Origin of the sequence: Paenibacillus sp. FSL L8-0470 (genome assembly GCF_038008625.1) — a bacterium.
GTDB lineage: Bacteria > Bacillota > Bacilli > Paenibacillales > Paenibacillaceae > Paenibacillus_AQ.
In genome coordinates this window covers 1,714,586-1,829,928 of record NZ_JBBOZM010000001.1, presented here as the reverse complement: position 1 = coordinate 1,829,928, position 115,343 = coordinate 1,714,586, and the positions used below count along the sequence as shown (strand labels likewise).

Sequence of the window (115,343 nt, the reverse complement as noted above, 5' to 3'; positions counted from 1 at the left end):
CGCGGTAGTGCATACGGCTGTCCCCCCGGGCCCGGAACACTTCGACGGTCCGGGCTATTTCTTCACGCATCCTCGGGAGCGTGAAGCCCAGCTTGTTCGGCTCGGTCTCGCGCTCCGAGCCGTAGATCGGCGAGATCACGAACAGCGGAGTGAGCGGATGCCGTTCGCGAATCGACAGCAGCATGCCGATGAGCGCCGGGGCGAAGACACGCGGGCTCAGCGTGGCGGCGCCGTAGACGTTCACGCCGACACAGAGCGTGATCAGGTCGGCGGGAAGGCTGGCGATCAGCCGTCCCGCCATCGGCTCCAGCTGGCAGTTGCCGGAGAAGCCAAGGCAGGTCAGGTTGTAGCCGCTGCGCGCTGCGGCGATGGCCGGCCAGGTGCGCGAAGGGCTGGAGGCCGCCACGCACTGGGTGATGGAGCTGCCGTAGGTGACCCACCTCGGCCGGGTATCCGGCAGCGGACGCGCGGCTGCGGCATCATCAATCCATAGGCCGGTCACTGTCAGGCCTATGTTCTGCGACAGGTAGATCTCCAGCATCTCGCACCCTGCGGGAAGATTGCCGAAGACGGCGGATATCTCTCCTGCAGGGAGACGTAGCGACAGGAACAGCTGCCCGTCTATGAGGCAATCCATTGCCGCTGGCTCGGGCAGCGGGGTGAATGACAAGGTCAGCGCGGAGGAGTCGGTGTGCAGCCGCAGCCGGACCCCGGCGCAAATTTCCGCCTTGCCCTCAATGCCGTCCGGCGGGTACAGCGCGTAGTCGGCGTAAGGAATCCGCCAGGGCTTAATCCCCTCCTGCCGGTGCTCCAGCGACACCGCGCCGTGAAACCAAGCGTCCATTAAGGGAAGCTGCTTCACAGCCGCTCCCCCTCCATCACACCTGCATCATCCGCTGGTGTGAAATTCTCCCCCAGCCACACATCCTGTGCCAGAAGCCGGTGCTGCAGCTCGGGAATGGAGATGCTGCGCGAATCTCCCCCGTCGCGCAGTGCCAGCGCCGCTGCCGTTCCGCAGGCCTGGCCCATCGAGAAGCAGTTTGGCATCACCCGCAGCGAGCCCTGAACTGCCCGGTCCGAGGACACGGAGCGTCCGGCCACCCAGAGATTATTGATGCCCACAGGCAGCATGATCCGATACGGCACACCGTGGGATACGCCTGGCGGCAGATGGTTGAAGGTCATGTCGCTTTTGCTGGTGGCAAGGTGGATGTCAATATAATAAGCATTGCGGGCAATGTCATCCGGGAAGCTGCGTGCAGCAATGAAATCATCCACAGTCAGCATGTAGTCCCCCTGAATCCGCCGCGTCTCCCGGATGCCAAGCTGCTCGCCGCTGGCCACCAGATGCGCATGCTCGAAGCCCGGCACATAACTACGGAAGAACTGCAGCTGGCGCTCCGCCGTCCGGCGGCCTTCGATCGCGCCCCGCGTCAATTCCTCGGCTTTCGTCCCGTCCACGCCGAACACATGGCCAAAGTTGACGCCGACCAGATAGTCACTGATCCAGGCTAGGCCAGAGATCGACTTGCGGCCTTCCGGCAGCGCGCCTTCAGCCATCGCCTTCTCTACCGTCCGGTGCAATTGCCCGGTATCTCCCGTCTCCGCAAGGAAAGCATTGAACTTCGGACGGTCGACATTGGCCAGCAAGTAGCACATGCTGCCTGGCTGCAGCTCGCCCGCTTCGCCGCCCTTCTGGAACGGCACGCCGGACAAGGCAGCAATGTCCCCGTCACCCGTGCAGTCAATGATATAACGGCAGCGGATGAAGGAACGGCCGGTTTTGTTGACGATGATGACGCCCTCGACCTTCCTGCGGTCCTGCGACAGCACAACATCGTAGACAAAGGTATGGAAAAGCGGTATGACCCCGCTTTCCAGTATGGCATCGTCATAGACGCGCTTCAGCACCTCGGGATCTATCGGCACCCAGTCCAGCAGCTCCCGGTATTCCTCGCGGTAGCCGGGATCGCAGGCTTCCTTCATCCGGTCCATCAGCTTCAGCCCGAGGCCGCGGATAATTGGCTTCTCCTTGTCGGTAAACGGACAGAAGGCCGGGACAAGCGCAAGTGTGCCCATTCCGCCGAGAAATCCCCGCTGCTCCACGATCAGCGTGCTCGCGCCACCCTGTGCGGCGGCAATCGCGGCGGCAATGCCGGAGGCGCCCCCGCCGATCACCAGCACATCCACCTCACGTGACACCGGAATGTCGGCAGACGGCAGTGTAATATGGTCGTAGTTCATCATGAATCCTCCTTGAAAGTACACTAGTTTATGGGGTCTTCGTCCCTTCGAGACAAAGACGGAGCAGATCATCCACATGAGCGGTTGCCAGGCATTCTACCGTATCGGCGGCACCATAATAAATTTTGACCTCGCCATTATCCTCCAGGATCATGCCGCCGGGGAAAATGACGTTGTTGCGGAATCCCCCGCTGATTTCGTAAGAGGCCTCCGGTGACAGCAGCGGGGCGGCAGCGCGGCCGATAATCTTCCCGGGGTCCTGCAGGTCCAGCAGCATAATGCCCGCGGTGTAACGCTTCTTCCAGCTGTCTTCCCAGCCGTTTTTACCCCGGCTGCGGTCAAGATCCACCGCATGGAACGTGGTAAGCCAGCCTTTGTCCGTCTTGATAGGCGGCGCCCCCGGGCCGACCTTGTCATTGGCATATGCCACATCTTCAACCGCCAGCAGCAGCCGCGAGTTCCCCCAGTACTTCAGATCCGGTGAATCGCTCATCCACATGTCGAAGCGGTCAATGCCACCGCGGCTGTACACTGGCAGCGGACGCTCCAGCCGGATGTATTTGCCGCCGATCTGCTCCGGGAACAGCACCATGTTGCGGTTATCCGGCAGTGACAGGCTGAGCACCTCGAAGGAGCGGAAATCGTCGGTGACGGCGATGCCGCCGCGCAGACCGTGCTTCGTATCCACGGCAAAGCACATATAGCAGCGCTCCCCGATGACCGTTAACCGGGGATCATACACCCGGGTCACTTCTTCATCCTGCCACGACCAGCAAGGTTCCGGCTGCACTCCCCACTTGATCCCGTCGTCGCTGAAGGCCAGGCCCAGGTTCGTTGTGTGATGGGGAGCGACAAGCTGCTTCGCTTCATCGCCGTAGTCATTGCGGAACACCATCACGTATTTGCCTTTAAACTTGGTAACGCCCGCATTGAATACCATGGCCGGGCCGTAAGGCACATCGCCGGGCGACAGGATGGGGTTCAAGGGATGGCGCGAAATCAACGGGCTTGAGCTCAGCAGCCCTATTATAAATTCACTCATATGTGTAATCTCCTTTACGGGTGTGTATTGCTTCCTTTACAAGCTGTAGTCTGGAAAAACGGCGGATGCAGACTCATTCCTTGCCTCAGCCTGCTCCAGCCGCGGGCAGCTAACCTTTCACCGAACCGGCCGTAACCTGGATAAAGGTCTTGTTCGCCACAATATAAGCGAGCAGCATCGGCAGTATCGACAGGCAGGCGCCCGCCATCATCAGATGGATCTGCATCGCCGCAGAAGAGCCGTAGCGGAGGTTCGCCAGCCCGACGGTCAGTGTCTGCAGCTTCGGATTGGTCATTGTGAAGACGAGCGGCAGAATGTATTCGTTCCACGAATGGCGGAAGGCGAACAGTCCGGCCACACCCAATCCCGGGGTCAGCAGCGGCAGTATAATCCGGAAGAAGGTACGGATAAATCCGGAGCCGTCGACCATTGCCGCTTCATCCAGCTCCCGGGGAATCGCCTTGAAGAAACCCTGAAGCATGAAAAAAGTGCTGGAATGGGCGCTGATCAGGATCAGAATGACTCCCCACAGCGTGGTATTCAGGTGCAGGGCGACCATCAGATCGAACTGAGGGCGCAGCACAATCGCTCCGACGGAGATAAACATCATCGATGCCTGAACCGTCACATACAGCGATTTGCCGGGAAAATCACGCCGGTCGACCACATAGGCCGCCATCGAGGCCACCAGCAGCGTACCTACCGTAACCATGATGGAGACAAACGCACTGTTCCACGTATAGCGGGCAAAGTTGGCTTGCTTCCACGCTTCCGCATAGTTGGCAAACTGCAGTTTGGCCGGCAGCAGGCTGCCGCCGGTCATCATCTCGGCGCCGGTCTTCAGCGAACCGGAGAGTGTCATTGCCAGTGGAAACAAGGTCAGGATCGCCGTTGCCAGCAAAAACAGCCACATGACCGTCCGGGCCACTATTCTGCCAGCGTTGCCGGCAGGCTGTTTGGATACCGCATGTTCGTTCATCTTGATAGACCTCCTAATAAACCTTGTTCATTTTTCGGCTGAAAAAGAAATAGAGTCCCGTAATCGTCCCGACAATCACAGCGGTCGCAAAACCCACGGCACTGCCATAGCCGAGCTGCTGCGCCACCGGAGAACCGGTAGATACCGGGAAGAGCAGTTTGTACAGATAGAGGTACATAACTTCGGTTTTGCCGATTGGCCCGCCCTCCGTAATAACCATGATGCTCTCATACCCCTTCAGAGAGGCGATAATCGCCAGCATTATGACCATCTGGGCAACCGGGGCCAGCATCGGAAGCGTAATATGCCAGAACCGTTTTCCGGCGTTCGCGCCGTCAATGGCCGCGCTCTCGTACAGGTCCTGCGGAATGCTCTGCAGTCCGGCCAGGAACAGCAGCATGTAGTTGCCGACCGCTCCCCACACCGCCACCAGAATAACGGTCAGCATGGCATGCTTGGGACCTAGCCAGTCGATAGGCTGGGAAACGAGATGCAGCTTCATCAGAACTGTGTTAACCATTCCGTTATAGGAATTAAAGATGTTATAGAAAACGACAGAAATGACTGCGGTACTGATTACCGTCGGCATAAAATAAATCCCGCGCAGCAGGTTACTCCCCCGCAGCTTGCCGTTCAGGATTACCGCCAGCAGCAGAGACAGCGGGAGCGTCAGCAGCAGTTTACCCCCGGCAAAAATGAACGTATTGCCTACCGATTCCCAGAACAGGCTGTCACGCGCCAGCCTGCGGAAGTTCTCAAGCCCGGTGAACACTGCTTCTCCATATCCGGCGTAATCGTAGAACATATAGCGCAGCATCCAAATCAAAGGATAGATGCCGAGTGTCAGTGTAAGGATGATGCTTGGCAGCAGAAACAGGGAATTTTCCCCGAGCCGTCTCCATTTAAAGTTCATGATTCATTCCTCCTTCGGGGAAAGAAAAGGGGCGTTTCGCTGGAAGTCCGCAAACGCCCCATCCTTGCCTGTTATTCTCCTTGCGGCTTGCTTGGATTGAACGCCGGGTCCGGTGTAACCTTAACCTCGCCCTTCTCAACCGCCTTGGTCAGAGCAGCGTTATATCTGCTGTTCAGATCCTCAGCAATCGCCTTGGCATCCCCGCCGGACAGCATGTATTTGAAGAAGGCGTCGGCATAGGTTGCCCCTTCCGGAGTGACACCCGGCGCAGCCGGCCAGAGTGAGTCATGCTCACCGACAAGGAACCCTTCCATTCCTTTAATGTCCGGATTTTGCGCCTTCTCGACAATGCTTGGAACTACAGCGATGCCGAAGCCTTTCTCGTGATAGGTCTTCAGAATGTCGTCGCCGTACATGTATTGCATGAACTTCCAGGCCGCTTCCTGATGGGCGGATTTGGCGTTGATCCCGAGCCATGTGCCGGCGGATACGATTTCCGAGGTTCCTTTAATCTGGCCATCAAGTGTTGGTGCCAGGGCACCCGCCCAGTTGATCTCTGTCGGGAACTGATCCTTGTACACTCCCGGCTCTGTCGAGAAGGAAAGATACATCCCGATCTTGCCTGCGGCAAACTGGGCACGCAGCGGGTCGATATCCAGCGACTCGGCACCCGGAAGAATACTGCCGTCTTTATACATTTGCTTGAAATATTCAATTACCTGGGCATATGGAGCGAAATCGAACTGGCCGGTCTTAAGATCATAGCCAAGACCTTGATAGCCGCTCAGAGAGAGAATTTCCCGGATGGAACGGTCAAACGCCTGCTTCGGATTTTTGAAGTTCAGCGCGAAGCCGTAAATGCCTTCAGATTTGCCGGCTTCGGTGATTTTTTTGGCATCGTCCACCATTTCCTGCAGCGAGACCGGCGGATTCTGGATGCCTGCTTTGGTGAAAATATCTTTATTATAGACAAGGCGCATGGTCAGCCCCGTATTGGGCAGCGAATAGACCTTGCCGTCGAACCGGTTGACGTTGTCGATCATCAGACTGCCGAACTTTTGGTTCATGCCCTCATCCAGATAGGAATCAATCGGGGCCAGGTAACCTTTTTTTACAAACTCGGAGGTGTTGGCGCTCTTGAGTCGGAGCACATCCGGAGCCTGGTTACTGGAGAACGCGATGTCGACGCTCTGCGCATAATTCTCGGACAGAACAGTCAGCTCTACCTGAATATTGTCTTTGTTGGTCTCGTTGAATGTATTGATCAGTTCTTTAATATATTCCTGATCATGCCGGTCATCGGTCCAGTACTTCAGCTGTACCGCTTCGCCTTTAGCTGCTGTATTGCTGCCAGCTTCAGCTGTTCCGGCCGGAGCATCGGGTTCAGCCGCCCCGTTCGTGCTGCCGTTGTTGCCGCTGTTATTTCCGCAGCCGGCGATACCCAGCGCCAGCACCAGGCTGAGGCCAAGACCCATCCATTGTTTACGCATACCTTCTACCCCTTTAATTGATAATGTATTGTGAGCTCATATTGATTATAAATCCGGCCCTGCCAGATGGGAGTGGGGCAGCCTTACTCTCCAGGGATAGAATTCTATTGTCTCTGCAACGTCCTGAACAATTATCTCTGCAGCGTCCGGAACAAGCTGCTTACAGCTCCGGATGATAGCTCGCCCGGAACTCCGACGGGGTCTGGCCGGTGATCTTCTTGAACATATCGCTGAAATACCGGCGTTCCTCGTAGCCGACAGCTGAGGCCACTTCCTGCACAGGCATGCCTTCAACCAATAAAGCCTTAGCCTTCTGGATTCTTTCAGCGGTGATGAACTGGGTTACGGTCATTCCGGTTACCTTCTTGAACAGACTTGAGAAATAGCTGGCGCTGAGATGGACATGGGCAGCACATTCCCCGACGGTAAGATCCTCGGACAGCCGGCTTTTGATATAATCCAGCGATTCATAGATAACCTTCTGCCCTTCGGACAGGCTGTTTAGGCGCACTAGCTCCGCTCCCTCCATGCAGAGCGCCAGCAGCTGCCGCTGCAGGGAGGCCAGCGGCAGCCCCGCAGTTCCCTGGACAGCCTTGAATCTCAGCACCAGCGGCTGAATGTCGGCAAACGGCACAAGCTCATAAAAGGTCCGTATCGCAGAAGCTGCGAGTTCGTCGTAGAGGCTAAGCAAATAATCAGGGTTATGGCGGGAGCCCTGACGCTCAAGCGTGGCAGAGATCGCCGAGAGGATTACCGAGGTCCGCCCGGCATTGCCGGAACGGAGCGCCAGCAGCAGCTCATCCTTATACTCCAGCGTCAGCGGCTCCTGGCTCCCTGCCTGAAGAAGATCGTCATACATAATCGCCGCATTGCCCTCCGTGAACAGATGATAGGCCAGCGCGCGGTTCGCCTGACGGTAGGATTCCGGCAGCTCGCTGGTCTGCTCCACCCGGCCGCCAACGCCGACCGAGACGGTGAACTTGGTATACCGTTCAATATTGCGGCAGCACTGCTCGGCAATTTCGACCGGACTGGCGGCCGCCGCGTCCCCCATTACGGCCAGGTACCGGTTATGGCGGGCTCTGAATACGACACAAGGGGTATGCTCCGAAATCGTCTCCTGCGTAATATTAAGCAGGGAGAACCGGACCAGCTCCACCTCGCGGATCGACATTTCGGCAGCCTGTTCCTGAAACCGGTCGATTTCAATCAGCATAACAATGAACCCCTGCGGATTCAGATTGATGTCCAGGAATTCCCAGCGCTCTGCTGCCTGCTCCCAAGGGGTACGGTGGCTGACCAGCAGCGCGAAGTACTCCTGGCGCAGAATCGGCAGGCTCTCGCGCAGCTTTTTCTCCATCTCCCGCAGGTTCAGCAGTTTGGACCGCTGCTCCAATATTTCCGCCTTGGCCCGCAGTACGGCCGCCATGATCTCCTGCTCCGAAAATGGCTTGACGACAAAATCGAAAGCCCCAAGCTGCACCGCCTGCTGCGCATATTCGAAATCGGCATAGCCGCTGATCAGAATCATTTTGCAGTCCCGGTTCTGTTCAAGCACTGCCCGCAGCATCGCCAGACCGTCCATCCGCGGCATGCGGATATCCGTGATCACAAGATCCGGCGTCTCCCCGGAGATCAGCCGAAGTCCATCCTCTCCATTGGAGGCTACACCGGCCATACGAATGCCATGCTCCGCCCAGTTCATCCCCTTAAGCCCATCCACTACGCTTTTGATATCGTCAATAATACACAGGCTGACACTGTCGTGATTATACATCTATTTGCTCCCCTTTCTTGGGCAATGAAAGGATCACTGCCGTCCCGCGCCCCGGTGCGCTCTCCACATTGAACTGCGCGCTGCCGCCGTAGTAAAGCTGCAGCCGGCGGATCAGGTTGTACACGGCATACCCCTTCTCCGATTCCCGCCAAAAGAGCGCACGAAGCGCAGCCTCTTCCATCCCGCTTCCGTTATCACGCACCTCAAGACTCCAGCGCTCTCCCTCATCTCTGACCGCAATTCCGATCCTTCCGCCGCTCTCCATATCCTGAAAACCGTGAAGGATGCTGTTCTCCACCAGCGGCTGCAAAATGATCCGCGGTATCGGAAGCGCTGTCAATGCTGGTTCACCGATATCAATCTCGTATGAAAATTGGCCCTCGTAGCAGCTGGATTGAAGCTCCAGATATTGCCGCACATGCTCCAGCTCCTTGGACAGTGTTGTGATTTCCTGCCCCTTGTTCAGCCCCAGCTGAAACAGCCGGGACAAGGCCAGCACCATCTTCTGCGAGGGCTCCACCTGCTTCAGATTCAGCTTCCAATAGATCGTGTTCAGCGTATTGTACAGAAAATGCGGGTCCATCTGCGCCGACAACGCTTTGATTTCCGCAGCCCGCTTGTTCTCCTCGGCTTCGGTTACCTCCTGAATCAGCACTACGATCTGCTCCAGCATCCGGTTGAAGCGGAAGCCGACCTGGGCCAGCTCATCCCCGCTTCCGCTCTCAAACCGTGCAGACAGGTCGTTGCTCTCCACTTTTTTCATTACCTTCATAAGTCCCTGGAGCGGCCCCAGCAGATACCGTGTAAACGCGCCGGAGATAAACAGCGTTACTGTGAACACCGCCAGCGCAACGAAGACCAGCATCCATTTGACATAGATCATATCCTTCAGCACAGCGGCTTTGGACTGGATCGTAGTCATCGTCCAATCCGTGATTCCCAAATGGGCATAATTAAGCAGATAGGATTCACCTCCGATCTCAAAAGAATCATGATCAGCCGTGCTGCGCTCCAGCATTTCCGTCAGATGGCCGCTCTCCACCGCCTTCTTGATCAGCGGGTCCTTCACGGAGTATACGGGCAGACCCTCAGCGTTCAGCAGGAAGCTCTCCGCACCGCCCCCGCTATCCCCCCGGACCAGCTTGCGGAACCCGTCCTCACGGATATTGACCACAATATAGACGCCGCTGACCGGTGTATCAAAGATCGGCTCCAGAATCAGAGACAGCACACGGTCCTTGCCGGAGAACAGCATGTCCTCATGGCCCTCCACCCACAGGTTCTTTTTCTCCTGTTCGATGCTTTCATAGAGGAAGGTGTCCTGAAAAGCGGTAAGCCGGTTACGGTTCATCGAGAGCGGGTAGAAATCGCCGACCGGCGTAGAGACAAAGATCGACTGGATCAGCGGTTCAGCAATCCTCGCCTGCGAGAAAACGTTATCAAGATCATTCAAATGCGTGTAGTACCTGCTGCTGTCCCCGGCCACAACATCCTTCATCATGTCATGAAAAGGCTGGCTGATCATAAACGTCATCATAATGAGCATCAGCTTGTTCAGCTTCTCGTCGACAATCTGCGCCGACTTGACCACGGTATCCTGGGTAAGCTTAAGCGCATTTTTCTCCAGAATCGCCGCCGATATGGAGTAGGACAGCCCTCCGGTCATCAGCACCGACAGCAGGATTACAGCCAGAAATGCAGTTTTGAGCTTGCTGCGGAATGATTGCTTGCGGAAAACTTCCAAATGTCCTCACGCCTTCCTGTAGATTCGTTGCCAGAGTTGTTTCTGTATGCTTTGATTATGTCACCCGGGGCCCTAATCCGACAATGACCGGCCGTTAGAATAGTGACTTTACCGCCTGTCCACAATAGGTTGACCGCCCTCGCAAAAAGGTGCACAAAAAGCCAGCAGGAACGCGTGAAACGCGGTTTCCTGCTGGCTGTGTTGTTGTTATAGGCGGTTATAGGCGATCATCTGTGTTGCATCTGTGTTGCATCTGCGAAAGTCTGGTAAGCAACATTTCAGCAGCGGGAATTACACCCGGTAAATCACTCTAATCCAGTGCTAATATACCACTAAGAGGAAATTATCCCTCTAATTTTTGGCGAATTAGCTTTTATTCTTCTAATGCCAGATTTAGCGGGTGCATTTCCCTATAATTACTCCCGTTGTGTGATCGGCGTAAAATCAGCGGGCGTATTTCCCGTTAGCTCTTACTACCTATTATACCGCCGGGAACCAGGCGTCAGAGGCCAGAAGTCAGGAGCCAAAAGCCAATTCGGTGCGATCCCGCAGGCCTCATCAGATTACTAAAGTAGTCGCAGTAGAAATCATTAGAGGATTAAGGGGAACCTACAGCTGATTGGTCTACCTTCACCGGGGAACCTACAGCTGAATCAATTGGTCTACCTTCACCGGGGAAGCTGCAGCTGAATCAGTTGGTCTACCTTCACCGGGGGAGCTACAGCTGAATCAGTTGGTCTACCTTCACCGGCAGCCCGGTGGCCATGGAGCGGTTGGCGGCGATTCCTGTCATGATCGACCAGGCTCCATCCATATGGGAGGCTGCACGCCGAAACCGGTCCTCGGCAGGCCGTTCAAAAATATCCCGCAGCATCACCGGGTCGCCTCCCCCGTGACCGCCGATGCCTTCCTCAATCTCCACTTCATACGGTGCAGCAAATTGCGGATAGACAGTAATCTGCTTATCTTTTACCGCCCCCTCCAGTTCCTTGCCGCCTCCGGCATTGACATAGGATTGTTCTACGACCTTGACCTCCAGCCGCCCCTTGGTGCCGTTGAACACTACATTGAAGCCCTCCCACGGCAGATAAGCATTAAGCGAATAGTTCATAATCGTCTTATTCTTGTATTTGACCATTACACCCATCGTATCCTCAATGCTGATGTTATCTCCGAACACGCTCTGGTCACGCAAATACCCGTCTTCCTGCTCAGTATCCAAATACATCCGTTTCAGCTGCTCGTTATCTTTGAGATGGAGGGCAAACGGATCATTCTGCGCTGCTGCGCTGCCGTGCACCCGCTGATAAAATTCGGTTACTCCCCGGTTCTCGGCATTTTCCCGGCCATAAAAGCGCAAATCGCCCATTGCAAAGACTGTATCCGGCTTAGAGTCCAGCCAAAAGTTCATGAGATCGAAATGGTGGGTAGACTTGTGAACCAGCAGGCCGCCGCTGTTGCGCTTATCGCGGTGCCATCTGCGGAAATAGTCCGCACCATGCTGTGTATTCAGCAGCCACTCGAAGTTGACAGACAGCACTTCACCAATAGTCCCTTCCATCAAGAGCTCGCGGATTTTGGTATTATGCGGTGCATAGCGGTAGTTGAAGGTCACCCGCAGCTTCTGCCCGGTGCGTTCGATCGCCTCAAGAATCTCCTGGCATTTCTCTACGTCCGTCGTCATCGGCTTCTCCGAGATCACATCACAGCCAAGCTCCATGGCGCGGATGATATAGCGGTGATGTGTGCGGTCAATGCTGGTTACAATCACGGCATCGGGCTGCGTTTCCGCAATCATCCGGTCAAATTCATGCGCCTTGTAGACAGGAACCTCATGGTATCCGTATTTCTCCACCAGCAGGGTGTTGGCATAAGCCATTCTTGCCGCGTTTACATCACAGAAGCCGACGATTTCAGCCGTCTCCCGGTAGTTTCTCGTGATCTCCCCGTAAAAAAACTCCGCCCGGCCGCCGGTACCGACAAATGCATACTTTTTGCTGATCATTATTATCACTCCATCGCCATTGATTTGGTTGCGCTTTCTGAATATAGTGTATAGTATAAAATACATCTATTTCTAAGCATTATTTAGCATTTTTTAGGGATACTATGCATATTTTAGCTTCTTATAGAGGAGGCGCGTGAAAAATGGAACCCCTTTTCATGATTGAACAAATTAAAAGGGCCGGAGCCTTCAGTATGGATTCCGACCATTATCACGACAGCTATGAAATTTATTATCTGCTTGCGGGAGAGCGCAATTATTACATCAACAATCTGGTATATGCGCTGCGCAGCGGCGATCTGATCTTTATTAACCGCAACGAGCTTCACAGGACTGTAGCCAAAGGAACAAGCCGCCATGAGCGGATCCTGATCAATTTCCGGCATGACTTTGTTAACAGGCTGATGGAGCAACTCCAGCTGGAGCTGCCCTTTTTCAGTGGACAATGCCTGCTGCTGCGCCCTGATGCGCATGAACAGGGGATGATCGAGAACCTTCTCTTCGCCATGCTGGAGGAACAGAAGGCGGAGCGGGCGCAGCACATCCCCTTTATGCAGACCCTGCTGTTGCAGCTGCTCATCGGGATGAACCGGATCCGGGAGCGGGCTCCGGACAGCATCGTTCCGGTGAACAATGACAAACAGCGTAAAACCTATGAAATTATCGAATATTTACAGACCCATTACGCCGAGAAGCTGACGATAACGGAGCTGGCGGATACCTTTTTTATCAGCAGCACCTATCTCTGCCGCCTATTTAAGCAAACCACCGGCTTCACCATTGTCGAGTACCTCAATACGGTCCGTGTCCAGGAGGCGCAGCGCCGTTTGCGGGATACGAATGACAGAGTCACAAAGATTGCCGAGGAGACCGGTTTTGACAGCATCGCCCACTTCGGGCGTGTGTTTAAACAAATTGTTAAACGCTCGCCTTTGCAATACCGCAAGCAAAACCGCTGATGTCATTTGTATCCCCAAGAATAGCGGGAGCCGCCGCCAATCCAAAACGCACAAAACAATATCTGTCCTGATACACATGGATGTCCGGTTTCAAATCCTTGTCTGTCCAGCCCGGCTTATCCCTGTAGCTGTCCGGCCCTACCTTATATACTTCGCCTTTAATATGATGGTGGGGTCCCAGCAGATTGCGGCAGCTGCCGGTCAGCACCAGTACAATTTCATTTACTCCGGGCTGCAAATAAGCGGTAATATCAGCTTCATACGGTTCCCACAGGAAGGTTCGTACCTCGGCCCTGTTAATGAACAGCTTGGTTACAACCGCATCCGGTGCAGAGTGAAACTGAAAGGTCCATTGAGCTCCGGTTGCTTCTTCTCCCCCCAGTTCAAACGTCTGAAATAAATGAATGCTTCCCGCGAAGAACGGAAATCCCTGCTGTGCGAGATCGCCGGTGCATGCCCGCTCTGGAGCTTCAGTCAGTGTAAAGGGTCCTCCGGTCCATAGCGCCCTGCGTTCGGTCTCTTCAAAAAGCTCCGCAGCTTCCACACCGAAGGAGCCCAGCAGATAGATGCTTTCTATTTCCTGGTCCAGCGTCAGATTGTTCCCTTCGGCTTCAAATTGCTTGGCCCGCTCCAGCTTGTCGTTGAGCTCGGCAGAATGCCTGAACATCCCCTTCAGGGTAATGACATTGCTGCCCCGGATTGCCAACCCTACTATATCAATCTTCTGCAGGGAAGAATCCCTCCACCAGCCGCAGCTTACACTGGAGACTGCACTTCCGTTCAACAGGATTTCCATTTCCTCAGGCTGTTCAAGCACCAGATACAGCTCCCGCGGACGCTTAGGATCAAAGGCCACCTGAAAAACAAATTCCAATTCAAACGCAACAGACCGGTCATAAGCCAACAACTGCTCCTGTATGAAAATCACCGGCTGCGTTTTCGACCATGCTCCGCCTTCCACCCGCAGCCGGGCGGAGTCCAGCGTTAAGCTGTTAAGATCCGCATAGGCAATATCCCACTCCGGGGCGAGTTCCAGCCGTGTGCATGCTTCCACTCTGCTAGGCGGATACGGCAGCTCTGTTTCTTCTGTTATTTCCTCTTCCACCGTTGAACCTAACATTCCAGCCGCAACAGTTGCTTCCGGCAACGGATCGAGCTTCAGCATGTAGGAACCTCCGGCATACAGCGGTAGCCGCAGCCGGACACTATCCTCCCGGATCTCCTGTCTGAGCGCGTGAAGGCTCCCCGTCTCCAGATCAATCAGTGAAACGGTGCCGGGTCTGGATACTTCCATATGCAACATCGGATAGGACTTCTCACCGGAATTCACGATAAAACAGAGCACCGCGCCCTCCAGTTCCAGTGTCCGCACATTAAGCGTATCCACCGCAATTGCCGTTCTGCCTTCCTCCGTAATGTGCAGGAACGGCCGGGAAGCAGAGGATACGGCGTGGCTAATCTCATCACGGCTCCATCCGGGATGGACCGCAGCCTGCATGAGGTCTGCAAGCCCGCCATCAGGCTCCCCGTTCACCAGCACAGGATAGGGGTCGAAGGCTATCAAGTGGCCGCCTTGGGAGACGAACTGCTCCAGCAGCTGAGCAGTTGCCGTATCCAGCGTGAGGCTTGGCGGAACAATGACCACGCGGTATGCTGCCTCACCAACCCACAAACAGCCGCCGCTGACCCGGCCATGGCCGGCAAGGATGCTTTCGCTGCCGTAATCATGCTCGATCAGGCTCTGGCACAGCCACCGGGACAGCTGCGCGAATGCCTCATGAAAGGGAATCACCGCCGAAGAGTCAGCACCGCGCTGCAGGGTCCAGGCTGTGCGCACCGGATGCAGCAGCAGCACCTCCGCCCGGCCTTTGCCCTCCGCCAGCAGCAGGGACAGCCGGGCGAAGTAGTCATTAAAGCCCTTGTAGCCCTCCCACCAGGGCTGCTGGTAGTACAAGGAAGGCGGGTAGTCCCGCTTCCGCAGGCCCCGCAGCGTATAGCCCTGCAAATGCTGGCACATCAGATTAATGCCGTGCACGAACTGCCATTCCCCGATCCTCCGCAGATCGGCGAAGCTGATGTTCCAGCCCGAGCACCCGTAGCTCTCAGTGATCGCGCGTTTTTTGCCCAGCTGACGGGCCACCGAGCTCACCTGCTTCGGCACCAGGGCATCACTGCCGACGAACCGGCCCAGCCAGTCGCATCCGGGAATTTGCAAATGCTCATAGAAGGCCATGGGATCGCCGACAGAGGTCACCTGATGCATCAGTTCCTGCTCATCGACAACATGTCCCGTCGCTGACCAGCCTTTATCCGCACACCAATCGCCGATTTGTTTAGCATACGCCTGGGTGAACATAAAGGTCACAGTTTCCCAATAGTCATAGCGGGCTTTGCGGCAGCCTTCCGTTTCCAGGAACAAGGCGGGAAGAATCTCCTTCACATCATAACCCCAGCGGGAGGCGAAGCGCTCCTCCAGCTCGAAGGACCAGGGAAGTCCGCCGCGTCCAAACTGCGGTTCGTCGGTGAACACACCGTGCAGCTCCGCCCCGTAATCTGCGCCAAATTGCTCCCAATACCGTTCGTAGGTCGTCGTGATAAATTCCTGTACAGCCATTTCACTAAGCGTATCTGTATAATACGGATTCACCTCATAGCAGATGCGCAGGTCGGCATTCGCCTCCTCATCCGCAGCCAGAAGAATGTACCCCTGCCCTTCTGCTCCACGGGCATAACAGGCAATCATCCGCTCCGCCGCACTCTGGAAGGGAGCCTGCTCATAAACCAGCCTCTTCTGCTGGTAAGTCAGTCCCTTGGCTGGAACCGCTCCCCCCGCGAAGCCGCTGGGCCAGCCGTTCTCATCATAGAACCAGGCGTGCATCCCCAGCTCACGGCTCTTCTCAATGGAGATACGGATGGCGTCCATCCATTCCTCACTCATGTAAGGCGTCTGCAGCCCGCCGCGGGCATGCATGAAAAAACCGCCAATGCCGACTTTATGCATCTCTTCAATCTGCCGCTCCAACTCCTTCTTCTCCAGCCTGTCATTCCAGGACCAGAGGGGAAGCGGGCGGTACTCCGCCGGTGGATTCTCCAGATGATTCCATATCTTCGTCATCGGCCAATCAGCCTTTCAAGCAGAGCGCAATCAGATCATCCACATGCGCGGTTGCCAGACATTCAATCGTGTCCGCTGAGCCGTAGTAGATTTTGACCTCGCCGCTCTCTTCCAGAATCATCCCGCCCGGAAAAATAACATTATTGCGGAAACCTCCGTCGGTTTCATAACTGGCCTCCGGCGCCAGCAAAGGTTCCTTGCTCATGCCGATAATCCGCTTCGGGTTCTCCAGATCAAGCAGCATGATGCCTGCCGTATACCGTTTCTTCCAGGTAGGCTCCCAGCCATGCTTTCCGCGGGAAGGATCCACATCCACCGCATGGAAGGTCGTCAGCCAGCCTTTGTCCGTCTTCACCGGAGGCGCAGCCGGTCCCACCTTGTCATTGGCGAATGGCACATGCTCTACCCCAAAGAGCAGATCGGCATTCCCCCAGTATTTCAAATCGGGGGATTCAGCAATCCAGGTGTCAAAACGGTCCTTGCCGCCCCGGCTGTACACGGTGAAGGGGCGTTCCAGGCGGACATAGTTTCCGCCGATCTTCTCGGGGAACAGCACCATATTGCGCAAATCCGGCGACGACAGGCTGAGGATCTCAAATTCTTCAAAGTCATCCGTCACCGCAATGCCGCCACGGATGCCATGCTTCGTATCCACCGCAAAACACATATAGCAGCGTCCGTCAATGACGGTTAGCCGGGGATCATAGGCCCGGATGATTTCCTCATCATGCAGCCTGAAGCATTTCTTCGGACTGGCCTCCCAGTGGATGCCGTCCTCGCTGAAGGCAATCCCGAGGTCTGTCGTATGATGCGGCTCAATGGTCTGATTGCTCAGGGAACCATAGTCATTTCGGAAGACCATCACATACTTGCCTTTGAATTTGGTCACTCCAGCGTTGAATACAAGTGCGGTAGGATAGGGTACACGCGCAGCATCGAGCACCGGATTGCCGGGGTAGCGCTGAATCAGCGGACTGGATGTAAGGATTGTTGGTACCTGAACTGTCATAATGTAAACCTCCTGGTTGTTGCTTGATGTATCAAAAGTAGTATTAAACACATTGTTAGACGTAGTTTCGAGATAGTTCCATTTGTCCGGAAGGAATGCTCCTATCCTTTCAGGGACCCCGCCGTCATCTGCATAAAGGACTTGTTGGCGAACACATAGGCCACCAGAATCGGTAGAATGGACAAGCAGGCCCCCGCCATCATATAGTGGGTCTGCGAAGCGGCGGAAATGCCGTATTTAAGGTTGGCCAGGCCGACAGTCAACGTTTGCAGTTCCGGCTTCGTCATCGTGAATACAAGCGGCAGCAGATATTCATTCCAGGCGCCGCGGAAGGTGAACAACGCGCCGACGCCGAGGCCGGGGCCAAGCAGCGGCAGGATGATGGTCCAGAAGGTGCGGCCAAGCGAGCTGCCGTCGATCCGCGCGGCCTCATCCAGCTCCCGGGGAATGCCCTTCATAAAGCTGAGCAGGATAAAGAAGATTGAAGCATGCGCGGAAATTAGGATCAGTATGACTCCCCATAAGGAGCTGTGCAGATGCAGCTTCACCATCAGATCGAACTGCGGGCGCAGCACTACCGCGCCGACGGCAACAAACATCGTGAACGACTGCATACCGATATAGATCCTCTTGCCGAAAAACTCCAGACGGTCCACCACATAAGCTGCCATGGAGGAGACCACCAGAGTGCCCACTACCACCGAGAGGGACACAATTAGACTGTTCATCGTATACGTGGAGAAATTAGCTTGCTTCCAGGCCTCCAGGTAGTTAGAAAACTGCCATTTGCTTGGCAGGAAGGTCGCACCCGTAGTCAGCTCACTGTTCGTTTTAAACGAGCCGAGAATAGTTATTACGACAGGAATTAAAGTAATAAAGGCGAACACCAGCAAAAAGCACCATAATGACGTCTTTTCCAATACCGTTTTGGTTCTCATGTCACATCTCTCCTCAATCGATCCGATTCATTCGCCGGGACGCATAGAAATAAATGATGGAAATCATCCCTACGATAAGCGCAGAAACGAACGCGACCGCACTGCCGTATCCAAACTCCTGCACCTGGGTTGAGGCTGCGCCGCCGCCGACAGGAAAGAACAGCTTATACAAGTACAGGAACATCACTTCCGTCTTGCCCGCAGGTCCGCCTTCCGTCAGCACCATAATGCTCTCATAGCCCTTCAGTGCATTGATGATCGCCAGCATAATGACCATCTGCAGGACCGGACCGAGCATCGGCAGAGTAATGAACCGGAACTGCTGTATTTTATTGGCTCCATCCAAAGAGGAACTCTCATAAACATCCTCGGGTATATTCTGCAGTCCGGCCAGAAACAGCAGCATGTAATTGCCCACCGCGCCCCACACAGCGACAAGAATGACCGTAAGCATGGCATGTTTCGGACCGAGCCAGTCAATGCCGGAGGATGTAATGTTAAATTTGATCAGGAACTGGTTAAGAATTCCGTTGTAAGAATTGAATATGGTAAAAAAGACCACGGCCATGACAGCCGTACTGATCACCGTAGGCATGAAAAAGATAGCCCGAAGTACCTGTCTGCCTCTGAGTTTGCGGTTCAGAATCGCAGCCAGCAGCAATGAAAGCGGGATGGAGAGCAGCAGCTTGCCTCCCGCATATACAAAAGTGTTGACAACCGAGTCCCAAAACTGGGTATCCTGCAGAATCCGGGTAAAATTATCTAAACCGATAAAGCGGGCCGTTCCATAACCTTTGTAATTGTAGAACATATAGCGGAATGCCCAGGCAATCGGATAGATGCCCAGCACCAGTGTGAGCAGTGCGCTGGGCAGCAGATAGCTGTAAGCAAAAACAGCGTTTTTGGTTTTGCGCATAGGATCTCTTCAGACTCCTTTCCTGTCTTGCTGTATATAGATAAGGATGGGGAGAGCCTCCCCCTCCTTATCCGATCTCTACATCTTCATGGCGTTGGACTTACTTGGCGAATTTCCCGCCAAGCTGAGCCGGGTCAAAACCAGCGTCCGGTTCGGCTTTCAGACCGTCGTTCTTCATCGCATCGTCAAGCGCCGCATTGTACCGTTTGTTCAGATCTGTGATGATAGCATCCAGATCGCCGCCGTTCAGCATGTACTTGAAGAACGCGTCATCCGATTTCATGCCCTCCGGCGCAACAGTAGGATAGACCGGCCATACGCCGTCATATTTGTTTGGCAGGAAGCCTTCGATTCCGTTGACCTCCGGGGTCTTTGCTGCGGCGCTGATGGAAGGCACCATCGAGATACCGTAGCCGTTTTCCTGATACGCTGTAAGCATCTGATCGCTGTACATGAATTCCATGAACTTCCATGCGGCATCCTTATGCTCCGATTTGGAGCTCAGCGCAAGCCATTGTCCACCGAGGAAACCGGAAGCCCCCTTCACATTGCCGTCAATCGTTGGAGCGGGAGCCGCAGCCCAGTCGATTTTGGCCGGAAACTGTTTGCTATATACGCCAGGCTCCGAGGAGAAGCTCAGATACATTCCAATCTTGCCTTCGGCAAACTGTGCCCGCAGCGGGTCAATATCCAGCGACTCAACACCCGGCAGCATGCTCCCGTTATCCTTGATTTGCTTGAAAGCTTCAATGATCGGCTTGAAGCCGCTGAAGTCAAACCTGGCCGTCTTGAAGTCATACCCGAACCCGCCATAACCGCTCATTTCAGCAATGACCCGTGAAGAGCGTCCAAGCGCACTGGGTGGATTCTTAAAGTTCTGGGCGAAGCCATACGCACCATCCGCTTTCCCCGCTTCGGTCAGCTTTTTGGCGGTGTCCACCAATTCCTGCAGGGTCGTTGGCGGGTTCTGGATGCCTGCTTTGGCGAACAGGTCTTTGTTATAGATGAGACGCATCGTCGTTCCATAGTTGGGAAGGCTGTAGCGCTTGCCGTCAAATGTGTTCAGATCGACCATTTCCGGAAATTTCGCTTTCAACTCCTCACTCAGGTACTCGTCAATCGGAGCCAGATACTCCTTTTTATAAAAGGTGCCAATCGTATTCTCCTTCACCCGGATGATGTCCGGGGCGTCGGAGGTCTGGAATGAAAGATCTAGTGCGGTATCGAAATCATCACCCTTGACGACCAGTTCCACCTCGATGCCGTCGGTGTTCGTTTCATTAAACTCGGCCACCTTTTCTTTCACAAATTCGGCGTCATGGCGGTCTCCCGTCCAATAGCTGATTTTGGTCTTTTCTCCCGGTGCTGATCCGCCTGTCTCTCCGGATTTATCCGTGGTATCGGAATTGCCGCATGCGGTCAGGCCGAATGCCAATACTACGCTTGATGCAGTCAGAAGCAGTTGTTTCCTCATTGCTGTTAGCCCCCTTATATTTCAATACTGATTCCCTACACCTTGATTATAGGGCAGCTCCATAATCTGCATAATGCGGGTAAGCCCACATTAAGGGCAGCTTTCTGCTGAAATAATGCCAAACGGGGATGAGTCTCTGCTGTTTAAGCAGATCGTTCATCCCCGTGGTGTTGACAGATATGTTGAGGCCAGGTCACGCTAGCAGACGCGATTCACCCGGCATCAACCTTTGCCCAGATAAGATATTTTAAACTCCGAAGGTGTCATATCGGTGGACTTCTTGAACACCTCACTGAAATAGCGGCGGTGCTCGTAGCCCAGCTCTATGGCGATTTCCTGCACCTGCATGCCTTCAATCAGCATACTTTTAGCCTTCTCCATCTTTTCATGCGTGACAAACTGCTGAAAGGAAATGCCCGCTACCTTCTTGAACAGGTTAGAGAAATATCCCTGGCTCAAATTGATCTGCTTCGCCACCTGCTCCAGTGTCAGGCTGGTATGGAGATTGGCACAGATATACGCTTTTGCCCGATGAATAATCAGAGTGGACTCCATGGAACGCTCCTCTTCAATCCAGCGGCAGCCTTCCGCACACAACCCTTCCAGCAGCGTGCGTATCTCCTGCAGAGAAGGGGAATGCCGGTTCCTCAGCCAGTTCACCTGCTGCTCTAGTGGCTGAACCTTCTCGTAGGGGAACAATTCCAGCATAACCCGGCAGATTTTGAACGCCAGCTCATAACCGATATTCTCTACGTACTGCGGCTCGGGCAGCGGGTCCAACTGCAGCAGCTCGTCAAAAATATGCTGCAGCACCTGCTGGCTTTTGTCGCGGTTGCCCGAACGAAGCGCGAACAGAAATTCCTGTTCAGCGGCAACGGAATAATTGTTCACGGACCGGGGTTTATGGACGATACTGGAATAACTGTACACAGCATTTCCGTCTGTATAGAAATGATAAGCCAGCGCGCTGAGCGCCTGTGCGTAGGAATCCGCAAGCTCATGTACCGTTGATACGCAAAGTCCCGTTCCTATCGAGATCGTACACCGGGAATACCGGCTGATATTGGTACAGCAAGCCTCCGCAATCTGCTCGGCAGTACCGGGATCCTCCCCGTTCATCACGCAAACGTAACGGTTCGTTGCCTCCCGGAAGATAATCCCCCGCGTCCGGGAGCGTATCGTCTCCTCCAGTATATTTTGCAGGATGAAGCGGACAAGCTCAATCTCCTGCACCGGCTGGCTGCCAAACTTCTCGGCAAAATGATCAATCTCCGCGATAAATACGATGAAATTCTCCTGATTCAGCGGAATCCCCAAATACTCCCAGCGGGATTTCGCGCTATGTTCCGTGGTCTGATGCTGCATCAGAAAGGTCAGATACTCCTGGCGGAGAATCGGCAGGCTTTCTTTGATTTTGGCTTCCATTTCCCTGATTTTCTCCTGCTCCTCACGCTCCTGCAGGCATATCGCCTTGGCCTTCAGCACCACATTCACAATCTCTTCGAGTGAAAACGGCTTTTTGACAAAATCCATCGCCCCGAGGCGGATCGCCTGCTGCGCATAAGAAAACTCTGAATATGCGCTGAGGATGATGATTTTGCACTGGGGCGCAAATTCCAGGATTGCCCGGGTCATCTCAAGCCCGTCCATGCGCGGCATCCGGATGTCCGTAAGCACGATATCGGGCATGCACCCGCGGATCATCTGCAGTCCTTCTTCGCCATCAAGCGCTGTCCCCGCCACTTCAATGCCGTGCTTTTGCCAGTCCGGCTTGCGGGCAATCATATCCACCACACTTCGGATATCATCGATAACACAAATTTTGAGTAGCCTAGGCACTCTATATGCCATAGCTTCCTCCCTCCCCCCTCAGCGGGCTGAGCGGTATCCATAAATCAGTGCGGGAGCCAGTGCCCGATTCACCGGACAGCTCCATCCGCGCCTCACCGCCGTAATATAACATCAGCCTATGCCTGATATTGACCAGTGCATAGCCTTTTTTGGAAACTTCACGTTTGTGCATTCCTTGCTCCACCTTCACAACATCCATTCCCTTGCCGTTGTCCTCCACCACAATATGCAGCATGGAATGCTCCGTGGAAATCCGCACTTGAATGACACCGCCCCTTCGGCGGTCCGCAAAGCCGTGCTGGATGCTGTTCTCCACAATCGGCTGCAGCAGGATCTTGGGGACCGGGAAGGACAACAGCTCTTCTTCTCCGATATCAACCTTGTACTGGAACAGATCTTCATAGCATTTTTGCTGGATGGCGCAATACTGCTGCACATGGGAAAGCTCGTCCTCCAGCGGAATCAGATCCTTGCCGCCGCTGAGGCCAAGCTGGAACATTTGCGACAAGGCCAGAATCATCTCGTTTACATCGTCATTTTCACCCATCACCGATTTGCAGTAAATCGTATTCAGCGTATTGTAGAGAAAATGCGGTTCCATCTGGGCTGTCAGCGCCCGGATTTCGGCATGGCGTTTGCCCTCTTCGTTCTGTCGCACATCCTCGATCAGGCTTTTGATTTCGGTCATCATCCGGTTAAACTGGAAGCCAACCTGGGCAATCTCGTCATTATATTTGCTCTCAAAAGACACACTTAGCTGATTCTCCTCCACCCTGCGCATCAGTCTGCTCAGCTTGAAGAGCGGCTTAAGGAGGGCGGCTGTCAGTTTGTTCGAGAAAAACCATGTGGTCAGCAGAAACACCAGAATGACATATAGAATTGTCCGCTGCACACCCTTCAGCTGTCCGAGAAGCTGATCCTTGGACTGTATCCCGGCCAGGATCCAGTTCGGCGCAATTATCGATTGCTTATAATTGACCAGATAATCTTCTCCGTCAAAAGGGTAAAAGAAATTCCCCTCGCTACCAGTGGTGCTGTCACGCAGAAATGCCGGGTCCTTCGGCGGCTCCTCGAGGGTGAACCCGCCGCTCTGCACCACCGCTTCGCCTTCCTTGTTCAGTAGCAGGTATTCCCGGTCATTGCCGGAGCTGTTCTGATTCAGCAGCGAGGTAATCCGGTTCTCCCGGAGGTTGACGACGATGAACACATTCGTAATCGGCGTATGCTCATATATTCCCCGCACCACAAAAGAAACGACACGCTGATTGCCTGTAAACAGCCGGTCGTAATGGGCTTTGGCCCAATAACCGCCGGGATTTTTTTCACTGTTGTCGTACAGCTCCGAGCCGTAAAATGAATGATCTTGCGCCCGCACCTGCGTTGTCGAATAGAAATCGCCGATTGGCGTTGCAATAAGAACGTTCTCAATAATCGGTTCATTGAAGGTGGCCTGGGAGAGTACATACTGCATTTCCGACAAATGGACATAGTAATTTTTCACATCATGAGCTTGAACATCGATCATCATCTGCCTGTAGGCATCACTCAGCATCAGCGATTGTACCGACATGGCCACATCATTCAGTCTGTAATCGAGCAGCTGCATGGTCTTGTCCACCGTTTCCCTGCTGGTCTCAAAGGCGTTGTTCTGAATTTCCTTCCCGGCAATCCGGTAGGTTAACAATCCCATCGCACTGATTGACAGCGTTATCAACAGAATGAAAGAGAACAGCACTCTCTGTTTGATCGATATCTGATAAAATCTGTCGCTAAGCTTCTCCCGGATCAGCCCGCCCCACCTTCTCAGGGATTTCATGGAGGCACCCGCCCCTTCCTACAGCAGAAATTTCGCCAGTTCGCCGGCTAGCAGCCGGTGCCCCCTGTTCATTGGGATGATTCACATAGGACAGCAGATCTTCGAGTTCGCCTCCGCCGTCGATGTAGGTCTGGAAGGCGGCGAAGCTGTCACTTAATCCGACCTTGTATTCTTCAGCGAGCTGCCGGATCTGCCCGGCGTGCTCCAGCAAGGAATGCCAGCTTCGTTTCCTGTACCATACGACCGATCCCAGGTGGGTGTCAACAGGATGACTTTGGTTCCTTGTTCAAGAGAGGCTTCGATCATCGCTTTCCACGAATCGGCAGCAGCGTCCAGTCCAATGCCTCGGTCATTCAATCCATAATCAGCAAATGGGGATAAGCATGAAAGGTATCAACAATGGGGGTGGCAAAATATCCAGACGGCACACTGTGTCCGTGGCATACAATATTTAAAGTCCGTTCTCCGGCCATTGCCGTTTCAGTTCCTTCTTCTCCTTCAGTAATAACAACCTGGAAATCAGTGATTTCTCGCATTACCCATCTTACTCCACATTCTTTTGAGGTCAACATAAAAAGAATACCATTGTTGTTTCCTCTTTATTTCATACAATTGGAAATCACTGCACCTATTGAACGTTGAGAAAAATAAATGTCCAGCTTCCCAAAAAAATAGAGCATACCGTCCTATGCGGACAACAGCTCTATTTCACGGGCAAAACTTCTTCTGAGCAGGCCTAGCATATCCCGCTCTTCTCCACAACCTTCAGCCACTCCCTAGCAATCAGATCATGCCCGGCAGTCGTCGGGTGAACGCCATCCCACAACCAATAGGCAGCATCCGTTCTTTGCGCTGCTGCGTTGAAAGCTTCCTGCAGCGGAACATGCACGGTGCCGAACTCCTGTGAAAGCTCGCGGACAACCCCCTGATAATGGCTGATCCATTTGGACCATCCACTCCAGTCTTCCGCGGGTGCTCCGGTATTCAGGATAAACGGCTCGACCAGCACCAGCTTCGTATCCGGCAGCACTTCGCGCGTCTCTTCCAGCACATGGCGGTAAGCACGTTCGTAGCGGTCGGTGCAGCCGCCCGGCTCGCCCTTCATCATTCTCCAAATATCGTTGACCCCGATCAGGATGCTGAGAATATCCGGCTGCAGATAGAACGCATCCTCATTCCAACGGGCATACAGATCGGAGATCCGGTCACCGCTCACTCCGCGGTTGTAGAACATAGGCTGCTGCTCAGCCAGCTCATTGCCCAGCTTGCCGCCAATGATGTAGGCATAGCCATGCCCCAGAATATGATTGGGATCGTTATCGCGGCCACGGTTGCCGTCGGTGATGGAATCTCCCTGAAACAGAATAACTGTGTTTGGCTTAGCAAATGAAATAGACATCCAGTTCACCCTTCAACTATTATAATTAGATAGATTTGGCACTATCTATGATTCTACCGTAATTGAAGCTAATTCTTCAATGATTTGTGATGCCGTCCAGCTATGTGGTAGAATTTAACAAATGACATGAAGGGAGATGGAATCCAAATGAAGTATAGAAGATTAGGCAATACAGGCCTTAAGGTCAGTGAGATCGGCCTGGGCAGCTGGCTTACTTACGGAACAGCCGCAGAGCAGAAAGCAGCGGATGCCTGCGTGGCTAAAGCATTTGAATGTGGTATCAATTTCTTCGATACCGCCAATGCCTACAACCGCGGGGAAGGCGAGAAGGCGATTGGCGCAGCTCTCCGCTCCTACCAGCGGTCGGATTATGTGCTCAGCACCAAGGTGTTTTTCCCGATGGGAGATGGGGTGAACGACCGGGGGCTTTCCCGCAAGCATATTATGGAGCAATGCGAGGCCAGCCTGAAGCGTCTCGGAACCGATTACATTGATGTGTATTTCTGCCACCGCTTTGACAAGGATACGCCGGTGGAAGAAACCTTGCGCGCGCTGGATGATCTTACAGCCCAAGGTAAAATCCTCTATTCCGCAGTCAGCGAATGGAGCGCGGCGCAGATCGCCCGTGCCGGAGGCATCAGCCGCAGGCTGAATCTCCGCCCGCTGGCCTCCAATCAGCCGATCTACAATATGTTCGAGCGTTATATCGAAGAAGAGGTGCTTGAGATATCGGGACAGGAAGGACTGGGACAAGTCGTCTTCTCGCCGCTCGCCCAGGGTATTCTGACCGGCAAATACAAGCCGGGACAACAGCCTCCGGCCGGGACACGCGGCGCAGACGATTCAGTGAACGGCGTCATCCGCAGCTATCTGCGCGACGATGTCCTTGGCGTCGTTGCCCAGTTGGATGACCTGGCGGCCAGCCTCGGCCTGAAGCTCTCACAGCTGGCGCTGGCCTGGGTACTCCGCCAGCCAGGTGTCAGCTCTGCACTGATCGGAGCCAGCAAGCCAGGCCAGGTTGAAGAGAATGCGCAGGCCTCCGGCATTCTTCTCCAGCAGGAAACGCTGGAGACCATCGACGGCCTGCTCCGCCAGGTGGCCGGTTTCGCACCGGCGAGATAGGGAAGCTGAGCGAGAAATAGAAGGATAAATTACAGCGTGAAGCATATAAATTATTTTTCCAAAAAAGGACTGTCTTACCCGCAGAGTTTTCTACGGAAGAGACAGTCCTTTCCATACTAATAGTGAACAGGCATCAAGCTGCCTTTCTTTTCATTCATCCGTCCTGCCCCGCTGATTAGTGTTTTATACTTCTTTTCGTCCTCTATAGTGGCCAGATGCCTGCATTCTTCAAATAATCTCACGCACCGGAGAACACATGCATCACCATTTATTTTAGCGGAATACTCCAATGCCTTTAACGTATAATGAATAGCCGACTCATATCGTTGTGCATTAAAGTAATAGGCGGCCACCTCACAGAGAAGGTCTGTATATTCATCCCAGGTAACCCTTGAATTAATAATGCCGATTCGGCTCCGCAGCTCTTTGAAATCCAGCTGATCCTGAAAACGTTCGATAATTCCATCCACATTGAACTGATAGCGGTTGGCGGCCTGCATAATTTTCATTAAAGCCGGAAGAATTTCATTTTCCCGGGCCGCAATGAACTCGACATACTCTGTAAGCACATCCATTTGACCAGCCATTAACCGATGGAGATACGAATTAGCAATCGCCCATTCCTGAAACTGCGCCTTCACCTCCCGGACTTTATCCGTGTCCTCACGCACCCAGGCGGAGTCCGCGTAGAGTGAAGCATAATGCAAAGCCCGTTCGTATTCGCCACGTTCATGGCATACCGCCGAACGGAGCAGATAAGCGTAAAGGATGTAGAAGCAGATTGGTCTTGCCGGTTCCTTACGCGTCTCACGCTGTTTGGTCACCAGGTATTGATTCTGGTATTGAATGGAGGCTTTGCGCTCCATTTCTTCAGCCAGAACATTCACTTTGCTCCAGCGGTGCAGGGAAATATAAATATTCGCCAGCGCGTGCAGCGCATCAAGCTGATCGGCCTCATCCAGCCGTTCGACAAAATATTCAAATTGCATGGCAGCCTGCAGGTTGATATCCTGATTGTCACCCAAAGCGATCGTGAACAAGCGGTACTGGCAGAGCGCCAGCCGTTCGGAATGCTGATACTTCTCGCTCTCCGCTACGCCTTCATACAGCAGCGCCGCAGCTTCTTTTTTGTCATTCCTGTAAAATTCCTCTGCCGTGTCAAACAGCGCTTGAGCATAGGAGATATTATCCATCAGATTATGTACCACTTGCCGGATGCATTCCAGCTTGTCCAGCTCGGCGCAGCGGTGCAGAAACGGGCCCAGCCGCCGCCAGTCCGGCGTGGAATGAATAATGCATTCATCTATATACATTTCATAAAACGCACCTTCAGGCAGACCCATTCCGGCAGTTATCCGGTCCAGCTGCTGCATTGCAATCGGGCGGTTGCCATTGATAATGCTGCTGAGCGTTCCGGAGTTGACAGCGGATATTCCAGCAAATTGATTAATGGTTTTGCCTTCCCTTTTGAGAAAAGCGTCCAGTTCCCCTTGGATCGTAATCTTAGGCTCCAAACAAACTCCACCTCTCAAATCCAATTATTTGAACAATAATCCAGATATTCCTACATAATAGGTGTAAATATTACATAGGTCAACATCCATTGGCACGTTCAAAAGTGGTTGACAGATGGAAATAAAAGCTCTTATCTTCTAATTCCTTACATCAAGAGATCAGCTTGGACTTCTCAGCCTGTTCTGCGGCTTTGCTGATAAAGCGTTCAAGCGGTTTCTGCAGCGTAAGCCCCAGCAGTAATGCCAGCACGCCGAAAAGCAGCAGAGCCAACGCATCCCGGAGGACCACCTCAGGAAGCCCCCCCCAACCGCTTCCCGCAGCAGACTGATCGCATAGGTAAACGGCATAAAAGGATTCAGGATTTGAAAGAAATGCCCTGAAGCTTTTCCCCTGCAGCTCCGCCCCTTTGTCCAGACTGGCCACGGCGATTTTGATGCCGGAGGTGTTGCTGTAGGGGTCCCATACTGCAGCTACATTTACCCAATCATTCACAGAGGGCAGCACAATAAGCGCTGCAATCAGCAGCACCGCCACCGGAATCCTGAACAAGTTGCGCCAATCATTTAAATAGATCCGCCATATTTCTGCCATCCGCCAGTCACCCCCAAGCCGTTATTTGGATATTTTAATATGTCCCGGCATGAAGCTTTTTACAATCCGCTGCCGTTTATCACATCTTCGGCAGTTCTGATAGACCTTAGCAAAATTTTTGCAACATTTCTTGCTAATTTACGTTAATAGAGGTACATACCCGTTTGAGAACTATAGCGAAGGGTAAAGAGGTATATAGGCTATTCACAAGCCATATTTAAGCCAAGGGGGAAATGAAAAGATGTTATTGAAAAACTCCAAGTATGTACTGCCTTTGCTGGTCCTGCTGTTTCTTTCCCTTGCAACAACGGCAAGCACAGCAGGAACACGTGCGGAAGCACAAAGCGGCGGGCAGATTCAGCATCTCACAGCGTATATTCACGATCTGCAAATCGTAGACGGCAAGCTGATGCTTAATGCGGACGATATCGAATGGTTTGAAGGCGCGGACGCCAACCGGGTGTTCGCCGACCGGGAGCCGGATGGTGCGGCCGAGCTGGGAGGCGCACCGGACGGATATTATATCGTTAACGACAGTGATTTGCTAACCTCTTATCCGGTAGCCAATAATGCCGGCGTAACCATGCAAATCTATGATCATACCGGAACGATCGAGGATCTGGATATCAACTGGAACGAGGGAATTTCTCTACCTCAGTTCCAGAAGGAATTCACCAAGACCGATATTATCGACTTAAGCCAATTTCCATACCATCTCACGATCGAAGACGGTCAAGTAACTTCAATCGTGCAGCAATATATTCCATAACCGTTGTTATAATCGTACAAATTAAGACGGTGTCGCCATCCGGGCAGACACCGTCTTTTTGGTACGCCTTTTTAGCGCGCGACCCATAGTTTTAAGTTGAGAGTTGCAGTACGTATTCGTTTGCTTTTGAGATTGCTGCATTAAGTTTATCTTGTGGTATTGACCATAAAGTTTGCTGATTTATATATTCCAAAGCTTTTACTGTTATTCTCCATATTATTTAAATAATCTTTACCTCCGCAACAAAGTTACCTTTAAATAAATCCCTATAATAGCCAACAATGCATTTTCTGATAAGACATTTTAGATAACCGTCAATGGAAACAAATAATCAAAATTAATTACCGAAGGACCTTCTAAGAAACTTGTAGTTTGACCACACTTCACCTCTCTCACGTTTACCTCTGGTGAAATGATATTGCGTATATTACGCAAAGTTGATACGCTGATATCGAAAATCGATAACAAAAACAAATAATGAGGACGGATTATAGATTATGTATGAGCTTTATAAGAAATAAAATAAGTATGGAGGCAATGATCAGCAATGGACAATGAATTATCACAAAATAAAAGTAAGCCTAGATCGTTAATGGAAGTATTATTGGTTTCCACAAAGCTAGGTTTGACATCCTTCGGCGGTCCCATTGCTCATCTTGGTTATTTTCACAACGAGTATATTAAGCGAAGAAAATGGATGGATGAACGGAGCTACGCCGACTTGGTTGCACTTTGTCAATTTCTTCCTGGACCTGCGAGCAGCCAAGTCGGAATCGGCATTGGGGTCATGCGTGCCGGACTATTGGGAGGATTAGCTGCATGGGTTGGATTTACCCTTCCTTCCGTTATCGCCTTAGTGCTGTTTGCTTTTTTGCTGCAAGGCTTTGATATCGGAAGCGCCGGATGGATCCATGGATTGAAATTAGTCGCGGTGGCAATTGTGGCTCAAGCGATATTAGGTATGGGACAAAAACTTACTCCTGACCGAAATAGAGTAACAATCGCTATATTGGCTGCTGCAATTGCTTTATTATGGCAAACGGCGTTTAGCCAGGTTGCCATTATGATTGTGTCAGGCATAGCGGGTTTGATTCTCTACAAAAATATCAATATTCCTGATCTTCCAAAAGTCCAAGTTCCTATTAAACGTTCGCTCGCTGTAATCTGCCTTGTATTATTTTTCGGCTTATTATTTATATTACCGCTAATAAGAGAAATAACTTCGATTCATTGGTTTGCTTTTTTTGACAGCTTTTATAGGGCTGGATCTCTAGTTTTTGGTGGAGGACACGTTGTCCTTCCTCTTCTCGAAAGAGAAGTAGTACCAACTGGCTGGTTATCAAAGGAGGACTTTCTTGCCGGATATGGTGTTGCCCAAGCTGTGCCAGGACCATTATTTACATTCGCTGCCTACCTGGGAGCCATTATCAATGGTTGGTTAGGGGCTATTGTGGCTACCTTCGCTATATTTTTGCCGGCTTTTTTGTTAGTCGTTGGAGCCTTGCCCTTCTGGGATTCGCTCAGAAGAGTACCGAAGATTCAAGGCGTATTGGTCGGTGTAAATGCTGCCGTGGTAGGCATTTTATTAGCTGCTTTCTATAATCCAATCTGGACAAGTTCAATATTGGCACCTGTTGATTTCGCTCTTGCCTCAATACTTTTTATTATGCTAGTTTTTTGGAAGACACCGCCTTGGATGGTTGTCATTGCAGGAGCTATCGGCGGAATACTCATTAGTTATCTTGAATAAAAAGCAGCCGATCCTTTTGGACGGCTGCCGAGTTGTGTTTGTTCAACTAATGTCTCCCGTTAGGGGTAAAGCGACGTGGCTTTGTTTATAATACTCAATAATTGAAGCATGTGGAATTTCGCCTACCTCTCCTACCAAGGTACGAAAAGCCATGCCGTGTCCAGTAATTATCACCTTTTCAAATTCAAGATATTTGTTAATCACCTTCTCCATGCGGTTCTTCAGTAGTTCTTTGGACTCCCAAGGCTTGGTTACCCCAGGAGGATAGACTCCATGATTAGCATCATAATCATCCCCCAGTTCTTTAAGCCTCTCCAATGAATCATATTCAAATGTTAAGTCAGGTTGCCATTCCCTTAAATCGAATTCAACCATTATTTCTAAACCAAGTTCCTTTGATAAAATAGCGGCCGTTTGAAGTGCTCTTGGGTAAGGGGAAGAGACAACAATTTCAGCTTCTTTTAAACGTTCATCCTTTGCTGTCAAATATACTTGGTTAACCCCTTTATTCGTAAGAGGAACCATGTCCCGGCCATGTCCCTTTAATTTGTAATGTTCATTTATGTCCCATAGAGGTTCACCATGGCGAATGAGATAAAATTGCGTCATTAAAAATCCTCCATACATCCGTTTTTTGTATTAATCTATTCGCTCCCTGTACTACGCAATCCTGCCCCTTAACGAAACGAAAGCAACCCGTTTTTACCGGCTGCTTTCATCAGTTTATTGAACAAAGAGTCTCCTTTAGCCAAATCATGGTTCATTTTAAGCTAACACTTCCCCGTTTGTGGAACGATCACACGCGGAAAGCTTCCTCATTTGTGGCCATTCCACGTTAATGCTTCGGTTATGCGCATAAATTCAAAATCCACTAGATAACTACACGATTTCCGGATTTTATGAGTAAATACACCAACAGCAAAGAGTCCAGGTCCCCCTTGTTATACGGGATTCCTGGACTCTTTGTTGGTTTGCAGTTGCTCAGTTCACAACCTTACTTGCTGCTGTCCTTCACGGGCAGGCCGAAGTTTGGTGTGCCGTCTTCGTTCCAATACAGCACCTGTGCACGGGTATGACGGTTCGGGTCATAAAGCGGATCGCCGGTAATTTCTTTATAATTGCGGGCATGGTAGATCAGCACATCTTCACCTTGCTCATTCACCGTGAAGCTGTTGTGTCCCGGACCGTATTGTCCGTTCTCTTCACTGGTCTTGAACACAGGCTCGGGATGTTTAGTCCAAGATGCAGCATCCAGCAGATCGCTGTCTTCATCGGCATACAGCAGGCCCATGCAGTAATTGTAATCGGTAGCACTGGCCGAGAAGCTCATGAATATGCGGCCGTTACGTTTCAGTACCGCTGCGCCTTCATTTACACTGAAGCCAATTTTCTCCCAGGAATACTCAGGTGTCGCAATCATGCTCTGGGGGCCGGTCAAGGTCCAGGGGTTGCTCATTTCGGAAATGTACAGGTTGGAGTTCCCTGGAATTTCAGGGTCCTTCTGCGCCCATACATAATACAGCACTCCCTTGTGCTGGAACGTAGTCGCGTCCAGGGCGAAGGACTCCCAGGCTGTTTTCACCTGGCCTTTCTCTACCCATGTGCCTTCGAGCGGATTGGCCGATTCGTTCTCCAGGGCAAACATACGGTGATCGAACAAACCCTCGTTCGTTTCGGTTGTGCGGGCAGCGGCGAAATAAATGTACCATTTCCCGTCAATATAATGAATTTCAGGTGCCCATATATTCGCGCTTAGCGGTCCCGTCTCATATTTCCGCCAGGCTACAACCGGTACGGCTTCAGTAAGTCCTTCAATGGTCTCTGACCGGCGCACCTCGATCCGGTCATATTCCGGCACGGAGGCGGTGAAGTAATAATAGCCATCAGCATGTTTATACACCCATGGATCAGCGCGCTGTTCCACAAGCGGATTGCTGTATTCTCTATTTGTGTTCATAATGGTTTCTCCTTTGATCTGATCAGTAAATATAAAGAATGAATTCGCTGCTTCTCTACTCCAAAGTAAGCACAACTACAGACGCAGGCGGAAGGACACAGTTCAGCAGTCCATCCTCCAAAGCTGCAGCTTCATAGACAGACGGCGCTACCTTGTCTGGCGTCTGGAACGTGTTATGTGCACCAAGCTCCGGATGCGTCAGAATTTGCCCGGTTACCCTGGTTGGTGCTGCGCCACCGATACCAAAGCTGAGAGTTGCACCGTCCTCATGGCTCAAGTTGCAGATTGACACATAGATCTTGCCTTCCCCGTCACGTGAAGCAGATACGCTAAGCTGCGAAATAGCAACCCCGCCGCTGGTGTATTGCGGACTCTCAAAGGCAACCTCGAGCAATTCATTATCCTGATGCACCTTATACATCTCAAACACATGATACGTAGGGGTTAGCAGTAATTTATCGCCTTCGGTCAGGACCAGCGCCTGCAGGACATTTACCATCTGCGCAATATTGGCCATCTGCACCCGGCTGCTGTGATTCTGAAAAATATTGAGATGGATGCCTGCTACCAGCGCATCTCTCAAAGTGTTCTGCTGGTACAGGAACCCCGGGTTCGTTCCGGGCTCGCTCAAGAACCAGGTCCCCCACTCATCTATAATTAATCCTACCCGCTTCTCCGGGTCATACTGATCCATAATGGCCGAATGTCGGGTAATGAGCTCATCCATATGAAGTGACTTCTGCATCGTTTCGAACCATTCAGCTTCGTCGAACCCGAGCGCCTGGCGTTTCTCTTCCCAACTGCCGGGAATGGTATAGGAATGCAGGCTGAGGCCATCCATGAAACGGCCGGCTTCCCGCATTAATACTTCCGTCCAGTTGTAGTCATCCACATTCGCTCCACCGGCAATTTTGTACAGCCGGTTATCCCCATAATTTCTGGAATAGGTCTGATAGCGCCGGTACAGGTCCGCATAATATTCGGGACGCATATTGCCTCCGCAGCCCCAATTCTCATTGCCGACACCGAAGTATTTAAGCTTCCAGGGCTGTTCTCTTCCGTTCTCCCTGCGCCAGTCCGCCATTGGCGATTCACCGGCAAAGGTCATATACTCGACCCATTCCGACATTTCCTGAACCGTACCGCTGCCTACGTTGCCGCAAATGTACGGTTCGCAATCCAGCAGCTCACACAGGCGGAAAAATTCATGGGTGCCGAAATGATTATTCTCCACTACACCGCCCCAGTGCGTATTAACCATCCGCTTGCGGCCTTCCCTCGGTCCAATTCCGTCTTTCCAGTGATATTCATCGGCAAAACAGCCGCCCGGCCAGCGCAGCACCGGAATGTCCAGTTTCTTCAGCGCTTCGATGACGTCATTGCGGATGCCGTCCGTATTGGGAATCGGCGAATCCTCGCCTACCCACAGACCTTCGTAAATGCATCTGCCCAAATGTTCTGCGAAATGCCCATATATATTTTTGTTGATTTTGCTTTTGGGCAGGTCAGCGTGAATCACAAGCTTTGCAGTCATAGTTTCTCTCTCCTTGGCTAATGTTTTTTTATTTAGCCCTTTATCCCTGAATTCAAATTAATCGATTGTACAAAGTATTTCTGGGCGAACACGAACAGCAGCAGCGTAGGAATAATAGCGAGAATCGCCGAACCCATAAGCTGTCCGATCATCCGGTAATTCCCATAAATATCCTGCAGCAACAACAGTCCGGCAGTAACCGGCATTTTGTCAACATCCGTGAATACGATTACCGGCCACAGGAAGTCATTCCAGGATCCGGTGAACGAGAACAGGGCACACACGATCAATACAGGCTTGATCAGCGGCACGATAATCGACATGTAAATTCTGTAATGGCTCGCACCATCGACATGGGCCGATTCGTCGAGTTCCTTCGGAATGCCGTTCATAAACTGTCTGACCAAAAAGATATTCCCCATACCCGCGAGTCCGGGGATTACCATTGCCCAGGAGGTATTAACCCAGCCCAGAGCATCTATAATTTTGTAGGAAGGAATCAGATTCACGACACCCGGGAAGAACGAAATACCGAGCAGGGTGAAAAAGAGCGTGTCTCTGCCTTTAAATTTCATCCGCGAATAGCCGTAACCGGTAATGGAGATTACCACAACCACCAAAAGAGTATGCATTGTGGCAATAAGCAGTGAGTTCATCAGCCAGCGCAAGATTGGTGCGGTAGAGGTGTTTTCCAAAATCGCAATATAGTTGTCAAAAATCCACTCTTTCGGGAACATTCTGAACCCGGAGCTGACCACCTCGGTTTGCGACCGGAAGGAGGTAGTGATTCCGAAGATCACAGGAACGATCCAAATAATGCAGAGAATAATTAAGAAGAGATAGGAGAGATATTTAGAGATACTGATGCCGGAGCCTTTTCTTTTCCCAGCGTTTTGTCCATTAAGAAGCGGACTATTATCCATTTGTTGTGCCGCTTGGTTTGACATACGGGTACACCTGCCTTTTCAATTTCCATTGCTGGTCCATTGTCTTATCGAGTGTTAAGCTGCATTCCGGTTCATCACATAATATTGCAGAGCCGAGATGACCAGGATTATAAGTCCCAGCAACACCGCCATCGCCGATGCCATTCCCGCAATGGATTCCCCGTTGCCGAACGCCAGTTGACGAATATACATCATGAGTACATGCGTGCTCTGCCGTGGTCCGCCGTCGGTCATCATGAGCGGCTGCCCGAATACGTTAAAGGCTCCGGCAGTAGTCATGACAAAGGTATAGATGAGCGGAAAACGAATGGAAGGCAATGTAATACTCGTGAATCTGCGGACAGGTCCTGCCCCGTCTATTTCCGCCGATTCATACAGATCCTGTGCCACACCGCTTATGGAGGCACGGTAAATAATCATATTGCCCCCGACGCCGCCCCAGACTGTAATGATAATAATGATAATCCACGCATATGGCTGATTGGCCGGCCAGGATACGTCTGAGCCGAACACATTCCCCGCCATTCCGAGCTGCTTGTTAAAGAGCAGCAGCCAGATCAGCGCGCCTGCAGATATGGAAATAAGGCCCGGAATGTAGATGATGGACTGGATCAGGCTTTTCCCTTTGACTTTCTTATGTTCCAGTGCAACGGCAACAAGCAGCGGAATCACAATCAACAGCGGAACACTGAGCAGCACAAAAATCAATGTGTTCTTAAGCCCGTTGTTGAATTGGGTATGAAAGGTGGAACTGTTGTCAAACAAAATGGTCTTGTAGTTGTCTAAACCTACCCAGACCGGATCATTCATTAGATTCCATTTGGTAAAGGAAGCGTAAATCCCGTAGATCGTGGGCAGTAAAATAAATACAGCAAATAAGATGACATGTGGACCTACAAAGAAAACAGGCGCCAAATTAAGTTTCTTTTTCATAGGCATTCTTTTCTCCTTTGGCATAAAGCAATGTGCCGTATTCCGGCACATTGCTTTATGCATTCATTTCCGCTTCCTTTTGTTACTTCGCTGCTCCGCTTGTGCCTTCAGCGATTTTATCTTCTACAAATTTCTGCATGGTCTGAAGAGTTTCATCAATATCTACATTGCCGCGGACGATATCTCCGCAATACGTATCCACTGCTTCTGCGATATATGGGTAGTATTCATAAGTGTAGATGTAGAGGGATTCAATCTCTTTCTCATTCGAAGTAAAGAAGGACTGCATGTAATCCTTATACTCAGGGCTCTCAATAACTTTTTTACTTGCTACGGTCTGTCCGGCTTTGGCCCATTCAATGGAATTCTGACGGATGAACTCCAGGAAATTACCGATTCCGGCTACCTTTTCTTCAGATCTGTCTTTATTCTTGAACATGGAGAACAAGTGCGAAGAGGATCTGTTCGTGAACTTGTCAGCCGTGTTGGAATATACGTTGGTTACTCCGAAATTAAGGCCTTCAACTCCGGCATGCGCTGTGGAGCTCCATGTGCCGTCTGTGGAGAACAATACATTGCCCGATTGGAACATCAGGTATCCGTCTTCACCAAACGGTGTCATCAGACCGGCATCGTTGATCTTTTTAACATTTTCAAAAGCTTGCTTCATCACCGGTGTGTTTACAGCAGGTTTTCCGTTCTCCTGGATATCTCCGCCAAGGTTCTGAACTTGCCCGAGGATAACCCAGCCCAGCAGGGCATCGTTGACCACAAAGTCGCCTTCAGCCAATTTGCCTTTCAGCGACAGCATTTCATCTATCGTCACCACATTGTCGTCGAGGAAGGATTCCGCACCATATTTCTTAAGCAAATCTTTATTGTAGTACATAACATTACTGTGAATATCGAGAGGCACTGTATATTGAGTTCCATCTATTGTACCTGTTGACCACGCTTGCGGCAGGTAATTGTCTTGTTTAATTTCAGGCTGAGCTGCTGTTACTGCAGTCATTGGCTCCAGTGTTCCTTGCTTCACATAACCCGGTACACGGTCAGCGTGGATAATGGCCAAGTCAGGCACGCCTTTTCCGGAGTTCAGAACCGTCGAAATTTTGGTATACATATCCGCGGTAATTACATGCTTCACCTTTATCTCTGGATTGGTAGCATTGTAATCTTTAACAAGCTGGTCCATATAGGCACCGTCATCACCGGTCAGCGGCGTCCAGAAGGTTATTGTCTTTGAATCATCCTTCCCGCAGCCTGCCAATACCGTCGATAATGATAGAACAAGTGCTAATGCCGAAAAACCCCACTTTTTCTTCAACACTTTCTCCTCCTAATAATTAAATTAGTAAATCATCTACAAAAATGTTTTTGCAAACAATGAACTCAGTTTGTAGCCTGTCAGGGAACTCCAAAATCCAAAATCAGTTCACCTTGCCTAAACGAATCACATTCCATGAGGCCTTGGACAGCAGAGTCTCTACAAAACCATCCTTGCATTCGGTTCCGGTTGCTTGTCTTGGTTTCACATGCTCTTCCTTGGCTGTATTAACCGCTTTCAGATCCTCATGATGGAGCTCAATATGCTCGATTAACCGGTAGCCCTCAAATCCGCGCACATCGCATTTTAAATGCAGGGCTTCTTCCAAATGCCGGTTAATGGCGAAGATCGTTAGCTCATCGGCTTCCTCATTATACACAAGGGCACTGTCGAGATATGGAACATCGGTATAGTCCTGAGCGTCATATTTCGGCGAATTGACAATCGGCTGAAGCGAAACGCCGCGCCCGTATTTGGAGGTATGCAAGTATGGATAGAAGATTGTCTGCTTCCAGGCTGCTCCACCCGCTTCTGTCATAATGGGTGCAATTACATTTACAAGCTGTGCCAGACAAGCCATCTTCACACGGTCCGCATGTCTGAGGAAGGTAATAAGCATACTGCCGATCAGCAGGGCATCTTCAAAATTATAATGATCCTCAAGCTGCGGCGGACCTACTGTCCAAGGCTCAATCTTCGTATCCGACTCATTGGAGTGGTACCAGACATTCCATTCGTCAAAACTGAGATACATCGTTTTCTTGCTGCGCTTCTTGGCTTTGATGTAATCACAGGTGGCCGTTACGGTGCGGATGAAATGCTCCAGGTCCATGCTGCGTGCCAGGAAATTGGCAGAATCGTTGTCCCGGTTCCCATAATATTGATGAAGGGAAACATAATCGGCTACTTCATAAGTATGTTCTAAAGTTACCGCTTCCCATTCCGGGAAGGTCGGCATCGCTGAGCTTGAGCTTCCACAGGAAACCAGCTCAATATCCGGATCTATCAAGCGCATCGCCTTGCCGGTTTCATAAGCCAGCCTGCCATATTCTACAGCTGTCTTCTGGCCGATCTGCCAGGGTCCATCCATTTCATTGCCGAGGCACCAGGTTCTGATCTTATGCGGCTGCTCCACACCATGATTGCGGCGCAAATCACTCCAGTAGGTTCCGCCGGGATGATTGCAGTACTCCAGCAAGTTACGTGCGGCATCAATACCTCTCGTACCCAAATTGACAGCCATCATCACCTCTGAGCCTACTTCCTTGGCCCAGCTCATGAATTCATTCGTACCTACCTCATTAGGTTCAATAGTTCTCCAGGCCAGCTCCAGCCGCTTCGGACGCTGTTCTACAGAACCTACGCCATCTTCCCAATTGTAGCCGGATACAAAATTCCCTCCGGGATAACGGATAATCGGTACACCCAGTTCCTTGACCAGTGATTTCACATCACCTCTGAAGCCAAGAGAATTGGAGCTGGGATGACCAGGCTCATAAATTCCGCCATATACTGCACGGCCTAAATGTTCAATAAAGGAGCCGTAAATCCGTTTATCCACTTCAGCGATAACAAAGGACTTATCGGCGATAAGCGTCGCTCTTAGTGTGTCTGCCGACAATCTCATCACTTCCATTTCACATTTTTATTAATTAATTAAAAAACATTTGAATGTATTCGCTTACAGATATAAAATAACATATATAAGCCCTCATGTAAACATAAAAGTATAAACCTTTTTATATGTATCCAAAATAAAATCAATTAAAGGCTACTTTCAGAAAATAATAGGTCTTTTTCATCTTATATCACTAAAGTACCTTTATGAATATGTGAATCAAAGGACTAATTAGCTTAAAAAATGACTTAAATTTAATTGTATTACACAAATAAAGGAAGAAGTCTTTCCTTTTTACCTCAATTAGTTTATAATTTTATAAAATAGTCTTTCATGACGTCCGCGGAGGAAGGTATTGTACAATGATTTATATTAAAGATTTAATGAGTGGCATTGATATTTTCAAGGCACTGAGCTCCGAGATTCGCATCCAGATCCTTGAGCTGCTTGCCACCAATCAAGCACTTAACCTGAATGAAATCGCCAAGAAGCTGAATCTCAGCAATGGCGCCATCACGATGCATATCAAGAAGCTGGAAGAAAGCGGCCTGATCGAAATTAATACTTCTGTAGGCAAACATGGCATTCAGAAAGTCTGTTACCTTAATAAAGATAAGCTGATGGTTGATCTCCGCAGCAAGGATGTCGACAACCTGTATGAAGTTGAGATTCAGGTTGGCCATTACAGCAACTATCAGGCTGTTCCTACCTGCGGGCTGGCCACCAAGGACAGCATTATCGGTGACTTCGACGAGCCGCGCTATTTCGCAGATCCCCAACGGATTGATTCGGAGATTATCTGGATGGCTGAAGGATTCCTGGAATACCGCATTCCGAACTATCTTAAGGCCAATCAGACCTTCCGTGAAATTCAGTTCTCCATGGAAATTGGCTCAGAGGCCCCCGGTTTCAGCGATAACTATCCTTCAGACCTCTACTTTTATGTAAACGGCATCGAAATCGGTTACTGGACCAGTCCCGGAGACTTCGGGGATCAGCGCGGTACCTTTAATCCAGACTGGTGGCCTCCTCACCTGAATCAATACGGGATGCTCAAGCTGATCCGGATTAACAATGAAGGAAGCTTTATCGACGGCTGCCGCATTTCGGATATTACCCTTGATGATATTAAGCTGGACTACAAAAGCGAGCTGACCTTCCGCATTGCCGTTACCGACAAGCCGGTCAACAAACGCGGACTGACCATTTACGGCAAGCATTTCGGCAATTACAGCCAGGATCTGATGGCCCGCGTGCTTTATAATGTACATGAGGTTGAAGAAGTTGGCAGCTGTGTTTCCATGACAACAAGCGAGTAAGCACATAAGGACCATCCCCGGCGGCTAGCCAGAAGATGGTCTTTTTTTATGTCTATGTGAAGCATTTTTTGCCTGTATAATTGTTATCGGCTTAACCCACACTAACCGATGTCTCCCATACCACCGAGAAGGAGTGTTTCATATGCGTGAAGGTCTGATCCCTGCCGTTCTTGGTACCGTAGTTTCCGCTTCCGGCGCAGCTTTTCTGGGAAGCAAATACAAGCTGGCCGCAACCGGCGTGCTTGGCTTTGGTCTGGCGCATATTGTCTTAGGCGCGATCGATTTGTTTGAGCACCGGTAAAAGGTTGGAAGATGCCGGCCCTTGCTTATGTACGGGCCGGTTCCTTATAGGAACAACCGGATTTAACGCAAAAAGGCCCTCACCCTCCGGGCAAGGACCCACATAAGCATATGGTTTATTTCACTGCTACATAAAACAGCCGCTGGGCACTGTCATCCGCCTCTACCCATTCGAAGTCGGCATAGGTCTTCACATCACTGAACCCGGCTTTCAGCAGTTCCGCTGTCATCCACTCCGGATCATAAGCCCGCTGCACATGAGTCTCCTCAAAGCGGCGGTACAGATTACCCCGTCCCTCTTCACGAACAAAGATAGACAGATGATGCTCAATTTCCCGCCGCGGCACATCCAGCTCACTGGTCCAAATATACGATATGGAGGGCTCATTCATGAAAAAGGGCTGCTCTTCCTCGTAACGGATCAATGTATTGGGATGATGCACGTCAAACAGAAAGGTTCCTCCCGGCTTAAGACCGGCAAAGGTACTGGCGAAAACTGCTTGAACGTCCTGCTCTTCCAGCACATAGTTGAGGCAATCACAGAAAGAAATAACGGATTCCACCGGTTCCGGCAGCTCCCATTCCTTCATATTTTGCCTTACCCAGCGCACACTGCCCTCCCGCAGGAACCTGCGGCCCTGCGGATGCTCCTCCAGCTTCTTTTGCGCCACAGACAGCATGTCAGAAGAGAGATCAATGCCCGTCATATGATACCCTGATGCGGCAAGCGGAATGGTAATGCTGCCGGTTCCGCAGCCGAGTTCGGCCACGGTGAGCGGCTTTCCGTGCAGCTTCCAGGCGGTTTCCGCAAACTCCAGCCAATCCGGATATGGCATATCGGCCATAAGCTCGTCGTATACATATGCAAATTTCCCATAGGAAGACACTGCGCACACCGCTTTCTATAATTACCTGTAATCAAATACTGTCATAACCGCTTATTTCTCCGTTGTTCCTTCATCGCCCTGATTCTCATCCGGAGCTGTGTCTTCCTTGCCTGCAAGGTAGGTCCAATTCTCCTTCTGGGTAATAAGGCCTTCCTTCATCAGCTTGCCCATCGCCCGTTTGAAGGCCGACTTGCTGATGCCGAAGCGCTGCTTGATAATATCCGGAGGCGTAGAATCCGAATACGGCATGGCACCGCCCGGGCGGGAATTCAGAAAGTCCAGCAAGGCAGCGGAATCCACATCACGTCCCACTTCCTTGCGGTGGGTCATGGAAAGGTTGACCCGGCCATCCTCGCGGATATGTGAGACCCGGGCTTCAAACTGCTCGCCCAGACGCAGCAGACGGCTGCGTTCCGAGGAATGAACCATTCCGATAATGCCGAAGCCCAACACTCCGCCGTCCACAAGCACGAAGGTGCCCATTTGCAGCGGCTTGTACACTCTTGCGGTTACCATTTGCCCCATCCATGAGGTTGGCGCAGGAAGCGCCAGCGGAGCAAGCTCCTGTTCACCGGCCAGCTTGGCGCGGAGACGCCCCTGTTTGTCGTGCTCCATCATAACAAATACTTTGTCACCAACCTGAGGGCGCAGCTCGATCAGTTCAGGAAGCTCGCGGATCGGCAGCAGAAGCTGGCGTCCAAGTCCCATTTCCAGAAAGCAGCCAAGACGGGGATGAATATCCGCGACTTCCAGCAGTGCCATTTCACCAAGTGTCAAAAAAGGCTTCTTCATTGTTGCCGCAAGCCGGTCTTCCGTATCGAAGAAGATGAATACTTCCACTTTATCGCCCGGCTTGGGCTTGCTGCCAACCAGCTCCGTATAATGCAGCATAACATCCTGATCACCGGCACCCAGGAAGTAGCCGTAAGGCGATACTTCCCGGAGTACATCCAGTTTAACTACAGTTCCGGCAATCAGACTCATACGTTCTCCACAATCTTGGCGTCAGACCACAGGCGCTCAATGTTGTAATATTCGCGTTCATCGCGGTGGAACACATGCACAACAACATCACCAAGATCCATCAGCACCCAGCGTGCCGCGTCCATACCTTCGATTCCGCGGATCATACCGCCTGCTTCATGAACAACCTTGCGTACTTCGGTGGCAATCGCTTGCACCTGGGTATCGGAATTACCATGACAGATCACAAAATAATCACTGATTGGGGAAACATTGCGCAGATCCAACGCAACAACATTCATCGCTTTTTTATCTTCCACAGCTTTTAAAGTCAGTTCCAGCAGCTTGCTTGATTGTACACTCATTATTTATCCTCCAGTATTCTTACTAGATCATTACGCGCCAGCACCGTTAACGGAAACACAATCCGGCGTTTCTGCAGCAGCAGGCTGATCGTCGAATCAAATCCGGCTATCAGCCCTTCCTCCAGACTTACTTTGGAAAGCCTGCGTATTTCGTCCACACCGGGAAAATCCCGTCCGGGCTCGATATAATCGGCCAGACAGACAATCTTCTCGAGCAGGCTCATGCCTTCACGGCCCGAAGTATGATAGCGTATGGCTCCCAGCACTTCGGCATCGGTAATTTCATAATCCCGTTCCGCTACAAATGCCCCCACTTCCGCATGCCACAGCTGCTTATCGTAGGATAACAGCTCGGAGGGCAGACCATTCTGCTCTATAATTTCCTTCATTCTCTCCACAGGCCAATATTTGGCTACATCATGCAGAATCGCTGCTGTCTCCGCACGGGCAGGATCAGCTCCATAGCGCTCAGCCAGCTTCACTGAGGATTCCATTACGCCAAGGGTATGCTGCCAGCGCTTATCTGGCATCTGCGAAGAGACCGCTTCAATCAGCGCTTCCCGGCTGTAGGCCATACAATCCACTCCTTTGCACATAATCGAAAACCTTGTCCGGTACCATATAACGGATTGATTTTCCTTCAGCGGAGCGCGCCCGGAGCATCGTGGACGAAATATCCACCAGCGGCATGTCCGCCAGCAGCACCTTGTCAGCGATATAGCCGGGCAGCGCTGCCAGATCCAGCGGAGTGCCCGGACGGCCCACACCGATAAAGGCCAGACGCTGCACAAGTTCTTCAATCCCCTGCCATTTGGGCAAATATTGCACCATATCCGCACCAATGATGAAATAAAACTCATGGTCCGGGTATTCCTGCTGCAAGCTGCGCACGGTCTCGAGTGTATAGGAAACGCCGCCTCTGAGGACTTCCCAATCCAGCGTGCGGAAAGACTCATTGTCCTCGACCGCACACTGCACCATCGCCAGCCGGTCTGTACCCGAAGCTCCGGCTTCATGCTTATGGGGCGGGATATGCGAAGGCATAAACCAGACCTCTTCCAGCAAATAGGTGTCCCTCGCAGCTTCCGCCGCCATCATATGTCCTATGTGAAGAGGATCAAAGGTTCCTCCCATTATTCCAATTTTCAAGAGAGGCCTACCTCCTCTTATCTTCCTGCGAAATGACTCCATGTGACTGGTAAGACAGCCGCAAGGCGCAGCTTGCCTAGCGTGGAAGCTCAATCGTTTTGTTGTCGCGTGACTCTTTGTAAAGAACGATGGTCTTGCCGATAACCTGCACCAGCTCGGAGCCGGACTGCTCAGCCAGAGCAGCACCGATTTCCTTCGGGTCATCCGCATTATTGTTAAGCACGCTGATCTTCATCAGCTCGCGTTTTTCAATAGCTTCTTCAATGTGACGGACCAGGTGGTCGTTCACACCGCCTTTGCCGACCTGAAAGACAGCGTCAAGATGATGAGCCAAAGAGCGGAGATAGCGTTTTTGTTTTCCAGTTAACATAAATGAACAAACCCCTTAATTAACATATATTATTACCCTAAACTTGCGGATCCATTTCACTGGCACTGCCGCCGAGGCAGTCGATAATCGTCTGCCGCATAATATCCACAGGTGCAGCCTGCCCTGTCCAATACTCCAGCGCATAGGCGCCCTGATATACGAACATTCCCAGACCCCCATGAATTGTGCAGCCCCGCTTCAAGCCCTCGAGCAGCAGCCGGGTACGCAGCGGATTGTAGATAAGATCGCTTACGACCATCCCTTCACGCAGCAGTCCGGGATCCATCGGTAGGTCATCCGGATGGGGAAACATTCCAACAGATGTGGTATTGATTACAATATCCGCATCCTTAGCCGCTTCCGTGATTTCATCCATGCCCACTCCGGCAACCTTGCCCCGGCCCTGGAATAATGCCGCCAGTTCCCCGGCCTTCCCGGCAGTACGGTTAGCGATCTTAACCGAATACGGCTTTTCGGCCAGCAGAGCGCTGACAATCCCTCTCGCCGCGCCCCCGGCACCGATTACCAGAATACGGGTTCCGGACAGATCGGGAACCGCTTCCGCCTTCAGCGAACGGACATAACCGATGCCGTCCGTATTGAATCCGGTAAGTACCCCGTTGTCATTGACAATTGTATTCACTGCACCTACAGCAACCGCACTTTCATCCATCTTGTCCAGATACTCCATCACCGCAACCTTATGCGGTATGGTTACGTTGACTCCGCGAAAGCCGAGGATCTTGATGGCCTGCACCGCATCGCCAAGCTGATCTCCGGTAATATGCAAGGGGACATAAGCCCCTTGTATGCCCAGCGCTTTCAGCGCGGCCCCGTGCATGATCGGGGATTTAGACTGGGCAATCGGATCACCCATAACCCCCAGCAGCAGATCCGTATTTCTGTCATTTCCGTTTGCACTTGTCACAGGCAATCCCCCACCCTTTGTCAGATCAGCGAAGGGCGGGTAACCACCTTCACGCCGCGCGGAACGTGAACGGCCACAACGGCACCTTCGGTTCCGTTCACCTTGATCCAGCCCAAGCCGGAGATGAACAGATCGGTCTGGCTGCCCCGGCTGATTCGGAATTCATGACGCTGCCACTGCGGCAGCTTGTCCATGTCGGCAGTTACCGGTGGAGCCAGCATCACACCACGGTGATCCTGATACAGGGAATCCGCACGTTCCAGCTTCGTACGGTGAATCTTGAGCGTAGTGCTGATGAAGCAGGTGAAGGATTGCCGGGCACCCTGAATGAAATCAAAACGCCCCAGACCGCCGAAGAACAGCGTCTGGCCTTCATTCAGCTGATATACCGCAGGTTTGAGCGGATTTTCCGGCATAACGGCACCGAGGTCCTTGCGCTCCACCAGTTCACTGTACCGCCAAGGATATACAATTCCCGGAGTATCAATGATATAGTGGCCGTCATCCAGCGGGATTTTGACCGTATCGAGAGTCGTTCCCGGATAACGCGAGGTCGTCAGTTCCTGCTCGAGATCGCTGTAATCGGAAATAAGCCGGTTAATTAGCGTGGATTTGCCTACGTTGGTTGCCCCAACGACATAGACATCACGCTGTCCGCGAAGCTCATTCACTGCTTCCAGCAAACGTTCGAACCCTTGATTGCGCTTCGCGCTGCAGAGTATAATCTCCGCAGTCCGCAGTCCATGCTCCTTGCAGCGCTGCTGCATCCAGTTACGCAGCTTGTTCCAGTTCGTTACCTTGGGAAGCAAATCACATTTGTTCACTGCAAGAATAACCGGATTATTGCCAACAAAACGCTGCAGGCCGGAAATCAGGCTGCCTTCGAAATCGAAGAGATCGACAATATGCACAACAAGCGCGTTCTTCTCGCCCACTCCGCTGAGCAGGTGAAGAAATTCATCCTGGTCGACGGATACCGAAGAAGCTTCATTATAGTTTTTGATGCGGAAACAGCGCTGGCAGATAACCGGTTCCCGTTCAAATGCAACCTCCGGAATATAACCCGGGAGATCCTTCTTTTCGGTCTGCAGCTTAATGCCGCAGCCGCTGCATTTTACAGGGCGCTGTGTTTCATTCTGTTGATTCATTGGGGTTTATCCTCCTCATGCCACAATCCTTGCTTGCGAAGCCGTGTCAGGGCAATCTGCTCGATCCGGCGGTTAATTCTAGTTCCAATACCTTCATCCTTCACGGAGATGGGCAGCACCAGTACCGTATACAGGCCGAGCCGGTTGCCGCCGAATACATCCGTAAGCATCTGATCGCCAACTACGATCGTCTGTTCCGGCTTCAGATCCATCAGCTTCATCGCCTTCACGAAAGGCGTATTGATCGGCTTGCGGGCCTGATGTACAAATTCAATATTAAGCGGCGTTGCAAAGCGTGACACCCGGTCCATGTTATTGTTCGACACAATGATCAGCTTGAAGCCCAGCTCTTTCACCTTCTCGAACCATAACAGCAGCTCCGGAGTGGCCAGAGGCGCTTTGGCGCCGACTAGCGTGTTATCCAGATCCGTAATGATACCACGGTATCCCCGGCTGTACAGCTCTTCCAGCCCAATATCAAATACCGTATTCACCCGGAGTTTTGGAACCAACCTTTCAAACAATACGTTCACCTCGATTTCATACGAAAAACTATATCATACTCTTTGCGCTTCGCAAATGAATCTGCGACGATGTTAGGACTGCCACGTTTATTTATCTGATTTCAAGAGACTGTGCAGCCGCAAAGCTTCAGTATACACGCTGCGCCAATCTTTGTCTTCTATAACATCCGGGCTGTACTTCGCCTTCTCGAACATTTGCAGCAGCGACGCCAGACTTTCTGCAGCTGCCGGACGTTCACGGCTCCAGCGGGCCACCGATTCACGAAGCGTTTCGTGCTCTTCTTTAAGCATGCCCTTTCTGCGGGCATACTTTACCCACCGCTCGGTTTCAGCCACAACTTTCTGCACCGGAGACAACGGTTTGCCGTTGCGCAGCCGCCCAAGCAGGAACCGGAGACTGAAGCGGTAATGCCAGAGCAGATAACCTCCCCACAGCAGCAGCACTGCCGCAGCGGCCGATACGGCCCATACGCCCACATGAAGGCTTCCACCGGCTTTGCCGGGATCTGCCACCTCTTGTTCAGGCTCAGGTTTATCCTCTTCCGGCTGTATATCTTCCTTACTCTCAGGCTCTTCGCTCTGTGTCAGAAGAGGGACATTAAAGCCCGGGGTCGCTTCGACCGGAATCCAGCCGTATTCACCGAAATAGATTTCCGCCCAGGAATGGGCATCGGCATTCGTAATCGTATAATTATTATTGGATAATCCCTGCTGGGCCAGACTGTCCGGCAGCTGTGCCTGTTCACCGGGTGCATATCCCTTGACCCAGCGTGCCGGAATATCCAGCGAACGCGCCATGGTCACGAGTGCGGTGGAATAGTAGTCGCAGTAGCCTTCCATAATCTCGAACAGGAAACTCTCCACGAAATCCTTGCTTTTGCCGCGTGACAGATCCGGCTGATTCGAGTAGGGATAGGTTTGCTGCAGATATTGCTGGAGCAGCACAATTTTGTCATAAGGGGTCTTCGCGCTTGCGGTTATTGTCTCTGCCAGCTCTGTGACCCGCTCTGGAAAATTGTCGGGCAGTTGCAGGTATTGCGTATTATTCTGGCCGGTGTACAGCTGATCGAAGGTCTGTTTGCTCAGCTCCTGCACGGATACGACTGGGACCTCCGAAGTAAGCACATAAGTCTGGGGATAGTTTCCGCTGTTCCCATCCGTATCCCACAGCATTTCACTGTCTGTGCTTCTCCATAATAAGCGGCTGCTCTGTTCCTTGCCGTCTATGGAATCGACCTTCGCAATGGAATAGGCTCCGAACAATACCGGATAATCAATGTTCCCAAGCAGCTTTACCGTCTGCTGCAGGGTCTGCGTCTCCACCTTGGAGCCGGGTTCCCTGTCCAGCTCTTTGCCTACGGCTGCCCCGGACAGCGGACCGCGTGTAAGCCGGTCGTCATCACTCCATCCTTTTCCGGAATATACGCTGCGGGTTTCCCCCCGCATGTAGGAACGTATATCCGAGGTCACTGTCATGACTGGCGAATAATCATAGTTAAAGCCCCCGCCCAGATTATCGTCGTTCATACTATAACCCGAAGTAGTCCTTCCTGCAGAAGCATCACTGGTTCCGGCATTTGTTGTTCCCGATGTGCCGGAGCTTGCCGATAATCCGGTGCCGTTCCATTTATGCCAGGCGGTATAAGGATCTGTCAGTGTCGGCCGCACCTCTGGCATGTTCACACCTGTAATAATGACAAAGGAGAAAATGATGGCGATATTAATGAAGATCTTGAAAGGATATTTCAGCAGATAAGTCCAGCCGCGGGGATAATGCAATTGAAAGCTTCTCAAATGCTGGGTAACAAGCCAGCCCATCCCCGCGAACACCGTCCAGGCGACCTCCTGCCAGAGTACGGCCGAAGTGAAGGAATCCAGTGCCGCAAAGGCTACAATATTCGTGGTGATAAACAGCAGAATCCGCGCCTTGGAGGAGACCCACCACGATGACAGGAGCAGCAAGGCCAGCGCACCCGCAGCAAACCATAGATATGGAACCATATTTATGGCGATGTCAGACAGACGGTCGCGCAGCGAAGGCAGCCAGGGATCAGGAACATAGAGTTCGTAGCGCAGAATTACCCTGTACACGAAATATAGCATGGCGCAAACTTCAAGAATCAGCCGGTATCCCCGTTTAACAGGTAAAAGAATTTCAATAACCCCCGCCGCAGCCAAGGTCAGCAGTACGGCGGCAGTGGTCGCCTTCAGCCAGATGGGCTCTGTATAAGTGAGCCACTGCAGGGCGATAACCATCAGCCATAGCAGACTGAAGGAGTAATGCCATGAGGACTTCATCCCGCTCCACCAGCGTCTCATCATACTTTATCACCTCCGAGCACTGAGGGCAGCTCCTGAAGCGAACTTACGCTATAGCCGGTTGCCCCGCGGGATTTCAGCACATCCATCCATTCTACGCCGCGGTTGACCGCTGCAGGATTGCGCACATGAATATGGGAAGGCGTCATTCCCCGGCTCTCCGCCCAGCGCATCACATCCAGTACAGGCTGTCCGCTCTGCGGACTGATCAATACCAGATAGGAACCTTTGGGAAACATACGGTGTCCTTTGTCCAGCCTGGGAACCAGCGGCCCCCGGCCTTCCGCATTAATGTCAATCAAATATTGGATCATCTTCTGCCGCTCCGCAGCGCCCTCGGCAGGCATGAAAATCTTGGTGTTCTTGTCCAGACAGCATAAACCGATGCCGATCCGGTCGCGGATCCCAAAGCCGAGCAGGGAGGCGGCAATGGACACCGCCAGCTCAAACTGGTTCGAGCCGGCATATACCATGGCGCTGCCGTCCAGCACAATCATCGTCTTGGGTACGGATTCATGCTCGAATTCCTTGGATTTCCAGTTACCCGTCTTGGCGGTTGCATTCCAGTGGATTCGCGTCAACCGGTCGCCATAGACGTAATCGCGGACCCCGTTGATCTGCGTTGTCTCTCTCCGGGAATGGAGCAGCGAGGCTTGCTGCCCCGCCAGCCGTGACTTCCGCTCATAAAGCTGCCAGCGCGGCACGAATACCGCACGGGGCAGTACGCGGAATTGCCCTTCGGCCATAAAGGTGCCCTTATGCTCCACCAGGCCAAAGATATCCTCACTCAGGATATCCGTTCCTTCGAACGTATAGCGGCCGCGCTCCAGTGCCGGCGTCTGAAACAGCAGCTCCCCCTGCCCTCTCAGGCTGGGAACCATGCTCTCCTCAAATACCCAGGATTCGCCGTTATGGCGCTTCAGAATCTCTCTCACCACCACATACGGCAGAGGCAAAAAGCCTGGAATTGTAACGTCCAGCTTTACCCGCAGAAAGCCCCCCGCATAGAGCAGATCAGGCTTGTCCAATTCGGAATACAGGCTGCGCGTGCCTTTGGCCCGCCGTACTCCGCCTAAGCCTCCTATCATCAGATATATCATTAGTACAGATACCATTATAAACAGCATGAATGATGTTTTGCCGCCCTGAAACAGTACGTAGAGCAGCGTGATGCCCCAGATCGCAAGGATGCCGGCGAATTTCCCCGGCTGAATGACAGCTGCCGCTCCGGACAAATACCTTTTCATCATTATTGCCTCATCGTCACAGGCACATGTATGCTCTGCAGCAGCTTCTGAAGCAAGGAATCTACGCTGATATTATCCAGCCGCGACTCCGGACGCAGCAGAATGCGGTGTCCCAGCGCATACGGAGCAAGAATCTTCACATCATCAGGAAGGACATAATCGCGCTCCTGCAGGAAAGCATAGGCTTTGCAGGCCATCATGAATGAAAGCGAAGCACGGGGGCTGGCACCAAGCAGGACTAGCGGATGCTCTCTGGTCTGGCGGACAATATCCAGCAAATAGTTCAGCACAGGATCGCTGATATAAATTTCGCGGATTTCTTCCTGGATAGCCGCAATTTGTTCCATGCCTGTTACCGGGGTAAGCCTGTCCACCGGCTGTCCCTCCTGATGGCTCATCAGAAGATTCTTCTCGGTAACCGCATCGGGATAGCCAAGGCTGATACGCAGCATGAAACGGTCAAGCTGTGCTTCGGGCAGCGTGTAGGTGCCTTCGAAATCAATCGGGTTCTGAGTCGCACAGAGCATAAACGGATGCGGCAGCGGATACGTCTCTCCGTCGACGGTTACATTCCGTTCTTCCATTACTTCAAGCAGCGCAGATTGCGTCTTGGTTGTGGCACGGTTGATCTCGTCAGCGAGCAGAATATTCGTCATCACGGGACCGGGACGGAAATGAAACATCTCATCTCGCGGATGATAGACCGATACCCCCGTTATATCACTAGGGAGAATATCGGGATTGCACTGAATCCGGCGGTACTCCCCGGACATTGATCTGGAGAGCGCCCGAATGAGCTGGGTTTTACCCGTTCCCGGAACATCCTCGATCAGGACATGCCCACCGGCCAGCAGCGCCGTAAGCAGCAGCTCTATTTCAAATGTTTTGCCGAGTATACAGGATTCCAAATTATGGCGGACAGCCTTCATGATGTGAATTGATTCTTGACGTACGGGCATATATAGTAAACCTCCTATGTCAGAATAAGCGCAATACATATATTTTACATGATTATGGGTCCCAAAGTACATTATTGCAGCCCGGAAATTAAAGATACACCAAACCATGGACAAGGAAATCTCTCTATTATATAGAAGGAAAAATATTGTTCCTATAGAAATGATTATAAACCGAATCCGTTTTTCTATTCAGACAGACCAAAAAAAGACCGCCAATGTGGCGGCCGGAAAAGAAAACCTATAGTTTTCAGCTGATCAATGCGTCCCCTTAGGCCGTACAAGCACGGCTGCCAGAAATGAGAATACAATAGCTGATGAAATCCCCGCACTGGTCACATCGAAAATCCCCGTCACCACGCCGACCCAGCCGTCCCGCTCAAGTTCCGTTAGTGCTCCGTGCACCAGCGAGTTACCAAAGCTGGTAATAGGGACGCTAGCCCCCGCTCCGGCAAATTTCACCAGCGGGTCATACAGTCCAAACGCGTCAGCGATCGCTCCAGACACGACAAGCGTACTCATCGTGTGAGCCGGTGTCAGCTTCAGCACATCGAACATAAGCTGCCCGATGACACAGATGGCGCCTCCAATCAAAAATGCCCATACATAAATCATCATGCTCCTTCACCTCCGCTCTCCAGCGCTACAGCATGTGCCACGCACGGTATGCTTTCTCCCTGCTGATAGGACAGCGGCGAAAGCAGCGCTCCGGTTGCCACGATCAGCACCCGCTTCAGCTCGCCTTTTTTCATCCGTTTGAGAATATGTCCATAGGTGACCACCGCCGAACAGCCGCAGCCGCTCCCTCCGGCGATGACATATTTCTGCTTGTCGCGATCATAAATGAGCAGCCCGCAGTCATCAAATGTCGTCTGCTCCATGGGAATGCCTTCTTTGGCCAGCAAATCTTTGGCAATAGGCAAACCGACGGAAGCCAGATCGCCGGTTACAATTAAATCGTAATGGCCCGGGGACAAGCCCGTATCGCGAAAATGTGCAGTTATCGTATCCGCGGCGGCCGGAGCCATGGCTGTGCCCATATTAAAAGGGTCCGTCAGCCCCATATCCATAATGCGTCCAAGGGTTGCCGAAACAACATAAGGGCCCGCAGCGGAGCCGTCATTGCGGCCGACAATGGCACAGCCCGAACCGGTTACGGTATACTGGGCCGTCGGCGGCTTTTGGGAGCCGTATTCGACTGGATAGCGGAATTGCTTCTCCACGGTACAGTTATGGCTGGAAGTTCCCGCGAGCGCGTATTTGCCCCCGCCGGAATCCACGATCATCGAAGCGATGGCGAGACTCTCCATGGAAGTGGAGCATGCGCCAAAGACGCCAAGATAGGGTACACCGAGCTTTCGGGCTGCGAACGAGCTGCTGATAATCTGATTCATTAAATCCCCGCCGACGAAGAACTCCAGCTTCTCCTGCTCGAGTCCCGCATGCATCAGCGCCAGCTTGGACGATTTCTCGAAGAGGGCTCGTTCTGCCTTCTCCCATGTCTGTTCACCCATTTTGAGCGAGTCATAGATAAAATCAAAATCGGAAACTAAAGGGCCTTCCCCTTCTTCCGGCCCTACTACTGCGGAAGAACCGAGAATGACAGGACGGGTAGTAAATTGCCAGGTCTGGCTGCCAAGCTGCTTCATAGTTTAGTGAGAACCTCCCCAGCCCATAATGGCATAAACTACCCCGACCACAAAGGCCGCGACGACACCGAATACAATAACAGAACCAGCCAGCTTGAACATGTTGCCGCCGACCCCGAGCACAAGTCCTTCCGCACGGTGTTCAAGCGCGGCAGAACACATGCTGTTGGCAAAGCCGGTGACCGGAACTGCAGAACCCGCTCCTGCCCATTGAGCTATTTTGTCGTATACACCGAAGCTGGTCAGGATTACGGAGATAAGGATCAAAACCGCAACGGTAGGGCTTGAGGCTTCCCTGGAGGTCATATCGAATATCGCCATAAAAGCCTCCGTGATGCCTTGTCCGATTACGCAGATCAAACCGCCCGACAGAAAAGCCCGGATGCAGTTTTTGAACACAGGACGACTGGGCACATACGGCTTGGACAATTTCTCATAATCCTGTGGGGTCATGGTGTCAAGCCGGAGCTTGACACCGGACTTTCGAGTTTTGGCCGGCAAATGAGGACACCTCCTGGAATGTATGCGAGGGGAGGGCTGAACCAGTGAGTGCGGACATTTCCCCTCGGACTTTTCTTCGCTTAGAAGTTTTTCCTTATTGTTCGCCGTAAGCGGCTTCGTTATGTCTCCCCAGTTCAGGTAAAATACAACAGTATTACAATCAGCAATATAAACAGAATCAAAATCAGCACAGCTTCGCGCTCCGGCCCATACCGGCGGAGGTATCTTCTCGGCACCCCGCGGGCATTCACTTTACCGTAGAAGCCCTGCGGGTTGTCCGCTGACCTGCTTTCTGCCACCCTCATCTTCCTCGCTCCCTTTCCCGGCTCCTGCCTGCAGAGCCATTACTGCATATTATTCGCAAAGGTGGCGCCCAGTGTTCATTTACCCCTTTGAAGACATGGACAAGTAGCGCGACAATGTTCATACTAGACAATAGTAAAGGAGCGATATGTATATGAATCAAGAAACGACCAATCTGTTCAAAACATTGACTGAATTCCCCGCAGCTCCGGGCTTTGAGCGCGAGTTGCGTGCCTTTGTCAAGGATGCTATGACACCGTATACCGAAGAGTTCGTCCAGGACCGCCTCGGCAGCCTGTTCGGAGTCCTGCGCGGTGAAGAGAACGGCCCCAAGATTATGGTAGCCGGACACTTTGATGAGGTGGGCTTTATGGTCACCGGCATCACGGACAACGGAATGATCCGCTTTCAGCCGCTTGGCGGCTGGCTGGCTTCAGCCGTAGCTGCACAGCGGCTGCAGATCATTACACCGAAAGGGACTTTGACCGGCGTTGTCGGCAGTACGCCAATCCATCTGCTGAGTGAGGACGAACGGAACAAAACCGGTGACATCCGCAGAATGTACATAGATATCGGTGCAGACAGCCGGGAAGAAGCCCAGAGCTATGGCGTAGCTCTGGGGCAGCAGATTCTGCCGATCTGCCCGTTCACCCCGCTGGCCAATCCGAAGAAAATCATGGCCAAAGCGTGGGACAACCGCTATGGCTTAGGCCTTGCCATTGAGCTGGTCAAAGCGCTGCACGGCAGAAAACTGCCGAACACCGTCTTCGCCGGCGCTACGGTCCAGGAAGAGGTAGGCCTGCGCGGTGCCCGCACAGCAGCTAACCTGCTGTCGCCGGACATCTTCTTCGGCCTGGATGCCAGTGCCGCCGCCGACATGACCGGCGACCGCCAGGCCTTCGGCCAGTTGGGCCAAGGCGCGCTGCTGCGCATTTACGATCCGACGATGATAACCCACCGCGGCCTGCTCGAATACGTTCAGGATACGGCAGATACCCACCGGATCAAATACCAGTATTTTGTCTCCCAAGGCGGAACCGATGCCGGACAGGTGCATGTCAGCGGAATTGGCGTGCCGTCCACAGTGATTGGAATCTGCTCACGCTACATCCACACGTCCTCTTCCATCATTCACAGCGATGATTATGATGCCGCCAAAGAGCTGCTGATCAAGCTTGTGGAAGGACTGGACCGCACAACGCTGCAGACCATTATTGAGAACAGCTAAGCTAAGTTAGACGAAGAGCCGCAGGGGATATGACCTCCCCTGCGGCTTTTTATGATGCCCTCATCGTTATTTCAGTTTGTCATACTCTGCCATCACCGACCGGTGCACCGCATGATCTGCGGCCAGACCGGTATATTTCGTAACTGCCGCTGCCGCACCAAGCTCCGCGACAGCCGCCTGAAGCTCAACCGCTTCCGGATCATCGCTCACGTTGAACAGCAGTGCTGCCGCCATGGAGCGGGTCAGGGCCGTGTATTCAAGCCCTCTGTCAAAAGCCTGGAGCGCCGGCGATACCAGCCGGTCATTCGGCGACAGCTTGCGGATCGGTGAACGTCCTACACGGCTAACTTCATCCGTCAGAGCCGGATTGCGGAAGCGCTCCAGTATTTTGTCGATATACTTGCTATGCTGCTCCGCGTCGAACCCGTGCTTCTGAACCAGCACCGCCCCTGTCTCCTCCAACACTTCGCGCACAAGCCCGGTCAAACCCTCATCCGCCATGGCCTGCTGGATCGTCCCGTATCCGCGCAGGTACCCGAGATACGCTGCCGAGCAGTGCCCGGTATTCACCGTAAACAATTTGCGTTCAATATAAGGCTCAAGATTATCTACATAGTGAACACCTTCTACCGGACGGTAACCCGGAAGCATCTGAGAAGACTCTACCACCCACTCATAGAATGGCTCTACCACTACCTTGAGGATATCCTCATGCTGCTGCAAAGGAACAATCCGGTCTACAGCCGCATTCGGAAAAGCTACGGATATATCCGCTTTGGCCTGGACTTCTGAATCAAGCTTGGCGTATACGAGCTCTTTCAATTGCGCACTGCCGCCGATGGCGTTCTCGCAGGCGATGACATGCAGCGGAGCGGTGGAACCTGCAAGCCGTCTGCCGATCCCCTCAGCCAGCACCCCTGCAATATGCTTCAGGATGGATACTCCAACCGCTGTCGTAACAAGATCCGCTCCGGCAATGGCCGCGGCAACTTCTTCGGCATGGGTTACACTGCTTAGTGCAGTCACGTTCGTCACGATCACCGTTTCCCGACCCTCGCTGGCCAGCATCACCGGATATTCCCCGCGTTCTTGAAGCTGTGTGACGAAGGCTTCATTCACATCGACGAAGGTGACCTCATAGCCTGCCTGCGACAGAAGCAGACCGATAAAACCTCTGCCGATATTGCCGGCACCGAAATGAACAGCCTTCATCATTCCAGGCCTCCTTCAAAGATGGCGATCACATCGGCCGGGGTTGGCGCATTCATGACCCGCTCAATAGCATCCTCTTCCGAGAAGATCATCGCCACATTCGTCAATATCTCCATGTGCCCGTCACCTGCCGCTGCAATGCCGATCACAACAAAGGCCGGCTCATCTCCGCCAAAATCAACACCATCCGGAAAGCGGATAATGGATAATCCGGTAGATTTAATGAAGGGTCTGGCTTCTTTGGTTCCGTGGGGAATGGCCAGTCCTTCGCCCATATAAGTGGAAACGACCTCTTCGCGCTCAAGCATCTTCGGCACATATTCTTCCGTTACATGTCCGGCATCCACAAGCAGTCTTCCGGCCATGGTGATCGCCTCGTATTTATCTTTGGCAGCACCGTTCATAATCACTTTATTCTCTGACAGTATACTCATATGGTTTCTCTCGCTTTCACATTTTATTTTCGAAAAAACGCAGCAGCTCTGACGACAGATATCGCCTGATCTCGGACTCCGTGCGCTCCTCAAGCAGCTTCACCAGCTCGGAATTAAGCAGCATTGCACTGATTTCACTCAGCACTTCCAGGCTTTCCTTGGACAGCTTGCGCGGTGCAAGCATCAGCAGGATGACCCTGACCTCGGTACCCCCATCCAGAACAACCGGCTGCCGCAGACGGTACAGCGTCAGGGAAGACATCAGGATGTGGCTGCTTCTTGCATGAAACAGCGCAAGCCCAGTGTCCGGAATGACCTGGCTGGCCATCCTTTCCCGTTCCAGCAGCCGCTCCAGCAGGATATCTGCATCACCGACCACCCCGCTGCCATCCAGAAAATCGAGCATCGCCGAAATCGTTGCGGGAAGCGTTATCCCGCTATTATCAAGCGGATAGAAGCGGAACCGCTCCAGCAGGCTGACCGTTTCATCCAGCATGCCCTGGTAGCTTTTCAACCGCTCCAGGGAATGCTCTTCACTCGCTGTTCTGTCGTACTCGCCTTGCGGAACACTATCCCGTTCTCTCAGCGTGGTGTTCTGGATATAACTCAGCAGTTTTTCTATTTCTTCCCCTGTCAACAGAGGACTAATTTTGATATAGCGGTCTTTGTCGAGCGGCAAATCAATCGTTGAAATAATCAGATCGTAGTCAACCTCAGGCAGCCGCGCCGCTTCGTACCAGGAAATATTGCCGAGAATTTCAATCTGCGGCATTTCTTTGGCCAGCCGGGTAGCCAGCAGCCGGGAAGAACTGAGACCGCTGGCGCAGACCAGAATTGCCCGGACGCCCCGCCTGAGCTGATTCAGACGTTCGACAGAAGCGCCGAAATGCATGACCAGAAATCCAATTTCCTCATCGGGGATGTCCAGCTCCAGCTCCAGCTCCTCCACCGCGGCCCTCACAATCTGGAACAAATATTCATAATCCTTACGGATGGGACCCAGCAGCGGATTGCGGATACGGGTTCCCTCCCGGAGCCGCTTGAAAGCCGGATCCATATGCTCCAGCAACCCTTCCCGCAGGGAGCGGTCGCTTTGAAACGGAACTCCCGTCCGTTTGACCACGTTCTCCGTCAGCTTATATACAATCTCCATCAGCTCAATATCACCGTAGGCGAATCCGGCTGAGGAGAATGATTCCTGGACCCTGTCGAACAGACCGGCTATATATAGAACCTCTGCCCGCGGTATCTCAGCTCCCAGTGCCTGGCCCAGCCGCTGCCCAAATTGCTCGGCGGCGGCAATATGGCGGTGATCGGACATTCGGGGATATCCTGCTTCCCCGCCGTTGTCGATACTCCGGCCAATCTCAATCCGTCTGGTGGTTACCGCGAGGCCAAGCAGCATTTCCATATAAACGATTTCCGGCAGTTCCGCCGTCCATTTCCATTCCATATCCCACAGCGTGTTCTCCACATCCATCAGATTGGTTTTGCCTACCGCATCCAGAAGAATCCGGAAAACCGGACTGCTCGCGGGCTGCGGATTATGCCCCACCAGATCTGAAAGATCCAGATGCTCAGCGGCCAGCCGGCCAATCGCCCTGCGCTTATCAATCTCGCTGCCGGTAATCTCAACACCATAGCCCCGCCTGCGGACCAGCTGCAGGCCGAACTTGCGGACCCAAGGCTCAAGTTCATCCAAGTCATAGCTCACTGTAGCCACCGTAACTTTGAGCCAGTGGGCCAGTGTGAACAGCTTCACTGGCTCTTCTGCCTCCAGCAAGGAGCAGAGCTCATACACCTTGCGGTCCTCGCTGGAATGTTCCGCTGGCTTCTCTTCCCGTAAAAACAGGCGCAGCTCGGTAAGACCGGCCGCCGGGCCGCTCAACTGAATTCCTTTTCCTGATTTACGGATCAAATCCAGACCGAAATCCGCCAGCGTAAGCTCGATGTCCTCCATCTCCCGGTGAACCGTTCTTACACTCACACCGGTGCTCTCGGCGATTTCGGCGGCAGTAATCTCTTCACTGACCCCTAAGAGAAGCCAGATGATTTGACGCTGCCTCGCGGTAACTTTTCTCATAACCGTGTACCCCCGCCCTAAATGGAGACAAACGCCGGCTTTGCGGGCCAGCGTCTCCTGAGTTAGCGTTATACATCATTTCTATGCTTGTTCCATTTACTTTAAACGTTCCACAAGCTCATCATATTTAGGGCTCTTCAGGAAATTGTCGATGGAGATATGCTCTGCTTTCGGATTGCTGGCAACCGCCCGGTCCGTCAGTGTTTTCTGGGTAACCACGATATCAGCATCCGCAGGAATTTCGCTGACTGCGGAATTGACAACCGTAATATTGACTCCGGCAGCCTGCAGTTTTTTTCTTAGCACGGATGCGCCCATCGCGCTGGACCCCATACCTGCATCACAAGCGAAGACGATTTTGTTCACATCAGCCTTGCCGCGGACATTTGCCGCTGTAGTTACAGTTGCGGCAGCAGCAGCGGTTTGCGCTGCAGTCCCTGCCGACTTCATGTCTTTCAATTTTGCCGCAGCTTCTTCCAGATTCATCTCTTCTTCGTTGTTCTTCTTCACAGTCTTAAGGAGCAGTGTAGCCAGCACAAAGGATACAGCTGTGGCAACAATGACACCGGCAAGCATTGGCACATATCCGCCCTTAGGTGTCATGGCGAAGTAAGCAAAGATACTGCCTGGCGATGGAGAAGCTACCAGACCTGCTCCCAGCAATTGCAATGTGAACGTTCCAGACACGCCGCCGCCGATAACAGCCAGGATCAGTCGTGGATTCATCAGAATGTACGGGAAGTAAATTTCATGAATCCCCCCCAGGAAGTGAATGATAACTGCACCTGGTGCGGAAGCCTTCGCCGAACCGCGTCCTACCAGCCAGTAAGCAAGCAGGATACCCAGCCCCGGTCCTGGATTCGATTCCAGCATGAACAGTACCGACTGTCCCAGTCTCTGTGATTCTTCCAGCGCAATCGGTCCGAGTACGCCGTGGTTGATGGCATTGTTCAGGAACAATACCTTTGCCGGCTCAATGATGATGTTGACGAGCGGCAGCAGGTTATGGTTAACCAGAAACTCCACACCATTCGAGAGGATATTGGTCAAGCCTTCGACCAGTGGTCCGATTCCCTTCAGCGCAGCAATGGACAAGCCGCCGCCGATGATGCCGAGCGAGAAGTTGTTGACAAGCATTTCGAACCCGGCTTTGATCTTGCCGTCAACCGCACGGTCGAATTGCTTCAGGACCCAGCCGGCCAGCGGGCCGACGATCATAGCGCCGAGGAACATCGGAATAGAAGAACCGACGATAACCCCCATCGTGACTACTGCCCCGATAACACCGCCGCGTTTGCCGTGTACCATCTGTCCGCCCGTATACCCGATGAGCAGCGGAAGCAGAAATTTAATCATTGGATCTACTAGAGCTGCAAGACTTTCATTTGGAAACCAGCCTGTTGGAATGAATAAAGCCGTGATTAAACCCCATGCGATAAAAGCGCCGATATTCGGCATAACCATACCGCTGAGCATGCGGCCGAATTGTTGAACTCTCACCCTTGTACCGCCGGATGAAGTTTGTGTCGTTGCCGTTGTGGCCATTTAAAATGCCCCCTTAATATAAATTAAATGGGATGCCTTTATTTAAGATTTCTTTAAAGGTAATCCCCTATGCACACAGCGTAAATCAAAGCGCTTTCTTTGTCATCAAATTGAAAACACGGTTTCGTCATGAACGTTGTTGACAACATTTAAGAGCTGCTGCTACAGGCTTTTGGACATGCATCCGGCTTATGGACACAAGAAAAAAACGGCCCTGCCATCCTCAGGGGATGGGGTCCATTTCTTTAGCAAATTCAAAAATAATTTATGGCGTGAAGCCTAAACATCCTTATATTTACAAAAAAAACGGAAGTCTGCATCAGCTGCAAGACTCCCGTTTAGGGTGTGCTTTATTTAGATTTCCAATCCGTTGTTTCCGATCATATTCTGATACCAATAAAAGCTTTAGCATGCATACTGAGCCCTAACTATATGGTTATATTTCAGCTCTGTATGTGTTACAAAAGTTCTATATACCCCTCTGTTCCATGCACGCGAATTTGTTGCCCATCTTTTATCAATTTGGTCGCATTCTCCACTCCCACAACGGCTGGCAGGCCATATTCACGTGCGATAACGGCTCCATGGGTCATCAGCCCGCCCACCTCCGTAACCAAGCCTTTGATGGATAAAAACAATGGAGTCCAGCTGGGGTCGGTAAAAGCGGTGACTAGTATATCGCCATCCTCCAGATCAGCCTCTTCTATACTCAGAATTACACGTGCCCGCCCCTCTACAACGCCTGAAGAAACAGCGAGGCCCACAACAGCTTCGGCGGGGATATTTTCTCGTTTGTACTGACCCGTAATGATTTCACCATCAGAGGTGATAACACGTGGCGGAGTTAGTTTTTCATATAATCTGTACTCCTCTTTTCGTTTGTCAATGATTTGGTAATCCAGTTTATTTGTGCGTATGGTTTCCTGCAATTCTTCAAAAGAGAGATAATAAATATCTTCTTTTTCATGAAGAAGGTTGGCTTGCACGAGTCGTTCCGCTTCCTTTAGTAAAGCCTGTTTATAAATGAAGTAGCGACTAACAATGTCGTATTTCGGATATTCACGATAACCGATAAAATTCCGGATCTGGCCGATAATTTGTTTTGTCTCTTCGGCTTTTTGTTCACCACCCGGTAATTGTTTCAATCGGGCTAATAAGTCCTGTTCTTTTTTCAACGCTTCCTGTCGCCCTTGCTCAAATTTCCGTTTACTGGCGCCAGGTTCAAGGTTTTTGATATTACTGAGGATCATAGGTACCAGTATATTTGGTTTTTCACTCCAGCGTGTTCTTGTAATATCGATCTCCCCGGCACATCGCATTCCATATTTGTCGAGAAAAGCTGCAATAACATCACGCACCTGCTGCCCACCTTCGAATTGAACCAGTTTATCCAAAAAGTTATCATCCTTTACCTGCTGTAAATACTCAATTATTTTCGGATAGGGACGAATCACATCTGCAACATCCAGTAACTCCATACCCATTTCAGAAGTGACGTTGTTAGGCACAGACAGGGAAAGTGTGTCTGCTACGTTTTTTTCACCTAACCATTCATTCATTTTTTCATTGATCCATGCTGAAGCATGCATGCCGGCCATAACCACATTCAAATTCTTCAGATCGGACGCTCGCTGCCTCCGTTGCTGCATATCTTCCAGGATACAATCAAATACATCCAATCCTGATTTCGTTTGGATATTATGTTTTAACGCTGATATCGATGTCTCACTGCTCTTAATCAAAACAGCAACAATTCCCGGGTTATTTCCTGCTTCTTCTAGAATATCCGCAGATGACATCCCCTTATGGCTTTTAACGGGCCCCGGTTCGCTTTTGTCATATGGGTCTGATTTAATAAAATCTCCCCGCTCTATGATGGTAATAAGCGCGTCTTTTATGAGCGGATCGGAGTGCCCTAGAACATCCAATAAATTTTGCCTGCCAGCCGGTGAAGCCAGGCCCTTCGTGATATCCACAAACAGCCTTCCACCACCAGTTCTAAACATGGGTGCGTTACCTGTTAACTTCCAAACAGATATCCCCAGCGGTTTAATAGGATCAGTCATCATTTGCTGATGGCCGACAGATACATACACATGATTCTCCTGGTCATTTGCTTCAGGAATGGGATATAAAGTGGTGATCGGCCGGCTCTGGACAATATAAAATGTATCCTCAGCCAAACACCATTCGATGTCTTGGGGGCAGCCGAAATGTTCTTCGATCTGTCTTCCAATGCGTGCCAGCTGCAAAGTTTGTTGATCCGTAAGGGTTTGCGTCTTTTGCTGATCAGGATCGAGCTGCTTGGTCTCTGTACCGCCTTCTTTTCGTCCATAAATAGCCATTTTTTTGGTTTCTATTCTCTTGCTGACGACTACCCCATCCTGTACTTGATAACAATCGGCAGATACCAAGCCGGAGACCAGCGCTTCTCCAAGTCCGAAACTGGCATCGATAGAGAGCAGCTTCCGGTTGCAGGTAATGGGATCAGCGGTAAATAAAATCCCAGAAGCCTGCGGGAACACCATCCTTTGAACGATAACAGATAAATAAACTTGGCTGTGATCAAATCCATTCTGCATTCGGTAAATTACCGCGCGTTGCGTAAATAAAGAAGCCCAACATTTGCGGATATGCTCCAAGATGGATTCTTTGCCGATAATATTTAAATAGGTGTCTTGTTGACCAGCAAAAGAAGCATACGGCAAATCCTCAGCAGTCGCACTAGAACGCACGGCATAAGCATATTCATCGCCAAACTTGGAGAGATAGTAAACAACTGCATTCACAACATCGGAAGGAATGGCTACTTCCATAATGGCCTGTCGAATCTTCTTGCTGATTTCATCAATCTGTTCCCGATCTTCTACTTTAAGCGTAGTTAGCCGATCTAACAAAGCATGAACCCTTTCGTTTTGTTCGATGGCTTTTTGATATCCCACTGTTGTAACACAAAACCCTTCTGGCACTTGTATTCCTTCCATTTTGGATAATACCCCTAATTGCAGCCCTTTTCCGCCAACAAGCAAAAGCTGAGTGTTATCCATTTCTTGAAAATCGAGAACCAGTGAATTCATTCAACATCTCTCCTAACCATTAGTTCAGAAAAAAATCATTGACAAATCAAAGTTCTAGATGTACTATAAAAGTAAGGTTAATAATTAATTATTTTGTTTTTTGTAATTTGTCAATAACGCTATCGATTATATCATAGTGTTTTTTTGTGTTCAATTGTTTTCTCTAAAAAAGAGATGATCCTTGAAATTATCAGGGTCATCTCTTTTTGTGTTCAGTTGAACCCTATGCCCACTTCAGACCGTTAAATCATTTTCTGATTTAATATTAATAGCTTCTTGTAAAAGTCTTTGGCGGATCAACTCTCCTTCCCATGAGATAGTAGAGTGGCATACCTATCAGGTACAAGGTACCGATTGTGAAGGTAATTTCTCATTACTAAGAAATGCTTTACTTTAAAATGTTAAATTAACAACTTATTCAACAAACGATGAGGCGCACCGCAAAGCAGCGATCCTCCAATAACAGGAGGATCGCTGCTCTGTTGACTATTACGGTTTTGAGAAAGAATGTGAGCTGTCTCCGCTCGTAGGATATCCGCTTTCGGGGCAGCCCCTTTAGATGGTTTCAGATCATATCCAGTGGAACTCTCCAAGCCGGCTGCGGAAAAGCCTCGTCCAGCTGCCACAGCTCATCGGTGCTGAGCTTGATTTCCCCTGCTGCCGCATTCTCGGCCACATGCTGAGGGGTCGATGCTTTAGGAATAGCGATTACGTCGCCTTCCCGGATGCTCCAGGCCAGCAAAATTTGCAGCGGTGTCGCTCCGTGTCTAAGGGCAACCTCCTGCACCGCAGCATTCTCCGTCAGCCCTTTTCTCAACGTGCCTGCCTGTGCCAGCGGAGAGTAGGCCATTACGGGTATTTTGTGGCTCCGCTGCCAGGACAGCAGTTCATGCTCAATACCTCTGGAGCCCAGGTGGTAGAGAACCTGATTGACAGCGCAGCGGTTGCCTCCGGGGATGCGCAGCAATTCCCGCATATCGTCCGTGTCCAGATTGGACACGCCCCAGCGGGCTATTTTTCCGGCAGCCACCAGTTCCTCCATACCTTCCACGGTCTCCTCCAGCGGAATCTTCCCCCGCCAGTGCAGCAGATACAGATCCAGATGATCCGTACCGAGCCGCTTCAGACTATCCTCACAGCTGCGGGCCAGCTGATTCTTGCCTGCGTTTTGCGGATACACCTTGGAGACCAGAAATACGCTGTCACGGATCCCCCGGATCGCTTCGCCGACAAGCTCTTCCGATCGGCCGTCCCCGTACATTTCTGCCGTATCTATCACACTAAGGCCTAACTCTACCCCATGCCTCAGTGCAGCTATCTCCTCGGAACGTCTGGAAGCATCATCACCCATACACCAGGTTCCCTGCCCGATTCTCGGCAAGTCTGTTCCGTCCGGAAGTTTAATCCGCCCGGGGATATTTTCATTCATAGTGGAAGTCTCCTTATACGATGGATTAAGTACTACTTACTATACTTACCATGTTACATCATTCGAAACATCGTACAGGTGTCTATTTCTTTAACATATCAGCGTCGTCAGCCTACCAGTTTCAGGCCGACTGCAGCTCCGAGAATCAGAATAATACACATAATCCGCCGCAAATCCCGGGCTTCACCATAAAGCAGCATGCCCAGAATCGCTCCACCGGAAGCACCGATCCCTGTCCATACCGCATAGGCCGTACCCATCGGGAGACTTTCCATGGCCAGCGACAGCAGCAGAAAGCTGCCTCCGAATCCGAGAACCAGCAGGGCAACCGCCTGCCAATTGCGGTCCCGGTGTAGCCTCCCTATCATTGCCACACCGAACATTTCACAGCACCCGGCAGCAATCAGCATTAACCAAGCCATTTTAGGACACCTCCTTCTCTTTAGAATCACCGGTCACAAGCTTCAGCCCGATAACCCCCGCCAGCAGAATCAGCACCAGTACCAGCTTCAGCGGCTTGAACGGCTCACCAAACCAGAGGATATCCGCCAGGACGGTCCCGGCTGTGCCGAGTCCGACAAATACAGAATAGACCGTACCTACGGGCAGCTTGCTGCTCGCCGAGATGATCGTATAGAAACTGATGATAATGGCCACTGCCGTAACGAGCCACTCCCACGGAGCCGAAGCGTGCTTGAGCCCGATGACCCACACGACCTCGAAGCAGGCAGCGCCTGCAATCTTAATCCATGCCATACTGTTATTCACTGCCATTCCCTCCTCTTCCCCTAAATAGTTATGATACAAAACTCTTAACCGCGGAAACAAAATAAGCCCGGAAGGCCATCGTCTAATTGACGATACCTCCCGGGCTTTTATCCCTCCGTGTAGACATGTACATCGTTGTACATGCGTTTTCCCTCGGACCAGACCAGCCTGTAGCAACTGCGGAACCCTAGAAAACAAAACATCTGATTAAGTTACATTGAATACTAGCAAATACCGCCGATAAAAGCAACCCTCTATTATTCCCGGGGCCGCGTCCGGTCTCATTGTCCGCTTGAATGCTCCAGCAGGATGCGCACACCCCAAGGCTCAAGCTCAACCCTTTCCTCAGGGTGAAGCTCTTTTCCGGACAACAGCTCTGCTGCCGGGCCATGCCGGTACACCATAGACACCGGCTCATCGCTGTAATTGAAATAATAGCGCACCCTCTGCTGCTGCCGGTTCACTCCTGTCTTGACAATCAGCGGAAAAGCAAGCTCCTGATCGGGCCCCCATAGTCCGGCCTCCTGGGCAGCGGATTTCAGGATGCTGCCCGCCAGCCCGCTGCTTGTCATGCAGCCGATATAGGTTGCCGTACCGTTTCCGAACCTGTTGCGGGTGACGGCCGCATATTCGCTCCAATGAGGATGCTCATAACGGAGCAGCACCTCCGCCGTATCTGGTGTAATCAGCTCCATCCATGTATTCACCGCTGGATCTGCCGCACCGGTATCCAAAGCTTCGCTGCGCAGTGTCACCTCATGCGGAGTCACAAACATGCTGTAGCTGATTCCGCAGGCCTCGCTGATGATGCCCGGCTGCACCGCCGTGCGCACTTTGAGAGCTTCATCCGCGAAGCCGGATTTGAAGGAATAGACGGCATGGCCTCCCTCACGCACATATTCATTTAAGCGCAGCAGCGCTTCATCCGGAACCGCATAAAGTGCCGGAACAATGATGAGGCTATACCTCGAAAGCTCGGTACAGCCGGGCTGAATGAAGTCGCATTCAATATTCATCCGGTACAGCTCATCGTAAAGCCAGCGAACCACATCATTGTAGTTCCTGCCATCCGGCAGCTTGAACCATTCCATCGCAGTCAGGGCTTCATTGCTGACCATTACCGCAGCCTTGTTATCCTTGCGCAGGTCCACCAGCGCCTGACTTAAGCGGGCAAAATCCCGGCCGATAGTCTTGGCCTCGTTGTATACCGGATTCGGCTTGAAGTCGTGGCTGAGCAGCCCTTTCCAGTAGGTCTCAAACGAATTATGAATGGAATGCCAATGCCAGTAAGCCACCATATTTGCCCCGGAGGCGAGATGGCTGAAGGCCTGGAGCCGCAGCTGGCCCGGATAGGGTGTCCAGTGGGGAAATGCCTGGGCCTGCGTCTCCAGTACAAGATAATTGCTGCGCTTCAGGGAACGGGCGATATCCCCTCCGAAGGAGATTTCCGTTCCGGTCAGCTCATGCTGCGAGGGATGGTAAATATCCACTCCGGCGATGTCGAAGGCTTCAGCCGCGGCAAAATGATCCACGGACGGCTGTACGCCATACGAATAGCCGCGCCATTCAAAATCAAAATTCTGTGTGACGAATTGTCCCGGCTGCTTGTACTCGTTCACCAGCGACACCTGCCAGGCAAGAAACGCTTTCACCAGACCACGCTGGAAACGGGCGAATTCCGCACCCAGGCTGCCGTTGATTGTGCCGACAGCGGACGGAAAGTCCTCCCAGCTGTTAATCCGGTTGCTCCAGTAATCCAGCCCGAACCGGTCATTGATCTCATCCAGTGTTCCATACTTCTGCCGCATATGCTTAACAAACAGCAGCTGCACATTCTCTCCGGCTGTCCCATAGTGCTTCGTCTCGTTGTCTGTCTGGTAGCCGATGACCGCCGGATGCTTGCTGACCCTGCCGATCAGCTTGCGGATGATCCGCTCCGCATGGAACAGGTAGACCGGGTTCGTTATATCCATGATCTGCCGTGCGCCATACCGGCCGGGACCGTCCGCCGTTACAGCCAGCACTCCGGGATGCTCTTTGACCAGCCATGTGGGAACGGCATAGGTTGGTGTCCCGACAATTACGGAGATTCCTGCGGCATGCATCGCATCCAGCACCCGGTCGACGGAAGAGAAGTCGAATATCCCGTTCTGCGGCTCATGCGTGCTCCAGGTCGATTCGGCGATGCGGACGGTATTGATCCCGGCCTCCAGCATCATGGCAATATCCTCATTCAGCCTCTCATAAGGCATATATTCATCGTAGTAGGCGACGCCGTAACGTAGTTGACTCATTACTCTGATGCTCCTCTCGCTTTAGCCTTTTATTGCCCCTTCGGCAATGCCCTGCATAATAAACTTTTGGAAGAATCCATAGATAACGATCACAGGAAGCGCAGTCAGCACCAGCGCCGCCAGAATCAGCGACCACTCCTTATTGTACTCTCCGAACAGCGTGTTGGTCGATAGAATCAGCGTATATTTGGTAGAGTCGGTGAGCATCAGCAGCGGCAGCAGGAAGTCATTCCAGATCCACAGGAAGTCCAGAATCGCAATGGTTACCGTAATCGGCAGCAAGAGCGGAAAGATGATACGGAAGAAGGTCTGGAACTCGCCGCAGCCATCAATCCGTGCCGCTTCCTCCAGCTCGCGGGGGATCGACTTCACAAAGCCGTGGTACAGGAAGATCGCCATGTTCACTCCAAGACCAATGTAGATCACAGCAAGGCCGTAGGTGCTGCCGCTGACATGCAGTGCTTTGGCCATCCGTGTAAGCGGAATCATAATCGAATGAAACGGTACCAGCATGGAAGCAATGAATAGCGAGAAGAGCGCCGCGCTAAGTCTGCCGGAGGTCCGGGATAGCTTGTAGCCGGCCAGGGCAGCGCAGAAAATGATGCCTCCAATACCAATGACTGAGACAACAACCGAGTTCAGGGTGCTGCTTAGCAGGTTGATTTTGCTAAAAGCCTGGCTGTAGTTCTCAAAGTGCAGCTTGGTCGGCAGCGCCGTGAAGGAAGCGAACATCTCGCCTTGGGTTTTCACGGAATTGATAATTGCCAGATAAATCGGGAAAAAGGACATGACAGCGCCGATACAGAGAAACAGTGTGATAAATAGGTTGGCTCCCTTTCTCAGTCTCATGCTTCCACCTCTTTTCTCTTCATGACACCGATCTGGATAAAAGTGAAGAGCAGGATAATCACGAACAGGATCACCGATTTGGCGCTGGCATACCCGTAGCGGAAGTTATTGGAGAACGCCTCTTCGTAGATATTCATCGTAATGACCTGTGTACTGCGTCCCGGACCGCCGCCGGTAAGCCCGTATACCACCTCAAATACCTTGAACGCCCCGTTCAGAGTAAGGAAAAAACAGATCGTAACCGCATGCGTAATCATCGGCATCGTCACCTTGCGGAACGTCTGGAACGGGCTGGCCCCGTCAATGACGGCAGCCTCCTTCAGGCTTTGCGGCACCCCCTGCAGGGCGGCCAAATATATAATCATCATATAGCCGACGCCATTCCACAGCGATACGATAATGATCGAATAGAAAGAAACACTGGGATCTCCGATCCACAGCTGGTCCAGGAACGAGGCTGCCGTCTTCTCGGCAAGCTGCGGCAGCACTTGGGAGAACACGAAGGTCCACATAAAAGCGCTGATGATGGTGCTGATCATATTCGGCATGAAGAAGATCGTCCGGAAAAAACCTTTGGTTCTTGTTTTTGTCTCAATGAACACGGCAAGCACAAGTGCGAATACATTTTGCAATACGATCATGAACAGCACGTATTTCAGTGTAAAGAGCAAGGCGTGCACGAAATCCGGGTCCTCGCGCAGCGCTTCAATGAAATTGCCAAGGCCGATAAAAGAATAATTGCGGTTCAGCCCGTTCCAGTCCGTGAAGCTGTAGTACATGCCGCCGATGGTCGGAATCAGCAGAAACAATGAATAAATGATAAATGCGGGTGCAACGAAAGCAAGCAGCGAAACAACACTTTTATAGCGCTTGACCGGCATAGTATCCGCCCCTCTCCCTCTGTGGTGTGCAAAGCAAACGGGATGGAGGAAGGAGGGCCAGCGCCCCCGTTTCTTCCATCCCGGACTGTAAAGCTGTAGCTTATTTGTTTACCTTGTTGTAGGATTTCCAGGCTTTGTCGAGCGCCTTGAGCACATCATCCTGACTCATTTGTCCGGCATAATATGCCTGCAGTCCTTTGCCCACCTCATCCTTGACGGATTGCGGAATCGCCGGGTCCTGCACCGACTTGCCAGCTTTGACATAGGTAGTCGCTTCGGCGATCCAAGGATAACTCTCATAGGTGTGCACCGTGGACACCGGATTGAATTTCATTGCCTGGAATAAGCCGTTGGAGGCTTGATCATCCAGCACATAATTCAGGAAATCAAGCGCAACCTCCTTGTTTTTGCTGGTCGGGGATACCGCGAGCGAAGTCGAGGCGCTGAGATTGATCAGGGTCGCATCCGCATTGTCGCTGATCGGCAGCGGAGCAACACCGAAATCCAGATCCGGGTTCGACTTCAGAATGGTTTCGGCATACCAAGGTCCCATCAGCCACATGGCTCCTTTGCCAGCGGCAAATGCCGCCGCACCATCATCGCCGCCGACTTCAGTGGCCTTCGCCGTGCCGTTGTCGTTGATGAGATCGAACACATCAAAGATCGCGGATTTCATCTCGGTAAAGGAGCCCTCATCTTTGTTCATCTTGTTCACGAATTCAGGGTCCGCAGTTTTCATCATCCCCCCTACAGCCAGCGGAAGCACCAGCTGCGGAATCCATGATTCCTTATAAGAGAGCACGAACGGCGTCACGTTCTTCGCCTTCAGCTTCTCAGTTACAGCCTTCATCTCTGTCAGCGTTGTCGGCGGGGTCAGGCCATTCTCGGCAAATATGGTCTTGTTATAGAGGTAGCCCCAGGACAGGGTTTCCAGCGGCAGCGCCACAACCTTGCCGTCCGTAGTGGTTACAGAGGGCTTCACGCTGTCCAGCAGCTTGCCGACGAAGGGCTGATCTGTCAGGTCTTCAAGGTATCCGGCCTTGTAATAGGATGGAATTTCGTTCACAGCATGGATAGCGAATATATCAGGTGCATCATTGGAGGCCAGGCGCGTCTTCAGAATTTGCGAGGCATTGTCCGCCGTCGGCATTTCGAGCTGTACGGAAACATCAATATTTTTGTCCGCTTTCTCTTTCTTCACGAACTCAGCAATATAATTATCATATTGTTCCTTAAAGCGCGGCTGCGCGATGAACATCTTCAGGGTAACGCTTTTGGCTGTACCGCTGCCTGTATTTCCTTCTTCTGCAGCATTGCTGTTGTTTGTACCGTTATTGCTGCCGCAGCCGGCCAGCAGCGTCGCGGTGAGGAATGTACAGAGTACACCTTTGGTCATCTTGTTCATGTTGTAAGACCTCCCAATGTCTATGTTTTGTTTACGCTTTCATTGTATCTTTATTATGAAAGCGGTTAATTGGACGGAATTACCCTTTCGGATTGGACATTTTTAAACCGGCTGCTTGCTTGCGCATCTCACCGGGGGCAACGCCGTAATGCTTCTTGAATACTCTGTAGAAATAGCCGACATCCTCATATCCGGCCAGCTCTGCCACCGTCTTGATCGGAATGCTCTCCTCAGCCAGCCATTCCTTCGCCTTCTCCATCCGCAGCTGCAGGATATAATCCGTAACATTGCAGCCATACTCCAGCTTGAACACCTTGCTTAGATATTCCTTGCTGACGAAAAAAGCTCTGGCCAGCGCTTCCAGCGTTACCGCTTCGGCAAAGTGGGTATTAATATACTGCCGGACCTCATCCAAGTTCAGCTTATTCTTGAACTTGCGCTGTCCGATCAGCTGTTCCAGACTTGTCCCGTAGAGCTGTTTCAGATACGCGGCGGTGCTGCTCCCGGACAACAATACCTCACGGGGGATCTCCGCCTTCAGGACATCCTCCTCCAGTGCGTTGCTCCGCATGAGCTCCTTCAACAGCAGCAGCATTTCACTTGCCGCCTGCCGCAGCATTCCCGGTCTGCCAGAGCCTCCCTGCACCAGTTCCTTCTCTATGCCTTCAAGAACAGCATTGACCCCTACGGGATTCAGCTCATTGAAATGCACCCTCATCAGCTGCTTGTAGGAGGACAGCGAGAAGGATACCTCAATATCGAGGGCATACGGCTCCCGGGCACGGGAGCTCTCCTCCAGCTCCTTCCGGCATTTGCGCAGCACAGCATTCAGTTCCCCCGGATCAATCGGCTTCAGCAAATAATCCACCGCACCGTAGCGGATGGCATTCTGGGCATATTTGAAATCGTCGTAGCCGCTCACAACAATCACTTTAATCTCTGGATAACACTCATGAAGCTTATTCATCAGCTTGACACCGTCCGCGCCAGGCATCCGCATATCGGTGATGACAATCTGCGGGGACAACTCCCCGGCCAGGCGCAGCGCCTCGCTCCCGTCCTCTGCTTCTCCGGCAATCTCCATGCCCAGTTCATCCCATAAGCCAAACGTCCGCACAATGTCACGGTTCCAGCTCTCATCATCCACCAGCAGTACTTTAAGCATGGTTCGCACCGTCCCTTTCCAGTGGTATTGTTACAGTCACCTTTGTGCCTTGCCCCTGAATGCTATCTAGACCAATCCCGTATTTCCCGCCAAAATGCATCTGAATCCGTGAAGCAACATTGCTTAAGCCAATCCGCTCCCCATGCGTCCATAAATCACCGTTGCGCCGCTCCAGTCTTCCCCGCAGCTCCGCCAGCTTATCCGGCTGCAGCCCGATCCCGTTGTCGCAGATGGTAATGACCGTGTCCTCCCCTTCACAAGTTACCTTGACCTCCAGCACCCAGGGGCCCGACTGCTGTTCCAGCCCATGAAAAAAGGCATTCTCGACAATCGGCTGCAGGCTCAGCTTCGGAATCAGACTGTCCGTCGCCTGCTCATCCACTTCAATCGCATAGCTGAGCCGGGCCGCGAAACGCTGCTGCTGGATCTGCATATAATTGTTCAGATGGTTCAGCTCCGCCCGCAACGGGGCCAAGTCCTCCGGCTCGCGGATGATGTAGCGGAACATGTCGCTAAGCGATCTCAGTACCCCGTAGCTTTCGGCCGGGCTGTTCTTGAACAGCATGCTGCCGATCATCTGCAAGGTGTTCTGCAGGAAATGCGGATTAATCTGCGCCTGCAGTGCTTTAAGCTCGGCACTCTTTTTCTCCAGGCCGATAACATATTCCGTCCGGATATGCTCGCGGATGCGGTACGACATCTGATACAGCTTCGTCTCCAGAAGGCCAATTTCATCAACCCGGTTGCTGAGCCGCACTTCACGCTCCTTCATTAAGCCGAAGCCCTGGATGGACCGGGCCAGGCTAACGATTGGCGTCGCCAGCCTCCAGGCCAGAGTTACGGCGAGCAATATCGCCACGACCACGGTAATGGCGCCTACTATCAATCCAAAGTTCATGGTCGCCAGCGCGCTCTGGTTAATGAAGCTGTTAGGAATAACGGTGACCAGCTTGAGACCCACTGGATCAATCGTATTGTAGAACACATAGGCCTGGTCACCGCGGAAATAGCCCTGCGGCTCACCGGTGCCGGCAACCCGGTCCAGAATGGCTTTCGAAGGAGTCACTCCCCAGGGCTGGTACAGCACCTTGCCGTCGCTACTAGCGATAAATACCGTATGATCGTTGCCCCGGCCTAATAGATTCAGCGTCTGATCCAGTACACCCCAGCGGATTTCCAGGGAGATGCCTCCAAGCTTCTCCTGGTTCTCAAACCGGTTAATGCTGCGGACCAGCTGGAATTTCCCGTTATCGTTGCCGCCAACGGCTATTGTGAAATCCTTATTTTGCTCAAAAAGCAGCTTATACGGAGCAGGAATTCCGGCTGTTGAGGCAATGTCACTCTGCGAGGCGTTGATAGTAAACAGCTTGTTATATTCTTTCAGATACAGCTCCACCCCCACCACATGATTGCCCGCAGAGTAGAACAGATTCGTCAGCGTATCAATAATGTTCCGCTGTGCGGCAAATTGGCTGGACAGGCTGGACTCCTCTACATTCGCGAGGTATTCGCTCAGGTGGGGGCTGATCAGCACGGTATAGATCAGATTATTAAGCTGGGCGAACTGGTCCCCCAGATAGACACCGGTCCATTTCATATTGGAAAGATTCGTGCTGATGACCTCGGCCTCCATTGACCGGCGGCTGTTCTCGGCTGCCAGTGCTGTAATTGTCACAATTGGCACAACAGCGAGGATAATCATAGTCAGAATAAGCTTATTGCGGATACTGCGGCGGAAAGGCTCAGTAAGTTTCATGATCCAACCGGCAACCCTCATTGCTGCACCAACCTCCAAGTTTCACTTGCCATAGTTTGCCCAAGTCAGAATGGAATTTTCTTGGGTTCAACAATTCATGTTAAGTGTTGAATGCTCTAAATTATTTTATCTTAACAAAAAACTAACGCCCCGCGAAGAATGGACGTTAGTTTAAGGAGAATGCCTTGTTAACTAAGGACAAACGTATGGAAGGATTCCGGTTCAAGCTCCAGGGAGTACGAGGAGGAACCACTATGCAAGTGCAGCATCCGCCGTTCCTTGAATGGATTGGCCAGGACGAGCGTGATCCCGCCCAGCGGTGTCCGGAAAGCAACGGCATGGCCGCTCCACGGACCTTTAAGCCCTACTCTTACGGAATCAGGGACGGTAAAACGTGAGAAATGCTTCATCACGTAATACTCCGGATTCACGGTCGCTTGTCTTTGGCCGGGATCAATGGTCAGCAGGGAATTCTGTTCCCAGCCCCAAGTGCTCCTGCCCTTGGGTTCAAGCACCATGTTCCAATAGATATAAGCGTTCACACCGTTCATGAAATAATGCTGATACAGGTTAAATACGTATCTCGCATAAAACCACGTATTTTTGCCATCGCCGCATTCATTTTCGGTCTGCATATACCGCAGCTCCGGGTAGCTCTGCACGGTACGTTGGATGGCATGTTTGCCGGCCCATTGATAACCTACGCCTTTGATATATTTATAGGCTTCGGGATCGCCGAGCACCACCCCGGCGAAGGCATCATGATCGCTTGATTTAGCTTTAAGCCATTCATCCCATGGCTCCGGGGCATTGATCGTCCCCAGCCAAATTTCCGTCTCCAGCCCATGCTTCTCGAATGCCGGGCCAAGGTAGTCGCGGATGAAGATCCTCAGCTGCTCCCCGGTCCAGACGCAGGAAGGAAACTTCTGGTCGGCAACCACCTCATTCTGCACATGCACCTGATGAATCGTTATTCCTTCTGCACGGTAGGCTTCCACGAACTTCACGAAGTAAAGGGCGTATGCCTCAAGCACTTGCGGCTCCCAGCGTAGTGTTCCATAGTTATACGCTTTGGGGAACTTCATCCATGTCGGCGGGCTCCAGGGGGACGCGAACAGCTTGAGGTCCGGGTTCAGCTGCAGGGCTTCCTTGATGTAGGGAATCAGCATCTGCCGGTCACGCTCAATGGAGAAATGCTCCATGGCGTAATCCCCGTCAGTCTCGTTCAGGCTGTACCATTCCAGCGCATAGTCGCTGGCTCCAATCGGCAGGCGGCAGATGCTGAACCGCTGCTCCCCTTCGGGATGGAACAGCTCATGCATCAGCCCCGCCCGTTCTTCCTCCGGCAGATGGCCCAGCGCCACAAAGCCCAATTCGTTAAAGCAGCCGCCGAAGCCTTCCAGCGTCTGGAACGTCTCTGCGGTAACGGTCAGATTAGCGGCTGTCCCGGCTTGTTCTGGACCAGGGATGTTTTGGGCTATCCAAGGTGCTTTTTCCGTGCTGGCAAACCATTTCTGAATTGTATCAGCCATATTATAGGTTCCTCCACAGGTGTAGTTTGGAGCTGTTTTTGATTTGTATGATTACGCTTTCATTATATCCCGGGTCATTCATAATGGAATTGGATAATCCGGCAATCACGGATTGGATTATTTTAACCTGCTAAAAGGCAGCTTCCCTATAGCGGGGCGCTGCCTTTACTATTGCCAACAGGTTAATCCTTCCTGCCAGTGATTCAGCAGACGGCGATTATTGCTCTGCAACCAGCGCGTTCAATTCCCGTAAATCTTCGGCCAAGTTGGCCTCGGTATATTTCCCTTGGCCAAAGCCGATCATCGCACGCAGCGGCATATATTTCATCATGGCAAGGAACATTTCCGGATTATCATCCATTGCATCTTCCAGGCCAAAGATACTGCTGTAATTCTTTGCTTTTTCCGCAGTCAACGGATTTGCCAGCAAATCGCCTACCGTGGTGTTGCGGTGGAAACTTACCGCAATCTTCGTTGTCGAAGTTACCGTAAGTGGAGCGGAGAGCCGGATATCCCGCGATGAAGAGCCTACGGCAATGTTGAACGTTCCGCTTTCCACATGCCAGTCCGCCAGCTTCACGTTGTAATAGGCAAAAGCACGCTTATTCAGGGTAAAGGAGACTTCTCGCTGCTCCCCCGGCTGCAGCTCCAGCTTCTGGAAGCCTTTAAGCTCCTGCAGCGGGCGGATAACACTGCTCTCCTCGTCACTGACATAGAGCTGGACCACCTCTTTGCCTGTCCGGCTGCCGGTATTTTTGACATTCAACGTCACCTGGACAACATCTGTATCCCTGATGCTACTCTTGTCCAGTTTCAGACCGCTGTACTCGAATTGCGTATAGCTGAGTCCAAAGCCGAACGGGAACAGCGGCTCGATTTCTTTTTTATCATAATAGCGGTAGCCGACGAACAGACCTTCCTTATATTCCACCGTATCGCCTTCACCGGGAAAATTGAGAAAGGAGGGATTGTCGCTCAGCTTCTGCGGGAAGGTCTCGGCCAGTTTGCCACTAGGGCTTACTTCACCGAAGAGCAGATCGGCAATCGCGCCGCCAAAAGCCTGCCCGCCCAGATAACCTTCCAGAACGGCCTTCGTATGATTCAGCCAAGGCATCTCAACCGGGGAGCCGTTACTCAGCACCACGATCATTTGGTCTTGAACTTCAGCCACCGCCTTGATCAGCGCCTTATGGCTCTCAGGCAGCGACAGATGGCTGCGGTCATACCCCTCCGATTCATAGCTGTCAGGCAGTCCAAGGAACAACACCGCAGCATCTGCGCCTTGTGCTGTTTCCTGTGCTTCCTTGAGCAGCGCACTGTTGATTTCATCGCTGTTCAAGTCATAGCCCTGTGCATACAGGAAGCTTGCGGAACCGCCGGCCACCGCCTGCATTTCGGCAAAAGCATCATCCAGCTTCGTCGGATTGACATGCGAGCTGCCTCCGCCCTGGTAACGCGGCTTTTTGGCGAATTCGCCGATAATGGCAAGCGTTCCGCTCTTGGCAAGCGGCAGAATATTATCTTCGTTTCTCAGCAGCACCATACTTTCCCGGGCCACCTTTCGCGCCAGCGCATGATGCTGCTCCAGATCGAACGCTGCATTCTCCTTGCGGTTCTCCACTCTTTTGAAAATAAAGGACAGCAGCCGCTCCACAGCTTTATCCAGCGTCTCCATGGACAGCCCCCCGCTGTTCACTGCAGCCACGATTTTGGCATCACCAATGCCTCCGCTTGACGGCATCTCCAGCTCAAGCCCGGCCTGCAGCGCCTTCACCCGTTCATTGACCGCTCCCCAGTCGGACACGACGAAGCCCTCAAAGCCCCATTCCTCTCTAAGCACCTTCGTCAGCAGTGTTTCACTTTCGGAAGCGTATTCACCATTTAGCTGATTATAAGAGCACATTACACTCCAGGGCTGGCTTTGTGTCACTGCGCCTTCGAAGCTGGCCAGGTAAATTTCCCGCAGCGTCCGCTCATCAATGATTGCATTCGTAGACATTCTGCGGTGCTCCTGGTTGTTGGCGGCAAAATGCTTCAGCGAGGTGCCCACGCCCTGGCTTTGCACTCCCTGGATGTGGCTGGCGCCCATTTCCGATGATAGATAAGGGTCTTCCGAGAAGTATTCGAAGTTCCGCCCGTTCAGCGGGGAACGTTTAATATTGGTTCCCGGTCCAAGCAGGACCGCTACATCCTCCGCCTGGCATTCCTCCCCGAGCGCCTTGCCGACCTCATGAATCAGCTCACGGTCCCAGGAAGATGCAAGCCCGGCTGCGGATGGAAAGCAGGTTGCCGGTACACTATTGTGAAGTCCGAGATGGTCGGCGCTCCCTTGTTGCTTCCGCAGTCCATGGGGACCGTCGGTTAGCATCAAAGAGGGAATGCCCAGCCGCCCGATGCCTTTCGTGTGCCAAAAATCCAGCCCGGAGCAAAGTCCGGCCTTTTCTTCCAGTGTCATTTGCGAAATGAGGTTTAAAATGTGAGTTGTCATCATATGCCTCCTCGAAATAGGTTTTTCTACTCCCATTCTAATATACTTCAACCTGCATTTATGGTATTACTATTGTATTATTGGTATTTTCATTGGATCAGGAGGGGGATGGATGAAGATGTTAGACTACCTGGAGGAAACAGAGGGATTGCAATACATCTGCAAATTAATCTACGAAGCTTACCGGATTCCGGTCTGCTGGCTGGACACTGCAGGCAACCTTCAACTGGCGCTCCCTCCTTCTATGGAAGAACGGCCGGCTGCGCCTACCCACTCCGGGATGCTGGCTGAACTTACGGAGTTCGTCTCTGGAATTGAGCACAACCATCCCCGAAACACCGGGGGGACTTCCTTTTTGCCGTATCTGCACACTACCGGTTTTCTGGAAAATTTTATTATGCTTAAGCTGCCTGCAGAGCTTGGGACTGGCGGAACGATAATACTCGGCCCTTCACTGGCTGCTTCAATGACCGAGACTACTGTAGCCAGCCTGATGAATGACCACAACCTCCCGCTTGGCCATGTGGAAGAGTGGCTTCAGTATTACCGCGGCCTGCCGGTGCTGAGCCGGACGAGATGGTACCATGCCGCCCTGCTACTGTACTCACTGGTCAACGGACAAGCCCTTTCGGTCACAGAGCTGCTGCTTGCCTCAACCCATCATGAGCCTGTGCAGCATACGGAAAGCCGTTCGGATCTCGATCACTCCTACCGGCGTGAGAACACCTGGCTGCATCATGAGCCGATGCTCGAACGGGAGATGTTCCGCCATATCGTAATCGGAGACAAAGCAGGACTCCTTCGGTCCCAAGCCTCCTTCTCTGAGGAAAGCTTCGGGCGGCTCTCCAAGAAAAGCCAGCTGCGCAGCAAAAAAAATCTGGCCATCTCCTCCATCACACTGGCAACCCGGGCCGCGATCGACGGGGGCCTGTTCTGGGAAATCGCCTATACACTGAGCGACTTCCACATTCAGCATATCGAAGAACTGAAGGATATTCCCGCCGTTGACAAAGCCCAGCTCGCGGCTCTGTGCGATTTCGCCGATCATGTACGCGACAACCGCCGATCCAAGTTGTCCCGCACTTCTGCACTATGCCAGAACTATATTTTCAACCACATGTACGAGGAGCTTACTCTGAACAAATTGGCTGAGGTGGCCGGTCTGAATGCCAGCTATCTCTCTCAGCTGTTCAAGAAGGAGAATGGAATTTCTGTCAGCGATTATATCCAGCGGGAGCGGATTGAGGAGGCCAAGCGGCTGATCGAGCTGCCCGGGGTCACGTTGTCGGATATCGCCACCCGGCTTCATTTCAACGACCAGAGCTATTTCACGAAAGTCTTTAAGAAATATACCGGAGTAACACCCAGGCAGTTCCGGCATGACCGCTGAATTATCTACTAGATGCGTCATTCTCCTGTGCAATTAAGGTGCAGAGCTGCAATAATATGGTACAATCTTGGTAAGAAACCTTGAAGGAGCGATTACTTTGGGCATCGGTATTGTTTTTATTGGGGTGTTAGTGTATGCCGTCGTTCAGGCGGTTATCCGTGATAACGGCAGGAAACATGGCGGCGGCAACCGGCTGCGGAACCGAAACAACACGTCTGACAATTATTTCTTCCCCGGCGCGGATCCAAATCTCTTTACGGGCGACAACGACAACAACAATCACACCCGCAATCACCATGACGGAAACAGCGGGAATGGCGGTCATCACGGTCACAGTCATCACGGTCACAGTCATGGCGGGAGCAGCTGGGACAGTCATCATGGCGGGCATGGCGGCTGGGATGGCGGCGGACATAGCGGCGGGGGGGATTCCGGCGGGGGGGGCGGAGATTCCGGGGGCGGTGGTGGTGGTGGTGGCGATTAAGCTTGCCTCCAACTTATATAGTGTGCAAAAAGAACTCACAGGCTTAGCCCTGTGGGTTCTTTTTAAATACAGTCTTGGTTCCTATTATATTAAAACAACTTACTTTCATACTCTGTCACTCTACGATAGAATGTGACTTCTTCATTCCGCTCCTATTGAGCCTTCTTCAACCCAAAAAGGAAGTAAAGCTGCTCTTTGGATAACTTTCGAATAGTGTCTATGCTATTGAGAAGCTGAAATTTATATTGCAGATCCAGTTCCTCTTCCTTTGAATCCGTTGAGATTCCCCTTCCCTCTTCAATGTTAAACATTGGTGAGAAATAACTGAGGGACTCCTTCTTAGCTTTTAACGTCACATCAAATGATTTGCTGGTTCCATCATGAAGTATTACATCATACGTTCCTGAAACTGCAATAATGTCACTAGAGTAGGAGTCGATCTTCAAATTCTTCAAATTCGCTTTTTTAGATACCAGGTATAAAATTTTAGAAAAACTTCCTCATAATTAATTCAATGGGCCCCCGTTCCTTCCATTTCCTCCAGGTAGATGAAAAGAGTATCGCCAGCACGAAGTAAGCACAGCCATAAGCGACTGCAAATGGAAGTGTTCCGTTCTCCAAGTACCCTGCCACTTCAAGAAAACCCAACCCGATAACCACGTGCCCTATATAATGGGACAACGATAGCTGCCCGGTATGGATAATTGCTTGGGTGAACAAGGAATTTCTGAATGCATGCACGATATACAGGCTAATCGCAATGATAGCCAGAGCAGAACATGTTCCAGAGAGAACATACAGCAATGTTGGAGGCATGGGTTTGGTCCCAAAAAGATAAGCTGCGGAGTCATAGTCTAATACAGACGATGTCCCTTGAATCAAAGAATAAGAAATAGCTTCAATAACTATGGTTCCCGACACTGAATAGAGCAGCAGCTTCCGTCGGTTCTCCTCGGCCAGCCAATGCTTTCTGCCGATCCACAGGCCAATCAGAAAAAAACAACTCCAAGGAAAAAACGGATGGAAGCCATTATAAATTAAATTCCGGAGAAATCCGTTCAGCGTCCAAAAATCCGTATATTGGTGAAAGCCGGTGTCCCAGCCTTTACTGTAATCAAACAGAATCAATGACAGCTCGGATACCAGCAGAATCACTGAGAACAAACCGAGTATTTTATTATCAGATACAGTAATCATAGCTGCGCCCACAAGCATGAATACCGCATAATAATGTAAGATGTCGGCGCTCCAGCCTATCAGCAGCAATAGCAAGCCGCAACCAAGCAGAAATCCGGAACGTTTGTACAAGCTGAGGCGATTTTGACGAATAATCTCCTTATCCATCGATCTTCTTGCTTTCGCGGTCATCAAAGACACTCCAATACCTGCCAGTATAATAAACAATGAGGAGGCTCTGCCTTCAAAAAGACCCGCCAGCTCCCTTAACCACGACGGGCCGTCATTTTCTGCCTGCATTGCAAGCTTATAGTTAACGATGATCATCCCAAAGATCGCCCAGGCTCTTGCATAATCCAGTGCAGTAATTCGCTGTGTCGATGGATTCACGTCCAGTGTTCCCCCTTCACAATTGGTACTTTCGCCGTGCCCAGCCTGAACCGCCCGGCCACAACCTTATGCTCTGGCATAAATCCGAAGTGTTTCCCGATCTCTATTGTGCAGCAGGCAGAATAAGTCCTTTCTCCATCGCTTCAATCTTGCCCAGTATGCCAAAATATTGCAGCTCCAGCAACCCCGCTTTCGTTTCCGCCTGTTGGACCATGAACCGGGCGTTGTTCAAATCGCGCTGCGGTACACTCCCTGCTTCAAACCTCCTGTTGACATTGGCGAAATCGAAAGCCGCTTTATCCACTTCCCTCTGCGCGGAGAGAGACTGCCGGTAAACATCGTCCGCCCCGGCGTAGACGGCGTTGATATTTTGGTTCAGTTGTATTTTGGTTTGCTTGATCTCTTCCTCGGTCATTTGCACGATCTGGCCCAGGCTTTCCCTGGCGTATGCGTTCGGTGTAGGAGTGAACTTTTGATCCCGTCTGGCTTGATTAAGCGTATTCCAGAGACGTTTCAACTCAAAGGAATGAACCAGAATGTCCTCGCTGCTTTTGCGGATCACCGGCTTGACTTCGGGTAGTGGAATTTCCTCCATCATCATACTCGGGTTATAGCGAATACCGAGATCGAACGACAACTGGAGCAACCCCAACCTGTAATTTGCCAGCATTTTATCCAGTTCGACACCCTGATTATTGCGCTCCGCCTCCAGATTGCGGTAATTCTCCGCCGTCATCATGCCCTGCCCGACCAGTATTTCCTGCCGATTCAGCTCTAAATCCAGAACCTGAAGTCCCTCTTTCAGTAACGCTGCTTGCTGTTTGAGCGACAGCAACTGAATATATTGGCCGGTGACCTGTAGTTTGGTTCCCTGTACAGCCTCTTCCAGGTCAAGTGCTGATTGCAGCTTCTCATGCACTAGCTTTTTCACTGCGCTCTCCAACTGAACCCGCTGGGAAATCACCATCTCATTCATGCTTTCCACTTGTGCAGACATCAGGCCGTTAAAAACAGTGTTTATCTCCATAACCGGCCCCATCCAGAATAGCAGCTGGGGTTCAGCATCCGCAGGGATCAGGTATTTTTTATTCTCAAGTATGCCCTCGGGAGTGACCGGAAGGGTATAGGCATCCTTTTTGGCATATTCGAGACCTTGAATTTGTGCCTTGTAATCTTTCTGTTGAGTAATCAGAGCCGTATTCTTCAATTGCAAAAGTGACAGATTAAATGAACTGTCGATTGCCTGTGACAACGCTGTCTGCAAATTGAGGCGGTCAAGCTCGGCCAATGCCCGCGGATTGACAAAAGTGGACGGAAGCCGCTTATCGGTAGTCGCTTCTTTCCCGTCCTCCGTGACAGCCTGCGCCTCATTGTCAGCGGCCAGTGCCGACGGCAGCACAGAGGTGAACAACAATAAAGCAAATAATGCTGAAAGAAACACTTTGTTCATATCCTTAACTCCTTTCAGTATTTTGGCGGAAAGACTTAGTGACCGGTTTATACAGAAAGCGTCTGCTCCCTCTCAGCATTCCGGTTGATTTTCCGTTCCTGTCGTCTCATTTTGAACTGAGCCACGACCATATACAATGAAGGAACTACAAGCAGAGTCAGCAGTGTCGAGAACATGAGTCCGAAAATAATGGTGTACGCCATGGGGCGGAACAAAATGTTGCCGCTCAACGCGATCGGGATCATCCCCATAATGGCCGTTAATGAGGTCAGCAGGATGGCACGGAACCGCGCCGAAGCAGCTTGTATAACGGCCTCTTTCAATTCCGTACCCTCGTGCCGGGCATCTTCGATGAACTCGATCAGCACGATGCCGTTACGCACAACGATCCCGGCAAGGGAGATGATACCCATTAGGCTCATAAATCCGATCGGCATTCCGGAGAGGTATATTCCGATAATTCCTCCTGCCGCAGCCAGATAGACAGTAGTCATTATAATCAGTGGAATGGAAATGGAATAAAATTGAAGAGTCATCAGCAGCAGAATCAGGAATATAACGATAACAAACAGCGTGGTCAGATTTTTGAACACCTTGTTTTGCTCCGACGTTTCTCCTCCGGCACTCCAGCTGTAGCCCGCCGGGAAGATGATACCTTTCAGATTCCCGCTAATTTCCGCACCGACCTCTGTCGCCGTTCGCCCCTTCACATCCGCCTCAATCGTAATCGTGCGCTTCAGATTCACATGCTGGATTTGCTGAATGGCAAATGAAGGCTTAATAGAGGCAAGCTGGGACAACGGAATTTGCCGGCCCGTCGTATTGGTGACATTTAATCTTTGGAACATTACATTCGGGTCGTTGTTATCCTTTTGCAAATATAGCTTAACGTCAATCATATTTTTACCGGTATCGAACTGGCTGGAGGTAATACCATTGCTTGACAGCAGGATGGCACGGGTCAGATCGGTATATGACACCATGTACTGATCCATAGCTTGCTTGTTAACCTCAAATTCCAGCGTATATTGGTCTATGCCCAAATTATCCGTCACATTTGAAACCCCGCCAATGGATGCAATGGTCTCCTTCACCCGCTGGCTCACTGTCTGCAGTTGACCAAGCTCTTCTCCGGCAACGCTGATCGATACTGCCTTACCTACATCGACGCCCACCTTACTCGTATAGAACTGAAAAGAGGCTTCGGGATATTTAGTCTCCAAATGTTTGTTCCATGCCTTCACCGTTTTGTCTAGGTTGAACACTCCCTTTTCCCCAACTACAGCCAGTTGGCCTTTGGTTGGCGATGAAATGCCGGGTTGATCGCTGTGCAATTGGGGGGCGCTGCTGCCGGCGCTGTAGGAAAGCGTTTTTAACTCCGGCTGCTGTTTCATCCAGCGGGCAATATCCTTGGTTACGCGGTCCGTCTCCTGTAGGGAAGTTCCGGGCGGCATTGTCATGGTCACAACCACCTCCGGACGCTCGGAGGCCGGAAACAGCTCAACAGGCACAAAGAGTGCCAGCAGATAGGCAGCCGTTCCGAGAAGCAAGCCGGTGAGGGCTACTGCCAGCGGCCGCTTCAGCACTCCTTTCATGACTTTACCGGAATAAAACCGGTTCATGGCGGCAATCTGGTTGCCGAGAAAACCCGATTTTGCTGCGGCAGCCTTCGCTCTGCGTTCTCTCTTCTTCTCGTACCACTCGCGAAAGATTGGAATGATCGTCAGAGACATCATCATGGAAGCCAGCATGGTCAATGAAATGACCACCGGAATCGGCTTGATAAATGCGCCCAAAGGTCCCGGCAGGAATAGCAATGGAGCAAAGGCGGAAATCGTAGCCAGTGTCGCCGTAAGGATGGAAACAGCTACCTCTTTGGTGCCCTTTATTGCCGAAACCTGCGGATTTTCCCCTAGTTCGCTGAGCCGCCTCTCGATATTATCGTTGACCACGACGGCATCATCCACCAGGATTCCCAGGACAATGATCAGGCCAATAACGGAGATCTCGTTCATGCTGATCCCCAGAAACGGCAGCAGGATCAAGCCAACCGCCAGTGAGACCGGAATCGCCAGGGCAACAAAAGCCGAGGTAAGCAGATTCAGTCCGAGCATACAAACGATGATTACGGCAATTACCGCAATGATCATTTCCCGTGTCAGATCATTAAAGATTTCATGAACCCTATCCTGTTGTGCAAACAAGTTTTCCAACTGAGTGCCTGCAGGGAGAGTTGCCTTCAGTTCCTTCAGCTTTTCGCTCACGAGCTTGTGCATGGCCGGCACATCACTGCCCGTTTTCGCGCCAACATTGATCGTGATAACCGGCTTATCCCCGTAGTAGGCAAAAGACTTCGGATCGGCATGGCCAAGCTTGACCGTGCTGATATCCTTCAGATAAACAGGCGAACCGGTTTGTGTTCGGGTGATCAACACCTTCCTCAAATTATCCAGGCTCTCATCTTCACGGACCATAATCTGGTAGCTTCGGTCATTGAGGGTGATTTCACCGGTGGGAACCCGCGTTTTTTCGCCTTGAATAGCCACTTGTACCTGTTCCCAGCCCAGGTTGTATTCCTGCAGCTTGCTGCTATTGATACTGATATGAATCTGCTGATCAGGAACCCCTTGGATAGTCACATTGGCCACACCCGAAACCGACCTGAGCTGGTCTTTCCAGGTTTTCATCAGCTCACTGAGCGCATCCAGCTCTTCCCGGGAAGCAGCCGAGATCGCATACGATCCGATATAGGAGCTGGCCAGATCGTCATCAACAACCGGAGTCTGGACGCCGGAAGGCAGGTCGGCCTGTGCATCCTGCACATTTTTGCGCACCCCGTCGAACAGTGTCTTGGCATCGGCACCGTCCTCACCCTCTACGGTAATGCTCGAATAACCGCTGGCCGAGGTGGACAAAATCCGTTTGATACCCTTAACCTGCTTGATTTTCTGCTCAATCACCCTGGTTACGCTCTGCTCCACCTTCTCCGGGGAGGCTCCGGGATAAATCGTAGTAATCAAAGCATATTTTATAACGATGTCAGGGTACTCCTGCTTCGGCAATCCGGTGAAGCTGAACACTCCGGCACCAATGAGCATGATGAAAAACAGCAGGGTAATTTTTTTCTTCTTAACGAAATATTCGATCATTTGACAGCACCGTCGGCCGCTTCAATCTGATCGCCATCAAACAGAGTCTCCGCCCCCTTGACGATGATTTGCTCTCCTTCTTTCAGTCCACTGACAATTTCGAGCTTGTTATCCACCAGCCGGCTCCCCACTTCGACAGCCGTTTTCACAGCTTTTCCATTCACGGCTCTGAATGCATGAGGCTTGCCGCCGTTGCTGATGACTGCCATCACGGGAACCAGAATCACCTTGCTTCCAGATTGCTTCAGTCCTGCTTTGACAACCTGGCCCGCTATCCAGTCCTGCTTTTCATTCGGGATAATCACTTCCACGCTAATCGTCCCGGTACCGGCATTGGTCTGCGGGTAAATTTTGCTCACCGTCCCCTTGCGTACTTCGCCGTACAGACCGACATCCACCTTCACCCCTTTCTTCCATCGCCCCACTTCACTGTCGGGCAAAGGCAGAAGTACCTTCAGCCGGCGGACATCTCCCAGCTTATAAATGGTCTGTCCAGGGTTAACGACATCACCCGAACTGGCTTCTTTGGTCAGCACCACTCCAGTGAAGGATGCGGCAAGAGAGGTTTTGGAAAGGGCCAAGTTCGCTTCTTTTTTTATAGTAATTGCGTTGTTATATACAGCAAGTGCCTGTTCCTTGGCGGCCAACGCTCCGTTATGAGCGGCCGCAGCCTGCTCCTTGCCGGCCTTACTTGCCATAATTCCTGATATCGCTTCCTCCAGCAACGCCGCTGCCGCTTGTCTCTCCTCCTGCGTGGCCCCTTCCTGAACCCGTGATATGGAGGCTTCGGCATCCTTTACCATTTTCTCGGCATTTTTCAAATTCAACTGTGCGTTTTCGTTATCGGTTTGAGATACAAGTCCCTGCTCGTACAGCTTCTGCGAGCGCTCAGTATCTATCTTGGCTTTCTCGTAAGCAGCTTGGCTTAAGGCCAGCCCGTTCTCGGCCAGCAGCTTATCCTGTTTGCGTGCTCCTTTCTTCACCTGCACCTGATTTGCTGTTGCATTTGCAACCCGCGCTTCAGATGCTTTAATTGACGCATCGGCGCTCCTCAGCGCCGCTTTGGCTTGCAAAGCGTTCTGCTCGGCCTGATTCAATCCTGCCTTGGCCTGAAGAATGCCTTGCTCGGCCTGCTCAACCTTAAGCTGAAATTCGGACATAGCGAGATTGGCCAGCGGACCTCCCTTCTTGACCGAATCTCCGATTTCTGCATTTGTACGGATCACCCGCCCCGCCAGTTCAAAAGTCACCGCTGCCTCTTTCACAGGCTGCAAGGTGCCGGACAGAGTATAATCTGTTTCCAGCAGTTCCTCGCTTACAGTGGCCACCTCGACCATTCTATCCTGCTTGACCTCTGCACCTGCGCTCTCCTCTGTTTTTGTATTGGAGCAAGCGGCGGTTGCAACACCGAGCATAATGGCTAATATCATTATTAAGCTTCGTCTTGGCATGTTCTTTCCACTCCTCAAAATAGGTAACAAGAATATTTCCTAACTGGTAGAAAGGGTTTCAATGATAACAGGCTCCAAATCAGGGAAGCCTCTTCAAGAATTGTTCAATTTGCTCCATATAACCGTTGACCGTGATTTTTCTTGGCGCGAACAGACTGATGAGCAATGCCCGCAATTTCGAATCAGCGGTTTTCGTCGCCAGCATGGAATGCTCTGTATCCGCAAAGACCTTGACTGTAAGCAATGATGGAGGGCTGACCTTTTTACGATATACTTGCTCCGTCTCCGTCGCATCCACGTTAATATCCTCTTCCCCCAGTAGCAGGAGCACAGGAGATTTGAAGTTATGCAGATCGGCGGTTGCATCGGATCTGAAGTTCTTGCTGACAAATGTCCACCGTTCTTTTGACATAATCTCATTTGTATGAGCTTTGTTTACATACTCATCATACGATCCGTTCTCTTTCAAAAGCTCCTTCAATTCCTGTTCATACGCTACCTGTTCAGAAATTTCCACCTCAGTGGATCCGGCTTTTGCCATTTGCTCGCGCGTATTATATTCTCCCTGGGTTAACCAGTTGATGGCCGGGGACACCAGAATACTGAACGCGAGCGGCTCCTTTCCTGCAAGCTTCGGAATAACCCATCCCGCCTGACTAGCTCCCCACACGCCGATCCGCTTATCGTCAATCATCGGCTGCGTTCTGGCCCAGGCCAGCGCCTGGCGCGCTTCTTCTGCACGGTCATCAATGCTCTGCTCCAGCCAGTCCCCTTCAGAACCGTTGATTCCTCTCTTATTAAGGGACAATGAAGCGTAGCCTTGCGAAGCAAGGCGCTCCCATAGCGGCTTATATCCATCATCATGAGAAGCATTGATGGGTCCGTCACCATGAACGAACAACACTAGTCCCAGCTTTCCGTACTCTTTCTTGGGCAGGACAAGTGTACCTGTCAGTTTGCCCTGAGGGGAGGAAATCTCAATGGATTGCTCCACCATGTCAAAGCTGTTTTGCCGAAATACATAGAGCACTGCACCCATAGTTATCAAAAAAACACCAATTATAATCATGCCAATTTTCTTTCTCATCTTGTTTCCCCCATAATATAATGCTTGCTAAAAAGAGAAAAAGGCTTAGCAGACTTTGTTACTTGAGTGTGCACAGCCACATTAGTAAGCTTGGCTAATTTACTAATTGTGAGCTCACTGTTCATTACCACCACTCCCTCACTGCAACCGGATTACCCTAAAGATACACCTTAGGTCAGACCTAAGGTCAAGAGAGGAAATGGATTCTAAAGCAATGCGAGTCGTGGAGCACAGGCCGGTGGATCAGCAGATCGAAGCTAACACTTGCAAAAGGAGAGGATACTATGCTGCAGCGTTTGTTCCGAAGTACAAAATTGGGGTACTGGTTATCGCGGGAATGCTTCTAACGGTATCCTCCGGATTTCTGCGGACTGGAATACTTGATATTACGGGCTTTGAGAAACGGGAACCCGTTAACTGGCTAGAAATTAGTATTAGAGTGACTCCAGAAATCGAAACAGCGACAGTAAAAGGACGAGAAATAAAGTCCTTTACTGTCGCTGTTTTATTTAACTAACGTATCCCCGTGCTACAGCCTTATCCGCGTTCCATTCGCGGATAAGGCTTATTCGTTACCGGAACTCTGTATTTGATTTCGCAGCCCAACCGCTAGACACGCTTAATTCATTTCATTATATCTTTCGACTGCCTTGCTTAGCTTATAATTGAAATTCTCAGGTGTACCATCCGTAGTGTTCAGGAACTGGCCGTTCAGATCAGAATCAGATACAGGTTCCTTCTTATTGATGCGTTCAATGATTTTCGAAGCGGCCGCTTTTGCCTCAGTGGCTGAATCAACATAGTTCTCGATACTGAAGCTGTTAATCCCTTCTTTTTGAATTCGTTTCTTGTCTTTTGAGATTGTCATGAGCGCACTCAGATCTGCGGTCATGATGTCGTATTTAGCTTTAAACTTCGTCATATCAAGCTGCAGCACATTGTCGGCGGTGATTCCCTGCTCATCCATTTCAATGGCCGTAGCCTCTGCATCTATCATGAACTTCAAGGCATTATATCTGATCTGCTGGTCTGAATCCTTGAGTTTTTGCAGTTCAGCCAGACGCTGCTCGTTACCCAATTTTTGCAAAGCCGTGAAGTATTGTTTGGCGACAGTCTCGTAAGCGAGATTTGCACTTACCAGCTTGGTATGCAGCAGTTTTCCTTTTGCGAAATCATCATCCACGTAGCCTCTTGTATCATAGTAGGCTTTCAAATCGTCCTGGACGGACAACAGATCATTGATGACTGGGGTCAGTTTGACCACTAAGGGGTCTGCATTCGCAAAAACAGGTTTGCTTGCGGTATAGCTGTTCGCTTTATCAACAACTTCCCGCTCAGTTTCAGCAACGCCGAGCATGATGAAGCTAAAGTTTTTCTCGATTACAGGCTGCGCATCAACTCCGAACTTCTCGAAATAATGAACCAGAACCTCGTTGATTCTGCCAGTCATCAAGTTATTCAGCCTCACATACGCATTGTATTTATCGATTTCTTTGCTCTCGCCGGAAGTAACGCCTGCAGGCGCTTGCTCCACGGTGGATGTAATGGCAGAACAAGCGGACAACATTGCACCTAACATAATAATGGCAATAACGAATGATAGCTTTCTCAAAATAGTGATTCCTCCGACTGAGTAATTTAACGCTTTCTTTTGTAAGATATCTGCATAGGAAAGAGAGCAAGTGATCTCTTCTGGTCAATTAAATTGCCTCTTCGTCGCATATCAATGTTGATTGTGAAACAAACCTATTCAATTTTAGAATTATTTGTTGAATAGGTCTTGAGTCTTGAGTAGCAAAAAATTTTTATAATTTCTTTGTCGACACTTTAATCCCATAAAAAAAAAGCCGCATAATATGCGACTTTCAATAGGATTATACCCTATTACGTTTAGTTAGCTGGAGCTACACGGAAAAATGGAAGCGGCTGAGCAGCGCCTCGCCTTTAAAGACCAGATACACATCGTTTCCGCCAGCTTCAATTTCAGCTTGAACAGACAATGTTTTCCACTGTTGCAGGCCTTCGCCCGGAGGAACCTCAAGGGTCGCCGCCAATTGTCCTGCCGGGCCTTCTGTTCTGACCTCGATGCTGCCGCCGGTCACGGAGGATACGAGCGCGTGGAACGTTGCGGTGCCTTGACCGAACTCCACATCTTTGAAGGCGATCCATGCTCCTTCACCTGCCGGATGGACAGAAGCGCCGCCCGCCTTGCATTCATCCAGATATACTTCTTCATAGTCGTCATAGTTCTCGGCTTTGACCGTCGAATAGAGATTGCGGGCCGGAATCGTTTCGCCATGCACTTTGATCTGGGCGGTCAATTGAATATCACTTGAAGAGCGGCCGATCATCACAGTATAATCGCCGTTTTCAACACAATATTGTTCACGCGTTACATCCCAGAAAGCCAGCTCGGCAACCGGCAACGTGAATTCCACCGTTTGCGATTGTCCTGCGGCAAGCCGGATCTTTTGGAACCCCTTCAGCTGCTTCAGTGGACGTGTGACTCGGGAAGACAAGGACTGCACGTATAATTGAACGACTTCGTCGCCATCCACGTTACCGGTATTCTCAAGCTGAACGGACAGGTTAATCGTTCCGTCCTGCTCCAGTTCCCCGGCGGCCAGCGACAGGCTGTTATAAGATACCTGCGCGTAGCTCAGGCCGTGGCCGAACGGATACAGCGGCTCACCGTCAAAGTACATGTACGTTCTTTTACCTTTAATAATGTCGTAATCCATCAGCGGAGGAAGCTGATCCACCGACCGGTACCAAGTCATATTCAGCTTGCCCGACGGGCTGTAGTCGCCGAACAGAACGTCGGCTATCGCGTTGCCCAGCTCTTGCCCGCTGTGGGAAGTATAGAGGACCGCAGGGATATGCTCATCAATCCATGTAGAAGTGATCGGGTAACTTCCGACAATAACCACCACTGTATTAGGGTTGGCTTCATACACAGCCTTAACCAGATTCTCCTGCTCTTCCGGCAGGACAATATCCGGTCTGTCAATCTCTTCTTTGCCGTTCAGGAGCGGATGGTTGCCGACGAATACAACGGCAACTTCTGCGGCTTTCGCGGCTTCGACCGCAGCTTCTACACCGTTCACGACAATGTTCTTGCGGAATGTGTGCGCCTTGGCATCAGTCTCCTGCTCCTTCGCCAGCAGTGTGCCGTCTTCGGCATGGATTGAGATCGGCTTGTCATTCCAGGTCCGCAGGCTGACTGTACCTTCGGCTTCCGGTACAATATTCAGTGCTTCCTTCACATACCAGCCATAGATTTCATCAGCGGAAGCCGTCAGTGTATCGGCGTCGCTAAGGGTAACATATTGTCCCCGGCTTGTAGCTTCAAGAGTGTTGCTCGTCCAGCCCCAGGCCGTATGACGGAACAATTCTCCGCGCTCCTTAGTCTCATGTAGCACTGCCAGTCTGCCGTCCTCGCCGGTGATTCCTACGGCTTGGCCTGTTGCGGCCGAAGTTAGGATGATCCGGTCATCGCCGCTTTCGAAGGATACCTGTTTGCCTGCAAGCTTCTTGATCACTCCCTGCAGAGGTGTGACAGCATAAGGCAGGGTGCCGGAATACCAGTCTCTGAAAGCTTCGTCGCCGAGCGGACCAATGACCGCAACTTTGGACAACTCTTTCGGGTTCAGCGGAAGCGTGCTGTTCTCATTCTTCAGGAGTACAATAGACTGCTTCGCAGCTTCCAGCGACAACTCGCCATGCTCTTTGCTGAGGATGACGGAATCGTCGATTGCCGTATACGGATTGCCTTCTTCAGGATCGAACTCACCCAGAAGGAAACGGACACGGAATGTGTTGAACAGCGCACGGTCCAGATCTTCCTCGGCAAGCAGCCCTTCAGCCAGTGCTTCATGAATAACCTTGATCGTCTCTGCCGTTTCTTCTGTCACGCTGTCGATCCCGTTTTTGATCGATTCAGCCATCGACTGGGCGAATGACTCATAATATTTATGATCCTTCACAATACCGAACAAATCCCCGGCATCGCTTACAATAAAGCCGTCCATTTCCCATTCACCTTTGACAATATCCATCACCGCAGGATGCAGGATGACCGGTACCCCATTAAGCGAGTTGTAGGCGGTCATCATGGACTTGGCGCCGCCTTCCTTGAAGGCAGGCTTAAAGGCCTCCAGATAATATTCACGCATATTTCTCGGATCAATGCTGGACGAATCCACGCCGCGGTTGATCTCATTATTGTTGCCGAGGAAATGCTTCAGTGTTGCTACCGCTTTCAAATACTTGGGATGATCACCTTGGATTCCCTGCACCAGTGAGGTGCTGAGGCGTCCGGTTAATTCCGGGTCTTCGCCATATGCCTCTTCCGTACGGCCCCAGCGCGGATCACGTTCCATATCTACCGTAGGTGCCCATAACGTCAAGCCGTTAACAGCCGGATTCTTCTTGTAGAACGCTCTGGCCTCGTCGCCGATGGCTGAGCCGATCTTTTTCAAGAGTTCCAGATTCCAGGTGCAGGCCAATCCGCTGACCTGAGGAAAAGCAGTTGCCTTGCCCAGCCACGAAATTCCGTGAGCCCCTTCCGTACCATGTTTATAGGCTCCCACGCCCAAGCGCTCTACAGCGGCTTGATATTGCGGCATCAGGGTTACCTTTTCATCCAAAGTCAATCTGGAGATCAGATCTAGCACGCGTTCATTTACAGGTAAATCCGTCTGCTGATATGGGTATGTAGCTGTTTCCATTCGTGGTTCACTCCTTCAATCTTTGTGATAACGGTTTCATCATAGCGCATGGATAGCCGATTAAGGCGCTTCCACAGGACTCTCCTTCACCATCATAAAAGATTACCGTAAGCAGCAACACCTTAACAATTGTAATAAAAATCAGTTCATAATTAGAGATTCTAATCATGAACTGAGAAAACGCCGGGCATCCGGGGAGATGCCTGACAGATTACCGTCCGCGTGATGGATAACAAATCTGCTGTCCTGGTAGTTCAGCTCTGCCGAAGCCGGCCGGCTGCGGATTTCCTTGGGAGAAAGGCCGTACCTGGCTTTGAATACCTTGTGAAAATAGGAATACGTCCCGAAGCCGCAGCTCCCGGCAATATTCTCCAGGCTTAAGTCGGTAAACCGGATACGCTCCAGGGCGTTGGACAGGCGAATCTCCTGTGTATACTGGATAATGGTATAACCCGTCAGCTCTTTAAAAAGATGTACGGCTCTGGATACACTGAGTCCGGCAAATCTGGCAACTTCCTCCACTCTTAGCGGATTCAGCGCATTTTTGTTAATATAACGTCTCATCCGCAAGACCAGTTCATTCGAGCGTCCCTGCGGGTTAGGCCCTGAGACAGCTTCACCCGACAAACGGTCAAAAGATAGGCATAGCGCACACAATAAATGCCGGATCAGCTCAGGGTTACCTTGTGCGATACGGTGCTGCTCGATGCTGAGCTGCTGCCATAACGAGAGCATACCTTCATCCAGATGAACTCTCTGCTGAGTCAGCCGGAGCTGGGATTCCCACCATTCTTCGATCCAAGAACCTTCACACAGTAAATAATAGTCGCCGCTTTCGATTTTTCCGTTAATTGCATCTACCTCTAAATGATATGGCTCTCCAGGACGATAGATTAATAAGTCGCCTGGCTGGACAAGACTCATTTTGCCGTCTACAAGCGCCCTGCAGCTGCCCACCACCTGCAGCCGGAACAGGAAAAACGGTGGCGGCGTAAAGGAAGATTTAAACGGAAGTGTATGAAAAGAATAGGCGCAGGCATGCAGCCTCAGGTCCATATCGTTCACCGCCTCAGCCAAATAGTAGAGCTTTTCAATCAGATAAAACATTTAATAATCGCAAGCCATTATCTATACTATAACCAAATCAAAGAGATAACCGCAAGGCTAGAAAGTGAAGGAGAAACTTTACGTACATGTTGACGCGAACCCGCCAGCTTTTCCTGATTCCAAGCTACTCCCTGTTTATGATCTGCATGATGCTGCAGGGGATGGCCATTTCCATCAGCTCTCCCTTTTTGGCCGTTTATTTCACAACAAAGCTGGGAGTTTCCGCAGGAACCTTCGGAATCTTTACCGCAGTGACCTTAATCAGCGGGGTCTGGCTCAGCTCGATCATTGCCAAACGCTCCGATTCCGGACTGAACCGTAAAACACTCATGTTCACAGCCATGCTGTTCAACGCACTGGCTTTTGCCGGTTATTTATTCATCCACGAATTTTATGCGTTGCTGCTGTACATGACGGTCTTCACTGCATTTGGTGCTCCGGCCATGCCGCAGTTATTCGCCAGTGCGCGGGAAGCGGTAAACACCAGCCCGTCCGCCGACCATGCCTTTGCCAATTCCAGTCTGCGCTCGATGTTCTCCCTGGGGTTTATCACCGGCCCGCTGATCGGCTCTATTATCCTTAATCACTTGGGGTTCCAGGGTATTTTTATGAGCACCTCATTGATCTTCTTGCTTAATGCCTTGCTGGTCTGCTTTTTCGTGAAACGTCCCGTATCAAAGAAGCCAGCTGGTATTCAAACCGCAACGCAGCTGAAGCTGCATCAGAACGCCAGAGTGCTTATCCCGTTTCTGGTGCTGACCCTGTTATATGCCGGGCACTGGCTTAACAATCTGAATATCTCATTGTTCATCATTAACACCTTGGGCGGCAGTACGCAGAATGTAGCTACGGTCTCGAGTATTTGTGCGCTGCTGGAGATTCCATTCATGCTCGTATTAGGGGTATTGTCTGCCAAAACCTCCAATCGTGTGCTGATGTTCTGGGGGATACTACTGGGGGCGGCTTATTATATTTTGGTGCTTGCCTCGACACAATTATGGCATCTCTTGGCCGGACAGGTGCTGCTGGCTTTCTTTGTTGCCGTGATTTCGGCCATCGGAATCAGCTACATTCAGGATTTGCTCCCTGATCTGCCCGGATATGCTTCAACGTTATATACCAATGCCACTACCATCGGACGGCTGGCCGGAAGTCTGGCCGGAGGGGCCGCTGCCGAGTGGGTCGGATACCGCAATGCTTACTGGGGCTGCCTGCTGCTTGTTGTATTCTCCCTTGCACTTATGTTGCTCCCCCAGCGCTACTCCGCACAAAAGGTGTATGAATCCTAAATGCAACCAGACAGGAGGAAATATTATGAAAATCATGCTTGTTGACGACAAACCTCATGTACGCAATCACCTGAAGCTGATGCTGAAACAGCTTCATTTTAAAGAGGAGGTTATTCTTGAAGCCAATTGCGATCAGGAAGCCCTTCGGCTGATTACCGAACATGAACCGGATATTATTGTGACCGATGCCAAGCTGCTGCTGCTCGGAGAAGCGCCTTTATCTGAACGCCTTGCCAATACCCAATATCCGCAGAGTACAATTATTGTCACCAGCAGCCATCCGTTTGTCCTCGAAGCTTTCAGCAAAGGGGGCATTGTTTCCCTGCTGAAACCTATTGATACTTGTGAGCTGGAAGGCGCGTTAATGAGAGCCTTTGCCGTCACCGGATAATCCGGGATAATACATCCTTTGATTTAGAAAAAAAAAGTGCCCTATCCATGATAGGTGCACTCTTTTTGCATTCATCCAGTCTATTCAAAGATAAAAAGGAAGTTTTTTGCGTTCACTATCTTCTCCGTCTTTTAGGCACGGCTCTGCGTTTGGCCAAAACAGGTCTTCCCGGGGCTAGCTTTCTGGCCTTCAGCGGAACTCTGCGCGTTAGCCGTTTTCCAGGCTTTGTAGGCAATGCTGTCCGAAGATGGATTAACCCTTTTTTGCTTCGGCTGCTGCTGGAGATTAACACAACTGTGTAGTTGCGGACGCTGGATCTGACAGGAATTCTACGAAAGCCAAGTTCTCTGCAGTCGTTGCAGTCGCTGTCCCAGCACTGATTGAAGGCGTCATTAGGGATCTCTGTATAGTATCCCCCTGACCAGGTATAGCTGTCACTCTCTGCATAGTAAAAGAATGTGTTGCCCCCGGCATACCCGCTCCACACTTGTCTCGACTGGCCCGGTTCGATCCGGTACCAGCCGATTGTGGCGTAGTTGACAGGAGAACAGCTGAAATCCGGGTAAGCATAGGCAACAAATATCGTCTCACTTGTACTGTTGCGAAAATTAAGCCCCATTGTCTTCATTCCCTTCATCACTTTTTTCCTTACCCTGCATCATATGAAAATAGTGAATAAAGGGGCTGGACAATAGTTTATTGTTAGACAAATAGGGCATATTGACATTCCAGTCATTGTGCGGCATGTAAGACAAAATAAATAAATCGCCTCTGGACTTCATAAAAGAGCGGATAATCGCCCATGCCTTTTACACCTCAGGATAATATACTATCTTATTCTAATGAGGTTAGGTGATGAAACAGTGGCAACATTTGCTGAAGCTCTTGTGATAAAGAAAAACATAGCAAGTACCGTGCTCAAGAACCGGAAAATTCATGGAGTCGGGATAGGGTATTACGACCCCAAACATCCCAAAAAAGGCGCAGCCGTGATCCTCTACGCTAACGCCGTGAGCAGTACCGCCCTGGGTTGGGGCTCAAAATTCTCCTCGCTGCTCAAAGGCAAACCTATAAATGTCCCCATCCGGGTAGTAAAGACCAAAAAAATACGCAGCAATGCAAGTTACCAGGACCGGATTCGTCCAGTCGTAGCAGGCTACAGTATTGGTACGACCGGCGGTTCAGGAACCGCAGGCTTAATTGTCAGCAGCGGCAATCAGCTGTATGTGCTCAGCAATAACCACGTGCTTACCAATCCGACCAACTCCAACAACCGGGCGGAAACGCTGCAGCCGGGCGGCGCGGATGAAGGGCGGACCGTACGGGATCGGGTCGGGTATTTATCGCGTTTTGTAACTTTGAAGACAAATGGAACTAACCGCATAGATGCGGCCTTGTCCCGCCCTGTAAGAAACAGCATTCTCAGTCCGAAATATGCAACGGTAGGCACCATTCCGGGTCATGTCACTTCCTACCGTGTAGGGGAGCGTTTCAAAAAAGTAGGGCGGACAACAGGTCTGACTAGGGGAAGAGTCGATTCGGTGAATACGGATGTACAGGTAGATTATGGTAGGGATGTAGGCGTGCTAACCTTCCGCAATCAATCGATCATTCTGAGTGATACACCGGTATCGCTTCCTGGAGACTCCGGTTCTGTCTGGCTAAGAAGCGCGGATAATTTCGCGGCGGCTGTGAATTACGCCGGTACAGAGGACGGAAAGACTTCGGTTGCCTTTCCCGTCGATTGGGCACTCCGGGCACTCCGGGTGCGTGTAGCACGTCCTGGGGGACAGGGAGCAGGCCGGGTAAAGGTTGTAGATACCCATAACGGCAATGCTGCTTATACCCCCCGGCTCACTCCGAAAGAGCTTTCCATGCTTAAGGTAATCCGGCCAAAATCTAAATAAGCAACTCTAGAATAATTTGGATTAATCTCCATATACATTCATACAAGCTCACAACCCTCTTTCTTCGTAAGATAATCTATCCTACGAAGAAAGAGGCGAGCAGAAAATGGCAGTAAAAAAACTAGCACTTAGAAAAAAAGCCAAAGGTAAAGGTAAAAGAGTCACCCTGCGGCCAAACAGAGCACGCTCCACGCAAAACCTTGGAAATGGTTTCCGCCGTATTCAGTTTCCCGCTGTAACCATCGAAGCCAACGACTTTCTTTTCCTCTTTTTATCTGCTGGAACAGGCAGAGCTGTCGTTAGTGCGGGATGGACCATTTCCGATTTGACTTCCGCCTGGCCGACAGACAGCTTCCCGAACAGCGACTCGGAGTGGGTTATCATCCTTGAAAACCCGACAGGCGTTGCAAGAAGCGTCATTCCGTTCCTGATTACCAAGTCACGCCGCTAATAGCAGAGAGTGCAAAAAGAAATGGCTGCTCCCCTTTGAGGGGAGCCGTTGCATTTTAAAGAGACACGATATCCCTAGGGTATCGTGTCTCTTTTTATAAAAGTTAAACCTGCCCTGCTATACTCTCGACCCTGCACCCTTGTTAATAGACACAGGTTTCATTCCATAGGTGAGGTCACCGGCTATCCCCCCAATCCAGGCGGAATATAATCTCCCCAACCCCCTTATAGTCATAGGCAGCAACAGGACCAGCACTATGCCGATTGCAGCCGCTACCCAGGAACGCTGATATACATTGAGCCACGGCAAGAAAAGATTCATCGTCCCGTCAAAGGAATACAGATCAAAAGAAAGGGATAAGACCTTGCTTAACTTGTAAGCTGCCGGTGACAATATAATCGCAATAACAACGGCGGGAAGCGTGACAGCAAGGGTAAACCCGGCAATGCCTACGGGAAGCTGGGCTATACTATAGAGGATCCCCCGGTAGCTCTTACTATTTAAAAGAATAGACAGCATGGAACGCCAATCCTTCCAATCCACAATGGATCGGGAGTCCTCAGCTTGGAGCGGTTGCTCTTCTCCCTGCATCCACCCTGTTACCGCCTGCACCTCCTTGGCCATCATCCAGCGGCATAGGGTAAATGTTGCAGCCAGTAAAGGCAGTCCAATCCCTAGAATAAGCAGCGGCAAGCCGGCACATACGCCTGTAACGGCAATTACAAACGCCGCGATCCCCTTTGGAAGGGACAGGATGAGCAGGAGCCAGGACTTTAGTGCGCTTGGTTTACGCATAATTAAAAGCCTCCTAATAAGGTCATTGTAGAAATGTACAAGCTGTCCATCAGCCGCTCCACACTCTGCCGCACACTTAATTCAGCAGGGAGCTCATCACCGGCAAAACACAGCTCCAGCGTGGCATCGCGGATGATTCCATCCACGGTTACCTGAATGAGCATCAGGATGTCGGTTAAGGGAACAAGGGGCCGGAACTGGCCTTTAGCTTCACCTTCTGCACAATAATTCATCAATTGCTGAAAGAAATAATTGTAGCCGTGCCCGGACTCGGCTTCTGCTTCCGCAGCCTGCTCAGCAAGCTGCTTCTTAACCAGCTCCGGCTGACTGGCATAGATTGCATTTAGCTCAAAAGCCAATTTGCTGTAGCCACTCTCCATAGAGGCCGTAATCTCTTGCCCGATGAAGGTAAAGATTGCGCGAAGGGTCTGCTCAGGCGAACGGCTGGCCGCAAAAAGCTGCGTTAAAAAACCTTTGAAATCTATCTCCAGATCAAAACGGTTGGACAACGCAAACCACACCTCTTCAATATTGGCAAAATACTTATAGACGCCCCCTTGGCTCAGTCCGGTCTGTCTCACGATATCCTTCATTGTTACTTTATGCAGCGGTTTACGCGCACTAACCTCCAGCGCTGCATCCAAAATTTCATTGATTCTATTCTCTGTATATGCCTCACTAACCTTTGGAATACATTGTTCCCCCTCACTCAAAATAACGACATATTGTCGTTTTTGTTATTCTCATCTTACGCAGCATCAGGATCATTGTCAATATTTTGAAATTGAAGTTTTTACCGTTCACGCAAAAAAAGCAGCCTGTCCTTAGACAAGCTGCATACAAGCTTCAATTTGACGAGTTGCCGAAACGACTACCCTTATAGGTCTGTTATTGCCGCAAGAACGGTATTGTTGAAGTAATCAACGTACATATTTTTAAATGGCTTCCGGTGGTCAAGCTCCACAGAAAAATGAACGGTTACTGTCTGATAGACCGGATCGACGCAGAGAAAAGGCCCCGCTGCACCCCAATGCGAATAGGCTTGCGGTGAGAATAGGTCTCCGCCATCACGTTTTGTCCCGTTAACCGCCCAGCCGTATCCCCAATACGCTTCAGGAAATACCTCATCCCGATATTGCGAGGATACACCGGGAATTTGATTGCGTGTCATTTCTTTTACAGTTACCGGACTGAGCAGCCGTGTCCCGTTATAACTTCCGCCGTTCAGAAACATTTGCCCAAATACAGCCAGATCCAGGGCAGTAGAGTAAGCACCGCCCCCGGCCGATACAGAATTTAATTGCTCTTCGGTTTCTATCCACTCTGCACAAGCTGCCTCCGGTATGCGTCTAACGACTCTGCTGCGTGCTTCCTGCGGAACCCGATAATATGTATTTTCCATTCCAAGCGGTTTAAAAATGCTTTCCTTTACGAACTCATCATAAGCTTGACCGCTGGTGCGCCGGATAATTTCACCCAACAGCTCATAACCATACCCGCAATAAGACATGACAGTCCCTGGCTCGAAGCTAAGCGGTGCATCATATCCGCCGTACAAGTATTGATGAATTTCCGGATCCTGATTGGGTTCGCTTGCAGGGAACTCTCCCTTTGCCAGTTTCTCAGTTCCATTCAACCGGATGACCCCAACATCCAGACCAGAGGTGTGTGTCAACAAATGATGCACGCAAACCTTTGATTTCCCTTCTCCTGTAAACTCGGGGATATAATCCGAAACAGGTCTATTCAGTCCTATCTTCCCTTGTTCAACCAAGATCATAACAGCTGTTGCGGTAAACAGCTTCGTTATGGAGCAGAGTGGAAATAACGTGTCAACAGCTAATTCGGCTGCGTCTGGCTCAGATCCGAGGGTTCCATTCGCTTGATGGACGATTACAATTCCCCTTCTCGCGGCCACAATCACTTGTGCGGGCGTAATGTTGTCCTCAACCATTTGTGCTGCAGCTGTCTGAATGCGCTGAACACCGCAAGCTGAAACACCCGCCTGTTCTAATGAACTCAACGATAGTTTTTTCATAGATATTCCTCCATTAAGCACTCGTTAATAGATGTGTTAAGTACTATGTGAATATATTAACATCTCTGTTTTCTGGAGTACATGGTTTGTTTCTATAATATTAGCTGCCAGAAAAATAAAAAAAGCTGACCCCGGATTTTCCGGAAAATCAGCTTTACCTTCCCCGATAGTATTCCCGCCTTATAAAACTCACAAATACAGCCTCATCCGCACACGTTTCTGGGACCGCAGCACCTGGCTGCGGCTGATTATATCTTCATATCTTTGCCTGTATAATCTACGAACATGAAATGCCCTTCCGGAGCGCGGCGTTGCTCGATCAGGCTGATAATGCCCTCGGCACTGCTGCGCGGGTTCGTCGACGCCTCTTTCCCGCCCATATCCGTATGCATCCAGCCGGGGTGTACGCTCAGCACCTGTACGCCGCGTTCTTGCAAATACACATGCAGCTGCTGTGAGAACATATTGAGTGCTGTTTATTCCTTCGATTACAAAAGCGATATGATGAGGCCCTTCCCCATGCTCATTCAAGTAATCGCGCCAAGTGCTCGGCTGATGATCCGGCTCAATCAGTTCCAGCTGCAAGGAAGCGAGCTTGGCCCGCGCCTCCGTCACCCCGCCGTTATACCGGGTCTGGGCAATATCTGCCGTGTCGGTAATGATAATTTCCGGAACCGCCAGTCCAAAAAAGTCCGCATACTCCCGGCTTACCTTCTCAATATCATTCACCAAAATCCCAATCTGCGTAACGAAATGATTGCCAAGAACTCCTGACATGTGCCTCAACCTCCTTCTAGTGTGACCAATCCACCATACCCACACTATGAAAGGGCTATCAAGCCTGTGCTGAAACCGTTCCTAGTGAGGAATCGGCGAACAAAATACCGTACCAGCTCACGAGAGGAGTGAAATGAGAGGCATCTTTACCTCTCATCCCACCACTTTGCCTACTTTCGGCGATATGAGAAGCATTTTTACCTCTCATCCCACCACTTTGCCTACTTTCGGCGATATGAGAAGCATTTTTACATCTCATTCCGCCACTTTGCCCAATTCCGGAGATATTAGAGGATTACCATAGCTCGTTATCCATGAACGAGTGTATAAATTCATATCGGCAAATTCGATTGCTACCCTGGGCCAGCACAGGTCTAAACTTCCCTTTTTCACACAAAGAGTTCATAGATTTCTTGACTGTACGTGGATTCACTCCAAGCTTGTTCACTAGATCAACAGGCCGGATGAACCCATTCCAACGTGTCGCCATCCGTAGAATGTCCCTCTCCAGCCTGCTGTACGGACGACTCTCCCCATCCGCAATCTTCAACAAGCTTGGAGCCAATAAAGTTTTAAATAGAGGAATTGTCAGCTCCGGTACAGATTCCAAATCATCATAGGGAACCGCGACTACACGATACCCTGCAATTTGCAGATAAGTTTCTCTGTTTAATTCCTGCCGGTACCTGGTCCGATCGGCCTGCTGCACATGTGGCCCGTACCCTTTGATCTCAATGGCAAACTTAACCTGTCCCGGTTTCCAGACCAGATCAACAAAATAAGGCCGTCCCCGCCAATCCGAGACTTCGTACTCCGGATGAAGATCATCCATATGTCCAAAAATCGGCCACCAGACCCGCTCCACAAACATTTTTTCACCATGCCCATGCCCTCGCACCAACCGGTCAAGTCGTTCTCCTGTTCTACGGTTCTTATGAGAATCCAGCCACTTTTGGTGTTCTTCAGCAAAACCCATTCCCAGCTTCCTCCTCTGCACAAAAAAATCCCGCACCCCAATTTGCCATGGAGTACGGGACGTTCTTCGTCCGTTTTTTTAGATTATAGAGCTTATAGTTTTCTCGCGTCAATGACATCACCGCACGGTGATATTGTGAGTATAATTCGCCCCGCCAAACACCGGGTCTTCCCCCTGTTCATCTACTTGAGCCCGACCATAATGAATGCCATTGTCAGACACCCCAGCGAGTAAAATCTGGTAAATTATAGCTTTCCTTGTTTGGTTAATCGGTGATCCGGTTATTTAATGAAATATTTACTTTATACAGAGGGGTGAGGAACGATGGACCATAAAAAAAGATCACGCCTGATGCAGCAGTTTATTTTTGTCGGGCCAACTTCCCTGTTTTTCTTTGTTATTGTCCTGATTCCATTCTTTTTGGGCCTTTATTATTCGTTTACCAGTTGGAACGGAATCTCACGGCATGTCGAGTGGACCGGGCTGCGGAACTATTTACATATTTTCACCAAAGACCCTTCATTTCTGCATTCGTTCTGGTTCACCGCGAAGTTTACTTTGTTTGGACTGGTGCTGACGAATCTGCTCGGATTCACACTCGCTTATGTGCTGACCCGCAAGCTATTTACGCGCAATGTGCTGAGAACGGTATTTTTTGTCCCCCATGTCATTGGCGGTTTGCTGCTCGGATTCATCTGGCAGTTTATTTTTGTTAGGGGGTTTGCCTCCATGGGACAGGCCACCGGCTGGTCCTTCTTTAATCTGCCTTGGCTCGGCACGGAAGCCACTGCATTCTGGGCTATTGTAATCGTCTTCGTGTGGCAAAATGCAGGTTATCTGATGGTGATCTACATCTCGGCCATCAACAACGTGCCGCAGAGCCTGATCGAAGCGTCCAAAGTGGACGGGGCCGGACGTATGCAAGCCTTGCGCCATGTCACCATTCCGCTGGTGATGCCGGCTGTAACCGTTTGCTTATTCTTGTCCATCTCCTGGTCCTTCAAGCTATTCGACCTGAACCTGTCGCTGACCAAAGGCGGCCCTTTCAAGGCTACCGAATCGGTCGCGCTTAATATTTACAATGAGGCCTACACGATCAGCCGGTTCGGCATGGGGTCGGCCAAAGCAATGGTCTTCTTCGTCATTGTGGCCGTCATCTCCCTGCTGCAGGTTAGTGCAACCAAGAAAAGAGAGGTGGAGCTGTAATGGAGACTACCGCCAAAAAATCCAGTGTCCCCCTGCTGTTTGCCGAGTTACTGATGATTGTGCTGGCGCTTGTTTTTCTGGTTCCGTTTTACTTCCTGCTAGCCAATTCGGTCAAAAGCTACAGCGAGATTCTTTCGGATTCCGCTGCGCTGCCCTCCGTGTTCCAGTGGAGCAACTATGCCGAAGCGTGGAAAGCTACCAATTTCCCGCGTGCTTTCCTGAACTCTTTTGTCGTCACGGTAATCAGCAATATCCTGCTGGCTTTCCTCTGCTCCATGTGTGCCTATAAAATGGTCCGCAACAACAGCAGATACAACCGCTTCCTCTATATCGCGCTCGTAGCGGCCATGGTTATTCCTTTCCAGGCGATCATGATTCCGCTGGTGCAGATCGTCAGCAGCCTGGGCGTAATGGATTCGACGGCCGGTCTGATTTTGGCGTATTTGGGGTTTGGTGCGCCAATGACCGTTTTTCTTTTCCACGGCTTCGTCAAATCGGTACCCATCGACATTGAAGAGGCTTCGCGGGTGGATGGCAGCAGCCCCTTCGGTACTTTTTTCCGGATCGTATTGCCGCTGATGCAGCCGATCATCGTCACCGTCATTATTCTGAACACCCTGTGGATCTGGAACGATTACCTGATGCCTTCTCTCATTCTGCAGGCCCCATCCCTCCGCACCATTCCCATCGCCACTTACAGCTTCTTCGGGCAATATACGAAGCAGTGGGATTTGGCGCTTCCGGGTCTCGTGCTCGGGATTACACCTGTAGTCATCTTTTTCCTGCTGATGCAGAAGTATATTATTGAAGGGATCGCCCAAGGCTCCGTCAAGGGCTGACGATACATGTGACTTTTCAGGCAGAGAGGATGAATCAATATGAATAAAAAACGTGGAATTCTCCTCGCAGGCTCCCTGCTGCTGGCCCTGCTAACGGCCGGTTGTGGACGCGGCAGCGACAATGCGGGTGGAATCAAAACGGTGCATATCTACCAGTTCAAGGTCGAGATCTCCGAAGCACTGGCTTCGCTCAAGACTGAATTCGAGAAGGAACACCCGGACATCCGGCTGGAGATTCAGAGCGTCGGCGGCGGCAGCGACTATGGCGCTTCCCTAAGGGCGAAGTTCTCGTCCGGGGATGAGCCGGACATCTTCACTATCGGCGGCAACAATGAGCGCAACATGTGGCTGGAATATCTGGAGGATCTGAGCGGAGAAGCCTGGGCTAAGGATGTGAAGCCGCTGGCTGCCCAACAAATGACTGTAGATGGCAAGCTCTACGGCATGCCCATGAATCTGGAAGGATACGGCTTCATTTATAATAAGGATTTGTTCAAGCAAGCCGGAATTACCGGGAAGCCGCTGACTCTGGCCGCTCTGCGCGAGGCTGCCGAAAAGCTGAAGGCTGCAGGGATCACACCTTTTGCCAACGGCTATCAGGAATGGTTCGTGCTCGGTAACCACAATGTGAACGTAGCCTTCGCCCAGCAGCCCGATCCCGAAGCATTCATCACCGGTCTGACGGACGGCTCCAAGTCCTTCGCCGGAGACCCGGTTTTCTCCAAGTGGATCGACCTGCTTGACCTGACGGTGGAATACGGGAACAAGAATCCACTCTCGACCGACTATAATACCCAGGTCACCATGGTGGCCAGCGGGGAAGCCGCGATGATGCAGCAGGGCAACTGGACCCAAGGCCAGATTGACGGGATTGACCCGGATCTGAACCTGGGCATCCTGCCGATGCCGATTGACGATACCCCGGAAGATAACGATAAGCTCTATGTAGGGGTGCCAAGCAACTGGGTAGTCAACAAGTTCTCCCCGGTTAAAGAGGAAGCTAAGGTCTTCCTGGATTGGCTCGTTACCTCGGAGACCGGCAAGCAATATATCACCAAGGAATTCCAGTTCATCCCTGCGCTCGACAGCATTAAGGGAACCGAAGAGGAACTCGGTGCACTTGGCGCTGAGGTGCTGGACTATACAGACAAGGATCAGGCGCTGACTTGGAACTGGTCGCGTCTGCCGAACGGAATGCCGCAGGAGTTATCCAGCAGCATTCAAGGTTATCTCGGCGGCAAGCTGACTAAAGAAGGCATGCTGAAGGAGTTCCAGATCAATTGGGATAATCTGAGTGTGCAGTAATTGCATGAGGACTTTTATTCATATAATTGCACTCGATACAGTAGAATGCTCATTATTCTCCGGTAAATCGCATTCTGCTGTATTTCGTGCAATAGATTTATTGGTTTTTAGTCTCGAGCTACATAACCGGCACCTTATAAGCATTCACAGAAACAGCAGACCCATTAATGGTCAATGTGGCGTTGTAATACCCCCGATCACCGTTTGGCTTGCATTTATAATCCCCTGAACATCCGCACACGAAGAATTTAGTTGTAGGGAACCCCGGATAAATATTGGCCAGCTTCCGATAAAACAAATGCCCGTGGTGTGTAAATATGGCCAGCACTTTATCTCTCACTTTTGCTGGAATCGCCGTAAAAAACTTGTTCGTCTCCGCCCCGCTTAACACATGACTGGGAGCAACCGTAATCCCGCTCACTTTCAATGGCCAATGAAAATCAATAATATAATAATGGCGGTCGTCTAGATTTTTAAGAATATTTAGGCTTTCCGGTGTGAATGCCCCTAGCGCACAATCCAGCCATACATACTTCACCTTTGCCTGCGTCCCGGGGAAATTCATTTGCCCGGCAACCGCACCTAAATATTGTTTGAACAAGGACTGAGTGCTTGCCTCCCAATTTCCTATTGATGCTTTATAAGGAATGCTCCCGAGCGTGCTGGTAACCGCATCCTTGAAGTCCTTGTAGAAGGCATCGGCATTATTTCCATGATTGGCTCCGGCCTGGGCATTATCCCCGCCAAAAATCACAAACTTCTTGTTCCCGCTGCCCACAGCTTTTGGTAAAAGCTTTCTAAAAATAGCCGAGCTGTTCCCATAGCCCACATGACTATCGCCGATCACGGCAAAGTTAATAATCTGCGGCTTCACCTTAAGCTTCAAGCTGTTTTGGGGCCGGGGTCTGGGTGAAAGCTTCCGTTTCTTAACTGGCCCTGCCTGCCTTTTCATTTGGAAACCACCTCTTCGAACTGGATTAGAATTTCTGGTTATATGTATATTCGATTCGGATAGCAAGTTCTTGGATTCGCTGGCGGCCTGGATAGTTAGAACCATTTTGAGAACTTTGAGCCTTTTTTCACTTGATGCTGAGCATGCCAATATTTACAATATAAATTAAAATGTACCACTACTCAAAAGGAAGAAGGATGACGTATGCGTATCAACAAAAAGATGTCCCGAATGCTGCTTCCCATCATGGTCATGTCTGTGATGGCGGGATGCGGGAGCAACGATCAGAAAGACGAGGCAGAAGCGAATAAGGAACCTGCTACCACAGTAAGCGCCCACCCTGCGCATTGGTCCTATGAAGGTGAAACGTCCCCGGAACACTGGGCTGAACTGGATAAACTGTTCACAACCTGCAGTACAGGGAAGGCACAGTCACCGATTAACATTCTTCCTGAGAAAGTGCAGGATGATGAGAGCCTGTCCCCGATCAAGGTTGAGTATGCGCCATCCCCGGTGTCTATCATTAATAACGGCCATACGATCCAGGTTAACCTTAAGAACCAGGACAACCGTATCACCCTTGAAGGAAAGACTTATATCTTGCAGCAGTTTCATTTCCACCTGCCCAGCGAGCATGAGGTAGATGGCAAACATGCCGATATGGAGCTTCATTTTGTCCATAAAAGTGAAGACGAGACGCTTGCTGTGCTGAGTGTCCTAATCACTAAAGGCTCCGAAAATGTTGAGCTGAAAAAGCTTTGGTCCGTGCTCCCCTCCGAGGAGAGCGAACAGGAAGTCCAAGTTGAGGGTGTCTTCGATATGAACCAGCTGCTTCCAAAAGACCTTCACTCGTTCCGCTACCAAGGATCACTCACCACACCTCCATGTACCGAAGGGGTGCAGTGGATCGTCCTGGAAAATCCGGTTCAATGGTCTGATGAGCAAATCGGCAAATTCGAAGGCATTTTCCCGCATGATAATCGCCCCGTACAAGCGCTCGGCTCCCGGGAAATAGATAGCGAGAAATAAAAGGATAATTTATAGCGTGAAGCATATAAACTCTATATTCGAACAAAAGCCTTGGACAACTTCGTCCAAGGCTTTGTTTTGTTTAATTCTTTTTACCCGGGGATCCCATCCTGTAGTTTATCTTGCTCTCCCATCCCTTGCAGGATATGGTTGGCATCCCGCAGCAGATAGGAAGCCGCTTCAGCCCCGATATGCTTGCCGCTTTGGGCTTGAACCTGATGAACGAAGGCTTCCACTTTACCATGCTCCAGCTTCACCAGCAGACTGTTAGCAATCCCGTGATTGTCTATCCAAGACTTCTCTTTGAACAGGCCAACGAGTGCTTTCAGCGAGCTTACGTCGGCATACGTTGAGAAAGTCACTGTGCTTTCCTGCCTGTTCCCCGCGCTGTCGCTGACGGATACCGCGAACGTATGAGAGCCGATATCCAGCGTGTACAGTGGAACCTGCGTTCCCGGCTCTACGGCTTGCTCATCCAGCCGTGCAACGGTCTTGGCGGAATCCACCCCGGACATCCCATCGGTGGCCGCCCAAGACAAGGTCAGCGATTCTGTCCCCGCATAGGCTTTCGGGGCCGGCTCTGCCACAGTTAACTCAGGGGCACTACTATCCAGCTTAAAGCTCAAGGTTTTCGATTCCCCGCTGTTTCCGGCGTAGTCAACCGAGCGGTAAAGCAGCGAATACTGGCCGTCTTGGCTAAAGGTCAGCGGTCCCTGGTAAGGCAGCCATGTGTCTCCGCCATTTATGCTGTATACGGTGTCGGTTACACTAGTACCCGTATCTGCAGTATTCAATTGGACCGTAACGGGCTGAGTATACCAGCCGTCCGCACCATCAGGCAGCGCCGGAGTCAAGACAGCTGTGCTAACAGGTGCGGTCTTGTCAATCCTCATAAATTTCACGTCGTCGAACCACATTTCACTGAAACCGCCCACATAGAAACCTACCGTTCCCGAAGCATTATGTTTGGGATCGGAACCATCCAGTCTCAGCTCTCCATTCACATAGACGCGGATGCTGGCGCCATCCACCAGAATACGAAGAGTATAGTCGGTATCCGGCTGCAAGTCTTGGGTTGGAAGATTCTTCGTCTGAAGCACCGTCCAGGTTGGACCGTAGAGAATCCACTGTGAAGTGCCGTCTGCCAATTTCTTGTATGCGATCTTGCCTGAATTGCTGGCGACAGAACGGTCGTACACATAGAGGGTCCCAAGATCCGGCATCACAGCAGGCGTTCTCAGCTTGAAGGTCAGATCATAGTCGGTGAACAGCTTCGGATGAAGCGCAGAGGCGCCCTTCAGAATTTTGTACATCTTGTTTCCGTTCACCGTCACAAGGCTGCGGTTCGGATCCACCGGCCACCCGTTGGCTCCCGAATCGTAATCTGTGTAATGAAGAATATCCGACACGATGATCCGAGCAGAAGCGGTGGCCTCCGGGTTGGCAACGGAGGCTACCTTGACAACAGTCTCCCCTTTGGCGTGTGTGGTGACTGTTCCGTTCTCATCGACAGAGGCAATTTCCGGGTTAAGAGACTGCCAGACGACGGAACGATTCTCGGCATCCGACGGATCGAACCGGACCTGTAGTAGCGTCTGTTCATCCATTACCATATTGACGCTGCTCTTGTCGAGCATAAGCCCGGCTACATTTTTTGTAGGGACCATAAATTTGATGTCATCGAACAAGAGATAGTCAAAGCCGCCGGCGTAGAACCCGACTTTTCCGGAAGGATTAAAGGTCGGATCAGTGGCCTTCAGCTTAAGCTTGCCGTCAGCATAGACGCTAATTTCTGAACCCTTGACGATGATCTTCATGTTGTAGACGGTATCGGGCAGCAGGTCCGGGGCAGACAGTGCGTTCTGCTTAACGGTTCCCCAGGCTGCATTGTAGAGAATCCAGGTAGAAGTTCCGTCAGCATATTTCCGGTATCCGATTCTTCCTCCGTTGCCGCCCGGATTCAGCCGGTCGAATATATAGAATGTGGCCGATTCCGGGATCACTGGAGGTGTCTTCAGCTTGAAGCTCAGCTCGTAATTATTGAAGTCGTTCTCATTCAGCGTCGTAGCGCCTTTGAGCAGCTTATACATGTGATTGCCGCCGTCGGCCTCCACGATACTCCGGTTGGCATCGGCCGGCCAGCCATTCCGGCCGTTCTCGAAATTCGTTTCATCTATAATCCCGTCACCGACTTCGACCGTCACCTGAACCTCATCCTTTAAGAGCGGGTTGTCGGCGGATACTGCTGTAACTACTGCGGTCCCCAGGTTAACCCCTCTCAGCTTGCCGGTTGCATCTACGGTCACCACGGAAGGATCACTGGAGGTATACTGCAGTTTATTGTTGGTGGCGTTCCAGGGAAGAACCGCCGAGTACAGGGTAGATGTTTTCCCGATGCCGAGGGTAAGGCTATCGTCATACAGCACGACACCTTGGACGGGAATATTATCCGGTGCGAGATAAGGGCCTGCCTTACCTGAGATTCCCATCTCGCTGAAGGGGATCGCCTGGAAGCCCGGTATCTGCTCAAACACCGCTGCATCCGCCTTCAGATTCAGATCGCCGCCCGCCAGATTCACGAAGCCGGGATCCTGTTTCGTTACCCAGTTGTTGGCGTATTGGACCAGATTGAACTTATCATAAGCACCATTTGCATTCGTCGTGCTGCTTATCGTTCTAGTCGGATTGTAGATCACATTGTTCTGGAACGTGTTCGTGTCCGGATAATACCGGTTCTCTGTGAAGAAGTCCGCCAGCTCCGGGTATTTGACCAGATGCGGCATACCGGCGAAGTTATTGTATTTCTCGAACAAAGCATGCCATGGCTGCATATAGTTTTTGGAGATTTGCTGCTCCGGTCCATCGCCCAGGTACAGATCCGCATAATCATACGGAACCTTGGCGTCGACAAAGATGTTGTTCTTGGTGCGGACATGAGCGCCCCCGTTGTTCAGAATGGCTGAATTGCCCATCTTGTAGAAGAGATTTTCTTCAATTGTGATTCCCATGGTGAAGTTATCCGGATAGATCCCCTGAACCCCGGCTTTGCCTTCTCCAATGTTATGGAAGTAATTCCTCCGGATGACCGTGCCCCGCTCCTGCGGTGCAGCCCCCAGGTTCATGTAGATAGCTCCGAGATCGGAGAACGTCTTGCACACATCATAGATGTTGTTGTATTCCACGGCATGGTCGTTGCCAAAGATCAGAATCCCCGGATGCGGGGCATCATGAATTTCACTGTGTGATATGCGGTTCCCTGCTCCTGTCAGAATTACGGCAGGGTTATACGCTTTATGATAATAAGCAAAGTCATGGATGTGGCTGTTCTCCACCACATTGTTGCCCGGCTCAAGCGTCAGCCTGTCGCCGCCGTTCAGTATGACTCCCGTCCCCCCCACATGATGGATATGCGTATTCACGATGGCATGGTTTACCCCTGTGCCCTTGACGAAGTCATTGTACAACCAGCGGCTCTGGGTATTGACCCGTACGCCCCCTTCAGTGAAATTGCGGATCTCACAGTGCACCAGCCGGACATGACTGCCGCCCATGATGACCGCCCCGGAATCCCTGCCGTTCTCCAGAATCAGGTCCTCGAAGGTCACATACGACGTATTGGCCGTATTGATCATGGGTGTCTTCAGCATGGATACAGTGATCTCCGGATTGTCCGCCTGGAAGGCGGCTGTCGGCATGAAATACAGGATGCCTTGGCTCCGGTCAATGTAGTACTCCCCTGGCATGTCGATTTCCTCCAGCAGGTTCTGGGCGAAATGGAAGTCCGGATACCAGTTTTTGAAGAGACCGCTCATTTCCCCGTAAGCTAATGTGATCGACTTGTTCCCGGTATCAATAGAAGCAATTTTATTGTACGACCATTCCCAGCTGTAGCCAAAAATCCCGTCAAGCCATATATCGTCCGCCTGAGTCCAGAGCTCAGGCCGATCATAAGTATAGGTGAAAGTGCCTCCCCGGGTCTGCAGATCGGCATCCTTGCGGGTGGGTCCCGGATCAAGAATATTGCCCATTTGGACCGTGCTCTTATTGGGCCATCTCGCCAGAGTCATCCCTTCGCCTTCAATGTACAGCTCCATGGGGGGAGTCTGGCTTACGTCATTGGCTTTGTAGTAGCCATGACGGCTCATGACTCCGTAATCGGTAATGCCATGCCCCGGCAGCTCGACCTGCAGAACCTTGGATCTTGCATCGGGACTGATGATCCGGTTCAGAACCGCCGGATCTGTTACCGGGGTGAACCATGACTTCTCCAATTGCCGGCCGCCGCTCAGCCGCACGGATTCACCCGGATATGCCTTGTAGGTGACCGGTTTGTCTGCCGTCCCCGAATCCTGCTCCTCCAGCAGGAAGCTTGCGGTACGGCTGTATGTGCCGCCTCTCAAATAAACCGTAACGCCGCCGTCAGGCAGACCCGTGCCCTGCTTCAGCTGGCGGATGGTATCCCTGGCCTTCTCCAGGGTACGGAATGGGGCCGCCTCCACGCCAGAGTTGGAATCGCTTCCATTTCCCGCTACGAAATAGACTGCTCCGGGACTTGGGGCTTCCTCCGCTTGAATCTCCGTACCCGGGACAACCCCCGGGGTTAAACCTACTATCAAGGCAATAATCCAGAAGACAATGACCGCTTTTCTCTTCATGTCAATACAGGCCTCCTTGTTATCGGTTTTAATTCGAAAGGGAACCGTGAGGTTCCCCGGAGCTTACCCTTTCACCGACCCGATCATTGTTCCTTTCTCAAAGTACTTAAGCAAGAAAGGATAAATGATGAGCACAGGCAAAGAACATACGATTACTGACGCCATCTTCAGGCTCTCTGGCGCAGGAGGCATCAGATTGGTTGCTGTAGTGAACGGATCGAGCTTGTTCTCAATGAGAATTTGCCTTATGACTTGCTGCAGGACAAATTTCGATTGGTCGGTAACATACAGCAGATTGTCCATGAATGCGTTGATATGATGAACCAGCGACCACAGCCCGATCGTCACGAGGGACGGAATAGAGAGTGGCAGCACAATACGGAACAAGATCCTAATGTCTCTGGCTCCGTCGATACGGGCTGCTTCAATCAGCGCATCCGGAATGGAGCGGAAGAATGAGAGCATGACCAGAACCTGGAAGGCATTAGCTGCCGAAGGCAGCACATACACCCAGCGTGAGTTCAGCAGATGCAGCTCTTTAATGAGCAGATAATTCGGCACAATGCCCCCGTCGAAGATCATGGTGAACAGCAGGAGCATGACCAGAACACGCTTCATCGGAAAATCCGGTCGCGACAGCGGATAAGCAGCGCAGACGGTGACGAGCAGCGTCAAGAGGGTGCCTACGATCATGCGGAATATAGTATTCGCATAGCCCGACCAGATGAATGGATACTCCAGCAATTCCTTGTAAGCTCTCCATTCGAAGTCCCTTGGGATGAAATGGAAACCGCTGCGGAGTGCCTCACCGCGGCCGCTGAAGGATACTGCGATAACATGGATGAACGGGTAAACGACGATAAGCGCAAGTAGTGATAATACAAAATAGATAATTGCCGGGGCAATAAGATCCTGCCATTTTTTCACCTTCATGACTGACTTCCTCCTGCTTCTACCATAATCCGTTCTCCCCTTGGCTCATTTTCCTCACGGTCAGATTGGCGCCCAGAATGAGCAGCAGCCCCACAAATGATTTGAACAGACCGATAGCCGCCGTGTAGCTGTATTGGAACTGCTGCAGCCCCACCCGATAGACATAAGTGTCAATGACATCGCCGGTTTCGAAAGTGACCGGATTCAGCAGGTTAATGATTTGTTCGAAATTTGCACTTAAGAACCCGCCGAGACTCAAGATGAACATGATCGAAATGGTAGGCATGATCGAAGGAATATTGATCCGGATGATCCGCTGCCAGCGGTTCGCTCCGTCAATAATGGCTGATTCCTGAATTTCGGGGTTGATTCCCGACAAAGCTGCAAAATAAATGATTGAACCCCAGCCCAGATCCTTCAGGATGGAGGAACCTACGATGATGCTCCGGAAATATTCTTTCTTGCCCATGAAGAAAACGGGTTCCATTCCGAACCAGCCTACGATTTGAGCTACAACTCCGGTAGTTGGCGATAGAAAATAGATAAGAAGCCCAGACATGATTACCCAAGATACGAAA

Annotated in this window: 98 protein-coding genes, 2 pseudogenes and 1 riboswitch (2 of these 101 running past the window's edge); of the genes and pseudogenes, 19 read left to right on the top strand and 81 right to left on the bottom strand. The window is 51.3% G+C overall.

Annotated features, from left to right (window positions below):
• From NST99_RS08480 to NST99_RS08445, 8 genes are all read right to left on the bottom strand, one after another.
• Positions 1-862: the 5' portion of an SGNH/GDSL hydrolase family protein gene (locus NST99_RS08480; protein ID WP_341091043.1), read on the bottom strand. 116 nt of this gene lie to the left of the window's left edge; 862 of the gene's 978 nt are visible here — the first part of the coding sequence; the start codon lies at positions 860-862; the stop codon falls past the left edge of the window.
• Positions 859-2,244 carry an FAD-dependent oxidoreductase gene (locus tag NST99_RS08475; RefSeq protein WP_445744958.1) on the bottom strand — a complete coding sequence of 462 codons (1,386 nt, stop codon included), beginning with the start codon at positions 2,242-2,244 and terminating at the stop codon, positions 859-861. Before NST99_RS08475 ends, NST99_RS08480 begins: the two co-directional genes overlap by 4 nt.
• A 28-nt stretch (positions 2,245-2,272) precedes the next feature.
• On the bottom strand, positions 2,273-3,286 hold the full coding sequence (locus NST99_RS08470) for a glycoside hydrolase family 130 protein (RefSeq protein ID WP_341091040.1): 1,014 nt from the start codon (positions 3,284-3,286) through the stop codon (positions 2,273-2,275).
• Between the two features lie 109 nt (positions 3,287-3,395).
• Complete coding sequence (locus tag NST99_RS08465) at positions 3,396-4,265, bottom strand: carbohydrate ABC transporter permease (RefSeq protein ID WP_341091038.1); 870 nt, start codon at positions 4,263-4,265, stop codon at positions 3,396-3,398.
• Between the two features lie 13 nt (positions 4,266-4,278).
• Positions 4,279-5,178, bottom strand: coding sequence for a carbohydrate ABC transporter permease (locus NST99_RS08460; protein WP_341091035.1), 900 nt, complete (start codon positions 5,176-5,178; stop codon positions 4,279-4,281).
• A 71-nt stretch (positions 5,179-5,249) separates the two neighbouring features.
• A complete protein-coding gene (locus NST99_RS08455) occupies positions 5,250-6,668 on the bottom strand; it encodes an ABC transporter substrate-binding protein (protein WP_341091034.1) in 1,419 nt (472 codons plus the stop codon).
• A gap of 160 nt (positions 6,669-6,828) precedes the next feature.
• Positions 6,829-8,445 (bottom strand): response regulator, encoded by a 1,617-nt coding sequence (locus NST99_RS08450; protein ID WP_341091032.1) that lies wholly within the window; start codon positions 8,443-8,445, stop codon positions 6,829-6,831.
• Positions 8,438-10,189 (bottom strand): cache domain-containing sensor histidine kinase, encoded by a 1,752-nt coding sequence (locus NST99_RS08445; RefSeq protein WP_341091031.1) that lies wholly within the window; start codon positions 10,187-10,189, stop codon positions 8,438-8,440. The genes NST99_RS08450 and NST99_RS08445 overlap by 8 nt, the downstream gene beginning before the upstream one ends.
• Positions 10,190-10,573: 384 nt before the next feature.
• On the opposite strand from NST99_RS08445, the gene NST99_RS08440 reads away from it, so the two are divergent.
• Positions 10,574-10,759: a hypothetical protein gene (locus tag NST99_RS08440; RefSeq protein WP_341091029.1), complete on the top strand. Its 186-nt coding sequence runs from the start codon at positions 10,574-10,576 to the stop codon at positions 10,757-10,759.
• 148 nt (positions 10,760-10,907) lie between these two features.
• Here the strand turns inward: NST99_RS08440 and NST99_RS08435 are convergent, their stop codons facing one another.
• Complete coding sequence (locus NST99_RS08435; RefSeq protein WP_341091027.1) at positions 10,908-12,194, bottom strand: Gfo/Idh/MocA family protein; 1,287 nt, start codon at positions 12,192-12,194, stop codon at positions 10,908-10,910.
• Between the two features lie 143 nt (positions 12,195-12,337).
• Between NST99_RS08435 and NST99_RS08430 the strand changes: the two genes are divergently transcribed.
• Complete coding sequence (locus NST99_RS08430; RefSeq protein WP_341091025.1) at positions 12,338-13,153, top strand: AraC family transcriptional regulator; 816 nt, start codon at positions 12,338-12,340, stop codon at positions 13,151-13,153.
• Here the strand turns inward: NST99_RS08430 and NST99_RS08425 are convergent.
• The 11 genes from NST99_RS08425 to NST99_RS08375 form a co-directional block, all read right to left on the bottom strand.
• Entirely contained in the window at positions 13,113-16,268 is a 3,156-nt protein-coding gene (locus NST99_RS08425) for a glycosyl hydrolase (protein WP_341091023.1), read from the bottom strand. The two genes, NST99_RS08430 and NST99_RS08425, sit on opposite strands and share 41 nt — an antisense overlap.
• Positions 16,269-16,275: 7 nt before the next feature.
• Positions 16,276-17,277, bottom strand: a complete 1,002-nt coding sequence (locus NST99_RS08420; RefSeq protein ID WP_038587980.1) for a glycoside hydrolase family 130 protein — start codon at positions 17,275-17,277, stop codon at positions 16,276-16,278.
• Between the two features lie 101 nt (positions 17,278-17,378).
• On the bottom strand, positions 17,379-18,215 hold the full coding sequence (locus NST99_RS08415) for a carbohydrate ABC transporter permease (RefSeq protein ID WP_341091022.1): 837 nt from the start codon (positions 18,213-18,215) through the stop codon (positions 17,379-17,381).
• A gap of 13 nt (positions 18,216-18,228) precedes the next feature.
• Complete coding sequence (locus NST99_RS08410; protein WP_341091021.1) at positions 18,229-19,131, bottom strand: carbohydrate ABC transporter permease; 903 nt, start codon at positions 19,129-19,131, stop codon at positions 18,229-18,231.
• A 100-nt stretch (positions 19,132-19,231) separates the two neighbouring features.
• A complete protein-coding gene (locus tag NST99_RS08405; RefSeq protein ID WP_341091020.1) occupies positions 19,232-20,605 on the bottom strand; it encodes an ABC transporter substrate-binding protein in 1,374 nt (457 codons plus the stop codon).
• A gap of 222 nt (positions 20,606-20,827) precedes the next feature.
• Positions 20,828-22,456, bottom strand: a complete 1,629-nt coding sequence (locus NST99_RS08400) for a response regulator (RefSeq protein ID WP_341091019.1) — start codon at positions 22,454-22,456, stop codon at positions 20,828-20,830.
• The gene (locus NST99_RS08395; RefSeq protein ID WP_341091016.1) at positions 22,446-24,272 is read right to left on the bottom strand and encodes a sensor histidine kinase; all 1,827 of its coding nucleotides are present in this window, start codon (positions 24,270-24,272) and stop codon (positions 22,446-22,448) included. The genes NST99_RS08400 and NST99_RS08395 overlap by 11 nt, the downstream gene beginning before the upstream one ends.
• Positions 24,226-24,483: a hypothetical protein gene (locus NST99_RS08390; RefSeq protein ID WP_341091015.1), complete on the bottom strand. Its 258-nt coding sequence runs from the start codon at positions 24,481-24,483 to the stop codon at positions 24,226-24,228. Before NST99_RS08390 ends, NST99_RS08395 begins: the two co-directional genes overlap by 47 nt.
• A complete protein-coding gene (locus NST99_RS08385; RefSeq protein WP_341091014.1) occupies positions 24,426-24,629 on the bottom strand; it encodes a hypothetical protein in 204 nt (67 codons plus the stop codon). The genes NST99_RS08390 and NST99_RS08385 overlap by 58 nt, the downstream gene beginning before the upstream one ends.
• Positions 24,626-24,808 carry a hypothetical protein gene (locus NST99_RS08380; protein WP_341091013.1) on the bottom strand — a complete coding sequence of 61 codons (183 nt, stop codon included), beginning with the start codon at positions 24,806-24,808 and terminating at the stop codon, positions 24,626-24,628. Before NST99_RS08380 ends, NST99_RS08385 begins: the two co-directional genes overlap by 4 nt.
• A 200-nt stretch (positions 24,809-25,008) precedes the next feature.
• Complete coding sequence (locus NST99_RS08375) at positions 25,009-25,671, bottom strand: SGNH/GDSL hydrolase family protein (protein WP_341091012.1); 663 nt, start codon at positions 25,669-25,671, stop codon at positions 25,009-25,011.
• Between the two features lie 147 nt (positions 25,672-25,818).
• Between NST99_RS08375 and NST99_RS08370 the strand changes: the two genes are divergently transcribed.
• The gene (locus NST99_RS08370) at positions 25,819-26,793 is read left to right on the top strand and encodes an aldo/keto reductase family protein (protein WP_341091010.1); all 975 of its coding nucleotides are present in this window, start codon (positions 25,819-25,821) and stop codon (positions 26,791-26,793) included.
• A gap of 116 nt (positions 26,794-26,909) precedes the next feature.
• Here the strand turns inward: NST99_RS08370 and NST99_RS08365 are convergent, their stop codons facing one another.
• Together NST99_RS08365 and NST99_RS33655 are read right to left on the bottom strand one after the other, a co-directional pair.
• Entirely contained in the window at positions 26,910-28,307 is a 1,398-nt protein-coding gene (locus NST99_RS08365) for a transcriptional regulator (RefSeq protein WP_341091008.1), read from the bottom strand.
• Between the two features lie 394 nt (positions 28,308-28,701).
• Positions 28,702-28,899: pseudogene (locus NST99_RS33655) on the bottom strand (YhgE/Pip domain-containing protein); the annotation flags it as partial.
• Positions 28,900-29,140: 241 nt separating this feature from the next.
• On the opposite strand from NST99_RS33655, the gene NST99_RS08355 reads away from it, so the two are divergent.
• Positions 29,141-29,668 (top strand): hypothetical protein, encoded by a 528-nt coding sequence (locus NST99_RS08355; protein WP_341091006.1) that lies wholly within the window; start codon positions 29,141-29,143, stop codon positions 29,666-29,668.
• A 547-nt stretch (positions 29,669-30,215) separates the two neighbouring features.
• Positions 30,216-31,418: a chromate transporter gene (locus NST99_RS08350; RefSeq protein WP_341091005.1), complete on the top strand. Its 1,203-nt coding sequence runs from the start codon at positions 30,216-30,218 to the stop codon at positions 31,416-31,418.
• Between the two features lie 42 nt (positions 31,419-31,460).
• Here the strand turns inward: NST99_RS08350 and NST99_RS08345 are convergent, their stop codons facing one another.
• From NST99_RS08345 to arfA, 7 genes are all read right to left on the bottom strand, one after another.
• Positions 31,461-32,027 (bottom strand): histidine phosphatase family protein, encoded by a 567-nt coding sequence (locus NST99_RS08345; RefSeq protein ID WP_341091004.1) that lies wholly within the window; start codon positions 32,025-32,027, stop codon positions 31,461-31,463.
• 385 nt (positions 32,028-32,412) lie between these two features.
• Entirely contained in the window at positions 32,413-33,375 is a 963-nt protein-coding gene (locus tag NST99_RS08340) for a glycoside hydrolase family 43 protein (RefSeq protein WP_341091003.1), read from the bottom strand.
• Between the two features lie 55 nt (positions 33,376-33,430).
• Positions 33,431-34,909, bottom strand: coding sequence for an alpha-N-arabinofuranosidase (locus tag NST99_RS08335; RefSeq protein WP_341091002.1), 1,479 nt, complete (start codon positions 34,907-34,909; stop codon positions 33,431-33,433).
• A 32-nt stretch (positions 34,910-34,941) separates the two neighbouring features.
• Positions 34,942-35,832, bottom strand: coding sequence for a carbohydrate ABC transporter permease (locus NST99_RS08330; RefSeq protein WP_144024305.1), 891 nt, complete (start codon positions 35,830-35,832; stop codon positions 34,942-34,944).
• A gap of 78 nt (positions 35,833-35,910) precedes the next feature.
• Complete coding sequence (locus NST99_RS08325; protein ID WP_038587920.1) at positions 35,911-36,789, bottom strand: carbohydrate ABC transporter permease; 879 nt, start codon at positions 36,787-36,789, stop codon at positions 35,911-35,913.
• Between the two features lie 82 nt (positions 36,790-36,871).
• The gene (locus tag NST99_RS08320; protein WP_445744957.1) at positions 36,872-38,119 is read right to left on the bottom strand and encodes an extracellular solute-binding protein; all 1,248 of its coding nucleotides are present in this window, start codon (positions 38,117-38,119) and stop codon (positions 36,872-36,874) included.
• Positions 38,120-38,219: 100 nt separating this feature from the next.
• Positions 38,220-39,752 carry an arabinosylfuranosidase ArfA gene (gene arfA / locus NST99_RS08315; protein ID WP_341090998.1) on the bottom strand — a complete coding sequence of 511 codons (1,533 nt, stop codon included), beginning with the start codon at positions 39,750-39,752 and terminating at the stop codon, positions 38,220-38,222.
• 344 nt (positions 39,753-40,096) lie between these two features.
• Here arfA and NST99_RS08310 point away from each other — a divergent pair, with 344 nt between their 5' ends.
• Both NST99_RS08310 and NST99_RS08305 read left to right on the top strand, forming a co-directional pair.
• Positions 40,097-41,053 carry an ArsR/SmtB family transcription factor gene (locus NST99_RS08310; protein WP_341090997.1) on the top strand — a complete coding sequence of 319 codons (957 nt, stop codon included), beginning with the start codon at positions 40,097-40,099 and terminating at the stop codon, positions 41,051-41,053.
• 142 nt (positions 41,054-41,195) lie between these two features.
• Positions 41,196-41,354, top strand: coding sequence for a hypothetical protein (locus NST99_RS08305; RefSeq protein ID WP_038587909.1), 159 nt, complete (start codon positions 41,196-41,198; stop codon positions 41,352-41,354).
• 115 nt (positions 41,355-41,469) lie between these two features.
• Here the strand turns inward: NST99_RS08305 and NST99_RS08300 are convergent, their stop codons facing one another.
• The 16 genes from NST99_RS08300 to NST99_RS08225 all read right to left on the bottom strand — a co-directional run bounded on the left by NST99_RS08300 (position 41,470) and on the right by NST99_RS08225 (position 54,664).
• Positions 41,470-42,240, bottom strand: a complete 771-nt coding sequence (locus tag NST99_RS08300) for a class I SAM-dependent DNA methyltransferase (RefSeq protein ID WP_341090995.1) — start codon at positions 42,238-42,240, stop codon at positions 41,470-41,472.
• Between the two features lie 51 nt (positions 42,241-42,291).
• On the bottom strand, positions 42,292-43,224 hold the full coding sequence (locus tag NST99_RS08295) for a CvfB family protein (RefSeq protein WP_341090994.1): 933 nt from the start codon (positions 43,222-43,224) through the stop codon (positions 42,292-42,294).
• Positions 43,221-43,568 carry a ribosome silencing factor gene (rsfS, locus tag NST99_RS08290; RefSeq protein WP_038587902.1) on the bottom strand — a complete coding sequence of 116 codons (348 nt, stop codon included), beginning with the start codon at positions 43,566-43,568 and terminating at the stop codon, positions 43,221-43,223. Before rsfS ends, NST99_RS08295 begins: the two co-directional genes overlap by 4 nt.
• Positions 43,568-44,143 carry a bis(5'-nucleosyl)-tetraphosphatase (symmetrical) YqeK gene (gene yqeK, locus NST99_RS08285; protein WP_076110520.1) on the bottom strand — a complete coding sequence of 192 codons (576 nt, stop codon included), beginning with the start codon at positions 44,141-44,143 and terminating at the stop codon, positions 43,568-43,570. Before yqeK ends, rsfS begins: the two co-directional genes overlap by 1 nt.
• Complete coding sequence (locus tag NST99_RS08280) at positions 44,115-44,717, bottom strand: nicotinate-nucleotide adenylyltransferase (RefSeq protein WP_341090993.1); 603 nt, start codon at positions 44,715-44,717, stop codon at positions 44,115-44,117. The genes yqeK and NST99_RS08280 overlap by 29 nt, the downstream gene beginning before the upstream one ends.
• 76 nt (positions 44,718-44,793) lie before the next feature.
• Positions 44,794-45,087 (bottom strand): ribosome assembly RNA-binding protein YhbY, encoded by a 294-nt coding sequence (gene yhbY, locus NST99_RS08275; RefSeq protein WP_038587894.1) that lies wholly within the window; start codon positions 45,085-45,087, stop codon positions 44,794-44,796.
• Between the two features lie 37 nt (positions 45,088-45,124).
• A complete protein-coding gene (gene aroE, locus NST99_RS08270; protein WP_341090991.1) occupies positions 45,125-46,015 on the bottom strand; it encodes a shikimate dehydrogenase in 891 nt (296 codons plus the stop codon).
• A 20-nt stretch (positions 46,016-46,035) separates the two neighbouring features.
• Positions 46,036-47,163, bottom strand: a complete 1,128-nt coding sequence (gene yqeH / locus NST99_RS08265; RefSeq protein ID WP_038587889.1) for a ribosome biogenesis GTPase YqeH — start codon at positions 47,161-47,163, stop codon at positions 46,036-46,038.
• On the bottom strand, positions 47,160-47,687 hold the full coding sequence (locus tag NST99_RS08260) for a YqeG family HAD IIIA-type phosphatase (protein ID WP_038587886.1): 528 nt from the start codon (positions 47,685-47,687) through the stop codon (positions 47,160-47,162). Before NST99_RS08260 ends, yqeH begins: the two co-directional genes overlap by 4 nt.
• An 87-nt stretch (positions 47,688-47,774) precedes the next feature.
• Positions 47,775-50,009: a DUF4129 domain-containing transglutaminase family protein gene (locus NST99_RS08255; RefSeq protein WP_341090988.1), complete on the bottom strand. Its 2,235-nt coding sequence runs from the start codon at positions 50,007-50,009 to the stop codon at positions 47,775-47,777.
• Positions 50,006-51,253, bottom strand: coding sequence for a DUF58 domain-containing protein (locus NST99_RS08250; RefSeq protein WP_341090987.1), 1,248 nt, complete (start codon positions 51,251-51,253; stop codon positions 50,006-50,008). Before NST99_RS08250 ends, NST99_RS08255 begins: the two co-directional genes overlap by 4 nt.
• 2 nt (positions 51,254-51,255) lie before the next feature.
• Positions 51,256-52,212 (bottom strand): AAA family ATPase, encoded by a 957-nt coding sequence (locus NST99_RS08245; RefSeq protein ID WP_038587881.1) that lies wholly within the window; start codon positions 52,210-52,212, stop codon positions 51,256-51,258.
• 255 nt (positions 52,213-52,467) lie between these two features.
• Positions 52,468-52,824 (bottom strand): stage V sporulation protein AE, encoded by a 357-nt coding sequence (spoVAE, locus tag NST99_RS08240; RefSeq protein ID WP_341097591.1) that lies wholly within the window; start codon positions 52,822-52,824, stop codon positions 52,468-52,470.
• Positions 52,824-53,858 (bottom strand): stage V sporulation protein AD, encoded by a 1,035-nt coding sequence (gene spoVAD / locus NST99_RS08235; protein ID WP_341090985.1) that lies wholly within the window; start codon positions 53,856-53,858, stop codon positions 52,824-52,826. The genes spoVAE and spoVAD overlap by 1 nt, the downstream gene beginning before the upstream one ends.
• A gap of 3 nt (positions 53,859-53,861) precedes the next feature.
• Positions 53,862-54,359: a stage V sporulation protein AC gene (gene spoVAC, locus NST99_RS08230; RefSeq protein ID WP_445744956.1), complete on the bottom strand. Its 498-nt coding sequence runs from the start codon at positions 54,357-54,359 to the stop codon at positions 53,862-53,864.
• Positions 54,360-54,493: 134 nt separating this feature from the next.
• Positions 54,494-54,664 carry a hypothetical protein gene (locus NST99_RS08225; protein ID WP_341090984.1) on the bottom strand — a complete coding sequence of 57 codons (171 nt, stop codon included), beginning with the start codon at positions 54,662-54,664 and terminating at the stop codon, positions 54,494-54,496.
• Positions 54,665-54,816: 152 nt separating this feature from the next.
• On the opposite strand from NST99_RS08225, the gene NST99_RS08220 reads away from it, so the two are divergent.
• Positions 54,817-55,890: a M42 family metallopeptidase gene (locus NST99_RS08220; protein ID WP_341090982.1), complete on the top strand. Its 1,074-nt coding sequence runs from the start codon at positions 54,817-54,819 to the stop codon at positions 55,888-55,890.
• 66 nt (positions 55,891-55,956) lie between these two features.
• Here NST99_RS08220 and NST99_RS08215 read toward each other — a convergent pair whose 3' ends face one another.
• The 17 genes and pseudogenes from NST99_RS08215 to NST99_RS08135 all read right to left on the bottom strand — a co-directional run bounded on the left by NST99_RS08215 (position 55,957) and on the right by NST99_RS08135 (position 78,808).
• Positions 55,957-57,102: a mannitol-1-phosphate 5-dehydrogenase gene (locus NST99_RS08215; protein WP_341097589.1), complete on the bottom strand. Its 1,146-nt coding sequence runs from the start codon at positions 57,100-57,102 to the stop codon at positions 55,957-55,959.
• Positions 57,102-57,536 carry a PTS sugar transporter subunit IIA gene (locus NST99_RS08210; protein ID WP_341090980.1) on the bottom strand — a complete coding sequence of 145 codons (435 nt, stop codon included), beginning with the start codon at positions 57,534-57,536 and terminating at the stop codon, positions 57,102-57,104. The genes NST99_RS08215 and NST99_RS08210 overlap by 1 nt, the downstream gene beginning before the upstream one ends.
• A gap of 16 nt (positions 57,537-57,552) precedes the next feature.
• Positions 57,553-59,619, bottom strand: coding sequence for a BglG family transcription antiterminator (locus NST99_RS08205; RefSeq protein WP_341090978.1), 2,067 nt, complete (start codon positions 59,617-59,619; stop codon positions 57,553-57,555).
• Positions 59,620-59,715: 96 nt separating this feature from the next.
• Positions 59,716-61,164 carry a PTS mannitol transporter subunit IICB gene (locus tag NST99_RS08200; RefSeq protein ID WP_341090975.1) on the bottom strand — a complete coding sequence of 483 codons (1,449 nt, stop codon included), beginning with the start codon at positions 61,162-61,164 and terminating at the stop codon, positions 59,716-59,718.
• 458 nt (positions 61,165-61,622) lie between these two features.
• Positions 61,623-64,241: a phosphoenolpyruvate synthase gene (gene ppsA, locus NST99_RS08195; RefSeq protein WP_341090974.1), complete on the bottom strand. Its 2,619-nt coding sequence runs from the start codon at positions 64,239-64,241 to the stop codon at positions 61,623-61,625.
• 234 nt (positions 64,242-64,475) lie between these two features.
• Positions 64,476-64,599 (bottom strand): annotated as a pseudogene (locus NST99_RS08190) (DUF2975 domain-containing protein); the annotation flags it as partial.
• 207 nt (positions 64,600-64,806) lie between these two features.
• Positions 64,807-65,670, bottom strand: a complete 864-nt coding sequence (locus tag NST99_RS08185; protein ID WP_341090973.1) for an aldo/keto reductase — start codon at positions 65,668-65,670, stop codon at positions 64,807-64,809.
• A gap of 107 nt (positions 65,671-65,777) precedes the next feature.
• Positions 65,778-66,092, bottom strand: a complete 315-nt coding sequence (locus NST99_RS08180) for a DMT family transporter (RefSeq protein WP_341090972.1) — start codon at positions 66,090-66,092, stop codon at positions 65,778-65,780.
• A 1-nt stretch (position 66,093) separates the two neighbouring features.
• Positions 66,094-66,426: a DMT family transporter gene (locus tag NST99_RS08175; protein ID WP_445745018.1), complete on the bottom strand. Its 333-nt coding sequence runs from the start codon at positions 66,424-66,426 to the stop codon at positions 66,094-66,096.
• A gap of 106 nt (positions 66,427-66,532) precedes the next feature.
• Positions 66,533-66,640: riboswitch (guanidine-I (ykkC/yxkD leader) on the bottom strand.
• 79 nt (positions 66,641-66,719) lie between these two features.
• Positions 66,720-68,732 (bottom strand): beta-galactosidase, encoded by a 2,013-nt coding sequence (locus NST99_RS08170; RefSeq protein ID WP_341090969.1) that lies wholly within the window; start codon positions 68,730-68,732, stop codon positions 66,720-66,722.
• A 21-nt stretch (positions 68,733-68,753) separates the two neighbouring features.
• Positions 68,754-69,581 (bottom strand): carbohydrate ABC transporter permease, encoded by an 828-nt coding sequence (locus NST99_RS08165; RefSeq protein ID WP_341090967.1) that lies wholly within the window; start codon positions 69,579-69,581, stop codon positions 68,754-68,756.
• Positions 69,578-70,462, bottom strand: coding sequence for a carbohydrate ABC transporter permease (locus tag NST99_RS08160; RefSeq protein WP_038587842.1), 885 nt, complete (start codon positions 70,460-70,462; stop codon positions 69,578-69,580). The genes NST99_RS08165 and NST99_RS08160 overlap by 4 nt, the downstream gene beginning before the upstream one ends.
• Positions 70,463-70,562: 100 nt before the next feature.
• A complete protein-coding gene (locus tag NST99_RS08155) occupies positions 70,563-71,867 on the bottom strand; it encodes an ABC transporter substrate-binding protein (RefSeq protein WP_341090966.1) in 1,305 nt (434 codons plus the stop codon).
• Between the two features lie 79 nt (positions 71,868-71,946).
• Positions 71,947-73,032: a response regulator transcription factor gene (locus NST99_RS08150; RefSeq protein ID WP_341090964.1), complete on the bottom strand. Its 1,086-nt coding sequence runs from the start codon at positions 73,030-73,032 to the stop codon at positions 71,947-71,949.
• The gene (locus tag NST99_RS08145) at positions 73,025-74,809 is read right to left on the bottom strand and encodes a sensor histidine kinase (RefSeq protein ID WP_341090962.1); all 1,785 of its coding nucleotides are present in this window, start codon (positions 74,807-74,809) and stop codon (positions 73,025-73,027) included. Before NST99_RS08145 ends, NST99_RS08150 begins: the two co-directional genes overlap by 8 nt.
• Positions 74,810-74,976: 167 nt before the next feature.
• A complete protein-coding gene (locus NST99_RS08140) occupies positions 74,977-76,320 on the bottom strand; it encodes a glycoside hydrolase family 30 protein (protein WP_341090960.1) in 1,344 nt (447 codons plus the stop codon).
• Between the two features lie 217 nt (positions 76,321-76,537).
• Complete coding sequence (locus NST99_RS08135; protein WP_341090959.1) at positions 76,538-78,808, bottom strand: glycoside hydrolase family 3 C-terminal domain-containing protein; 2,271 nt, start codon at positions 78,806-78,808, stop codon at positions 76,538-76,540.
• Positions 78,809-78,920: 112 nt separating this feature from the next.
• On the opposite strand from NST99_RS08135, the gene NST99_RS08130 reads away from it, so the two are divergent.
• Together NST99_RS08130 and NST99_RS08125 are read left to right on the top strand one after the other, a co-directional pair.
• Complete coding sequence (locus NST99_RS08130) at positions 78,921-80,198, top strand: helix-turn-helix domain-containing protein (RefSeq protein WP_341090958.1); 1,278 nt, start codon at positions 78,921-78,923, stop codon at positions 80,196-80,198.
• A gap of 67 nt (positions 80,199-80,265) precedes the next feature.
• On the top strand, positions 80,266-80,682 hold the full coding sequence (locus tag NST99_RS08125) for a hypothetical protein (protein ID WP_341090957.1): 417 nt from the start codon (positions 80,266-80,268) through the stop codon (positions 80,680-80,682).
• Positions 80,683-80,834: 152 nt separating this feature from the next.
• Here the strand turns inward: NST99_RS08125 and NST99_RS08120 are convergent, their stop codons facing one another.
• The 6 genes from NST99_RS08120 to NST99_RS08095 all read right to left on the bottom strand — a co-directional run bounded on the left by NST99_RS08120 (position 80,835) and on the right by NST99_RS08095 (position 89,385).
• Positions 80,835-81,137, bottom strand: a complete 303-nt coding sequence (locus tag NST99_RS08120; protein WP_341090955.1) for a hypothetical protein — start codon at positions 81,135-81,137, stop codon at positions 80,835-80,837.
• A gap of 31 nt (positions 81,138-81,168) precedes the next feature.
• Positions 81,169-82,248 carry a DUF418 domain-containing protein gene (locus tag NST99_RS08115; RefSeq protein WP_341090953.1) on the bottom strand — a complete coding sequence of 360 codons (1,080 nt, stop codon included), beginning with the start codon at positions 82,246-82,248 and terminating at the stop codon, positions 81,169-81,171.
• A gap of 103 nt (positions 82,249-82,351) precedes the next feature.
• The gene (locus tag NST99_RS08110) at positions 82,352-83,698 is read right to left on the bottom strand and encodes a TolC family protein (RefSeq protein WP_341090952.1); all 1,347 of its coding nucleotides are present in this window, start codon (positions 83,696-83,698) and stop codon (positions 82,352-82,354) included.
• 47 nt (positions 83,699-83,745) lie between these two features.
• Positions 83,746-86,847, bottom strand: coding sequence for an efflux RND transporter permease subunit (locus NST99_RS08105; protein ID WP_341090950.1), 3,102 nt, complete (start codon positions 86,845-86,847; stop codon positions 83,746-83,748).
• Entirely contained in the window at positions 86,844-88,298 is a 1,455-nt protein-coding gene (locus NST99_RS08100) for an efflux RND transporter periplasmic adaptor subunit (RefSeq protein WP_341090949.1), read from the bottom strand. The genes NST99_RS08105 and NST99_RS08100 overlap by 4 nt, the downstream gene beginning before the upstream one ends.
• Before the next feature lie 79 nt (positions 88,299-88,377).
• Positions 88,378-89,385 carry an alpha/beta hydrolase family protein gene (locus tag NST99_RS08095; RefSeq protein WP_341090947.1) on the bottom strand — a complete coding sequence of 336 codons (1,008 nt, stop codon included), beginning with the start codon at positions 89,383-89,385 and terminating at the stop codon, positions 88,378-88,380.
• Between the two features lie 238 nt (positions 89,386-89,623).
• Between NST99_RS08095 and NST99_RS08090 the strand changes: the two genes are divergently transcribed.
• On the top strand, positions 89,624-89,902 hold the full coding sequence (locus NST99_RS08090) for a hypothetical protein (RefSeq protein WP_341090946.1): 279 nt from the start codon (positions 89,624-89,626) through the stop codon (positions 89,900-89,902).
• Positions 89,903-90,004: 102 nt separating this feature from the next.
• On the opposite strand, the gene NST99_RS08085 is transcribed toward NST99_RS08090, so the two are convergent.
• The 3 genes from NST99_RS08085 to NST99_RS08075 form a co-directional block, all read right to left on the bottom strand.
• A complete protein-coding gene (locus NST99_RS08085; RefSeq protein WP_341090945.1) occupies positions 90,005-90,997 on the bottom strand; it encodes a YiiG family protein in 993 nt (330 codons plus the stop codon).
• Between the two features lie 292 nt (positions 90,998-91,289).
• The gene (locus NST99_RS08080; protein WP_341090944.1) at positions 91,290-94,115 is read right to left on the bottom strand and encodes a glycoside hydrolase family 3 protein; all 2,826 of its coding nucleotides are present in this window, start codon (positions 94,113-94,115) and stop codon (positions 91,290-91,292) included.
• A 165-nt stretch (positions 94,116-94,280) separates the two neighbouring features.
• Positions 94,281-95,222, bottom strand: a complete 942-nt coding sequence (locus NST99_RS08075; RefSeq protein ID WP_341090942.1) for an AraC family transcriptional regulator — start codon at positions 95,220-95,222, stop codon at positions 94,281-94,283.
• An 86-nt stretch (positions 95,223-95,308) separates the two neighbouring features.
• On the opposite strand from NST99_RS08075, the gene NST99_RS08070 reads away from it, so the two are divergent.
• Positions 95,309-96,511: a sugar efflux transporter gene (locus NST99_RS08070; protein WP_341090941.1), complete on the top strand. Its 1,203-nt coding sequence runs from the start codon at positions 95,309-95,311 to the stop codon at positions 96,509-96,511.
• Between the two features lie 25 nt (positions 96,512-96,536).
• Positions 96,537-96,902, top strand: coding sequence for a response regulator (locus NST99_RS08065; RefSeq protein WP_341090939.1), 366 nt, complete (start codon positions 96,537-96,539; stop codon positions 96,900-96,902).
• Positions 96,903-97,017: 115 nt separating this feature from the next.
• On the opposite strand, the gene NST99_RS08060 is transcribed toward NST99_RS08065, so the two are convergent.
• A complete protein-coding gene (locus tag NST99_RS08060; protein WP_341090938.1) occupies positions 97,018-97,539 on the bottom strand; it encodes a DUF1036 domain-containing protein in 522 nt (173 codons plus the stop codon).
• 226 nt (positions 97,540-97,765) lie between these two features.
• Between NST99_RS08060 and NST99_RS08055 the strand changes: the two genes are divergently transcribed.
• The gene (locus NST99_RS08055; RefSeq protein WP_341090937.1) at positions 97,766-98,809 is read left to right on the top strand and encodes a hypothetical protein; all 1,044 of its coding nucleotides are present in this window, start codon (positions 97,766-97,768) and stop codon (positions 98,807-98,809) included.
• Positions 98,810-98,915: 106 nt separating this feature from the next.
• Positions 98,916-99,260 carry a hypothetical protein gene (locus tag NST99_RS08050; protein WP_341090935.1) on the top strand — a complete coding sequence of 115 codons (345 nt, stop codon included), beginning with the start codon at positions 98,916-98,918 and terminating at the stop codon, positions 99,258-99,260.
• A gap of 117 nt (positions 99,261-99,377) precedes the next feature.
• On the opposite strand, the gene NST99_RS08045 is transcribed toward NST99_RS08050, so the two are convergent.
• From NST99_RS08045 to NST99_RS08025, 5 genes are all read right to left on the bottom strand, one after another.
• Positions 99,378-100,055, bottom strand: a complete 678-nt coding sequence (locus NST99_RS08045; RefSeq protein ID WP_341090934.1) for a sensor domain-containing protein — start codon at positions 100,053-100,055, stop codon at positions 99,378-99,380.
• 2 nt (positions 100,056-100,057) lie between these two features.
• Positions 100,058-100,768, bottom strand: coding sequence for a TetR/AcrR family transcriptional regulator (locus tag NST99_RS08040; protein ID WP_341090933.1), 711 nt, complete (start codon positions 100,766-100,768; stop codon positions 100,058-100,060).
• Positions 100,769-100,932: 164 nt separating this feature from the next.
• Positions 100,933-102,093: a serine hydrolase domain-containing protein gene (locus NST99_RS08035; protein WP_341090932.1), complete on the bottom strand. Its 1,161-nt coding sequence runs from the start codon at positions 102,091-102,093 to the stop codon at positions 100,933-100,935.
• Positions 102,094-102,282: 189 nt separating this feature from the next.
• Positions 102,283-102,870 carry a VOC family protein gene (locus tag NST99_RS33650; RefSeq protein WP_445744955.1) on the bottom strand — a complete coding sequence of 196 codons (588 nt, stop codon included), beginning with the start codon at positions 102,868-102,870 and terminating at the stop codon, positions 102,283-102,285.
• A 295-nt stretch (positions 102,871-103,165) separates the two neighbouring features.
• Positions 103,166-103,846 (bottom strand): hypothetical protein, encoded by a 681-nt coding sequence (locus NST99_RS08025; RefSeq protein WP_341090930.1) that lies wholly within the window; start codon positions 103,844-103,846, stop codon positions 103,166-103,168.
• Between the two features lie 324 nt (positions 103,847-104,170).
• Between NST99_RS08025 and NST99_RS08020 the strand changes: the two genes are divergently transcribed.
• From NST99_RS08020 to NST99_RS08010, 3 genes are read left to right on the top strand one after another with little or no spacing between them, the layout of a single operon-like run.
• Complete coding sequence (locus NST99_RS08020) at positions 104,171-105,052, top strand: carbohydrate ABC transporter permease (RefSeq protein ID WP_341090929.1); 882 nt, start codon at positions 104,171-104,173, stop codon at positions 105,050-105,052.
• A complete protein-coding gene (locus NST99_RS08015; protein WP_341090928.1) occupies positions 105,052-105,891 on the top strand; it encodes a carbohydrate ABC transporter permease in 840 nt (279 codons plus the stop codon). The genes NST99_RS08020 and NST99_RS08015 overlap by 1 nt, the downstream gene beginning before the upstream one ends.
• A 39-nt stretch (positions 105,892-105,930) precedes the next feature.
• The gene (locus tag NST99_RS08010) at positions 105,931-107,196 is read left to right on the top strand and encodes an ABC transporter substrate-binding protein (RefSeq protein WP_341090927.1); all 1,266 of its coding nucleotides are present in this window, start codon (positions 105,931-105,933) and stop codon (positions 107,194-107,196) included.
• A 118-nt stretch (positions 107,197-107,314) separates the two neighbouring features.
• On the opposite strand, the gene NST99_RS08005 is transcribed toward NST99_RS08010, so the two are convergent.
• Positions 107,315-108,148 carry a metallophosphoesterase gene (locus NST99_RS08005; RefSeq protein ID WP_341090926.1) on the bottom strand — a complete coding sequence of 278 codons (834 nt, stop codon included), beginning with the start codon at positions 108,146-108,148 and terminating at the stop codon, positions 107,315-107,317.
• 204 nt (positions 108,149-108,352) lie between these two features.
• Between NST99_RS08005 and NST99_RS08000 the strand changes: the two genes are divergently transcribed.
• A complete protein-coding gene (locus NST99_RS08000) occupies positions 108,353-109,177 on the top strand; it encodes a carbonic anhydrase (RefSeq protein WP_341090924.1) in 825 nt (274 codons plus the stop codon).
• A gap of 92 nt (positions 109,178-109,269) precedes the next feature.
• On the opposite strand, the gene NST99_RS07995 is transcribed toward NST99_RS08000, so the two are convergent.
• The 3 genes from NST99_RS07995 to NST99_RS07985 all read right to left on the bottom strand — a co-directional run.
• Positions 109,270-113,832 (bottom strand): OmpL47-type beta-barrel domain-containing protein, encoded by a 4,563-nt coding sequence (locus NST99_RS07995; RefSeq protein WP_341090922.1) that lies wholly within the window; start codon positions 113,830-113,832, stop codon positions 109,270-109,272.
• Positions 113,833-113,895: 63 nt separating this feature from the next.
• Positions 113,896-114,765 (bottom strand): carbohydrate ABC transporter permease, encoded by an 870-nt coding sequence (locus NST99_RS07990; RefSeq protein WP_341090921.1) that lies wholly within the window; start codon positions 114,763-114,765, stop codon positions 113,896-113,898.
• Positions 114,766-114,784: 19 nt separating this feature from the next.
• Positions 114,785-115,343 carry the 3' portion of an ABC transporter permease gene (locus tag NST99_RS07985; protein ID WP_341090920.1) on the bottom strand. It continues 341 nt past the right edge of the window, so 559 of the gene's 900 nt are visible here — the last part of the coding sequence; its start codon lies off the right edge, out of view — the gene reads right to left on this strand; the stop codon is at positions 114,785-114,787.

Bases quoted from the DNA above. Each gene is read 5' to 3' on its own strand.
- spoVAD (WP_341090985.1), bottom strand. From the start codon at position 53,858: ATGAAGCAGCTTGGCAGCCAGACCTGGCAATTTACTACCCGTCCTGTC.
- NST99_RS08460 (WP_341091035.1), bottom strand. From the start codon at position 5,178: ATGAACTTTAAATGGAGACGGCTCGGGGAAAATTCCCTGTTTCTGCTG.
- NST99_RS08345 (WP_341091004.1), bottom strand. From the start codon at position 32,027: ATGACGCAATTTTATCTCATTCGCCATGGTGAACCTCTATGGGACATA.
- NST99_RS08250 (WP_341090987.1), bottom strand. From the start codon at position 51,253: ATGAAAAGGTATTTGTCCGGAGCGGCAGCTGTCATTCAGCCGGGGAAA.
- NST99_RS08465 (WP_341091038.1), bottom strand. From the start codon at position 4,265: ATGAACGAACATGCGGTATCCAAACAGCCTGCCGGCAACGCTGGCAGA.
- NST99_RS08130 (WP_341090958.1), top strand. From the start codon at position 78,921: ATGAAGATGTTAGACTACCTGGAGGAAACAGAGGGATTGCAATACATC.
- NST99_RS08065 (WP_341090939.1), top strand. From the start codon at position 96,537: ATGAAAATCATGCTTGTTGACGACAAACCTCATGTACGCAATCACCTG.
- NST99_RS08470 (WP_341091040.1), bottom strand. From the start codon at position 3,286: ATGAGTGAATTTATAATAGGGCTGCTGAGCTCAAGCCCGTTGATTTCG.
- NST99_RS08350 (WP_341091005.1), top strand. From the start codon at position 30,216: ATGGACAATGAATTATCACAAAATAAAAGTAAGCCTAGATCGTTAATG.
- NST99_RS08145 (WP_341090962.1), bottom strand. From the start codon at position 74,809: ATGAGGGTTGCCGGTTGGATCATGAAACTTACTGAGCCTTTCCGCCGC.
- NST99_RS08330 (WP_144024305.1), bottom strand. From the start codon at position 35,832: ATGGATAATAGTCCGCTTCTTAATGGACAAAACGCTGGGAAAAGAAAA.
- NST99_RS08370 (WP_341091010.1), top strand. From the start codon at position 25,819: ATGAAGTATAGAAGATTAGGCAATACAGGCCTTAAGGTCAGTGAGATC.
- ppsA (WP_341090974.1), bottom strand. From the start codon at position 64,241: ATGAATTCACTGGTTCTCGATTTTCAAGAAATGGATAACACTCAGCTT.
- NST99_RS33650 (WP_445744955.1), bottom strand. From the start codon at position 102,870: ATGTCAGGAGTTCTTGGCAATCATTTCGTTACGCAGATTGGGATTTTG.
- NST99_RS08015 (WP_341090928.1), top strand. From the start codon at position 105,052: ATGGAGACTACCGCCAAAAAATCCAGTGTCCCCCTGCTGTTTGCCGAG.
- NST99_RS08475 (WP_445744958.1), bottom strand. From the start codon at position 2,244: ATGAACTACGACCATATTACACTGCCGTCTGCCGACATTCCGGTGTCA.
- NST99_RS08295 (WP_341090994.1), bottom strand. From the start codon at position 43,224: ATGAGTCTGATTGCCGGAACTGTAGTTAAACTGGATGTACTCCGGGAA.
- NST99_RS08340 (WP_341091003.1), bottom strand. From the start codon at position 33,375: ATGAACACAAATAGAGAATACAGCAATCCGCTTGTGGAACAGCGCGCT.
- arfA (WP_341090998.1), bottom strand. From the start codon at position 39,752: ATGGAAGTGATGAGATTGTCGGCAGACACACTAAGAGCGACGCTTATC.
- NST99_RS08045 (WP_341090934.1), bottom strand. From the start codon at position 100,055: ATGCGTAAACCAAGCGCACTAAAGTCCTGGCTCCTGCTCATCCTGTCC.
- NST99_RS08305 (WP_038587909.1), top strand. From the start codon at position 41,196: ATGCGTGAAGGTCTGATCCCTGCCGTTCTTGGTACCGTAGTTTCCGCT.
- spoVAE (WP_341097591.1), bottom strand. From the start codon at position 52,824: ATGATTTATGTATGGGCATTTTTGATTGGAGGCGCCATCTGTGTCATC.
- NST99_RS08170 (WP_341090969.1), bottom strand. From the start codon at position 68,732: ATGAGTCAACTACGTTACGGCGTCGCCTACTACGATGAATATATGCCT.
- NST99_RS08205 (WP_341090978.1), bottom strand. From the start codon at position 59,619: ATGAGAAAAGTTACCGCGAGGCAGCGTCAAATCATCTGGCTTCTCTTA.
- NST99_RS08245 (WP_038587881.1), bottom strand. From the start codon at position 52,212: ATGCCCGTACGTCAAGAATCAATTCACATCATGAAGGCTGTCCGCCAT.
- NST99_RS08020 (WP_341090929.1), top strand. From the start codon at position 104,171: ATGGACCATAAAAAAAGATCACGCCTGATGCAGCAGTTTATTTTTGTC.
- NST99_RS08035 (WP_341090932.1), bottom strand. From the start codon at position 102,093: ATGAAAAAACTATCGTTGAGTTCATTAGAACAGGCGGGTGTTTCAGCT.
- NST99_RS08405 (WP_341091020.1), bottom strand. From the start codon at position 20,605: ATGAGGAAACAACTGCTTCTGACTGCATCAAGCGTAGTATTGGCATTC.
- NST99_RS08225 (WP_341090984.1), bottom strand. From the start codon at position 54,664: ATGAGGGTGGCAGAAAGCAGGTCAGCGGACAACCCGCAGGGCTTCTAC.
- NST99_RS07990 (WP_341090921.1), bottom strand. From the start codon at position 114,765: ATGAAGGTGAAAAAATGGCAGGATCTTATTGCCCCGGCAATTATCTAT.
- NST99_RS08140 (WP_341090960.1), bottom strand. From the start codon at position 76,320: ATGGCTGATACAATTCAGAAATGGTTTGCCAGCACGGAAAAAGCACCT.
- NST99_RS08135 (WP_341090959.1), bottom strand. From the start codon at position 78,808: ATGACAACTCACATTTTAAACCTCATTTCGCAAATGACACTGGAAGAA.
- rsfS (WP_038587902.1), bottom strand. From the start codon at position 43,568: ATGAGTGTACAATCAAGCAAGCTGCTGGAACTGACTTTAAAAGCTGTG.
- yqeH (WP_038587889.1), bottom strand. From the start codon at position 47,163: ATGAATCAACAGAATGAAACACAGCGCCCTGTAAAATGCAGCGGCTGC.
- NST99_RS08255 (WP_341090988.1), bottom strand. From the start codon at position 50,009: ATGATGAGACGCTGGTGGAGCGGGATGAAGTCCTCATGGCATTACTCC.
- NST99_RS08435 (WP_341091027.1), bottom strand. From the start codon at position 12,194: ATGATCAGCAAAAAGTATGCATTTGTCGGTACCGGCGGCCGGGCGGAG.
- NST99_RS08410 (WP_341091021.1), bottom strand. From the start codon at position 19,131: ATGCGCAAAACCAAAAACGCTGTTTTTGCTTACAGCTATCTGCTGCCC.
- NST99_RS08060 (WP_341090938.1), bottom strand. From the start codon at position 97,539: ATGAAGGGAATGAAGACAATGGGGCTTAATTTTCGCAACAGTACAAGT.
- NST99_RS08310 (WP_341090997.1), top strand. From the start codon at position 40,097: ATGATTTATATTAAAGATTTAATGAGTGGCATTGATATTTTCAAGGCA.
- NST99_RS08000 (WP_341090924.1), top strand. From the start codon at position 108,353: ATGCGTATCAACAAAAAGATGTCCCGAATGCTGCTTCCCATCATGGTC.
- NST99_RS08325 (WP_038587920.1), bottom strand. From the start codon at position 36,789: ATGAAAAAGAAACTTAATTTGGCGCCTGTTTTCTTTGTAGGTCCACAT.
- NST99_RS08010 (WP_341090927.1), top strand. From the start codon at position 105,931: ATGAATAAAAAACGTGGAATTCTCCTCGCAGGCTCCCTGCTGCTGGCC.
- NST99_RS08160 (WP_038587842.1), bottom strand. From the start codon at position 70,462: ATGCCGGTCAAGCGCTATAAAAGTGTTGTTTCGCTGCTTGCTTTCGTT.
- NST99_RS08425 (WP_341091023.1), bottom strand. From the start codon at position 16,268: ATGACGAAGATATGGAATCATCTGGAGAATCCACCGGCGGAGTACCGC.
- NST99_RS08415 (WP_341091022.1), bottom strand. From the start codon at position 18,215: ATGAGAACCAAAACGGTATTGGAAAAGACGTCATTATGGTGCTTTTTG.
- NST99_RS08110 (WP_341090952.1), bottom strand. From the start codon at position 83,698: ATGAACAAAGTGTTTCTTTCAGCATTATTTGCTTTATTGTTGTTCACC.
- yqeK (WP_076110520.1), bottom strand. From the start codon at position 44,143: ATGGCCTACAGCCGGGAAGCGCTGATTGAAGCGGTCTCTTCGCAGATG.
- NST99_RS08150 (WP_341090964.1), bottom strand. From the start codon at position 73,032: ATGCTTAAAGTACTGCTGGTGGATGATGAGAGCTGGAACCGTGACATT.
- NST99_RS08200 (WP_341090975.1), bottom strand. From the start codon at position 61,164: ATGGCCACAACGGCAACGACACAAACTTCATCCGGCGGTACAAGGGTG.
- NST99_RS08400 (WP_341091019.1), bottom strand. From the start codon at position 22,456: ATGGCATATAGAGTGCCTAGGCTACTCAAAATTTGTGTTATCGATGAT.
- NST99_RS08375 (WP_341091012.1), bottom strand. From the start codon at position 25,671: ATGTCTATTTCATTTGCTAAGCCAAACACAGTTATTCTGTTTCAGGGA.
- NST99_RS08380 (WP_341091013.1), bottom strand. From the start codon at position 24,808: ATGCGAGAAATCACTGATTTCCAGGTTGTTATTACTGAAGGAGAAGAA.
- NST99_RS08355 (WP_341091006.1), top strand. From the start codon at position 29,141: ATGTTATTGAAAAACTCCAAGTATGTACTGCCTTTGCTGGTCCTGCTG.
- NST99_RS08095 (WP_341090947.1), bottom strand. From the start codon at position 89,385: ATGAGAAAGAAAATTGGCATGATTATAATTGGTGTTTTTTTGATAACT.
- NST99_RS08075 (WP_341090942.1), bottom strand. From the start codon at position 95,222: ATGTTTTATCTGATTGAAAAGCTCTACTATTTGGCTGAGGCGGTGAAC.
- NST99_RS08450 (WP_341091032.1), bottom strand. From the start codon at position 8,445: ATGTATAATCACGACAGTGTCAGCCTGTGTATTATTGACGATATCAAA.
- NST99_RS08420 (WP_038587980.1), bottom strand. From the start codon at position 17,277: ATGACAGTTCAGGTACCAACAATCCTTACATCCAGTCCGCTGATTCAG.
- NST99_RS08440 (WP_341091029.1), top strand. From the start codon at position 10,574: ATGCCAGATTTAGCGGGTGCATTTCCCTATAATTACTCCCGTTGTGTG.
- NST99_RS08395 (WP_341091016.1), bottom strand. From the start codon at position 24,272: ATGAAATCCCTGAGAAGGTGGGGCGGGCTGATCCGGGAGAAGCTTAGC.
- NST99_RS08210 (WP_341090980.1), bottom strand. From the start codon at position 57,536: ATGAGTATACTGTCAGAGAATAAAGTGATTATGAACGGTGCTGCCAAA.
- NST99_RS08165 (WP_341090967.1), bottom strand. From the start codon at position 69,581: ATGAGACTGAGAAAGGGAGCCAACCTATTTATCACACTGTTTCTCTGT.
- yhbY (WP_038587894.1), bottom strand. From the start codon at position 45,087: ATGTTAACTGGAAAACAAAAACGCTATCTCCGCTCTTTGGCTCATCAT.
- NST99_RS08105 (WP_341090950.1), bottom strand. From the start codon at position 86,847: ATGATCGAATATTTCGTTAAGAAGAAAAAAATTACCCTGCTGTTTTTC.
- NST99_RS08175 (WP_445745018.1), bottom strand. From the start codon at position 66,426: ATGGCATGGATTAAGATTGCAGGCGCTGCCTGCTTCGAGGTCGTGTGG.
- NST99_RS08185 (WP_341090973.1), bottom strand. From the start codon at position 65,670: ATGAATGAAAATATCCCCGGGCGGATTAAACTTCCGGACGGAACAGAC.
- NST99_RS08100 (WP_341090949.1), bottom strand. From the start codon at position 88,298: ATGCCAAGACGAAGCTTAATAATGATATTAGCCATTATGCTCGGTGTT.
- NST99_RS08080 (WP_341090944.1), bottom strand. From the start codon at position 94,115: ATGGAAACAGCTACATACCCATATCAGCAGACGGATTTACCTGTAAAT.
- NST99_RS07995 (WP_341090922.1), bottom strand. From the start codon at position 113,832: ATGAAGAGAAAAGCGGTCATTGTCTTCTGGATTATTGCCTTGATAGTA.
- NST99_RS08220 (WP_341090982.1), top strand. From the start codon at position 54,817: ATGAATCAAGAAACGACCAATCTGTTCAAAACATTGACTGAATTCCCC.
- NST99_RS08215 (WP_341097589.1), bottom strand. From the start codon at position 57,102: ATGAAGGCTGTTCATTTCGGTGCCGGCAATATCGGCAGAGGTTTTATC.
- NST99_RS08050 (WP_341090935.1), top strand. From the start codon at position 98,916: ATGGCAGTAAAAAAACTAGCACTTAGAAAAAAAGCCAAAGGTAAAGGT.
- NST99_RS08025 (WP_341090930.1), bottom strand. From the start codon at position 103,846: ATGGGTTTTGCTGAAGAACACCAAAAGTGGCTGGATTCTCATAAGAAC.
- NST99_RS08070 (WP_341090941.1), top strand. From the start codon at position 95,309: ATGTTGACGCGAACCCGCCAGCTTTTCCTGATTCCAAGCTACTCCCTG.
- NST99_RS08455 (WP_341091034.1), bottom strand. From the start codon at position 6,668: ATGCGTAAACAATGGATGGGTCTTGGCCTCAGCCTGGTGCTGGCGCTG.
- NST99_RS08180 (WP_341090972.1), bottom strand. From the start codon at position 66,092: ATGGCTTGGTTAATGCTGATTGCTGCCGGGTGCTGTGAAATGTTCGGT.
- NST99_RS08155 (WP_341090966.1), bottom strand. From the start codon at position 71,867: ATGAACAAGATGACCAAAGGTGTACTCTGTACATTCCTCACCGCGACG.
- NST99_RS08005 (WP_341090926.1), bottom strand. From the start codon at position 108,148: ATGAAAAGGCAGGCAGGGCCAGTTAAGAAACGGAAGCTTTCACCCAGA.
- NST99_RS08335 (WP_341091002.1), bottom strand. From the start codon at position 34,909: ATGACTGCAAAGCTTGTGATTCACGCTGACCTGCCCAAAAGCAAAATC.
- NST99_RS08430 (WP_341091025.1), top strand. From the start codon at position 12,338: ATGGAACCCCTTTTCATGATTGAACAAATTAAAAGGGCCGGAGCCTTC.